The sequence below is a fragment of the Bradyrhizobium sp. LjRoot220 genome (genome assembly GCF_964252915.1).
Lineage (GTDB): Bacteria > Pseudomonadota > Alphaproteobacteria > Rhizobiales > Xanthobacteraceae > Bradyrhizobium.
On record NZ_CAXUPS020000003.1, the window covers coordinates 111,873 to 225,165 of the forward strand.

General features: G+C 63.5%; 107 protein-coding genes, 1 tRNA gene and 1 pseudogene (2 of these 109 only partly in view). 70 read left to right on the plus strand and 39 right to left on the minus strand.

Going from position 1 to position 113,293, the window contains the following annotated elements:
- The 4 genes from ACSQ84_RS14630 to ACSQ84_RS14645 all read left to right on the plus strand — a co-directional run.
- Positions 1-912, plus strand: the 3' portion of a protein-coding gene (locus ACSQ84_RS14630; protein WP_436212392.1) for an AraC family transcriptional regulator. 300 nt of this gene lie to the left of the window's left edge; 912 of the gene's 1,212 nt are visible here — the last part of the coding sequence; its start codon lies off the left edge, out of view; the stop codon is at positions 910-912.
- A gap of 942 nt (positions 913-1,854) precedes the next feature.
- Positions 1,855-3,906: an elongation factor G gene (locus ACSQ84_RS14635; RefSeq protein ID WP_436212393.1), complete on the plus strand. Its 2,052-nt coding sequence runs from the start codon at positions 1,855-1,857 to the stop codon at positions 3,904-3,906.
- A gap of 182 nt (positions 3,907-4,088) precedes the next feature.
- Positions 4,089-4,931, plus strand: a complete 843-nt coding sequence (locus ACSQ84_RS14640; RefSeq protein ID WP_436212394.1) for a shikimate dehydrogenase — start codon at positions 4,089-4,091, stop codon at positions 4,929-4,931.
- An 83-nt stretch (positions 4,932-5,014) separates the two neighbouring features.
- A complete protein-coding gene (locus ACSQ84_RS14645) occupies positions 5,015-5,632 on the plus strand; it encodes a hypothetical protein (protein WP_436212395.1) in 618 nt (205 codons plus the stop codon).
- Between the two features lie 176 nt (positions 5,633-5,808).
- Here ACSQ84_RS14645 and ACSQ84_RS14650 read toward each other — a convergent pair whose 3' ends face one another.
- Positions 5,809-6,945, minus strand: coding sequence for an alpha-hydroxy acid oxidase (locus tag ACSQ84_RS14650; protein ID WP_436212396.1), 1,137 nt, complete (start codon positions 6,943-6,945; stop codon positions 5,809-5,811).
- A 113-nt stretch (positions 6,946-7,058) separates the two neighbouring features.
- Here ACSQ84_RS14650 and ACSQ84_RS14655 point away from each other — a divergent pair, with 113 nt between their 5' ends.
- From ACSQ84_RS14655 to ACSQ84_RS14710, 12 genes and pseudogenes are all read left to right on the plus strand, one after another.
- Entirely contained in the window at positions 7,059-7,238 is a 180-nt protein-coding gene (locus tag ACSQ84_RS14655; RefSeq protein ID WP_436212397.1) for a hypothetical protein, read from the plus strand.
- Between the two features lie 202 nt (positions 7,239-7,440).
- A complete protein-coding gene (gene glmM / locus ACSQ84_RS14660) occupies positions 7,441-8,787 on the plus strand; it encodes a phosphoglucosamine mutase (protein ID WP_436212398.1) in 1,347 nt (448 codons plus the stop codon).
- Positions 8,788-9,114: 327 nt separating this feature from the next.
- Positions 9,115-10,374, plus strand: coding sequence for an MFS transporter (locus ACSQ84_RS14665; protein ID WP_436212399.1), 1,260 nt, complete (start codon positions 9,115-9,117; stop codon positions 10,372-10,374).
- Positions 10,375-10,652: 278 nt separating this feature from the next.
- On the plus strand, positions 10,653-11,498 hold the full coding sequence (locus tag ACSQ84_RS14670; protein WP_436212400.1) for an outer membrane protein: 846 nt from the start codon (positions 10,653-10,655) through the stop codon (positions 11,496-11,498).
- A gap of 211 nt (positions 11,499-11,709) precedes the next feature.
- The gene (locus ACSQ84_RS14675) at positions 11,710-12,531 is read left to right on the plus strand and encodes an outer membrane protein (RefSeq protein WP_436212401.1); all 822 of its coding nucleotides are present in this window, start codon (positions 11,710-11,712) and stop codon (positions 12,529-12,531) included.
- An 86-nt stretch (positions 12,532-12,617) separates the two neighbouring features.
- Positions 12,618-13,208 (plus strand): glutathione S-transferase family protein, encoded by a 591-nt coding sequence (locus tag ACSQ84_RS14680; RefSeq protein ID WP_436212402.1) that lies wholly within the window; start codon positions 12,618-12,620, stop codon positions 13,206-13,208.
- A gap of 9 nt (positions 13,209-13,217) precedes the next feature.
- Positions 13,218-13,689 (plus strand): annotated as a pseudogene (locus ACSQ84_RS14685) (GNAT family N-acetyltransferase).
- Between the two features lie 177 nt (positions 13,690-13,866).
- Positions 13,867-14,079: a hypothetical protein gene (locus ACSQ84_RS14690; protein WP_436212403.1), complete on the plus strand. Its 213-nt coding sequence runs from the start codon at positions 13,867-13,869 to the stop codon at positions 14,077-14,079.
- Positions 14,080-14,158: 79 nt separating this feature from the next.
- Complete coding sequence (locus tag ACSQ84_RS14695) at positions 14,159-15,331, plus strand: phosphoserine transaminase (RefSeq protein ID WP_436212404.1); 1,173 nt, start codon at positions 14,159-14,161, stop codon at positions 15,329-15,331.
- 241 nt (positions 15,332-15,572) lie between these two features.
- Positions 15,573-17,162 carry a phosphoglycerate dehydrogenase gene (gene serA, locus ACSQ84_RS14700; protein ID WP_436212405.1) on the plus strand — a complete coding sequence of 530 codons (1,590 nt, stop codon included), beginning with the start codon at positions 15,573-15,575 and terminating at the stop codon, positions 17,160-17,162.
- A gap of 259 nt (positions 17,163-17,421) precedes the next feature.
- Entirely contained in the window at positions 17,422-19,089 is a 1,668-nt protein-coding gene (locus ACSQ84_RS14705) for a mucoidy inhibitor MuiA family protein (protein ID WP_436212406.1), read from the plus strand.
- A 265-nt stretch (positions 19,090-19,354) separates the two neighbouring features.
- Positions 19,355-20,191, plus strand: a complete 837-nt coding sequence (locus ACSQ84_RS14710) for an enoyl-CoA hydratase-related protein (RefSeq protein ID WP_436212407.1) — start codon at positions 19,355-19,357, stop codon at positions 20,189-20,191.
- 180 nt (positions 20,192-20,371) lie between these two features.
- Here ACSQ84_RS14710 and ACSQ84_RS14715 read toward each other — a convergent pair whose 3' ends face one another.
- The 5 genes from ACSQ84_RS14715 to ACSQ84_RS14735 form a co-directional block, all read right to left on the minus strand.
- A complete protein-coding gene (locus ACSQ84_RS14715; protein WP_436212408.1) occupies positions 20,372-21,727 on the minus strand; it encodes an esterase-like activity of phytase family protein in 1,356 nt (451 codons plus the stop codon).
- A gap of 123 nt (positions 21,728-21,850) precedes the next feature.
- Positions 21,851-22,651: a heme ABC transporter ATP-binding protein gene (locus ACSQ84_RS14720; RefSeq protein ID WP_436212409.1), complete on the minus strand. Its 801-nt coding sequence runs from the start codon at positions 22,649-22,651 to the stop codon at positions 21,851-21,853.
- Positions 22,648-23,751, minus strand: a complete 1,104-nt coding sequence (locus tag ACSQ84_RS14725) for a FecCD family ABC transporter permease (RefSeq protein ID WP_436212410.1) — start codon at positions 23,749-23,751, stop codon at positions 22,648-22,650. Before ACSQ84_RS14725 ends, ACSQ84_RS14720 begins: the two co-directional genes overlap by 4 nt.
- Positions 23,748-24,701 (minus strand): heme/hemin ABC transporter substrate-binding protein, encoded by a 954-nt coding sequence (locus tag ACSQ84_RS14730; RefSeq protein WP_436212411.1) that lies wholly within the window; start codon positions 24,699-24,701, stop codon positions 23,748-23,750. The genes ACSQ84_RS14725 and ACSQ84_RS14730 overlap by 4 nt, the downstream gene beginning before the upstream one ends.
- Before the next feature lie 20 nt (positions 24,702-24,721).
- Positions 24,722-24,928 carry a hemin uptake protein HemP gene (locus tag ACSQ84_RS14735; RefSeq protein ID WP_436212412.1) on the minus strand — a complete coding sequence of 69 codons (207 nt, stop codon included), beginning with the start codon at positions 24,926-24,928 and terminating at the stop codon, positions 24,722-24,724.
- Between the two features lie 260 nt (positions 24,929-25,188).
- On the opposite strand from ACSQ84_RS14735, the gene ACSQ84_RS14740 reads away from it, so the two are divergent.
- The 6 genes from ACSQ84_RS14740 to ACSQ84_RS14765 all read left to right on the plus strand — a co-directional run bounded on the left by ACSQ84_RS14740 (position 25,189) and on the right by ACSQ84_RS14765 (position 30,706).
- Positions 25,189-27,582 (plus strand): TonB-dependent hemoglobin/transferrin/lactoferrin family receptor, encoded by a 2,394-nt coding sequence (locus ACSQ84_RS14740; RefSeq protein WP_436212413.1) that lies wholly within the window; start codon positions 25,189-25,191, stop codon positions 27,580-27,582.
- Between the two features lie 149 nt (positions 27,583-27,731).
- The gene (locus ACSQ84_RS14745) at positions 27,732-28,067 is read left to right on the plus strand and encodes an antibiotic biosynthesis monooxygenase family protein (RefSeq protein WP_212273902.1); all 336 of its coding nucleotides are present in this window, start codon (positions 27,732-27,734) and stop codon (positions 28,065-28,067) included.
- A 13-nt stretch (positions 28,068-28,080) separates the two neighbouring features.
- Positions 28,081-28,596 carry a heme utilization cystosolic carrier protein HutX gene (hutX, locus tag ACSQ84_RS14750; RefSeq protein WP_436212414.1) on the plus strand — a complete coding sequence of 172 codons (516 nt, stop codon included), beginning with the start codon at positions 28,081-28,083 and terminating at the stop codon, positions 28,594-28,596.
- Positions 28,597-28,628: 32 nt separating this feature from the next.
- Entirely contained in the window at positions 28,629-29,423 is a 795-nt protein-coding gene (gene exbB / locus ACSQ84_RS14755) for a tonB-system energizer ExbB (RefSeq protein WP_436212415.1), read from the plus strand.
- A 3-nt stretch (positions 29,424-29,426) separates the two neighbouring features.
- The gene (gene exbD, locus ACSQ84_RS14760; RefSeq protein WP_436212416.1) at positions 29,427-29,876 is read left to right on the plus strand and encodes a TonB system transport protein ExbD; all 450 of its coding nucleotides are present in this window, start codon (positions 29,427-29,429) and stop codon (positions 29,874-29,876) included.
- Positions 29,876-30,706, plus strand: a complete 831-nt coding sequence (locus tag ACSQ84_RS14765; RefSeq protein WP_436213079.1) for a TonB family protein — start codon at positions 29,876-29,878, stop codon at positions 30,704-30,706. The genes exbD and ACSQ84_RS14765 overlap by 1 nt, the downstream gene beginning before the upstream one ends.
- A gap of 5 nt (positions 30,707-30,711) precedes the next feature.
- On the opposite strand, the gene ACSQ84_RS14770 is transcribed toward ACSQ84_RS14765, so the two are convergent.
- The 4 genes from ACSQ84_RS14770 to ACSQ84_RS14785 all read right to left on the minus strand — a co-directional run bounded on the left by ACSQ84_RS14770 (position 30,712) and on the right by ACSQ84_RS14785 (position 35,283).
- Positions 30,712-31,614: a carbohydrate ABC transporter permease gene (locus ACSQ84_RS14770; RefSeq protein WP_436212417.1), complete on the minus strand. Its 903-nt coding sequence runs from the start codon at positions 31,612-31,614 to the stop codon at positions 30,712-30,714.
- Positions 31,607-32,566 carry a carbohydrate ABC transporter permease gene (locus tag ACSQ84_RS14775; RefSeq protein ID WP_436212418.1) on the minus strand — a complete coding sequence of 320 codons (960 nt, stop codon included), beginning with the start codon at positions 32,564-32,566 and terminating at the stop codon, positions 31,607-31,609. Before ACSQ84_RS14775 ends, ACSQ84_RS14770 begins: the two co-directional genes overlap by 8 nt.
- 158 nt (positions 32,567-32,724) lie before the next feature.
- On the minus strand, positions 32,725-34,071 hold the full coding sequence (locus tag ACSQ84_RS14780) for an ABC transporter substrate-binding protein (protein WP_436212419.1): 1,347 nt from the start codon (positions 34,069-34,071) through the stop codon (positions 32,725-32,727).
- Between the two features lie 168 nt (positions 34,072-34,239).
- Positions 34,240-35,283 carry a C-terminal binding protein gene (locus ACSQ84_RS14785; protein WP_436212420.1) on the minus strand — a complete coding sequence of 348 codons (1,044 nt, stop codon included), beginning with the start codon at positions 35,281-35,283 and terminating at the stop codon, positions 34,240-34,242.
- Positions 35,284-35,517: 234 nt separating this feature from the next.
- On the opposite strand from ACSQ84_RS14785, the gene ACSQ84_RS14790 reads away from it, so the two are divergent.
- The gene (locus ACSQ84_RS14790; protein ID WP_436212421.1) at positions 35,518-37,203 is read left to right on the plus strand and encodes a methyl-accepting chemotaxis protein; all 1,686 of its coding nucleotides are present in this window, start codon (positions 35,518-35,520) and stop codon (positions 37,201-37,203) included.
- A 240-nt stretch (positions 37,204-37,443) separates the two neighbouring features.
- On the opposite strand, the gene ACSQ84_RS14795 is transcribed toward ACSQ84_RS14790, so the two are convergent.
- Entirely contained in the window at positions 37,444-38,421 is a 978-nt protein-coding gene (locus ACSQ84_RS14795; protein WP_436212422.1) for a Bug family tripartite tricarboxylate transporter substrate binding protein, read from the minus strand.
- A gap of 102 nt (positions 38,422-38,523) precedes the next feature.
- A complete protein-coding gene (locus tag ACSQ84_RS14800; protein ID WP_436212423.1) occupies positions 38,524-39,459 on the minus strand; it encodes a DMT family transporter in 936 nt (311 codons plus the stop codon).
- Positions 39,460-39,575: 116 nt separating this feature from the next.
- On the opposite strand from ACSQ84_RS14800, the gene ACSQ84_RS14805 reads away from it, so the two are divergent.
- The gene (locus ACSQ84_RS14805) at positions 39,576-39,992 is read left to right on the plus strand and encodes a DUF1330 domain-containing protein (RefSeq protein ID WP_436213080.1); all 417 of its coding nucleotides are present in this window, start codon (positions 39,576-39,578) and stop codon (positions 39,990-39,992) included.
- 177 nt (positions 39,993-40,169) lie between these two features.
- Here ACSQ84_RS14805 and ACSQ84_RS14810 read toward each other — a convergent pair whose 3' ends face one another.
- The 10 genes from ACSQ84_RS14810 to ACSQ84_RS14855 all read right to left on the minus strand — a co-directional run bounded on the left by ACSQ84_RS14810 (position 40,170) and on the right by ACSQ84_RS14855 (position 50,850).
- A complete protein-coding gene (locus ACSQ84_RS14810; RefSeq protein WP_436213081.1) occupies positions 40,170-41,132 on the minus strand; it encodes a TRAP transporter substrate-binding protein in 963 nt (320 codons plus the stop codon).
- A 41-nt stretch (positions 41,133-41,173) separates the two neighbouring features.
- The gene (locus ACSQ84_RS14815) at positions 41,174-42,481 is read right to left on the minus strand and encodes a TRAP transporter large permease (RefSeq protein ID WP_436212424.1); all 1,308 of its coding nucleotides are present in this window, start codon (positions 42,479-42,481) and stop codon (positions 41,174-41,176) included.
- Between the two features lies 1 nt (position 42,482).
- Positions 42,483-43,028, minus strand: a complete 546-nt coding sequence (locus ACSQ84_RS14820) for a TRAP transporter small permease (RefSeq protein ID WP_436212425.1) — start codon at positions 43,026-43,028, stop codon at positions 42,483-42,485.
- A gap of 211 nt (positions 43,029-43,239) precedes the next feature.
- Complete coding sequence (locus ACSQ84_RS14825) at positions 43,240-44,451, minus strand: alpha-hydroxy acid oxidase (protein ID WP_436212426.1); 1,212 nt, start codon at positions 44,449-44,451, stop codon at positions 43,240-43,242.
- A 36-nt stretch (positions 44,452-44,487) separates the two neighbouring features.
- Positions 44,488-45,288: an MlaD family protein gene (locus ACSQ84_RS14830; protein ID WP_436212427.1), complete on the minus strand. Its 801-nt coding sequence runs from the start codon at positions 45,286-45,288 to the stop codon at positions 44,488-44,490.
- A gap of 221 nt (positions 45,289-45,509) precedes the next feature.
- On the minus strand, positions 45,510-46,370 hold the full coding sequence (locus tag ACSQ84_RS14835) for a L,D-transpeptidase (RefSeq protein ID WP_436212428.1): 861 nt from the start codon (positions 46,368-46,370) through the stop codon (positions 45,510-45,512).
- Between the two features lie 479 nt (positions 46,371-46,849).
- Complete coding sequence (locus ACSQ84_RS14840; protein ID WP_436212429.1) at positions 46,850-48,049, minus strand: serine hydrolase domain-containing protein; 1,200 nt, start codon at positions 48,047-48,049, stop codon at positions 46,850-46,852.
- A 245-nt stretch (positions 48,050-48,294) separates the two neighbouring features.
- Positions 48,295-49,224 (minus strand): DMT family transporter, encoded by a 930-nt coding sequence (locus ACSQ84_RS14845; RefSeq protein WP_436212430.1) that lies wholly within the window; start codon positions 49,222-49,224, stop codon positions 48,295-48,297.
- A gap of 169 nt (positions 49,225-49,393) precedes the next feature.
- Positions 49,394-49,792, minus strand: coding sequence for a hypothetical protein (locus tag ACSQ84_RS14850; RefSeq protein ID WP_436212431.1), 399 nt, complete (start codon positions 49,790-49,792; stop codon positions 49,394-49,396).
- Between the two features lie 8 nt (positions 49,793-49,800).
- Positions 49,801-50,850, minus strand: coding sequence for a LysR family transcriptional regulator (locus ACSQ84_RS14855; RefSeq protein WP_436212432.1), 1,050 nt, complete (start codon positions 50,848-50,850; stop codon positions 49,801-49,803).
- Between the two features lie 197 nt (positions 50,851-51,047).
- Between ACSQ84_RS14855 and ACSQ84_RS14860 the strand changes: the two genes are divergently transcribed.
- From ACSQ84_RS14860 to ACSQ84_RS14875, 4 genes are read left to right on the plus strand one after another with little or no spacing between them, the layout of a single operon-like run.
- Positions 51,048-52,181 (plus strand): GNAT family N-acetyltransferase, encoded by a 1,134-nt coding sequence (locus tag ACSQ84_RS14860; RefSeq protein WP_436212433.1) that lies wholly within the window; start codon positions 51,048-51,050, stop codon positions 52,179-52,181.
- The gene (locus ACSQ84_RS14865; protein WP_436212434.1) at positions 52,178-52,783 is read left to right on the plus strand and encodes an isochorismatase family protein; all 606 of its coding nucleotides are present in this window, start codon (positions 52,178-52,180) and stop codon (positions 52,781-52,783) included. Before ACSQ84_RS14860 ends, ACSQ84_RS14865 begins: the two co-directional genes overlap by 4 nt.
- Positions 52,776-52,991, plus strand: coding sequence for a hypothetical protein (locus tag ACSQ84_RS14870; protein ID WP_436212435.1), 216 nt, complete (start codon positions 52,776-52,778; stop codon positions 52,989-52,991). Before ACSQ84_RS14865 ends, ACSQ84_RS14870 begins: the two co-directional genes overlap by 8 nt.
- Before the next feature lie 17 nt (positions 52,992-53,008).
- Complete coding sequence (locus ACSQ84_RS14875; RefSeq protein ID WP_436212436.1) at positions 53,009-54,208, plus strand: MFS transporter; 1,200 nt, start codon at positions 53,009-53,011, stop codon at positions 54,206-54,208.
- A 133-nt stretch (positions 54,209-54,341) separates the two neighbouring features.
- Here ACSQ84_RS14875 and ybaK read toward each other — a convergent pair whose 3' ends face one another.
- Positions 54,342-54,815, minus strand: a complete 474-nt coding sequence (ybaK, locus tag ACSQ84_RS14880; protein WP_436212437.1) for a Cys-tRNA(Pro) deacylase — start codon at positions 54,813-54,815, stop codon at positions 54,342-54,344.
- A 274-nt stretch (positions 54,816-55,089) separates the two neighbouring features.
- Between ybaK and ACSQ84_RS14885 the strand changes: the two genes are divergently transcribed.
- From ACSQ84_RS14885 to ACSQ84_RS14930, 10 genes are all read left to right on the plus strand, one after another.
- Complete coding sequence (locus ACSQ84_RS14885; protein ID WP_436212438.1) at positions 55,090-56,382, plus strand: adenylosuccinate synthase; 1,293 nt, start codon at positions 55,090-55,092, stop codon at positions 56,380-56,382.
- Between the two features lie 37 nt (positions 56,383-56,419).
- Positions 56,420-58,003, plus strand: coding sequence for a hypothetical protein (locus ACSQ84_RS14890; protein WP_436212439.1), 1,584 nt, complete (start codon positions 56,420-56,422; stop codon positions 58,001-58,003).
- Positions 58,004-58,082: 79 nt separating this feature from the next.
- Complete coding sequence (locus ACSQ84_RS14895; RefSeq protein WP_436212440.1) at positions 58,083-58,283, plus strand: hypothetical protein; 201 nt, start codon at positions 58,083-58,085, stop codon at positions 58,281-58,283.
- Between the two features lie 204 nt (positions 58,284-58,487).
- Positions 58,488-58,910, plus strand: coding sequence for a DUF5413 family protein (locus ACSQ84_RS14900; RefSeq protein ID WP_436212441.1), 423 nt, complete (start codon positions 58,488-58,490; stop codon positions 58,908-58,910).
- 72 nt (positions 58,911-58,982) lie between these two features.
- A complete protein-coding gene (locus ACSQ84_RS14905; RefSeq protein ID WP_436212442.1) occupies positions 58,983-59,726 on the plus strand; it encodes a Crp/Fnr family transcriptional regulator in 744 nt (247 codons plus the stop codon).
- 231 nt (positions 59,727-59,957) lie between these two features.
- Positions 59,958-61,268 carry a M20 family metallopeptidase gene (locus ACSQ84_RS14910; RefSeq protein ID WP_436212443.1) on the plus strand — a complete coding sequence of 437 codons (1,311 nt, stop codon included), beginning with the start codon at positions 59,958-59,960 and terminating at the stop codon, positions 61,266-61,268.
- A 40-nt stretch (positions 61,269-61,308) separates the two neighbouring features.
- The gene (locus ACSQ84_RS14915) at positions 61,309-62,325 is read left to right on the plus strand and encodes a taurine ABC transporter substrate-binding protein (protein WP_436212444.1); all 1,017 of its coding nucleotides are present in this window, start codon (positions 61,309-61,311) and stop codon (positions 62,323-62,325) included.
- Positions 62,326-62,342: 17 nt separating this feature from the next.
- On the plus strand, positions 62,343-63,152 hold the full coding sequence (locus ACSQ84_RS14920; RefSeq protein WP_436212445.1) for an ABC transporter ATP-binding protein: 810 nt from the start codon (positions 62,343-62,345) through the stop codon (positions 63,150-63,152).
- Positions 63,153-63,180: 28 nt separating this feature from the next.
- Complete coding sequence (locus tag ACSQ84_RS14925) at positions 63,181-63,969, plus strand: ABC transporter permease (RefSeq protein ID WP_436212446.1); 789 nt, start codon at positions 63,181-63,183, stop codon at positions 63,967-63,969.
- Between the two features lie 165 nt (positions 63,970-64,134).
- Entirely contained in the window at positions 64,135-64,671 is a 537-nt protein-coding gene (locus tag ACSQ84_RS14930) for a DUF4112 domain-containing protein (RefSeq protein WP_436212447.1), read from the plus strand.
- A 212-nt stretch (positions 64,672-64,883) separates the two neighbouring features.
- Here the strand turns inward: ACSQ84_RS14930 and ACSQ84_RS14935 are convergent, their stop codons facing one another.
- From ACSQ84_RS14935 to msrA, 5 genes are all read right to left on the minus strand, one after another.
- Complete coding sequence (locus ACSQ84_RS14935; RefSeq protein WP_192737574.1) at positions 64,884-65,168, minus strand: hypothetical protein; 285 nt, start codon at positions 65,166-65,168, stop codon at positions 64,884-64,886.
- Positions 65,169-65,415: 247 nt separating this feature from the next.
- A complete protein-coding gene (locus ACSQ84_RS14940; RefSeq protein ID WP_436212448.1) occupies positions 65,416-65,580 on the minus strand; it encodes a DUF3309 family protein in 165 nt (54 codons plus the stop codon).
- Positions 65,581-65,772: 192 nt separating this feature from the next.
- Positions 65,773-66,147 (minus strand): hypothetical protein, encoded by a 375-nt coding sequence (locus tag ACSQ84_RS14945; RefSeq protein ID WP_436212449.1) that lies wholly within the window; start codon positions 66,145-66,147, stop codon positions 65,773-65,775.
- A 283-nt stretch (positions 66,148-66,430) separates the two neighbouring features.
- Entirely contained in the window at positions 66,431-66,835 is a 405-nt protein-coding gene (msrB, locus tag ACSQ84_RS14950; protein WP_436212450.1) for a peptide-methionine (R)-S-oxide reductase MsrB, read from the minus strand.
- Between the two features lie 141 nt (positions 66,836-66,976).
- The gene (gene msrA, locus ACSQ84_RS14955) at positions 66,977-67,693 is read right to left on the minus strand and encodes a peptide-methionine (S)-S-oxide reductase MsrA (RefSeq protein WP_436212451.1); all 717 of its coding nucleotides are present in this window, start codon (positions 67,691-67,693) and stop codon (positions 66,977-66,979) included.
- 288 nt (positions 67,694-67,981) lie between these two features.
- On the opposite strand from msrA, the gene ACSQ84_RS14960 reads away from it, so the two are divergent.
- On the plus strand, positions 67,982-69,706 hold the full coding sequence (locus tag ACSQ84_RS14960) for a caspase family protein (protein WP_436212452.1): 1,725 nt from the start codon (positions 67,982-67,984) through the stop codon (positions 69,704-69,706).
- A gap of 145 nt (positions 69,707-69,851) precedes the next feature.
- Here the strand turns inward: ACSQ84_RS14960 and ACSQ84_RS14965 are convergent, their stop codons facing one another.
- A complete protein-coding gene (locus ACSQ84_RS14965; protein ID WP_436212453.1) occupies positions 69,852-70,961 on the minus strand; it encodes an ATP-dependent DNA helicase in 1,110 nt (369 codons plus the stop codon).
- Between the two features lie 182 nt (positions 70,962-71,143).
- On the opposite strand from ACSQ84_RS14965, the gene ACSQ84_RS14970 reads away from it, so the two are divergent.
- Together ACSQ84_RS14970 and ACSQ84_RS14975 are read left to right on the plus strand one after the other, a co-directional pair.
- Entirely contained in the window at positions 71,144-72,352 is a 1,209-nt protein-coding gene (locus tag ACSQ84_RS14970) for an LLM class flavin-dependent oxidoreductase (protein ID WP_436212454.1), read from the plus strand.
- A 35-nt stretch (positions 72,353-72,387) separates the two neighbouring features.
- Positions 72,388-72,543 carry a hypothetical protein gene (locus tag ACSQ84_RS14975; protein WP_436212455.1) on the plus strand — a complete coding sequence of 52 codons (156 nt, stop codon included), beginning with the start codon at positions 72,388-72,390 and terminating at the stop codon, positions 72,541-72,543.
- 157 nt (positions 72,544-72,700) lie between these two features.
- Here ACSQ84_RS14975 and flbD read toward each other — a convergent pair whose 3' ends face one another.
- The 8 genes from flbD to ACSQ84_RS15015 form a co-directional block, all read right to left on the minus strand.
- A complete protein-coding gene (flbD, locus tag ACSQ84_RS14980) occupies positions 72,701-74,080 on the minus strand; it encodes a sigma-54-dependent transcriptional regulator FlbD (protein WP_436212456.1) in 1,380 nt (459 codons plus the stop codon).
- Positions 74,081-74,128: 48 nt separating this feature from the next.
- Entirely contained in the window at positions 74,129-74,479 is a 351-nt protein-coding gene (gene fliN / locus ACSQ84_RS14985; RefSeq protein ID WP_436212457.1) for a flagellar motor switch protein FliN, read from the minus strand.
- Positions 74,480-74,489: 10 nt separating this feature from the next.
- A complete protein-coding gene (locus ACSQ84_RS14990; protein ID WP_436212458.1) occupies positions 74,490-75,119 on the minus strand; it encodes a FliH/SctL family protein in 630 nt (209 codons plus the stop codon).
- Positions 75,119-76,201, minus strand: a complete 1,083-nt coding sequence (gene fliG / locus ACSQ84_RS14995; protein ID WP_436212459.1) for a flagellar motor switch protein FliG — start codon at positions 76,199-76,201, stop codon at positions 75,119-75,121. The genes ACSQ84_RS14990 and fliG overlap by 1 nt, the downstream gene beginning before the upstream one ends.
- A gap of 1 nt (position 76,202) precedes the next feature.
- Positions 76,203-77,822, minus strand: a complete 1,620-nt coding sequence (fliF, locus tag ACSQ84_RS15000; RefSeq protein ID WP_436212460.1) for a flagellar basal-body MS-ring/collar protein FliF — start codon at positions 77,820-77,822, stop codon at positions 76,203-76,205.
- A gap of 180 nt (positions 77,823-78,002) precedes the next feature.
- Positions 78,003-78,278 (minus strand): CtrA inhibitor SciP, encoded by a 276-nt coding sequence (gene sciP, locus ACSQ84_RS15005; protein ID WP_002714638.1) that lies wholly within the window; start codon positions 78,276-78,278, stop codon positions 78,003-78,005.
- A gap of 1,137 nt (positions 78,279-79,415) precedes the next feature.
- Positions 79,416-80,117 carry a flagellar hook assembly protein FlgD gene (locus tag ACSQ84_RS15010; RefSeq protein ID WP_436212461.1) on the minus strand — a complete coding sequence of 234 codons (702 nt, stop codon included), beginning with the start codon at positions 80,115-80,117 and terminating at the stop codon, positions 79,416-79,418.
- An 11-nt stretch (positions 80,118-80,128) separates the two neighbouring features.
- Positions 80,129-81,727: a flagellar hook-length control protein FliK gene (locus ACSQ84_RS15015; RefSeq protein ID WP_436212462.1), complete on the minus strand. Its 1,599-nt coding sequence runs from the start codon at positions 81,725-81,727 to the stop codon at positions 80,129-80,131.
- 430 nt (positions 81,728-82,157) lie between these two features.
- On the opposite strand from ACSQ84_RS15015, the gene mnmA reads away from it, so the two are divergent.
- The 11 genes from mnmA (at position 82,158) to ACSQ84_RS15070 (ending at position 92,457) form a co-directional block, all read left to right on the plus strand.
- The gene (mnmA, locus tag ACSQ84_RS15020; protein ID WP_436212463.1) at positions 82,158-83,360 is read left to right on the plus strand and encodes a tRNA 2-thiouridine(34) synthase MnmA; all 1,203 of its coding nucleotides are present in this window, start codon (positions 82,158-82,160) and stop codon (positions 83,358-83,360) included.
- A gap of 35 nt (positions 83,361-83,395) precedes the next feature.
- Positions 83,396-84,034: a class I SAM-dependent methyltransferase gene (locus ACSQ84_RS15025; RefSeq protein WP_436212464.1), complete on the plus strand. Its 639-nt coding sequence runs from the start codon at positions 83,396-83,398 to the stop codon at positions 84,032-84,034.
- Positions 84,035-84,076: 42 nt separating this feature from the next.
- Positions 84,077-84,442, plus strand: a complete 366-nt coding sequence (locus ACSQ84_RS15030) for a hypothetical protein (RefSeq protein WP_436212465.1) — start codon at positions 84,077-84,079, stop codon at positions 84,440-84,442.
- Between the two features lie 102 nt (positions 84,443-84,544).
- Positions 84,545-84,621: transfer RNA gene (locus tag ACSQ84_RS15035), tRNA-Met, on the plus strand.
- Positions 84,622-85,007: 386 nt separating this feature from the next.
- Positions 85,008-86,039 carry an alpha/beta fold hydrolase gene (locus ACSQ84_RS15040; RefSeq protein ID WP_436213082.1) on the plus strand — a complete coding sequence of 344 codons (1,032 nt, stop codon included), beginning with the start codon at positions 85,008-85,010 and terminating at the stop codon, positions 86,037-86,039.
- 327 nt (positions 86,040-86,366) lie between these two features.
- Positions 86,367-87,407 carry an alpha/beta fold hydrolase gene (locus ACSQ84_RS15045; protein WP_436212466.1) on the plus strand — a complete coding sequence of 347 codons (1,041 nt, stop codon included), beginning with the start codon at positions 86,367-86,369 and terminating at the stop codon, positions 87,405-87,407.
- Between the two features lie 27 nt (positions 87,408-87,434).
- Positions 87,435-87,944 carry a cytochrome P460 family protein gene (locus ACSQ84_RS15050; protein WP_436212467.1) on the plus strand — a complete coding sequence of 170 codons (510 nt, stop codon included), beginning with the start codon at positions 87,435-87,437 and terminating at the stop codon, positions 87,942-87,944.
- 25 nt (positions 87,945-87,969) lie between these two features.
- Entirely contained in the window at positions 87,970-88,389 is a 420-nt protein-coding gene (locus ACSQ84_RS15055; protein WP_436212468.1) for an organic hydroperoxide resistance protein, read from the plus strand.
- A gap of 154 nt (positions 88,390-88,543) precedes the next feature.
- Entirely contained in the window at positions 88,544-90,820 is a 2,277-nt protein-coding gene (locus ACSQ84_RS15060) for a PAS domain-containing protein (RefSeq protein WP_436212469.1), read from the plus strand.
- Positions 90,821-90,897: 77 nt separating this feature from the next.
- A complete protein-coding gene (locus tag ACSQ84_RS15065; RefSeq protein ID WP_436213083.1) occupies positions 90,898-91,533 on the plus strand; it encodes a response regulator transcription factor in 636 nt (211 codons plus the stop codon).
- A gap of 171 nt (positions 91,534-91,704) precedes the next feature.
- Positions 91,705-92,457: a hypothetical protein gene (locus tag ACSQ84_RS15070; protein WP_436212470.1), complete on the plus strand. Its 753-nt coding sequence runs from the start codon at positions 91,705-91,707 to the stop codon at positions 92,455-92,457.
- Between the two features lie 48 nt (positions 92,458-92,505).
- Here ACSQ84_RS15070 and ACSQ84_RS15075 read toward each other — a convergent pair whose 3' ends face one another.
- Entirely contained in the window at positions 92,506-93,405 is a 900-nt protein-coding gene (locus ACSQ84_RS15075; protein ID WP_436212471.1) for a LysR family transcriptional regulator, read from the minus strand.
- Between the two features lie 152 nt (positions 93,406-93,557).
- Here ACSQ84_RS15075 and ACSQ84_RS15080 point away from each other — a divergent pair, with 152 nt between their 5' ends.
- From ACSQ84_RS15080 to ACSQ84_RS15155, 16 genes are all read left to right on the plus strand, one after another.
- Complete coding sequence (locus ACSQ84_RS15080) at positions 93,558-94,514, plus strand: N-carbamoyl-D-amino-acid hydrolase (RefSeq protein ID WP_436212472.1); 957 nt, start codon at positions 93,558-93,560, stop codon at positions 94,512-94,514.
- Positions 94,515-94,554: 40 nt separating this feature from the next.
- On the plus strand, positions 94,555-95,379 hold the full coding sequence (locus tag ACSQ84_RS15085; protein ID WP_436212473.1) for an ABC transporter substrate-binding protein: 825 nt from the start codon (positions 94,555-94,557) through the stop codon (positions 95,377-95,379).
- Entirely contained in the window at positions 95,376-96,233 is an 858-nt protein-coding gene (locus ACSQ84_RS15090; RefSeq protein WP_436212474.1) for an amino acid ABC transporter permease, read from the plus strand. The genes ACSQ84_RS15085 and ACSQ84_RS15090 overlap by 4 nt, the downstream gene beginning before the upstream one ends.
- Positions 96,230-96,994 carry an amino acid ABC transporter ATP-binding protein gene (locus tag ACSQ84_RS15095; protein ID WP_436212475.1) on the plus strand — a complete coding sequence of 255 codons (765 nt, stop codon included), beginning with the start codon at positions 96,230-96,232 and terminating at the stop codon, positions 96,992-96,994. The genes ACSQ84_RS15090 and ACSQ84_RS15095 overlap by 4 nt, the downstream gene beginning before the upstream one ends.
- 17 nt (positions 96,995-97,011) lie before the next feature.
- Positions 97,012-97,824: an ABC transporter substrate-binding protein gene (locus ACSQ84_RS15100; RefSeq protein WP_436213084.1), complete on the plus strand. Its 813-nt coding sequence runs from the start codon at positions 97,012-97,014 to the stop codon at positions 97,822-97,824.
- Positions 97,811-98,695, plus strand: a complete 885-nt coding sequence (locus tag ACSQ84_RS15105) for a polysaccharide deacetylase family protein (RefSeq protein WP_436212476.1) — start codon at positions 97,811-97,813, stop codon at positions 98,693-98,695. Before ACSQ84_RS15100 ends, ACSQ84_RS15105 begins: the two co-directional genes overlap by 14 nt.
- A 51-nt stretch (positions 98,696-98,746) precedes the next feature.
- On the plus strand, positions 98,747-100,330 hold the full coding sequence (locus ACSQ84_RS15110) for an ABC transporter substrate-binding protein (RefSeq protein ID WP_436212477.1): 1,584 nt from the start codon (positions 98,747-98,749) through the stop codon (positions 100,328-100,330).
- Complete coding sequence (locus ACSQ84_RS15115) at positions 100,327-101,700, plus strand: amidohydrolase family protein (protein ID WP_436212478.1); 1,374 nt, start codon at positions 100,327-100,329, stop codon at positions 101,698-101,700. The genes ACSQ84_RS15110 and ACSQ84_RS15115 overlap by 4 nt, the downstream gene beginning before the upstream one ends.
- A gap of 81 nt (positions 101,701-101,781) precedes the next feature.
- Positions 101,782-102,963, plus strand: coding sequence for an amidohydrolase/deacetylase family metallohydrolase (locus ACSQ84_RS15120; protein WP_436212479.1), 1,182 nt, complete (start codon positions 101,782-101,784; stop codon positions 102,961-102,963).
- Between the two features lie 227 nt (positions 102,964-103,190).
- On the plus strand, positions 103,191-104,795 hold the full coding sequence (locus ACSQ84_RS15125) for an ABC transporter substrate-binding protein (protein ID WP_436212480.1): 1,605 nt from the start codon (positions 103,191-103,193) through the stop codon (positions 104,793-104,795).
- Positions 104,796-104,812: 17 nt separating this feature from the next.
- Positions 104,813-105,754: an ABC transporter permease gene (locus ACSQ84_RS15130; protein ID WP_436212481.1), complete on the plus strand. Its 942-nt coding sequence runs from the start codon at positions 104,813-104,815 to the stop codon at positions 105,752-105,754.
- Positions 105,751-106,674, plus strand: coding sequence for an ABC transporter permease (locus ACSQ84_RS15135; protein WP_436212482.1), 924 nt, complete (start codon positions 105,751-105,753; stop codon positions 106,672-106,674). The genes ACSQ84_RS15130 and ACSQ84_RS15135 overlap by 4 nt, the downstream gene beginning before the upstream one ends.
- Positions 106,674-107,663 carry an ABC transporter ATP-binding protein gene (locus ACSQ84_RS15140; protein WP_436212483.1) on the plus strand — a complete coding sequence of 330 codons (990 nt, stop codon included), beginning with the start codon at positions 106,674-106,676 and terminating at the stop codon, positions 107,661-107,663. The genes ACSQ84_RS15135 and ACSQ84_RS15140 overlap by 1 nt, the downstream gene beginning before the upstream one ends.
- Positions 107,660-108,691 (plus strand): ABC transporter ATP-binding protein, encoded by a 1,032-nt coding sequence (locus ACSQ84_RS15145; RefSeq protein ID WP_436212484.1) that lies wholly within the window; start codon positions 107,660-107,662, stop codon positions 108,689-108,691. The genes ACSQ84_RS15140 and ACSQ84_RS15145 overlap by 4 nt, the downstream gene beginning before the upstream one ends.
- 55 nt (positions 108,692-108,746) lie before the next feature.
- Positions 108,747-109,679, plus strand: a complete 933-nt coding sequence (locus ACSQ84_RS15150) for an N-carbamoyl-D-amino-acid hydrolase (protein WP_436212485.1) — start codon at positions 108,747-108,749, stop codon at positions 109,677-109,679.
- Positions 109,680-110,351 carry a flavin reductase family protein gene (locus ACSQ84_RS15155; RefSeq protein WP_436212486.1) on the plus strand — a complete coding sequence of 224 codons (672 nt, stop codon included), beginning with the start codon at positions 109,680-109,682 and terminating at the stop codon, positions 110,349-110,351.
- Here ACSQ84_RS15155 and ACSQ84_RS15160 read toward each other — a convergent pair.
- Positions 110,345-111,007 (minus strand): aspartate/glutamate racemase family protein, encoded by a 663-nt coding sequence (locus ACSQ84_RS15160; RefSeq protein WP_436212487.1) that lies wholly within the window; start codon positions 111,005-111,007, stop codon positions 110,345-110,347. The two genes, ACSQ84_RS15155 and ACSQ84_RS15160, sit on opposite strands and share 7 nt — an antisense overlap.
- Before the next feature lie 236 nt (positions 111,008-111,243).
- Between ACSQ84_RS15160 and hydA the strand changes: the two genes are divergently transcribed.
- Together hydA and ACSQ84_RS15170 are read left to right on the plus strand one after the other, a co-directional pair.
- A complete protein-coding gene (gene hydA, locus ACSQ84_RS15165; protein ID WP_436212488.1) occupies positions 111,244-112,713 on the plus strand; it encodes a dihydropyrimidinase in 1,470 nt (489 codons plus the stop codon).
- A 32-nt stretch (positions 112,714-112,745) separates the two neighbouring features.
- Positions 112,746-113,293, plus strand: the 5' portion of a protein-coding gene (locus tag ACSQ84_RS15170) for an NAD-dependent epimerase/dehydratase family protein (RefSeq protein ID WP_436212489.1). The gene runs 430 nt beyond the window's last position; the window shows 548 of its 978 coding nt (coding positions 1-548); the start codon lies at positions 112,746-112,748; the stop codon falls past the right edge of the window.

Consider the following 113,293-nt stretch of genomic DNA (forward strand, 5'->3'; position numbering starts at 1 on the left):
CAGTGGAATGCGCTTGACGGTTCGGTCGATCTCCACCGCGCGGATGATCGCTCCTTCATGGAGAACTTTGAATTCGTGCCGATCGGCGCGGTCGGTATCGGTCGGCTCGACGGCAGCATCGATCGGATAAAGCGCAGCCCGTGCGACGTCGCTTCCGATGGTGCGGACAATTTTTGCGTCGCGCTTCATAACGGTCGTTCCGATATAATCAGCATCCAGAACACGCAGGAGACGACGACCAGTCGCGACACAGCGGTGCTTCTGACTGCCGAACCCGGCGAGATGGTCGGAGGTCCGGAAAATGGCTGGTATGCGATCAATATTTCGCGCGCCCGGCTGCTTGCGTTGGTCCCAAACGCGGACGACCTCATCGGCAAACCGCTCGATGCGTCCTCGCCGGCGCTGCGTCATCTCGGCCGCTACGCCGAGTTTCTCATCGGCCTGAAGCAGGAAAGCGATCCGGCGCTCGACCGGCACATCGAGACCACGCTGGTCGATCTCGTCGCACTCGCGCTGGGCGCGCGCGGCGTTCCGCCGGAGATGGCGGTGACGCGCGGCCTGCGCGCGGCACGATTGCACGACATTCTTGCGGCCATCAAATCGGGCTTTCACGATCCGGAATTCTCGTCGCAAAGTGTTGCGCGGCGTCTGGGCTTGTCGCGCCGTTACGTAAACGATCTTTTGGCCGAAAGCGGATCGAGCTTCGCCGAGCGCGTGCTGGAGATGCGGCTGGACAAGGCCAGGGTGATGCTGATCGATGCAGCCCATATTCGATTGAAGATCAGCGAAATTGCATGGACCAGCGGGTTCAACGAGGTCCCTTACTTCAATCGCCGCTTTCGCCGCCGTTTCGGTATGACCCCGACCGAGCTGCGCGAAGCGGCGCGCACGATAAGGGGGCGAAGGTATTGATGAGTTTCGCTGCGCTCTACCAACGCACTGTTAGGGGAAGAATTTCGTAGCTCACACAAGCGCATGCGATATGCGGGATCAGCAAGAAAGACCCCGCATGTCGCGTTGCTCACCCGGGCTGCATACCAACTGTGCCCGACGGGCAAATCACTTCTGGTTTGCGGAATTCGTGTCAAGCCCCGAAATAAAAAATATTTCGCTTTTACGGAATCCAAATCAAGGATACATATTCTGCCATCCCGTCCTACTCAGAAGGGCGTCGGCCGTCGTCACGGACGTTGGACGGGTTGCGGTGGACGCTGATGTCGCGATGGACGATCGCGGCAGAAGCGTACGGCGAAGACGTGTGGTCCTGACGTCGCGGTGCTGGCGTCAATGCACCTGGAGGCAATAGCTTCCAGGGCGCTACGGAGGCAAAAGAGCCGTTCTCCGGGGAGAGCTCGTTATAAGCCGTAAAGCCATTGCGCAGGGAAGGCCAGGTGTTCTCCGCTGCCCTGTATGCTCGTGTGCATTTTATTTTGTGCAAACCGCACACGAGACCGCGGGTGCAGCGCGCACCCGGTCTTCCCTGCGCCCTCTATTTGGAGAGGGCGGGAAGTTTCCAGCAAGACTCGGGCGCAATGCGTCGCGGGAACGTAAACACATATTCAGTGTCATCGTCCGCGAAGGCGGACGATCCAGTATCCAGAGACGGCAATGATTGAACCAATGATAGAACCGAAAAGCCGCGGCGTACTGGATCCCCGCCTGCGCGGGGATGACAGCGTTGGGTGGGACCGCGGCGCGAGAACGTGGAACCACGTTTGCAATTCGGCCGTGCCGCTCCCCTCCCTTCACGATGCACTGCAGCGAATCTTTCCTGCTTGCCAAATCGTCGGGACCGGCAGAGCATGAGAAGTTGCCGACCCAATCATGGGCCGAGCTCCCAACAAGGAGGCGGCAATGGGACAAGACGTCAGAAGTCCCCGAGGTCCACGGTGCATTGCGCTGGTGGGCCCTTTCCAGAGCGGTAAAACCACACTTCTTGAAGCCATAATGGCGCGCACAGGCGCCATCCACCGTGCCGGCAGCGTCGATGCCGGAACTTCGGTCGGCGATTCCAGCCCCGAGGCGCGGCACCACAAGATGGGCGTCGGCCTGACGGCGGCCACCACCAGTTTCATGGGCGACAGCTACACTTTTATCGATTGTCCCGGCTCGATCGAGTTCGCGCACGACATGCGCGCAGCGCTGCCGGCGGTCGATGCCGCGATCGTGGTCTGCGAGGCGGATGAAAAGAAGCTGCCGCAGCTGCAGATCATCCTGCGCGAGCTCGAGGAAATGGGCATTCCGCGCTTTTTATTTTTGAACAAGATCGACAAGGCCAACAAGCGTATTCGTGAAACGCTGGCGACGTTGCAGCCGGCCTCGCGCGTGCCGCTGGTGTTGCGGCAGATTCCGATCTGGAACGGCGAACTGATCGAAGGTTTCGTCGATCTCGCGCTGGAGCGCGCCTTTGTCTACCGCGAACACAAGTCTTCGGAAGTGATCGCGCTGGACGGCGGCAATCTCGACCGCGAAAAGGAAGCGCGGTTCTCGATGCTGGAAAAGCTCGCCGACCACGACGACGTGCTGATGGAGCAACTACTGGAAGACATCCAGCCGCCGCGCGACGCGGTGTTCGACGATCTCGCCCGCGAATTGCGCGAAGGTCTGATCTGCCCGGTGTTGTTGGGCGCCGCGACCCGTGAAAACGGCGTGCTGCGGCTGATGAAGGCGCTGCGCCATGAAGCGCCCGGCGTGGCCGAGACCGCCAAACGCCTCGGCGCGACGTCTTCGGGCAAGGATGCGCTGGGCTATGTGTTCAAGACCCTGCATCAGCCGCACGGCGGCAAGCTGTCGCTGGTGCGGCTGCTCTCCGGACACCTCGATGACGGCGCGACGCTGCAATCCTCGTCCGGCGAAGCGGGCAGGGTCTCCGGCATCCTCGCGGTCAATGGCGGGCACGACAGCAAGCGGCCGGCGGCGGAAGCCGGCGAAACCGTAGCCCTCGGCAAGCTCGACGCCATCAAGACCGGCGATACGGTTTCCAGCGGCAAGACCGCGCCGGCCTCGCTCGCGCACGTCGAGCCGACCGCGCCGGTGCTGGCGATGTCGCTGGCGGCGAACGATCGCAAGGACGACGTCAAGCTCGGCCAGGCGCTGCTGCGGCTGAACGAGGAAGATCCGTCGCTGTCGATGATCCACAACACCCAGACCCATGACATCGTGCTGTGGGGGCAGGGCGAGATGCATTTGCGCGTCGCGCTGGAGCGCCTCAAGGATCGTTTCGGCGTCAACGTCAAATCGCAAGCCCCGGCGATCGGCTATCAGGAGACGATCCGCAAATCGATCACGCAACGTGGCCGCCACAAGAAGCAGTCCGGCGGCCATGGCCAGTTCGGCGACGTCGTGCTGGAAATCAAGCCGATGCCGCGCGGCTCCGGTTTCGAATTCCACGAAAAGGTCGTCGGCGGCGCGGTGCCGCGCAACTATATCGGAGCGGTGGAGGAGGGCGTGGTCGACGGTCTGGCGCGCGGCCCGCTCGGCTTTCCCGTGATCGACCTTCAGGTCACCCTGACCGACGGCTCCTATCACAGCGTCGACTCCTCCGATCTTGCCTTCCGCACCGCGGCGCGGATCGGCATGAGCGAGGCGCTGCCGCAGTGCCAGCCGGTGCTGCTGGAGCCGATCCACATGGTGGAGATCGTCTGCCCGACCGAGGCCACCGCGAAGATCAACGCCATCCTGTCGGCGCGGCGCGGCCAGATCCTCGGCTTCGACACCCGCGAAGGCTGGACCGGCTGGGATTGCGTTCGCGCCACCATGCCCGAGGCCGAGATCGGCGACCTGATCGTCGAATTACGCTCAGCCTCCGCCGGCGCCGGCGGCTTTACCCGGCAGTTCGACCGCATGGCCGAAGTAACCGGCCGCGCCGCCGACCAGATCATCGCCGCGCATCGGGTCGCGGCGTGATTTTGATGCCGTGCTTTATCGTCATGGCCGGGCTTGACCCGGCCATCCACGTCCTTCTCGCTTAGCACAAGCTGAGACGTGGATGCCCGGCACAAGGCCGGGCATGACGAGTTTGACTACAAGCAATCCGCCCCACCACCCCCGGCATTGACTCGGCCGCCGGCTTGGCCGAATTGACTGCCATGACCCGTGCCACCAGACCCCCTGCCGCGTGCCTGATCGGATGGCCGGCCGCGCATTCGCGCTCGCCGCTGATCCATCACTACTGGCTGCGGACGCTCGGTATCGAGGGCGGCTACGTCATCGAAGCGGTGCCGCCCGACGAGTTGCAGGATTTCGTGTTCCGTCTCTCGCTGCGCGGCTTCGTGGGCGCCAACGTCACCATTCCGCACAAGGAGCGCGCGCTGGCGCTGTCGAAGCCGGACGAGCGCGCCCGCGCGGTCGGCGCCGCCAACACGCTGTGGTACCAGGATGGCGAACTCTGCTCGACCAACACAGATGTCGAAGGCTTCATCAACAATCTCGATGCTTGCGCCCCCGGATGGGATCGCGCCGAAGATGCGCTGGTGCTGGGCGCCGGCGGTTCGGCGCGCGCGGTTCTGTTCGGGCTGATCGAACGCGGCATCAAGCGCGTGCATGTCGCCAACCGGACCGTGGCGCGTGCGCGTGCGCTGGCCGACCAATTCGGCGCAAGCGTGTTGCCGGTGGAATGGGATGCGCTGGATGAGCTGCTGCCTCGCGCCGGGCTGCTGGTGAACACGACGTCGCTCGGCATGCATGGCCAGCCGGCGCTGGAACTCGATGTCGGGCGCCTGCCGTCAAACGCCGCGGTCAGCGATCTCGTTTACGTGCCGCTGGATACGCCGTTGCTTGTCGCCGCGCGCGCGCGAGAACTGCGAACCGCCGACGGGCTCGGCATGCTGCTGCACCAGGCGGTCCGCGGGTTTGAATTGTGGTTCGGGCAGCGTCCCGAAGTGACATCAGAACTTCGTGCGATCGTCGAGGCCGATCTCAACAAAGTTTGAGCGGCACAATCATGATGGAATAGGCATTCTCTGCCGGTGTTGGCGTCGATGGGACGCTCAAAGACATTGAAAGGGATACCGCCATGCGGATGACGTCACGCCTGTTCGCTGTTTCACTGACATTTGCCACCGTGCTCGGCACATCTGCATGGGCGCAACAACAGCCGACGGCGCGCATCCGCGGCACCATCGAGGCCGTCGACGGACCGACGCTGTCGATCAAATCGCGCGAGGGCACCGACATGAAGGTCCGCATGACCGACAATGTGGCGGTGTTCGGCGTCGCCAGGACCGCATTGTCGGAGATCAAGGAAGGCTCGTATATCGGCGTCACCGGCATGCCGGAGCCCGACGGCACCCAGAAGGCGGTGGCGGTGCATATTTTCCCCGAAAACCAGCGCGGCGCGGCGGAAGGTTTCCGGCCCTGGGACGCGCGGCTGAATTCGACCATGACCAACGCGACCGTCGCCCAGACGGTCAAGGGCACCGATGGTCAGAACATCCTGGTCAAATACAAGGACGGCGAGAAGAAAGTCGTGGTGCCGCCGGACACGCCGGTCGTGACCTTCGTCGCCGGCGACAAGTCCGAACTGAAGCCGGGCGCCAAGGTCATCATCTTCGGTGCGACGAAAAAGGAAGACGGCACGCTGGAAGCGGCGCGCGTCAATGTCGGCCGCGACGGGATCACACCGCCAATGTGAGGTGGGCTTCCTTCCCCTCTCCCCTTGTGGGAGAGGATGGCTTCGCGAAGCGAAGACGGGTGAGGGGTTCTCTCCTCACGATTGGCTTGCGATGAGGATAGAGACCCCTCATCCGGCGCTTCGCGCCACCTTCTCCCACAAGGGGAGAAGGGAAGTCAGACCGCGTTTTGTATCCCCTAAATCGCCAGCACGCGATCGTCGATTTCGGCGATGGTGTTGACGCCGCACAGGCCCATCGTCACCAGCAATTCGTTGCGGATCAGGTCGAGCGCCTTGGCGACGCCGGCCTCGCCGCCGGCGCCGAGGCCGTGGACGAAGGCGCGGCCGATCATGCAGGATTTGGCGCCGAGCGCCAGCGCGCGCATCACGTCCTGGCCGGAACGGATGCCACCGTCGAACATGATCTCCATCTTGTCGCCGACCGCATCGACGATCTCCGGCAGCACCTCGATCGACGACGGCGCGCCGTCGAGCTGGCGGCCGCCATGGTTGGAGACCACCATCGCATGCGCCCCGGTCTTCACGGCCTCTTCGGCGTCCTCGACGTCGAGAATGCCCTTGAGGATCAGCTTGCCCGGCCAGATCGAGCGGATCCACTCGACATCTTTCCAGTTCAGCGAGGTGTCGAACTGCGAGTTGGTCCATTGCGAGAGCTGGCTGATATCGCCGGTGCCTTTGACGTGGCCGGCGATGTTGCCGAAGGTGCGGCGCTTGCCGCGCATCACGCCAGCGACCCAGGCCGGTTTGGAGGCGAAGTCGAGCAGCTTCGACAGCGACCACTCCGGCGGAATCGTCATGCCGTTCTTGATGTCCTGATGGCGCTGTCCCATCACCTGCAGGTCGACGGTCAGGACCAGCGCGCTGCATTTCGCCGCGATCGCGCGCTCGATCAGCGACTTGATGAAGCTGCGGTCCTTCATCACGTAAAGCTGGAACCAGAACGGCTTGTCGACATTGGCGGCGACGTCCTCGATCGAGCAGATCGACATCGTGCTCAGCGTGAACGGAATGCCGGCGGCCTGCGCGGCGCGGCAGGCGGCGATTTCGCCGTCGCCATATTGCATGCCCAATAGTCCGATCGGCGCCAGGCTCAGCGGCAGCGCGGCCGGCTCGCCGAGGATCGTGGTCGACGTATCGCGCCTGGATACGTCGACCAGAATGCGCTGGCGGAACTTGATCGCTTCGAGATCGGCACGGTTGGCGCGCAGTGTGTCTTCGGAATAGGAGCCGCGATCTGCATAGTCGAAGAACGCCTTCGGCACGCGCCGCTTGTGCAACTGGCGCAAGTCCTCAATGCAGGTAATGTGCTTCATGGACGTTCCGGCCCCTTATTGAATTTCTTGTCTCTGTGGTCATCTAGCATGGTTGATACGTCAGCCAAATCGGCTCGCGGAACCCTGCGGTGAGGACATCCCAAGGACCTCTCATGACCGGACCCGAACGTCATCCCAAGCCCGCGAAGAAGCCCCGCGACAGCGCCGAAAAGCGCCGGTTGGACGAGGCCCTGGAGGAGGGTCTGGAAGAGACCTTTCCGGCCTCGGATCCCGTCAATGTCATCCAGCCGGCGCCGTCGAAGGGTGACCTCCACATCAAGCGGCGCGATTAGGGTTCGCCCAGCGCACGGGACTTATCATAAAAATATCAGCTATTACAATGGGTTAGTTGCAGATCGCGGCGGTCGGGCCCGGTAATGATTCATCATATTTTTTGAAGCCATTTTAGCGCCTGAGGGACTATAAGGCCCGTTCACGCTATGATGGTGGGCGTTCGCTGCTTCTTTTAGAGGCGTCGGAATCGCTGGGGGTCACATGAGCCGCAAATTTTTCGGGACCGACGGAATTCGAGGCCGTGCCAATGGTCTGATCACGCCGGAGCTCGCGCTCAAGGTGGGGCAGGCGGCCGGCCTGGTGTTTCAGCGCGGCGATCACCGCCACCGCGTCGTGATCGGCAAGGACACGCGGCTGTCCGGCTACATGATCGAATACGCCATGGTGGCGGGCTTTACCTCGGTCGGCATGGACGTGCTGCTGCTCGGCCCGATGCCGACGCCGGCGGTCGCGATGCTGACCAAGTCGATGCGCGCCGATCTCGGGGTGATGATATCGGCCTCGCACAATCTGTTCGAGGACAACGGCATCAAGCTGTTCGGCCCGCAGGGCTTCAAACTGTCCGACGACGTCGAGAAGCAGATCGAGCAACTGCTCGACGAGCCGATCGACCGCAAGCTGGCGCAGAGCGCCAGCCTCGGGCGCGCCCGCCGTATCGACGGCGTCCATGACCGCTACATCGAATTCGCCAAGCGCACGCTGCCGCGCGAACTCTCGCTCGACGGGTTGCGCGTGGTGATCGATTGCGCCAATGGCGCGGCCTACAAGGTGGTGCCGGAAGCGCTGTGGGAGCTCGGCGCCGACGTGGTTGCCATGGGCGTCGAGCCTGACGGCTTCAACATCAACAAGGAATGCGGCTCGACCTCGCCGGAGGCGCTGAGCCGCAAGGTGCGCGAGATGCGCGCCGACATCGGCATCGCGCTCGACGGCGACGCCGATCGCGTCATCCTGGTCGACGAGCGCGGTCATGTCGTCGACGGCGACCAGCTGCTCGCGGTGATCGCGCAGAGCTGGAAGGAAGACGGCCGTCTGGCCAAGCCCGGCATTGTCGCCACCGTGATGTCCAATCTCGGGCTCGAGCGCTTCCTTGAAGGCCAGGGGCTGGAGATGGTGCGCACGCCGGTCGGCGACCGCTACGTGCTCGAGCAGATGCTGAAGCAGGGCTACAATCTCGGCGGCGAGCCGTCGGGCCACATTATCCTGTCCGACTATGCGACCACCGGCGACGGCTTCGTCGCGGCGCTGCAGGTGCTGGCCGTGGTGCAGAAGCTGCGCCGCCCGGTGTCGGAAGTCTGCCACAAATTCGACCCGCTGCCGCAGATCCTGAAGAACGTGCGTTATCGCAGCGGCAAGCCGCTCGACGATGCCGAGGTCAAATCCGCCATCGTCGATGGCGAAAAGCGCCTCAACGGCCACGGCCGCTTGCTGGTGCGTTCATCCGGCACCGAGCCGGTGATCCGCGTGATGGGCGAGGGCGACGATCGCATCCTGGTCGAGGAAGTGGTCGATCACATCGTCACCGCCCTCGGCCACGCCGCGGCGGCTTGATTTCTTCCTTCTCCCCTTGTGGGAAAAGGTGGCATAGGCGGCCTTGGGCCGCCGTTCTTAGAACGCCGATGCTCCGCATCGGCTATGGCGCCGGATGAGGGGTCTCTATCCGCGGAGAAAGCTGTATCCGTGGAGAGAACCGCTCACCCGTCTCGAATGAGCTTCGCTCATTCGATCCACCCTCTCCCACAAGGGGAGAGGGGAAGAATTCCCGCGTTCGAGCATCCTAACGCATCGCAGCCATTAGCTATTGATGCTGGTCGCAGCTACGCCTGCAGCGTAGGAACGAGCAATATTGCCAGCTGATATTTTTCGGGAATCGTGCCCTTGAACAAGCCTGTCACCGTCTCCGAGGAAGCGCTCACCGCGCCGGTGGTGGTGCCGGACGTAGCGCCTGCGCTCGCCGCCAAGGCGGCATCCGCAGGGCCGGCTTATGTCGTGCTTGCCGGGATCAGCTTCTCGCATTTCCTCAACGACACCATGCAGTCGCTGATTGCGTCGGTCTATCCGATCCTGAAGGACAATTACGCACTGGACTATGCGCAGATCGGGCTGATCACGCTGGCGTTCCAGTTTACCGCCTCGCTGCTGCAGCCGCTGGTCGGTCACTTCACCGACAAGAAGGCGCAGCCGTTCTCGCTCGCGATCGGCATGGGATTCACCTTCATCGGTTTGCTGCTGCTCAGCGTCGCGCATCAATACGCGATCATCCTCATGGCAGCGGCGCTGGTCGGCCTCGGATCGGCGGTGTTCCATCCGGAGTCGGCGCGGATCGCGCGCCTGGCCTCGGGCGGGCGTTATGGTTTTGCGCAATCGGTGTTTCAGCTCGGCGGCAGCTTCGGCACCTCGATGGGGCCGGTGCTGGCGGCGCTGATCGTGGTGCCGTTCGGCCAGCCCAGCATCGCCTGGTTTTCCTCGATCGCGTTTCTGGCGATCGTGATCCTGTGGCGGATCGGCGTCTGGTACCGGCCGCAGATCACGACGAAGAAGTCCACGGTGGTCGAACGCCATCCGGATGCACCGGACGCGCGACGCATCAGAATAGCGCTCGTGGTGCTGGTGGCGCTGCTGTTTTCCAAACAGCTCTACGTGTCGAGCCTGTCGAGCTATTACATCTTCTACCTGATCGACAAATTCGGTGTCTCGACCCAGGCCGCCCAGCTCTATCTTTTCATCTTCCTCGCCGCCAACGCGGCGGGTGCGTTCTTCGGCGGGCCGCTCGGCGACCGCTTTGGCCGCAAATACATCATCTGGTTCTCGATCCTCGGCGCGCTGCCGTTCACGCTGGCGTTGCCTTATGCCGGCCTTGCTGCAAGCGCCGTGCTGACCGTGTTCATCGGCTTGATCCTGTCGTCGGCGACATCTTCGATCATTGTGTTCGCGCAGGAACTGATGCCGCACCGCTTCGGAATGATTTCGGGCGTCTTCTTCGGTGTCGCCTTCGGCATCGGCGGGCTGGGGGCGGCGGTGCTCGGCAAGGTCGCCGACCACACCGGAATCGCCTTTGTGTATCACCTCTGCGCGTTCCTGCCGGCGCTCGGGTTGCTCGCGGTGTTCCTGCCGAAGATGCCGAAGCTCGCGCGCTAACGGAGCGATTGCAAACGGCGCGGGCACGGAAGCGAGTAGGTCAGCATCCGTGCCATTTCCGTCAACACCCCGTTAGGATGTATGGCGGTTTCGCCATTTTCTGTGCTGCGAAGGCATCGCCTCTGCGCTTGCGAACACGTGCCTGCAAAAATCTTCGGAGATTATCAACCTTAAAAATTAGGGTTAAGCGCCGCTTAAGCATTTGATGGCATCGTCCGCCCGTGAGTTTTTGATGTGAGGCCTCCGCAGTTGCCTCACCGGACAAAAGGACGAAGCCCATGCGTAGCGTTAAGTCTCTTCTTGCCGCCGGAGCGGCATCCCTGTTGTCGTCGGTGGCTTTCGCCGCGGACATGCCTTCGATCGCACCGCCCCCTCCGATGGCCTACGCGCCGGCTCCGGCGCAGGATTTCGGTGGCTGGTATCTGCGCGGTGACATCGGGATGACCAACACCCAGAGCAAGCTGCACGTCAACGCCTACGACACCCTGCCGGCCAATACGGTTTGGAATCAGCACGGCCATGGCTTCGACAGCGGTATGATGTACGGCGTTGGCATCGGCTACCAGTTCAACAGCTGGTTCCGTGCTGACATCACCGGCGAATATCGTTCGAAGGTCAGCTTCAAAGGCACCGACTTCTTCATGTTCAATCCCGGCGGCGGGCTCGCCGATGCCTACGACGGCGGCTACAAGAGCTGGGTCGGAATGGTCAACGGTTACGTCGATCTCGGTACCTGGTGGTGCATCACGCCGTTCATCGGCGCCGGCTTCGGCGCGGCGACCATCAAGACCACCGGCTTTAGCGATGTCGCGACGTTCCCGGCGTTCGATGGCCGCACCAGCTCGTACTTCGCCGAGGGCGCGAGCAAGACCAACTTCGCCTGGGCCGTGCATGCCGGTCTGGCCTACAAGGTCAGCAACAACTTCACGGTCGAACTGGCGTACCGCTACCTCGACATGGGCACCGGCATCCACGGCCAGGCCCGCTTCTTCGATGGCACGCCCGCAGGTACGTCGACCTTCCAGTACCGTGACATGACCTCGCATGACCTCAAGCTCGGCGTGCGCTGGAACCTGGAAAGCCCGCAGGTCTATGCGCCGCCGCCGCTGATGCGCAAAGGCTAATTGCGACTTCCATCCGTTAAGGATTGCGAACGGCGCGGGATCTTCCCGCGCCGTTTTGCTTGTGGCGTGGCGGCTCCGGTGCCTGTCGCAGGCAGGATGCGTTTGGCTTTTTCTCGGCAAGATGATGTCTCATCGCAGCCCGCGATAACGATTGGTTAGGGTTAACGAGCGATGATCGACGCAAGTTAGAGTTGTTCGATGGAGCGTTGCGATGCGTCGTTTTTGGCTGGTGGCGGTGATGTGTGGCGCGGTGACCGGTGCGCAGGCGGCCGATATGCCGGACTTGCCGTTTCTTCGCGGCAGCTTCACCGACGGGCTGAGCAGAACCACCGTCAACTGGTCGGGCGTCTATCTCGGCGGCCATGTCTCGCATGGCGCGGCGGACATGGACTTCACCAATTCCGGCCAGGATTTGCTCGCCAAACTCCTGAACAATCTCGATCTGGAATCGGAGTTCGACATCTCGCGATGGCCTCTGCTTGGTAAGTCCCATATGCAGAGTAGCGGCTACGGCGGGTTCGTCGGATATAATTTTCAGTGGACCGACGCCATCATCGGTGTCGAGCTGAACTATACCCACGGCAATTTCTTCGGTGCCAACAGCGGTTCCCAGGGCCGGTCGTTCCAATACCCCACCGATTACATATCGACGGCTAACGTGTCCTCGAGCGCCTCGATGAAGATCACCGATTACGGCTCGTTGCGGGTTCGCGGCGGATATGCCGTCGACAACTTCCTGCCCTATGGATTCGTCGGCGTTGCGATGGGGCAGGCGCACATCAACCGCAGGGCCGATGCCCGCATTGATTATCTATATGTCGGCACGGACGGCCTTCCCAATTTATCGGCGTCCGGTTTCCTGACGGACAACGCCAATTCCAAGTTCATCACCGGATTCGCCGGCGGCCTCGGCATCGACGTGATGCTGTATGCGGGTCTCTTCCTGCGCGCCGAGTGGGAATATCTTCGCTTCACCTCCAGTGTCGATACCACCGTCAACACGGTGCGCGCGGGCCTCGGCTACAAGTTCTGACCTCGCCAAAATCCGGCGTCGACCCTGATACCGTTGACAGATTCGCCAAGGACTGTTGCACTGTCGTCCTAGCGAGGCGGGCGCGCATGAAAATCTACGGCGATACCAATTCCGGCAACTGCCTGAAGGTGAAATGGGTGTGCGACAAACTCGCGCTGCCGTATCGCTGGATTCCGATCGATACGCTCAAGAACGAGACACGCACGACGGAATTCCTCAAGCTCAACTATGCCGGCCAGGTGCCGGCGATCGAGCTCGACGACGGCCGCACGCTGGCGCAGTCCAACGCCATCATCCGCTATCTCGCCCGCGGCAGCGACCTCATTCCGCAGGATCCGTTCGCGTCAGCCAAGATGGACGAATGGCTGTTCTGGGAACAATACAGCCACGAGCCCTGCATCGCGGTCTGCCGCTTCCAGATGTTCTATCTCGGCAAATCCGCCTCCGACCTTGATCCAGACAAGGTCAAGCGTGGGTACGCGGCGCTGGCGCGGATGGAGCACCAGCTCGCCATCACGTCGTTTTTGGTCGGCGACGCCGTTTCGCTCGCCGACGTCGCGCTGCTGGCTTATACGCGGTTGGCGCATGAAGGCGGCTTTCATCTCGATGGCTACGCCGCCGTGCGCCGCTGGATCGGCGACGCCGAGAAGTTCCTCGGCCTGCCGCAGGCGCGCTGAGAAAACACCATGGCTGCCAGGTCGCAAGTCACCATTCGCCGCGCGCGCCGTGACGACATCGCCGTCATCGTCGCCATGCTGGCGGACGACCCGCTCGGCGGCCCGCGGGAACGGCTCGAAGATCCGCTGCCGCAGCTTTATTTCGACGCATTCGAACGCGTCGCGCGCGATCCGAACATCCAGCTGGTTGGTCGCCGAGGACGGCGAGGGCGCCGTCGTCGGTTGCCTGCAGCTGTGCATCCTGCCGGGGTTGAGTTCGCAGGGCGCCTCGCGCGGCTTGCTCGAGGATGTCCGGGTCGCCGGCCATTGCCGCAGCCGCGGCATCGGCGAGCAGTTGGTGCAATGGGCGGTTTCAGAAGCCCGGGCGCAGGGCTGCAAGCTGGTCGAGTTGCTCACGCACCACACCCGCGTCGATGCGCAGCGGTTCTATGAGCGGCTCGGATTCGCGCGCAGCCATCTCGGCATGACCTTGAGATTCTGACGCTTTATTCTTGTGCAAAGTTGAGTCAGGGCGCAGGCAATTGCCTGGGATAGTTCTGACTCTGCAATCCCGTTAACAAGCGATAAACTACCCCAACCACCGTGATTTTACGGGGAGGAACGTCTCCGCTATGTCAACGTCTCCCATGGGCCGTGGGCAGCTTTTTGGGGATTTTCGATGAAGAATTATTCGATCGTTCGGATCGGCAACGAGTATGTCGTGCAGGCCGGCGAAAAAAGCGTTCTGAAAACCTCGAGCCGGCGGATGGCCGCCAGGCTGATCAACGATGCGGCTGAACTGCTGGAGCAGCAACCGGTCCCGTCCATCGATGCCGACGCTTCAATCACCTGTGATGTCAGCGACATATCGGACGCCCCCAAAGTTCCTTGACGATCGGCCGCGATTCCCCTAATGACCGCCGCGGGACACCTCCCCCCAACGGGAGGCTTGCTATCTGGAAGGATAGAATATGACCGTAGCGAAGCCCGCTTCGCGGCCCAATGTGCCGCATTTCTCCTCCGGCCCTTGCGCCAAGCGCCCCGGCTGGAATCCCGCAAATCTCAAGGATGCTGCCCTCGGCCGTTCGCATCGTGCGAAGGTCGGCAAGGCCAAGCTCAAGCTCGCGATCGAATTGACGCGCGAAGTGCTTGAAGTGCCGGCCGGATACAAGATCGGCATCGTGCCGGCGTCCGATACCGGCGCGGTCGAAATGGCGCTGTGGTCGCTGCTCGGCGCGCGCCCGGTCACCACCATCGCCTGGGAATCCTTTGGCGAAGGTTGGGTCAGCGACATCGTCAAGGAACTGAAGCTCACGGACGTGACCAAGCTGCATGCCGGCTACGGTGACATCCCCGATCTTTCCAAGGTCGACCCGGCATCCGACATCGTCTTCACCTGGAACGGCACCACTTCCGGCGTGCGCGTGCCCAATGCCGACTGGATCAAGGCCGACCGCCAAGGCCTCACCATCTGCGACGCAACGTCTGCCGCTTTCGCGCAGCCGCTCGATTTCGCCAAGCTCGATGTCGTGACCTTCTCCTGGCAGAAGGCGCTGGGCGGCGAGGCCGCGCATGGCATGCTGATCCTCTCGCCGCGCGCGGTGGAACGGCTGGAGACCTATAAGCCGGCGTGGCCATTGCCGAAAATCTTCCGCCTGACCAAGGGCGGCAAGCTCAATGAAGGCATCTTCGAGGGCGAGACCATCAACACGCCGTCGATGCTGTGCGTCGAGGATTATCTCGATGCGCTGCAGTGGGCGAAATCGATCGGCGGCCTCAAGGCCCTGATCGCGCGCGCCGATGCCAACACCAAGGCGCTGGCCGACTGGAAGGCCAGGACGCCGTGGATCGACTTCCTGGCCAGGGATCCGGCGATCCGCTCCAACACCTCGGTGTGCCTCAAGTTCGTCGATCCCGCGATCACCTCGCTGACCGCGGATGCGCAAGCTGACTTCTCCAAGAAGCTGGTCGCGCTGGTCGAGAAGGAAGGCGCCGGTTACGACTTCGCTTATTATCGCGACGCGCCGGCGGGTTTGCGGATCTGGTGCGGCGCCACCGTCGAAGCGTCCGACGTCACGCTGCTGACGCAGTGGATCGACTGGGCGTTCGCCGAGACCAAGGCACAGCTTCCGAAGGCGGCTTGATTCTTAACCTCACCCCGTTCTTACGGGGAGAGGTCGGATCGCCTCGGCGATGCGAAGCATCGTCCGGTGCGATCCGGGTGAGGGGCTCTCTCCGCGCGCACCTCGCCTGTGGCTGCCCCTCACCCCGACCCTCTCCCTGTAAGAACGGGGAGAGGAAGAAGAATTCGCTCCAGAGGACTTTCACCCGTTGCGGCCTTGAAAGGCCGGCCCTTCCGCTAGAGAAGGCCAAGGATCACATCCAATGTCCAAGCCCAAAGTACTCATCTCTGACGCACTCTCTCCGGCCGCCGTGCAGATCTTCAAGGACCGCGGCATCGATGTCGACTTCCAACCCAATCTCGGCAAGGACAAGGACAAGCTTGCCGAGATCATCGGCAATTATGACGGGCTTGCGATCCGCTCCGCCACCAAGGCGACCGCGAAGATCATCGAGAAGGCCAAGAAGCTGAAAGTGATCGGCCGGGCCGGCATCGGCGTCGACAATGTCGAAATTCCCGCCGCGACCGCCAAGGGCATCATCGTGATGAACACGCCGTTCGGCAATTCGATCACGACCGCCGAACACGCCATCACCCTGATGCTGGCGCTGGCGCGCGAGATTCCGCAGGCCGACGCCTCGACGCAGGCCGGCAAGTGGGAGAAGAACCGCTTCATGGGCGTCGAGATCACGGCCAAGACGCTCGGTGTGATCGGCTGCGGCAATATCGGCGCGATCGTCGCTGACCGCGCGCTCGGCCTGCGCATGAAGGTGATCGCGTTCGATCCGTTCCTGTCGCCGGAGCGCGCCAAGGACATCGGCGTCGAGAAGGTCGAGCTCGAGGATTTGCTCAAGCGCGCCGATTTTATCACGCTGCATACGCCGCTGACCGAGAAGACCCGCAACATCATCGACGCCGGCGCTATTGCCAAGATGAAGAAGGGCGTGCGTATCGTCAATTGCGCCCGCGGCGGACTGGTCGACGAGCAGGCGCTGGTCGATGCCTTGAATTCCAAGCATGTCGCGGGCGCCGCCTTCGACGTCTTCATCGAAGAGCCCGCGACCTCGAACGTGCTGTTCGGCCATCCCAACGTGATCTGCACGCCGCATCTCGGCGCCTCCACCACGGAAGCGCAGGAGAACGTCGCACTCCAGGTCGCCGAGCAGATGTCGGATTATCTCCTGACCGGCGCGATTTCGAACGCAGTCAACTTCCCCTCGATCACCGCGGAAGAAGCGCCGAAGCTGAAGCCGTTCATTGAATTGGCCGAAAAGCTCGGCTCGTTCGCGGGCCAGCTCACCGAGAGCGGCATCCTCAAGGTGCAGATCACCTATGAGGGCCATGTCGCCGAAATGAAGATCAAGGCGATCACGTCCGCCGTGTTGTCCGGCCTGCTGCGGCCGATGCTCGGCGACGTCAACGTGGTCTCGGCGCCTGTCGTCGCCAAGGAGCGCGGCATGGTGGTCGACGAGATCGTGCGCGCGGCGCAGAGCGATTACGAAAGCCTGATCACCGTCACCGTTATCACCGAGCGCCAGGAGCGCTCGGTGTCGGGCACCGTCTATCACGACGGCAAGCCGCGGCTGGTCGACATCAAGGGCATCCGGGTCGATGCCGAGTTCGGCAAGTCGATGATCTACGTCACCAATGAGGACAAGCCCGGCTTCATCGGCAGCTTTGCCGGCCTGCTCGGCGACGCCAAAATCAACATCGCGACCTTCCATCTCGGCCGCGTCAAGCAGGGCGGCGACGCCATCGCGCTGGTGGAGATCGACGGCGAAATACCGGCCGACGTGCTCGCCAAGGTACAGGCGCTGCCGCAGGTCAAGCAGGCCAAGGCGCTGGTGTTTTAAGAGGCCGGTGCTTTAACGAGACTTTCCTGACTCTCGCCCTTGCAGGGAGGGTCAGGCATTGTTCGCTGGCTCTTGTGTCCCGCCGGCGCTTGCCGCGGACCGCGGCGACAGCCCGTTACCTTCCGCCGCGGTCCCGCCGCGGCGCTGCCTCACCGAAACCCCAATCGAACCGGTTCCTCAGTCGCAACGTCTCATCACCAGGGGTGGTGGGATTTTTTGCATCGCCGTTCAGCAAACGGCCTTTTGGAGAGGGAAATCAATGCGATTTTTAGCCAATAGTCTTGTGACGACGAGTCTCGTCGTAGCTGCGGCGTTGGCCGCTGCGCCGGCGCAAGCGGCCGATGTGCCTGCCAGTTCGGCCGTCGATGCCGTCACCGTCTATCCTGACGGCGCCAGCATCACCCGCGTCATCACGCTCGATCTTCCCGCCGGCGACCACTCGGCCGTCCTGAAGGATTTTCCGCTGACGCTGGACCCGTCCTCGCTGCGGGTTGAAGGCGAGGCGGCCGCAAAACTCACTATCGGCGCCATCGACGCCAAGCCGCCGCGCGCGGCGCCGCCGGTCAATCTGCCCGAACTCGACAGGCGCATCGAGGCGCTGAAGGACCAGCGCGCCGATCTGCAAGGCGCGATCAATGCCGCCGCCGCGCGGCGAAAATTCGCCGAACGTTTTGCCGAAGCCTCGCCGGCCGGCATCGGCGACAAGGGTGAGGCGCGCCCGATCGCTGAATGGCGCACGGCGTTTGCCGCCGTCGCCGAGGAAGTAGCATTCGCCGACAGCGCGATCCGGGATGCCGAACGCAAGCAGCGCGAGCTCGACCGCGAGATTGCGCGGCTGGAAGCGGACCGGGCGCAGAAGCCGCCGAACAAGCTCGAGGTCCGGATCGAACTTGCGGCTGCGGCCGCCACCAAGGCCACGCTGCGGGTGACCTATGCGGTGCGCAACGCGCGCTGGACGCCGCTCTATGATGCGCGTCTGGACACCGGCGCCAAGGACCGCAAGCCGGCGCTCGAACTGGTGCGCCGCGCCGAAATCACCCAGAATACCGGCGAGGACTGGTCGAATGTCGCGCTCGCCGTTTCCACCGTACGCACCGCGCGCGGCGGCAAGGCGCCGGATCTGAATTCGCTGATCGTGCAGTATCCGCCGCCGCGGAATTCAGCATCCATCAGCGGTGGCCTGGATGCCGCCAAGCCGCTGGCTCGCGCGGCGCCGGCGGCACCGCCCAGGATGGCTGAGACGGCGATGCCGAGTGCCGCCTTTGAGCAGCAGGCCACGGCCGACGTCGATGGCTTCCAGGTCACCTTCAAGATTCCTGGCCGTGTCAGCCTCGGTACCAGCGAAGGCGCCAAGAGTTTGCGCGTTGCCTCTGCGACCATCGCGCCTGATCTCGCGGTCCGCGCGGTGCCGGTGCTGGACCCAACCGCGTTCCTCGAAGCCAGCTTCAAGCAGACCGAGGACGCACCATTGCTGCCCGGCCGGGTCGCGATCTACCGCGACGGCGTGTTCGTCGGCCGCGGCCAGATGACATCAGCCGGCAAGGACGAGACGGTGCGGCTCGGTTTTGGTGCCGACGACAAGATCAAGATCGAACGCACGACGATCAAACGCAACGAGGGATCGGCCGGCCTGATCGTGACCACGTCGAAGACCGACGAGCGCTCGTTCAAGACCACGATCCGCAACGGACATGATTTTCCGATCAGGATTGCGATCGAGGATCAACTGCCGGTCAGCGAGAACGAGGACATCCAGGTCGAGATGCTGTCGTCCTCGACGCCGCCGACTGCGAGCAATCTGCGCGACAGACGCGGCGTGCTGGAATGGGCGTTCGAGGCCAAGGCCGGCGAGGTCCGTGATGTCGGCTTTGCTTGGCGCGTACGCTGGCCCAAGGACAAGGGCGTGGTGATGACGCCGGCGGGGTAGGGCCAACAAGGTCGTCATGCCCGGGCTTGTCCCGGGCATCCACGTCTGGCTTGCTTTCAATAAGACGTGGATGGCCGGGCATAGGCGAGCGGAAGCGACGCCGTCCTTCAGACGGCTATGCCCGGCCATGACGGAGTGGGCAACGAGGCCGCGAGGTGCGGATCCGCAACCTGCGGCCTTGCCGCCGCGAATGACTTCCTCTCTGATATCGGCATGAGACCGCCGAGGACCGTCCAACAGGTCCGCTCACAGGGAGAAGCCACAGATGTCCTACGAACATATTCTCGTTGATGACCCGCGGCCGCGGGTCCGGCGCATCACGCTCAATCGGCCCGAGAAGCGCAACGCGCTGAACAACCGCCTGCGGGCCGAAGTATTCGAGGTGTTGGAGCAGGCCGACCGCGATCCGGATATTTCGATCTCGATCATTCGCGGCGCAGGCCCATGTTTTTCTGCTGGCTACGACCTGTCAGCAGACAACCGCGTCGACCAGCCCTATCACTCGGCCGCCGGACCGGGCCAATGGTCGCGGCACGTCGTCGAGGGCTGGTTCGGGATCTGGGACCTCGCAAAACCGGTGGTGGCGCAGGTGCACGGCTATTGCCTCGCCGGCGGCACCGAACTTGCAACCGCCTGCGATATCGTCTACGTCGCCGACGACGCGCAAATCGGCTATCCGCCGGTGCGGCTGATGAGCCCGCCCGACATGCAGTATCACCCCTGGCTGGTCGGCATGCGCCGCGCCATGGAGCTGATGCTGACTGGCGACGCGATGTCGGGCGTTGAGGCCGCCGAATGGGGGTTTGCGACGCGTTCGTTCCCGCTTGAAGAGTTAGATGCGCGCACGCTGGATTTCGCCGAACGCGCGGCGAAAGTGCCGATCGAATTGCAGCAGCTCAACAAGCGCTCGGTGCACCGCGCGATGGAGATCATGGGCGCCCGCGCCGCGATGCGCGCCGGCACCGAAATCCAGGCGCTGGCGTTCACCACGGAAGCTTCCCGCAACTACATGTCGACGTTTCGCCGCGACGGCGGAAGCGTGAAATCGCAGCTCGACCAGCGCGATACGGCGTTTGGGGATTACCGTACGCGGAAGGAGTGACTGCCGCCGCGACGCACCCTTATTGCGACCGTCACCCTGAGGTGCGCGCTCTTGCGCGCCTCGAAGGGCGACGGCCTGTCTGTGGCCGTTCATCCTTCGAGGCTCGCCCAGCGGTGCAACTGCACCGCAAGGCTCGCACCTCAGGATGACGGGGAGGGACTTTGAGTGCGTTGCCGCCCCTCACTTCGCCTTCAAGAACTCACCCACTTCCAGCAGCACGAACTCGTTGTCATCGGCCTTGTTGGGATCGCGGCTCGACGAGAACGGCAGGTTGTTGTCGTTGCCGACGATGATGTGGGTGTCGTCGACGCGGTCGACGTTCTCGATGGTGAAGAACGGGAACGTCAAGACGCCGTCGTTGAGCGGCTTCTTCGCCTTCTTGTCGGGATCGCGGATCTTCATCAGGTCGATATAGGCGATCTTGCGCACCGGCTTGCCGACATTGGCGTCGTTGAGCTCGACCTTGTAGACGCGCTTGAATTTTGCGAGGTCCGGAAAGCAGCTGTCGCCGCGGGTGCCTTGCGGGCAGGCCTTGTCCGCGGTGCCCTCGCCATTGTCGCGCTCGATGATCAGGCCGGAGGACGCGTCGATCATGTTGAAGTCGCCGATGGCGTGGCCGTTCGCCTCGAACACATAATGCCAGTAGCGCCCGGTGAATTTTTCCGCCGCGACGTCGAATTCGAGGATCCGCGCGGCTTCCTTGCCGTCGACCTTTTCGACATCCTTCTTCTCGGCATCCCACAGCGGTCCTTCCAGCAGGCCGTAGAGGAACTTGCCGTCCTTCGAGCCGGCAAAGCCTTCATAGCCCTTGGAGCGGCGCAGATTGACATTGGTGTAGCTGGCGCCGGGCGCGCCTGGCGACTGCACCGACCAGTGGTCCGGCGAGCGCACCGGCTTGCCGCCGGCGGTGGTGTCGAACACGGCGAGCACCTTGCCGGTCTTGTCGGCTTTCAGGATGTAGGGACCGAATTCATCGCCGATCCAGAAGGTGTCGCCGACGATCTGGAAACCTTCGGTGTCGAAGTCGGCGCCGGTGAGGTAGCGCTTGGCGGTGGCTTCGTGGAGGATGCGGAACGGCACCTTCTTGTCGGGATCGTGCAGGAAGACGGTTTCCTGACGATCGATCTTGCCGGTCGCCCAATCGATCTTGTGCCGGTTCAGATACAGCATCGAGTCGGCCGAATTGTAGCGCGAGCCCATGCCGTTGTCGGTGAGGACCCAGAACGAGCCGTCTGGCATCACCTTGATGCCGGAATGGCCCTGCAGCGGCTGGCCCTTGAAGGGCAGCGACACGCCGGTCGGGCGCTCATAGGATTTTCCCATCACGCTGCCGACAGCATCCACGCGGCGACCGGTGGTGTATTTGCCTGAGGTCTTGAGATCGTCCGGCGCATCAGTGGGTGCATCGACAAACGATTGTGCGGGGAGGACGGCGTGGCCCTTCAGCGTGGCCGGAAACTCACCTTCGCCTTGCGCAAACGCGGCACCCGTAACCAGAAAGACAGCGGCGACGGAACAGAGCAGTGACATGCGCATGGTAAGATCTCCTGTGAGAAGCGATGGCGTGTTCTCCGGGGTGCGTGTAACAGCCGCCTGACGGTTTTATGAAATGCCGGTGATGCTGTTGGATAATCGTGCGGCCTTACGCCGCCCCGAGTGTTACCGCGTCGCGACCGGCCGCATGGTCTGCGGCAGCAGGAACGGCACGCCATGGTCGGTATATTCGACCGTGACGTCGACCTCGAATATCCGGCGGATGGTTTCGGCCGTGATGGCATCGGTGCGGCCGCCGTCGATCGCCAGCCTGCCGCGGTGCAGCAGCACGATGCGGTCGGCGAAACGCATCGCCAGGTTGAGATCGTGCAGCACGGCGATCACGGCGGTGCCGCCCCGCGCGCGCTGCTTGGCGGTTTCCACCAGGTCGATCTGGTGGCGCATGTCGAGGCTCGAGGTCGGCTCGTCCAGGAGCAAAAGTCCCGGCCCGTGCTGCGCCTCGCCGCAGGCGAGCTGCACCAGCACGCGGGCAAAATGCGCACGCTGCTGTTCGCCGCCGGACAAGGTCGGCAATTGGCGGTGGCTGAAGCGCTCCAGCCCGACCTCATGCAGCGCCGTCTCGACCAGCCGATGGGCGGCGGCGCGGCCAGAGTCGCCGGCGCCCATCGCGACGATCTCCTCGACCGTGAACGGGAAGGTGACATTGACGTGCTGCGACAGCATGGCGCGATGCTGGGCTAATTGGCGTGGCGTGTAGGTGGCGATGTCGCGCCCTTTGAGTTCGACATGGCCGCGGGTCGGGCGAAGGTCGCCGGACAACATCCGCAGCAGCGTCGACTTGCCGGCGCCGTTGGGCCCGACGATCGCGACCATCTCGCCGGCAGCGACGCGAAAATCGATGGCGTCGACCAGCGTCGCGTCGCCGATCCGCAGCGAGACCGAGCGCGCTTCGAGGATCGGGGTCATAGCCCGACCAGCCCGCGCTGGCGCAGCAGCATGGCAAGGAAGAACGGCGCGCCGACCGCCGCGGTCAGGATGCCGATCGGCATTTCCGCGGGAGCGACGATGGTGCGGGCCAGCGTATCGGCCCCGACCAGCAGGATCGCGCCGAGCAATACGGAGGCCGGCAGCAGCAGCCGGTGCGCCGGCCCGATCACCAGCCGCAACAGATGCGGCACCACGATGCCGACAAATCCGACGACGCCGCAGATCGACACCGCGACCCCGGTCATCGCCGACACCAGCACGATCGAAATCCGCTTCAGCCGTTCGACGTCGACGCCGCTGTGAAACGCCTCGGCCTCGCCGAGCACGAGCACGTCGAGCCCGCGGCCGATCCACAGGCAGGCGATCAGAGCGCACAGCAGCACCGGCGCCAGCGTGGCAACCTTGGGCCAGGTCGCGCCGCTCAGCGATCCCAGCAGCCAAAAGGTGATATCGCGCAACTGGCGATCGTCGGCGATGAACACCAGAAGCCCGATGCCGGCATTGGCGATGGCGGCGATCGCCAATCCCGCCAGCAGGAAGATCGCAATCGAGGTCCGGCCCGAGCGGCTGGCGATGCCGTGGAGCACGATGGTGGTTGCCAGCGAGCCGAAGAACGCCGCCAGCGGCAGCAACTGGTGCTGCATGAAGCGCAGACTTTCGCCGAGATGGCTGTCGGTGAACACGATCGCGGAGGCCGCCGCGAAGGCGCCGCCGCTGGAGACGCCGACGAGGGCGGGATCGGCCAGCGGATTTCGAAACAGCCCCTGCATGATGGCGCCGGACGCGGCGAGCAGGCCGCCGACCATTGCGGCTGCCGCAATCCGCGGAATCCGGATCGACCACAGCACGAGCTGATCGCGCGCCGCCAGCGGATGCGGCGACGCGTCCGTCCACAGGCCGAGCGCGGCCGGAAGCCGCGACAGGGGAATTCCCGCAGCGCCCATGGTGAGCGCGATCAGCGCCGCACCGGCCAGCGCCAGCAGCAAGCCAACGAGTGTCAGCGTGGCGGCCGGGCGCAGCGAAGTGCCGCTGCGGCGCTGTTTCGCGCCGTCCGCTTCGGCCGGCGCCACGGCGGTCATTGCCGGCAGTTTGCGGTCAGGACGGCCGGCGTGAAGCTTGCAGCCTGCGGCGCCAGCGCCGGGTAGAGCTTGACCGACAGATCGCGCGCGGCGGCGGCGGTGCGCGGACCGAAGCCGAGCAGATAGAGGCCTTCCATCGAAATAAAAGCCTTGTTCGCCACGACAGGCGTCATCGCGAAGGCCGGATGGACGTAGACCGCTTCGGCTTCGAGCGAATCCTTGCTGCGCTGGATCGATAGCACGACGTCGGGCCTGGCCGCGACGATCGCCTCGTCGTTGATGATCTTGTAGCCGTCATAGCTGTCGATCGCATTGACGCCGCCGGCCAGCGCGATGATCTCATTCGCCGCGGTATTTTTTCCGGCCGCCATGGCGCGGCCGTTGAGCAGGGACATCACGAACATCACGCGCACCGGCTTTGTCACCTTGGCGCGCAATTCGCGCAGCTGCGCCAGATCGCCGGATACCGCCGCGGTCAGGCATTCGGCGCGCGCGTCGGCGCCCATGGCGTGGCCGACCAGCTTGATCTTGTCGAGCAGGCCCTGTTCGGAAAATGTCTCGGGCACCACCACGAGCGGCACCTTCGCCGTTTCCAGCACGTCCATGGTTTCCTTCGGCCCCGATCCCTGCACGGCCAGCACGAGCGACGGGTTGAGCCCGAGCACGCCCTCGGCCGAGAGCTGGCGCATATAGCCGACATTGGGTTTGTCGCGCAGCGCTGATGTCGGATAGAGGCTGGTGGCGTCGACGCCGGCCAGCCGGTCCTCGAAGCCCAGCGCGTAGAGGATCTCGGTGATGGCGCCGCCGATCGAAACGATCCGCGCCGGATCCGAGATCGTGACGTCGCGGTTGCGCGCGTCATGCACCGTGATGCCCGCCGCCAGCGCGGCGCCGCCAATGGCGAAGGCGCAGGTGGTAGCGAGCAAAGCGAGCGTGCGGCGAATGGTCATCCAAATTCTCATCAAGCGGATCACTTGGTCAGGATCAGTTTGTTTTGCGACGTCAGCCGCAAGCGGTAACTCTCTTCGCCGTGCGCAATGATGATCTCGCGTTCGGCCACAAACAGGTCGCGGCTATCCAGCCGGTTGCCGCTCATGACCACCGATCGGGCTACAACAGGGGCAAGCCCTGCTTTCCCGGTGGCGTCTGCGAGTTTGTCTCCGGAAGGTGCGGCCATCTAGTCTATGTGTGCCCCGAAAAAGTTCTTTTGATCCAATCTTGTATAGTTGGGCCGAAGCGCAATCCAACCGCGGCAATTTACAATAGATATAAAGTGCGCCCTGCGGTCATTGACCGCCCCGACCCCACCACGTAACCAATTGTGACAGAATGCGGGCGGGGGCTCGCATTCCAACAGTGGTAGCCAGCAAGTAGCTCGCACGTCGCGCAGCGCCCGCCAGCCAGACCCAAGAAATAAGATAACAGTTTGGGGTTGTTATGGCTGACGGGGCTAAGTATCCGCGCGCCCTTCTTTTGGGCGCGTCGGTGGTGTCATTTGCGTTTTTGATGGGCGATGCCGCGGTTGCGCAGACCGCCGATACGCAGGAGACGGCTCGGCCGTCGGAGCGGAAAAAACAGGCCAGGCGCAAACCCGCCAAACCGCAAGCCGAGCAACAAGCAGCCGCCCCGGTACTGAACGCGTATGCGCAGATCGGCCGCACGCCGGTGCAATCGCTCGACACTATCACGGTTGCGGCATCGAAGACCGAGGAGCGCGCGGTCGACGCGCTGGCGCCGGTCAGCGTCGTGACGCTCGAACAGATCCAGGGGCGTCAGGCCAGCACGGTCGGTGATCTCCTTTATAACATCCCCGGCGTCTGGGTGCAGAATCGCGGCGACGAGCCGGCGACCGCGATCAATATCCGCGGCCTGCAGGATTTCGGCCGTGTCGCCGTGGTGGTCGACGGCGCCCGGCAGAATTATCAGCGCACCGGCCATTTCGCGAACGGCTCTTTCTTCCTCAATCCCGAATTGATCGCTGGTATAGATATCGTGCGCGGCCCGACCGCGAATATCTATGGCTCCGGCGCGATCGGCGGCGTGGCCTCGTTCCGCACCAAGGACATCGAAGACGTCGTGCGCCCGGGCGAGCGTTGGGGCGTGGACGCCAAGACGATCCTTGGCACCAACTACGGGCGTGCGCTCGGCTCGGTCTTCGGTGGCGTTCACGTCAATCCGAACGTCGATGTGTTCGCCGGCGGCATCTACAGCACGCAGGAAAACTACAAGGACGGCTCCGGCTATGAAGTCGCCAATACCGGCAACCGTTTCAACAGCGGTATCGGCAAGCTGACGGTGCGGCCGGCGGACGGGCACGAAGTCAAGCTCGGGACCATTTTCCAGGAGAATATATACAGCGTGGGCCAGCCGCCGCGCCGCGCCGGTGATCCCAATTCGACCAACGCGAACGGCACCAATAACCTCAACGGAACGTCGATCTACGCAACCAATGTGAAGAATTACACCACCACGCTCGGCTGGAAATATTCGAAGCCGGAAGACAAGTGGTTCGATTGGGATGCGAAGGTATATTGGAACAGGACCGATAACGATCAGATCAAGACGGGACACACGAGCACGGTTGGATCGGCGTATTGCGGCGGCGTCCCGGGAAATACGATCTCCGGCTGCGTCGGCAGCAACCGCGGGTATCTGCTCGACACCGTCGGTGTCGACGTTTACAACACGACGCGTTTCGAGACCTACGACTGGCGTCACGCCGTCACCTACGGGCTCGACGCATTCCAGGACAAGGTGTCGACCGAGGATACCCGCGGTACGTCGGAGGTTACGACCCCGGGCGGCAGGCGCACCGTATCGGGCGGATTCGTGCAGTGGAAAGCCAACTACACCACGATGCTCGAACTGGTGGGCGCGCTGCGTTACGACAACTATAAGCTGGAGTCGGCGACGTCATCCGCCAGCGGCGATCGCTTGTCGCCGAAGATCACGATCGGCCTGATGCCGCTGGCTGTGGTGACGCCGTACGTCAGCTACGCGGAAGGCTACCGTGCGCCGACCATCACGGAGACGCTCGTCAACGGCCCGCATGCCGGCGCTACCGTCAACGACTCTTTCTTTCGCTGCCCGTCGGGCACTCCGGGTCCCGGCGCCGATTCGACATTCTGCTTCGTTCCCAATCCGAACCTGCGGCCTGAAATTGGCAAGACCAAGGAGATCGGCTTCAATCTGAAGAAGAACGACTTGTGGATTGCAGGCGACAGCCTCCGCGGCAAGTTCAACTTCTTCCGCAATGATATCACCGATTTCATCGACCAGGTTGCGTATGGACCGCCGCTCGTGGTTCCGACCGGACCGCCGCCTGCGCCGAGCATTGTCGCTCTGCCGTTCCTGCAGTACCAGAACGTTGCGTCGGCCAGGATCCATGGCTTCGAGGCCGAGACCATGTACGACGCCAACCTCTGGTTCGTCGGAGTCGCGGGGAGCTTCCAGGAAGGCAAGAACCTTCAGACCGGTTTCGGGTTGTACAGTGTACCGCCGCAGAAGGTCACGACGACGGCTGGTCTGCGATTTCTCGACAATACGCTCGTGGTCTCCGTGATGTGGACGGCGGCGAAGGCGAATACGGACATTCCCCGGACCTATACGCCGGCAACGTCGTACGATCTCGTCAACCTGTATCTTCAGTACAAGCCCACGCGCGATCTGACCCTCAATCTTTCTGCCGAGAATGTCTTGAACCAGTACTACCGGCCTTACGCCGTTCCGGTGGGAACCACCGGAGACACGCAAAACGACGTGAAATGGGCGAGTGCGGGCCCCGGAATGGTCTTCAAGGGCGGTCTCAAATATCACTTCGGAGGCACCTGATCGGAGAAAGTACAACCGGCGGTCTTGTTTGAGAGATTGCCACCATCAAGGCTCCGGGCCGTGCTGATGTCCCAGCGCGGCCTCGGGGCGTTTCTGCGTTACGATATGGTCGGGCCGAACCGGCTGCGACGACAACCAAGGAGATTTCCATGTTTATCGCGATGAACAGGTTTCAGGTGAAGTTGGGCCAGGAGCAGGCTTTCGAGACGGTGTGGGCGACGCGGGAATCCTATCTCGGCTCGATGGCCGGCTTCGTCGAATTCCATCTGCTCAAGGGCCCGGTCGCCGACGACCACACGCTGTATTCGTCGCACACGACCTGGGTCGACAAGGCGGCGTTCGAGGCCTGGACCCGTTCGGAAGAGTTCCGCCGCGCTCATGCCCGCGCCGACAACAAGACCGGCGAAAGCCTCTATCTCGGCCATCCCAAGTTCGAAGGTTTTGAGGTGATCCAGTCCGAGCGCAAAACCAGCGCCGCCGCCTGATCGGGAGGCTTGCATGTCGAGCACGGAAACCGCCGATCTCAAGACCTACATGGCGGAAAACCCCGGCGCGGTGATCGAGGACGTCGCGCGCGAGCGCAACGTCACGCCGCGCGCGGTACTTGAGGCGATGCCCGAGATGATGGTCCGCATCGGCCCCGGCAGCCATTTCGCCGCCGCGATGCAGGACATCGCGCAATGGGGCGAGGTGACGCTGATCGTCCATACCAGTGACGCGATCTTCGAATTCACCGGTGCGATCCCGGCGGGCGAGATCGGCCGCGGCTATTTCAACCTGATGCAGCCGAAGGGGTTGCACGGCCATCTCAGGCACGAACGCTGCGCCGCGATCGGCTTTGTCGAGCGTCCCTTCATGGGCAAGGCCTCTGCCTTCATCGCGTTCATCAATGTCGATGGCGGCATCATGTTCAAGGTGTTCGTCGGCCGCGACGAGACCCGCGCGTTGCGCGGCGATCAGCTGAAGCGCTTTCAGTCGCTGGCCGACAGCCTTGCTTCGGCAAAAGCGGCCTGACCAACGCTAGTGACGTCAGCCGGGAGGTGGCCATGCAGCAGAGTGTGCTCAAGCGGGGATTCAGAAAGCTGGCGGTCATAATCGCTGCTGGCGTCGCGGCGTTTCCGGGGGCGGCGCTTGCCGCCACCGATACCGCGTTGCTGCCGCGCAATCTCTCGCCGTGGAACATGTTCATCAACGCCGACATCGTGGTGCAGGTCGTGATGGTCGGGCTGGCGTTTGCCTCGCTGGTGACCTGGACAATCTGGCTCGCCAAGACCCTTGAGATCCGCCGCAAGACCATGATCGCCAAACGGCGTATCGGCCTGCTGGAGGCCGATACGGTGCTCGCCGATGTCGAAAAAAAGTGCCGCGACGGCGGCGACGCGGTGGCGCAGATCGTGCAGTCCGCGGCGCGCGAAGCCAGCCTTTCCGGCGGCATCGCCGATGACGGTTTCAAGGAGCGGATCGCGCTGCGGCTGGAGCGGGTCGAGGCCGCGATGTCGCGGCAGATCGCGCGTGGCACCGGCGTGCTGGCGACCATCGGCGCCACCGCGCCGTTCGTCGGCCTGTTCGGCACGGTGTGGGGCATCATGAATGCCTTCATCGGCATTTCCGAAGCCCATACCACCAATCTGGCCGTGGTCGCCCCCGGGATCGCGGAGGCACTGCTGGCGACCGCGCTGGGGCTGGTGGCGGCGATCCCGGCGGTCGTGATCTACAACCATCTGACGCGGACAATTTCGGCGCATCGCGCGCTGCTCGGCGACGCCTCTGTCATGGTGATGCTGTTGATCAGCCGCGAGGGCGATCGCGGCTCGTTCCGGCTGTCGCGCGCGGCGGAGTGAACCATGGGCGCTAGATTGGGCACACGCGCTTCCCTCGGCGGCCGGTCGCGCGGCGGCGACGACGATCTTGCCGAGAACCACGAGATCAACGTCACGCCGTTCATCGACGTGATGCTGGTGCTGCTGATCATCTTCATGGTTGCCGCACCGCTCGCCACCGTCAATCTCGGCGTCGATCTGCCGGCCAGCGCGGTCGAACCCGCGCCGCGCCCGGACAAGCCGGTGTTCGTCACCGTCAAACCGGATCTTTCGGTCGCGGTCGGCGAGGATGTGATCGCACGCAATACGCTGACTGCGACGCTCGATGGCGCCACCAAGGGGCGCAAGGACGAGCGGATCTATCTGCGCGCCGACAAGGCCGTCAGCTATGGCGACCTGATGGAGGTGATGAACCTGCTGCGCAACGCCGGCTATCTCAAGGTCGCACTGGTCGGCCTCGACGGGCGAAGCTGATCGCCATGAACGCGTTCGTGCTGCATGATGCCGCCGATCACGCCGGGGTCCGGCGCTGGAGTACCTCGAGCATCGCGATCGTCGCCGCGCACGCTGCGCTGATCGCGCTGTTCATGAACTGGTACACGCAGCGGCCGCCGCCGGGCGCCATCTTGCCAGCGATCATGGTGGACATGGCGCCGGTATCGGCGGCGCCGCAATCGACTGAGCTGGAGCGCGCGCCTGATCAACTGATGGAGCAGGCCGACGCCTCGCCGCCGGAGCCGGTCAAGCAGCAGGAGGTGGTCGAGGAGCAGATCGCGCCGACCCCGCCGCAGGAGAAGCCGGAGGTAGTGGCGCCGCCCGAGCAGAAGGTGGAAATGAAGCCGGCGACCGAGCCCGCCACGCCCGTCCCGGACGCCAAGCCGACACCGGTCAAGCCCAAGGTCGTCCGGCCCGACGCGAAAAAGCAGAACCAATCGCCGCCGGCGCCGCGCACGGCGGCACCGCCCCGTGTTGAACGCCAGGCCCAGGCCGCCTCGGCGGCCAGCGCCGGAGCCACGGCCTCGGCGCTCGCATCCTATAATCAGCGCGTCCGCGCGCATCTGATGCGTTTCCACCAGTATCCGTCGGCAGCGAACGGCCAGCGCGGCGTCGCGAGGCTGTCCTTCACGGTGAGCCGCAGCGGGCAGGTAAGCGGAGGCCGCCTTGGCGGATCGTCGGGCGTCGCCGCGCTGGACGTTCAGGCCGTGGCGATGATCCGCCAGGCTTCACCGTTTCCCGCGATCCCGCCCGAAATCCCCCAGGGATCGATCAGCTTTACGATCCCCGTGGCGTTTACCGTCAGGTAGAGCGTCTATTCCTTCACCGCGCCGGTCAGCGACGAGACGTAATAGTCGACGAACAGCGAGTAGAACAGGGCGACCGGCAGCGAGCCGAGCAGCGACCCCGCCATCAGCGCGCCCCACTGGTAGACGTCGCCGGTGACGAGTTCGGTCAGGATCGCGACGGGGACGGTCTTGTTGGCGCCGCTCTGGATGAAGGCGAGCGCGTAGATGAACTCGTTCCACGACAGCGTAAACGAGAAGATGCCGGCCGAGATCAGGCCGGGTACCGCCAGCGGCAGCGTGATCCGCCACAAGATCTGCAGCCGTGTCGCACCATCCACCAGCGCGCATTCTTCCAGCTCATACGGGATCGACTTGAAATAGCCGATCAAAAGCCAGGTGCAGAACGGCACCAGGAAGGTCGGGTACACCAGGATCAGCGCCAGTGGTGAGTCGAACAGTCCGAATTGCACGATCACGGTGGCCAATGGAATGAACAGGATCGAGGGCGGCACCAGATAGGCTAGATAGATGCCGAGGCCGACATAGGGGCTGCCCTTGAAGCGCAGCCGCTCGATCGCGTAAGCGGCCAGCGTCGAGGCAAACAACGACAGGAAGGTCGAGCAGACCGCCACGAACATCGTGGTCTTCAGCCAGGTCGGATACGCCGTATTGAACAGCAGGTGCTTGATGTGGGCGATGGTCGGCGAGGTGATCCAGAACGGGTTGTGCTCCTTGTAGTTCAAGAGCTCCGCGTTCGGCTTGAACGAGGTGATCGCCATCCAGTAGAACGGGAACAGCAGGATCAGCACGAAGCAGGACAGCGGCAGATAGATCATCATCACGCGCCGCGCGCGGGAATCCCACGACATGGTATCCGGCGTGGCGCTGGCGACATTGCTGTTGCCCGGTGAGGCGGCTACGTCAGTCATTGGCTTCTCCTTGCTGCCATTTGCGGCGGGCGAGGCCGAAGTAGCTAAACAGCGTCGCGAACACGAGGAACGGGATCATCGACACCGCGATCGCCGCACCCTCGCCGAGTTCGCCGCCGGCGATGCCGCGCTGGAACGCCAGCGTCGCCAGCAAATGCGTCGAGTTGACCGGCCCGCCGCGGGTGATGGCGTAGACCAGCTGAAAGTCGGTGAAGGTGAATATGATCGAGAACGTCATGACGATGGCGAGGATCGGCATCATCATCGGCAGCGTGATGAAGCGGAAGCGCTGCCAGGCGGTGGCGCCATCCAGCATCGCGGCCTCGTAAAGCGAGGGCGAGATGGTTTGCAGGCCCGCCAGGAGCGAGATCGCCACGAACGGAATGCCGCGCCAGATATTGGCGGCGATCAGCGAGAACCGCGCCGGCCACGGCGTGCCCAGGAAGTCGATGTTGGTGGTGCGGATGTGCAGCACATCGACCAGCAGATAGGAGATGATCGAGAATTGCGGATCGTAGATCCACCAGAACGCCAGCGCCGACAACACCGTCGGCACGATCCACGGCAGCAGGATGATCGCGCGCAGCATGCTCTTGAACCGAAAGTGGTTGTTGAGCAGCAGCGCCAAATAGAAGCCGAGCGCGAATTTCCCGAAGGTCGCGACCGCCGTATAGAACACGCTGTAGAACACCGCGCCCCACCACAAGGAATCCGTATAGAGATACTGGAAATTCTCCAGGCCGATAAAGATGCCGCGCTGGCCGATCGTGGTGTCGGTGAAGGCGAGCCAGACGCCGAGGCCGAGCGGATAGGTGAGGAACACCGCGAGCAGCCCGATCGCGGGCGCAAGGCACATCACGATCAGGAACGGCTTGTAGTCGAACAGGCGGACGATCCAGCCCGGCTGACGCTGCTGAATGATGCGTCGAGAAGATAGGGTCGTTACAGACATCAGATTTTCGTCCGTTGTCGTCATTGCCTGCAACAAACAAGAAGCGTTTGTGCAGGGGAGCGAAGCGACGAAGCAATCCATTCTTCCTTTGGGGAGCTATGGATTGCTTCGCTTCGCTCGCAATGACGGTTAATCCAGAGTGCGTTTCGACTTCGACGTTACCGGCCCTGGCGGCGGAAATACCGCTTCGCACGCTGCTCCGCCTCCGCGGCCGCGGCCTCCGGCGTCGAGGCGCCGGTGGCAACCGCCGCGCACATCTGCACCAGCACGTAATCGGCGCCGACGGCGCCGGTTGCGGTCGAGATCGGACCCTTGTAGCCGTCGTAATACGTGCTCTGCATGGTGTTCTTGAAGATCGCGACTTTTGGATCCTCGGTCCAGACCTTGGCGTCGGTGTAGGCGGCAAGCGGCTGCGACCAGTAGCCGGAGTTGGCGTTGAGCCACGGCTCGTACTGGTCCTTTTCCAGCATGAAGGTCAGGAATGCCTTGGCGGCGTTGGGATACTGGCTGTGCTTGAACAGCATCGCGTTCAGCGTCAGGCCCGCCATCGGTGAAATCTTGGCATTGCCCTTCGGCAGCAGCTGATGCTCGCTGTCCTCGGCGATCGGACGGGTCGCCGGATCGTTCTTCAGCGAGAAATACAGCGACACGCCGTTGGCGGTCAGCGAGATTTCGCCGGATGAGTAAGCGCGGTTGTTGCTGACGTCGTTCCAGGACGGCGTGCCGGCGATGAAGGTCGGATATAATTCCTTGACCCATTTCAGCGCGGCGATGGTCTCCTTGCTGTTGATGACGATGTTGCCTTCCTCATCGAGCAGCGAGGCGTTGTGCGACCAAAGCACCCAGTTCGCAAAACCGTTACCATCGCCCCTGGCATTGCCGAGCGCGAAGCCGGCCGGTTTGCCGGCCTTCTGCAGCTTCTGGCACAGCTCGAGAATTCCGGCGTGATCTTCCGGGACCTTGTCGTAGCCGACCGACTTCAGGATCGACTTGCGATAGATCAGCGGACCGGCGGTCGCGCCGAACGGCAATCCGATCCAGGCGTTGCTCTTGCTGCGCTTGCCGTAGGTCTGCGCCAGCGGCAGCCAGCCGCCGTAGCGCTTGCCGAGGTAATCGGCGACGTCGCTCAGTTCGACCAACTTGTCGACGTAGATATGCGGCGCGTCGGAGAAGCCGATGATGATGTCCGGGCCAGCGCCGGAGTTAGAGGTCACCGCGGTCTGCTGGTTGATGTCTTCCCAGCCGACGAAGTCGACCTTGACCTCGACCCCGGTCTCCTTGGTGAACTTGGCGGCGTTGGCGCGGAACACGTCCTCGTCGGCCTGCACGAAGCGCACCGGGCGCAACATGCGCAGGGACGCGCCTTTTTCGATCGCGTATTTTGGGGCCGGGACGTCGGCGGCCTTGATGGTGGAGGCGGTTTGCGCCGAGGCGCCGGTGACGGCCAGCGCAGCGGCGGAAGCGCCCAAAGCCAGCGCGTCGCGGCGGGTGATGTCGTACGTCATGGTCTTCTCCCTGTTTCCTGTTCCCGGCGTTGAACCGCCTGGTGAACTCACGCCCTTGGTTCCAGCCCGGAACTGACAGGCTCGCCTTTAGTCGTCTCGCCTCTAGTCGCAGCGCATCTTGCGGGCGCGGACCGTTCTCCGCTTCGCCCGAAAACGCACTTGGCCGTCCTAGCTGTTCGGACCGCGATCCATGCTGACAGGTTGCCAGCGTCGAAGCGAAGTATTTTGCAGCACTGACGGATTGACGCAGCTTACCGGCCACATTCCCGACAGCACCAGTGACAATTCGTAGCCCACGCGGCGCTTGCGCGCCTCGTCGAAACGTGCCGATGCCGAGGCGACATGGGCCGTCAGGGTGACGTTTTCCATCGATAGCATCGGGTTGTTGTGCGACGGCGGCTCCTTTTCCAGCACGTCGAGGGCGGCGTGCGCGATCCAGCCCTCCTGCAGCGCCTTGATCAGCGCTTCCTCGTCCACCGTCGCGCCGCGGCCGGTATTGATGAAAATCGCGCTCTTCTTCATCTGCTTGAAGTGCTTCTCGCCGAGCATGTGATGCACCTCGGGCCGCGCCGGGGCGTGCATCGACAGGAAATCCGACTGCGACAGCACCTCCGACAGGGTCGCCGGGACCACGCCGTGGTCGGAAATCAGGGTTTCCTGGATGAAGGGATCATAGGCGATCATCCGCAGGCCAAACGGGGCCGCGCGCTTGGCGACCGCGCGGGCGACCCGGCCGAACGAGATGAAGCCGAGCGTCTGCCCCATCAGCCGCGGAATCTTCAAAAGCTGTGGCCGGCCCTCGGACCAGCGCCCGGTGCGCACCATCTTGTCCTGCTCGACCAGGCGGCGGAAGCCCGCGAGCAGCAGCATCATGGCGTGGTCGGCGACCTCCTCGATGAAGGTGTCGGGGATGTTGGTGACGGGAATGCCTCGGGCGGTGGCGGCCTTGACGTCGACGCTGTCGACCCCGACGCTGCCGAGCGTGATGACCTTGCAGTTCTGCAGGCTATCGATGACCGCTTTGGTGATCGGCATGCCCTTGGCGTAGATCGCGTCGGCGGTGCGGGCGGCGGCGATGAATTCCGCTTCATTGGCCGGCGCCTCGATGATTTCGGCCCCGATCGGGTCCAGCGCCTCATTCTCATAGTCGTAACCGCCGCCGGCGGTGGTGAAACTCGCGCCTTTCGGCGTCAGTACCCTGAATTTCGACATTTCCTGCTCCCGATTTGACCGTTCGGTGTTGATTGTGGCCGCGGCACCTTGCCGTCGCCTCCCGAACTTACGCGTCCTGATCAGCTTCTCGCAATCCCGGAGCATGGAGACCAATGCTTTTTGCATGTCCGGGCTTCTACGGAGGGGCATCGTAACAAAGCGCTAAAGCCTCTGACTATAACGTGCGGCGAATCATTTCGCCAAGCGTGTCCCGCGCATTCCCGGAGATCTCCTGTGAAGCTGACAAATCTGAAGATCACCCCCAAGCTTGGCATCTTGGTGGGGGTGACGCTGCTCGGCCTGTGCGCCGCCGGCGTGCTCGCGGGCTACCTGATGCAGCGCGAGATGCTGAACGCGCGCATCGACCAGACCAAGGCGATCGTCGATATGGCGCTCAACATGGCCGCCGGCCTGAAGAAGCAGGTCGATGCTGGCCAGATGACCAAGGAAGCGGCCATCGCCGAGTTCGGCAAGCGCGGCAATACCCTGACCTATGACAAGGGTGCCGGTTATCTGTTCGGCACCGGGTATAACGGCATCACCATCATGGCGCCGGATCCCAAGGTGATCGGCGCCAACCGCATGGACGTGGTGACAAACGGCCGGAAGCTGTCCCAGGAACTGATGGATGGCGTCAAGGCCAATGGTTCGATCCTGCTGACCTATGAATATATGAAGCCCGGCGAGGAAAAGCCGATCCGCAAGATGGGCTACGCGGTCGCGGTCCCCGGCTTCGACATGTATGTCGGCACTGGTGCCTATCTCGACGACCTCGACGCCAAGATGAAGCCGATCGCCTGGCTGCTGGGGCTCGCCATTCTCGGCATCGCCGTGGTCGCGGGCAGCATCGCCTGGATGATCGGCCGCAGCATCGCAAAGCCGCTTGGCGAACTCGGTGCCCGCATGCAGGGGCTGGCCGACGGCAAGCTCGACGGTGACATTCCCGGTCTCGGGCGCGGCGACGAGGTCGGCGCGATGGCGGCAACCGTGCAGATCTTCAAGGACAATGCACTGCGGATTCGCGGCCTCGAACAGGCCGAAGCGGCGACGCAGGCGCGCGCCGCGGCCGAACGCCGGACCGCGATGGAGAACATCGCCAGCGATTTCGAGCGCAGCGTCAACGGCATCGTCCGCTCGGTGGCGACCGCCGCCGCTGGCATGCAGACCACGGCGCAATCGATGACGGCGACCGCCAGCGACGCCAGTTCGCGCGCTGCAACGGTTGGCGCCGCGTCGGAAAGTTCGTCCAACAATGTCGGCACGGTCGCAGCGGCAGCCGAAGAACTGTCGAGTTCGGTGGCCGAGATCTCCCGCCAGGTGGCCCGTTCCAGCGAAATCGCCAGCAAGGCGGTCGGCGATGCCGAGCGCACGAACTCCACCGTCCAGGCGCTCTCCACCGGCGCCGAGAAGATCGGCGAGGTTGTAAAACTGATCCACTCGATCGCCGCGCAGACCAATCTCCTGGCGCTGAATGCGACGATCGAAGCGGCGCGTGCCGGTGAATCCGGCCGCGGCTTTGCGGTCGTCGCCTCGGAAGTGAAGGCCCTGGCCAACCAGACCGCGAAGGCGACCGAGGAAATCTCGGCCCAGGTCGCGGCGATGCAGGCCTCCACCAGCGAGGCGGTCAACTCGATCGGCGGCATCACCGAAACCATCGCGCAGATGAGCGAGATCACGGTGAGCATCTCGACGTCGATCGACCAGCAGGGCGATGCGACCCGCGAGATCGCGCGCAACATCCAGTCGGTGGCGGCCGGATCGAGCGAGATCAGCGCCCACATCGGCGGCGTCACCACGGCGGCGGCAGCCACCGGCAAGGCGGCGTCCGACGTGCTCTCGAACGCCCGCGAACTCGATAATCAGTCCGGCATGCTGCGCAACGCGGTCGACGAATTCCTCGTCAAGGTTCGGGCGGCGTAAGCTTTATCCTCGTCATGCCCCGCGAAGGCGGGGCATCCAGTACGCCGCGGCGTTAGTGATAGATCGTGGACGGTACGGCATACTGGATCGTCCGCCTTCGCGGACGATGACGCATTGTATGTGACGGTTTGTAGGGTGGGCGCAAGCGTGCCCACCATTCCAGATGACCGTCCGTCGATAGATGGTGGGCACGGCGCGATGCGCCTTTGCCCACCCTACGCCACTACGCTCCAGCCATGCCTACTGCTTCTCGATCCCGGCGTCGGCGATCAGCTTTTCCCACAGCACCAGCTGCTCCTTCAGGAACGCGTCGAACTCTTCCGGCGTGCTCGAAAACGCTTCCATGCCACGCTCGGCGAGCTGGCTCTTGACGTCCGGCCGCTCGACCACCTTGCGGATTTCCGTATTCAGCTTCGTGACCAGGTCCTTCGGCATATTGGCCGGGCCGAAATAGCCCTGCCATGAGGTGATGTCGAAGCCCTTCACCGTGGCGTCCATGGTGGGCAGATGCGGCAAGAGGGCGGAGGGCTTCTTGGTGGTGACGGCGAGCGCCTTGAGCGCCTTGCCATTGACGTGGGGCAGGCCGGTCAGAACGTCGATGAACATCATCGAGACGCGGCCGGCGATCAAGTCGGTCAGCGCCGGCGGCGAACTCTTGTAGGGAACGTGCAGCAGGTCGATGCCGGCGAGGCGGGCGAAGGTGGCGCCGGAGACGATCGCCGCCGAACTGCCGCTGGCGTAGGAGTATTTGCCCGGGTCCTTCTTCGCCAGCGCAATCAGCTCGGCGACCGAATTGGCGGGGATGTCGGGATGGATCACCAGCATGAACGGCAGGTCGCCGGTCCGCGCGATCGGCGTGAAATCCTTGATCGGATCGTAGCTCATGTTCTTGAGCAGGTACGGATTGGCCGAATGCGTGGTGTTGGTCGTCACGAACAGCGTGTAGCCGTCCGGCGCCGTCCGCGCGACATAGCTCGCCGCGATCGAGCCGTTGGCGCCCGCCTTGTTTTCGATCACCATGCCGACGCCGAGCGCCGTGCCGAGTTCTTTGGAGATGATCCGCGTCGTGGTGTCGGTGCCGCTGCCGGCGGCGAACGGCAGCACCAGCGTGATGTTGCGGTTCGGATAAGGGGCCTGCGCGGAAGCCGTTGATGCCAGCGCGAACAGCAGAGATGTGGCCGCCGCCAAGCGCCGGTATCGTTTCAAAGACGCGATCATAGGTTCGTTTCTCCCGGTTGGTTTTTTAGGGGTTGGCGGGCAAGCTAGCCTGCCCGGAATGAAAGCGGAAGCCCGTGCAGCACGGCGTCTAGGACACGGAATTCACGCCCTCGCCGAAGCCCGCCGCGACGCGATCACGACGCCGGCCAGCACCAGCGCATAGCCGACCAGGTGAAACAGCCGCAACTGCTCGCCGAGTAGCAGGATGGCCATCGCCGAGCCGAACACCGGCACCAGGTGGAAGAACGGTGCGGCGCGGTTCGGGCCGATCAGCGCCAGGCCGCGGTTGAAGAACGTATAGGCCAGCGTCGAGGGAAAGATCAGGACATAGGCCAGCGTCGCCAGCGTCAGGAAATCGAATTTCAGCCTGGCACCACTCGAAAACTCCCAGACCGAGAACGGTACCAGCATCAGCGCGCCGCAGCAGGTGGTGAAGGAAATCAGCGACAATTGATGCGTCACCGGGCGGCGCGGCATCAGCGCCGAGTAAAGCCCGAACGACACCAGCGACGAGGCAAACATCACGTCGCCCTTGTTGAAGGAGATGCTGGCGAGCGCTGCGAAATCGCCGCGCAGGATGATGGTCAGGACCCCGATCAGCGAAATCGCGATGCCGGCGAGCTGCGCGCCGGTCAGCCGCACCCCGAACAGCACCAGCGACCACATCGCCACGAACAGCGGGCCGGACGACTGGATCAGCAGCGCGTTCAGCGCCTGGGTATATTGCATCGCCCAGTAGGAAATCGCGTTGTTGTAGGCAAAGCCGATTGCCGACAACAACAGCATCATCGGCAGATGGGCGCGCAAGACCTTCCAGTCGCGCTTGAGGTGCGGCCAGGCGAACGGCAACAGGATCAGGAAGACGCCGAACCAGCGGATCGTGGTCAGCGTGATCGGCGGCACGTGGTCGCCGACATGGCGTGCCAGCACGATGTTACCGGCCCAGAACAGCGAGGTCAGGGTCAGCAGGATATAAGGCTGGTTGTTGAGCCACCCGATGGGATCGCGGGCAGGCGGCACAGGTGCGGGGCTGGTCATGGTGTTACACGAGTTGTGCCGGATTTACGTCGCGCGACAAGTCCCGAGTCTGCAATGCTACCATGGCTGCAACGCTGCAATGTTTCGAATTCGTCGTATCCGGTCAGGAGCACATCATGGGCGTGGATCTGTTGAATGTCAGGGGTCTGAAGGAGCTGGAGCACCAGGGGCCGGTCGTGATGGTCAATCTGATGCGGTTCCGCGAGCGCTCGCTCGACGGCGACGGATCGGGCTGGGATGCTTACCTGCGCTACAGCGCGCTCACGGTGCCGATGATCAAGGCGCGCGGCGGCACGCTGCTATGGACCGGCGACGCCAAGGCGGTCGCGCTTGGCGTCGAGGAGGGCAATCAGTGGGATTATCTGGCGCTGGTGTATTACCCCGACGCCGCCGCCTTCATCGACATGATGACCTCGGCGGATTACGAAACCCGCTGCGATCCGCACCGCACCAATGGCTGCGCCGAGCATGTGATCATTTGTACCAGCGAGGCGTACAGCAAGTTCGGGGTGGGGCCATTGCCGAGAGCCTGACCGGGAAAGCGGCCGTTTTCAGGTCTTGCCCAACACTTGAAAGCTATTCGCTTTTTTCGTCGTGCTCGGCCTTGTGCCGAGCATCCACGTCTTACTCACTTCAGCAAGAAAGACGTGGATGGCCGGGACAAGCCCGGCCATGACGATTTTTGCTAGCAGAGCACGATATCGATCGGCCTACTTCTTGTAGGCGGCGATCACGGCTTCACCATCGGCGCCGGCCTTTTTCGACCAATCGGCCGTCAGCTGCTCGCCGATTTTCTCGAGGCCGGACTTCAGCGCCGGGGGTGGCGGCAGCACCTTCATCTTGTTGGCCTGAAGCTGGTCGAGATACCACTTGGCTTTTTCCTCGGCGAGCTTCCAGCCGCGTTCTTCGGCGACCGCGGCGGCCTTGAGGATCGCGTCCTGCGTCGGCTTGTCGAGGCCGTCAAAAGCCGCCTTGTTCACGAAGGTGACGTTCTTTGGAATCCAGGCCTGCGTATCATAGAAGTGCGTCATGGTTTCCCAGGCCTTGCTGTCGTAGCCGGTCGAGCCCGAGGTCATGAAGGCGTTGACGACGCCGGTCGCCAGCGCCTGCGGCAATTCCGCCGCCTGGATGGTGATCGGCTGCGCGCCGACCAGTTCGGCGATACGCGATGTCCCGACATTGTAGGCCCGCCACTTCAGGCCCTTCATGTCCTCCAGGGTGTTGAGGTCCTTTTTGGCATAAATGCCCTGCGGACCCCACGGCACCGCGAACAGCAGCATCAGGCCTTGCGATGCGAGCTTCTTTTCGATGGCGGGTTTTGATGCGGTCCACAGTTTCTTGGCCGCCGGATAGCTCGTTGCCAGGAACGGGATAACATCGACGCCGAACAGCGGGTCCTCGTTCTCGTGCAGCGAGATCAGAACCTCGCCCGCCTGCGCCTGACCGGTGGTGACGGCGCGCTTGATCTCCGGTGCCTTGAACAGGGATGCGGCGGGATGCACGGCGATTTGCAGCTTGCCGCCGGTGGCGTCGCCAACGTCCTTGGCAAACGCGATCAGGTTGACCGAATGCGGATTGTCCGCCGGATAGGCTGCCGGAAGATTCCATTTGGTCTGCGCTGTTGCGGGAACGACAGTTGCGGGAACGGCAAGCGCCGCGACGCAGGCAGCCATTGCGCCCGCTTTAACAAATCTGAACATGACAATACCTCTCTCTAGCCAGGGAACGCTATCCGCGGCAGCAGCATCACGATATCAGGAAAGACCGTGATGATGGCAACCGCGAGAACGAGCAAAAAGAAAAACGGCAGGGCCGCCTTGGCGACGGTGTTGGAATCCTTGCCGCTCATGGTCTGCAAGACGAACAGATTGAAGCCGACGGGCGGTGACACTTCAGCCATTTCCACCACCAGCACCAGGAAGATACCGAACCAGATCAGATCGAAGCCCGCCTGCTTCACCATCGGAATGACGATGGCCGTGGTTAGCACGATCATGGAAATGCCGTCGAGGGCGGTGCCGAGCACGATGTACATGACGGTGAGCGCGGCGATCAGCGAATAGGGGCTGAGTTGCAGGCCGTTGACCCAGTTCGCCAGCGCGAGCGGGATGCCGGTGTAGGCCATCGACGTGCCCATGTAGGAAGCGCCCGCCAGGATCAGCAGGATCATGCAATTGACCCGCGTTGCGCCCATGACGCTGGCCCAGAAGGCCGGCCAGGTCAGCGCGCCCTGCCACCAGGCGATTGCGAGCGATCCCAGTACGCCCCAGGCGGCACATTCGGTCGCCGTCGCCCAGCCCATCAGCAACGACAGAAAGACGAAAGCGATCAGCAGCAGGCACGGGAACAGATTGAGCGATTCTGCGATTCGCTTGCGAAAACTCATGGGCGGGTCGGCCGGCGGCGTGCGCTTCGGATTGGCAAGCGACCAGATCGCGATGTAGCCGGAGTAAAGCGCCATCACCAGCAGGCCCGGCAGAAAGCCGGCGAGGAAAACCTGAATGATGGAGACGTTGGCCTGGACGGCGTAGACCACCATGGTGATCGACGGCGGGATCAGAATGCCGAGCGTGCCGGCACCGGCCAGCGAGCCGAGGCTCAGGCCTTCGTCATAGCCGCGCTTCTTCAGTTCGGGCAGGGCGATCTTGGCCACCGTGGCGCAGGTGGCGGCCGACGATCCCGACACCGAGCCGAACACGCCGCAGGCCAGCACGTTGACGTGCATGAGCCGGCCGGGCAGCCAGTTCAGCCACGGCGCAAATCCGCGGAACATTTCCTCCGACAGCTTCGTGCGGAACAGAATTTCGCCCATCCAGATGAAGAGCGGCAAGGCGGCGAGCGACCACGACGCGCTGTTGCCCCACACCGTTGTCGCCAGCACGCTGCCGGCGGGAATGGCGCCGCCGGCGAATTGCATGCCGGCCCATCCTGTCGCCATCAGGGCGACGCCGATCCAGACGCCGGCGCCGAGCAGCAGCGCGAGAAATCCCAGCAGGATGGCGGCGATCGAGAGAAGCTCCATGTCAGACCCCGCTCTGCATGGCGCGCTCGACGATTTCCTCGGCGCTGGTCGGTTTCGGCAATTCGTAGCGCGGCGGGAAGCCGCGCAGCACATGGATCAGCTCGTCCACGAAGGCGATGCAAAGAATCACGAGGCCGCCGCTGTAGCCGAGCTGCGGAATCCACAGCGGCACCGCGATGACGCCTTGCGAAATGTCGGAAAATTTCCACGACTGCCAGGTCATGATCACGGCATGCCAGGCGAAAAAGCCGATGAAGCCGGTGCCGACGAGGAGGGCCGCGATCTCCACATAATGGCGCACACTGTCGCTGAGGCGGTCGATCAGCAGACCGACGCGGATCATCTCGCCGTGCTTGAACGTATGGGCGAGCCCGAGGAAGGCGGTTGCCGCCATGCACCAGGAGATGAAATCGTCGCCCGCCGGAATGTTGATGCCGAGCGGCCGGCCGGCCGAAAGCAGCATCATCAGCACGAAAATCGCGATCAGGAAAACGCCGGCGAGGTAGCCGGAGAAAAGGTAGAGCCGATCGAGAAACAGGCGGATCATCGTGTGTTCTTCCCCTCACGCGCATACTGACCGGAAGCAATAGACGTACCACTTCTGGCAACGGTCGCCCTGTCCGAAAAGGCCTGTCGATTCTGGCCGTGGCTGATCTGGCCGTGCTGAAAATCGGCTGCTGAAATCAGTCCCCTGGGGACAGGTTTTCCGAGTTACGGGGGATCGTCAAGGCGAGGGCGTCAAATCCTGCTATCCCGCGTCAAAACTTTCGCACTAGATCCGGCGTGATCTCGGCGATATTGCGAATGCCGAGCAGCGCGAGGTCGCGGTCGATCTCGGCATGGAGCAGGCTGATGGCGCGCTGCACGCCGGCCTCGCCGCCGGCGATGGCCGCGTAGAGGAAGGGACGGCCGACCCAGACGAAATGGGCGCCGAGCGCAAGTGCCTTGATCACGTCGGTGCCGCGGCGGATGCCGCCGTCGACCATGATGGTCATGCCTTTCGCCTCGGCCGCGATCTCCGGCAGCGTGCGCAGGGCGGACATCGTGTAGTCGAGCTGGCGGCCGCCATGGTTGGAGAGCATCACGCCATCGACGCCGCTCTCGCGCGCGATGCGGGCGTCGGCGGGCGAAACCAGCCCCTTGACGACGAGCTTGCCCTTCCAGCGCTTGCGGATCAGTTCGACATGCTTCCAGGCCAACTGGTCGCGGGCGCCGATGTTGCGCATCAAATTTTTCGCCAGCACCGGCGGGCCGCGCTGCGCGTCCATGTTCTCGAAATGCGGCATGCCGTGGTTCTTCACGGTGCGCAGCCACGTGCCGAACAGCCAGTGCGGATGCGTCACCGTGTCCCAGAAGACCTGCGGCGTGATCGCCAGCGGCACCTGAAAGCCGTTGCGGATGTTGTTCTCGCGGTTGGGCGGCACCGGCACGTCGGCGGTGACGACGAAGGTGTCGTAGCCGGCCGCGGCCACCCGGTCGACCAGCGGCTCGATGCGCGCGGGCAGGCCGGCCAGATAGGCCTGGTACCAGGCGGCCGGATTCGCGCGGCGCACGTCCTCCAGCGTGATTAGCGAGGAAGCGCTCAGGATCATCGGCACGTTTTCGGCCGCAGCAGCTTGCGCCAGCACAATATCGCCGCGATAGGCGCACAGCGCGGAAGAACCCATCGGCGGAATGCCGAACGGCGAGGCGTAGGTCTTGCCGAACAGCGTCGTGGTCTGGTCGCGGCCGGAGACGTCGTTGAGCACCCGCGGCACGAAACCATATTCGTCGAAGGCCTTGCGGTTGTCGCGCACCGCGGCATCGGTCTCGGCGCCGCCCGAAATATAGCCGTAGAGAAATTTCGGAATCCGCCGCCGCGCCGTCGCTTCGAAATCATCGAGCGTGAGATAGCGTTTCAGGTGGCGCGGAACCGCACTCTCGGCGCGGGTCACCGTTGCGGGCGGGGCGGTCACGGTCTTGTCGAGCACGGCATTCCCTGTTCTTGGTTATTATCGGGCAATACCCTATCGTCTGGCGGGGGGCGCGGCAAACTTGCTGGTGTTGATGGACTGGCTGAGATCGATCAGCATTTTCCGGGCTTCTTTCAGCGCCGTGTCGGACTTCTTGTCGAAACTCACGATCAGTTCGCGCATCGAGATCACGGTCGGCAGCAATTCACCGCCATATTTGTCGCTGCCGAGGCCGCCGAGGAAATCCGTGGTCTTGTCCAGCGCGCTGTCGACGGAACTGATGCCTGCATCGGCGGTGCTGATGATGCTGGCGATCCGCTCGCCGTTGCCGGTCAGCGAGGCCGTGAACGTTTCGAAGTTGCGCAGCGTATCCTTTACCGCGACCTCATTGTCGGCGATGATCTTGTCGACGTTGCGCAGCGTCACGCGGATCCGTTCCTGCATGTCGAGCGTGCCTTCCAGATCCGCCGTGAGTTCGGGAATCCCGTCGGGCCCGAGAGGCGGCGGATCGACCGTGCCGCCGACAAAGGAGACGGCCGCGATGCCGGTGAGGCCCTGGAATTCAAGGCCGACCTGGGTATCCCTGCGCACCGGGGTGTTGCCGTCGATCATGGTCATCACGACGACGCGGCGCGGATTGTCCAGTTTCATCGACACCACTTCGCCGACCCGGACCCCGGCGAAATTCACGCTGCCGCCGTTGCGCAGGCCGGAGGCGGGGCCCTCGAAAATCACCCGGAACGGCGTCTTCTGCTTATTGCCGGCGAATTTCTGGTAGCCAAGGAACGAGCCGAGCGACCCGGCGATCAACGCCAGGGTCAAGGTCCCGATCATCAGATTGCTGGCGCGCGCCATCAGCGAAATCCTGCGAAGCAGGTCAACAGATAGCGGATTTGCCGCTGCAAGTCACCGAGGCGATCCCGGGGCGTGCCCTCGAAAATGCGGTCAACCTACGAAGGCATGCCATGTCCGCTTTACCCTCGGAGCGGACATGGTCAGCTCGTCAAAGCGCGTCGGCTAAGTCACTGCTGACCTTAAAGCGGCGACCGAAGGTTGCAGACCGAGCACGCTCTGAGTTACTGGACCTCGGCGATCTTCGGTCCAGATGCCTGCGCGTTAGTTGCCGAAGGCCGGTTCGACGGCAATGCCGGGTTCGGCGATCGGAAAGCGGCGTCGGGTGGCGCTCCCTGGGATGGGCGACGGGCAGCGGCTGCCGGAAGCACGATCACTTTCGCTCCGACTTTCACCCGCTCATAAAGGTCCACGACGTCCTCATTGGTCAGCCGGATACAGCCGGATGAAACCCGCTTCCCGATCGTATCGGGCTTGTTGGTGCCGTGAATTCTATATTCGGTCTCGCCGAGATACATCGCCCGAGCGCCGAGCGGGTTGCCGGGACCGCCTGCCATAAACCGCGGCAGGTAAGGCTGACGCTCAAGCATATCTGCAGGCGGACGCCAATCCGGCCATTCCGTCTTGCGGGCCACCGTCTGTTCGCCGGACCATGTGAAACCTTCGCGGCCAACGCCGATGCCGTAGCGTATTGCTTGCGTGTCGTTCAGAACGAAATAAAGGAACGTGTTTTTGGCATCGATGATCACGGTGCCCGGCATCTGGTGGCTGGCGTAGTCAACCACCTGCCGAACAAATGCTCCGGGACCGTCAGCGGCTTTTGGCGGTTCGACCAGAGGCGGCGGAGCCGGGGCCGGGGCCGGGGCCGGAGCCGGCGCTGATGCATGAACTGGCGTTGCCACGTAAACCGGAGTTGACGACGCCAAGGCCTGGTGCGCGGACGGCTTTCGTATCGGCTGCACGCTCGTCGGGCGAGACAGCAAACTGTACCCCAATGCGGCGACCGCCACGGCGCCAATGGCAACTCTCCCGACCATTGGTAGTGCGAGCGTCTCTGCCTTGCCTCGTTTGGCCCGCTTACTCATAGCTTTCCCCAGGTCACCATGCCCGGAAGAAGTACCCAGCAAAATTTAAGAAACTTCGAAGCGATTTCGCTCAGACTGGAACCGTTAGCTGTGGTTAACGCCGAGCTCTTATCGCCAACATAAAAAATGGGCAGAGCGGACACGCTCCGCTCTTTCGTTAACGGCGGCCTGGGTCATTTTCGAACATCTGGATCCCTGCTGCGGGATGCGTTTGCGGCCCTTACGGATATTTGAGCGTCCGCTTGTCTGCGCAGCTACGTCATCTCGATCATGATGACTTGGGTGGGCGTTTCTCCGCCGCGCATCCGACCACATCACGTCGCCAGCCTTGAACTCGCGTAGCAACTCTTTGCCATCGGGCAGCACCAGTTTCCGCTTGAGTGGAACCACTGCATACGCGCCAGCTGACGATGCTGGTGCGTGCGATCATGACCGGACCGACCCGGCAGGTCCGTTTTGGCGGCTCACCGCTCCGGGGCCTACGACGCCGGCTCCGTTCGCAGCGCGCTCACCGCGGCTCTGATCATCGCGATGTTTTCGACCGCGGCGTCGCTGTCGTAAGGCTGACGCCACGCGCTCTGAAGTGCAATGACCACCTGCTCGGTCGGATCGACGAAGATGAACTGGCCATAGGCGCCATTCGCCGCAAAGGCACCGTTGTTGACGCTGCCCGGCAAGGGCGGCACCGCCCACCAGTGATAGCCGTATCCCGCCGGTGAACCGGGCATGAGCCGACCGAAGGCGGTGGGCGCGCTGTCGGGCTGTCCGGCGAGATCGCGCCAGCCGGGCGGCAGCACCCGTCGGCCACTGAACGCTTCGCCGTCCTCCAGCACCAGCTGGCCGAAGCGGCCGAAGTCGCGCAGGCGCGCACTGACGCCAAGCCCGCCCAGCTCCAGGCCGTCCTCGGATTCGAGTTGCCAATACCCGTCGGCCTCCATGCCGGCAGGTCGCCAGATCTTCTCAGCGCAGTAGTCGGCCAGGGGCCGGCCCGTAGCGGCCACGACCAGCGCGCCGATCAGGCAGCTCTCGCCGGTCGAATAGTTGAAGACGGCGCCCTGCGGATGAGCACGCGGCAGTTCGTGCAGCAGGTCGAGGACGGAGCCTGGCCGCCGGCCCTCCATGACCTTGCCGAGGCGATAGTCCTCTGAGCGTCCGTCTGCATCGTCTTCCTCGCGCCAGGCCACGCCGGAGCACATCCGCAGGAGATTGCGAATCGTGACGCCCTCGTAAGCCGAGCCGCGCAGCCGCGGCAGGTATTGCTCGCAAGCGTCGTCAAGGCCGCCGATCGCGCCCTCGTGGAGCGCAGCCCCGACCAGCGTCGCGGTGATCGACTTCGCGGTCGACATGCTGGCCCACCGGCTCTCCGGGCCGTTGCCCATGCCGTAGCGCTCCAGCGCAATCTCGCCGTGCTTCAGGATCAAGAGCCCGGCCGTGCGGCGGCGGGCCATGTAGTCGCTGAGGCCGACACGCACCCCGCCCACCTCAAAGGTCAGGCCTGCGAGCGAACGGGCGTGCGATGGGAGCGGCCGCACCGCGTCGCCGCGCCGGATCACGCGCACCGGCCAGACCTGGTTCTGATTGCGGAAGGTCGGCGCCTGGTTTTCGGGTGTCGTGTCCCAGTGGTTCGGAGCCACCTGCTCCGGATCGGCCGCCGCATTCGTCGGTGTAGGATTGGCCATGAATACCCCCTCGTTGGTTGAGAGGACGCCAAATCGCCCGGGAACGGCGTGTTTGCAAAGCAAATCAAGTTGGTTTGACGTGGTCTGGACCCGCTGGCATGCTGACGGCCGACTGTAGCGGAGACATAGCCCGTCAGCGGGTACGCGAATGTCCGCTCAGGGGTCATTCGGCGGCATGTCGGAATTGCCTGCGTAAGTCTGTTTGACCCCGAAAACCGGACATCCCGTATGTGTGAGTACACGCGCTAGCTCGTTGCCGGCTTTCGCGACGCCACAAATACCCCGGTCAGGACCAGCGCGAATCCCAGGAAGTGGAACAGCTGCGGATGTTCGCCGAGGAACACGATCGACATCACGGTTCCGAACACCGGCACCACATGAAAGAACGGGGCGGCGCGGTTGGCGCCGATCAGCTGCACGCCGCGATTGAAGCAGAGATAGGCCAGCGTCGAGGGAAACAGCGCCACATAAAACAGCGTCAGCAGATTGGCGGTGTCGATCCGCATCAGCGGTTGCGTCGACAGCTCCCAGATGAACAGCGGAATCAGGCAGGCCGCGCCGGCGCCGAAGGTGAAGGCGACGAACGACAGGCCGTGGATGGCGGGGCGCTTTAGCGACAGCACCGAATAGAGCCCGAAGATCGCCAGCGCTACGGTGAAGATGAGGTCGCCTTTGTTGAACTCGATATTCCTGAGTGTGGTGAGGTCGCCGTGCAGCAGGATGACCAGCACGCCGGCCAGCGACACCGCGATTCCGCCGGCTTGCGCCCACGTCAAGCGCACGCCGAGCAGGATCAGCGACCAGCTGGCGACGAACAGCGGCCCCGCCGACTGCAGCAGCAGCGTGTTCAGCGCCTGGGTGTGTTCGAGCGCCCAATATTGCAGGGTGTTGAAGGCGCCGATGCCGGTGATCGACAGAAAGATCATGATGCCGAGACGACCGCGGATCGCGGGCCAGTCGTGCACCAGATGTTTCCAGGCAAACGGAAGAATAACGAGGAACGCGAGCGACCAGCGCAGGAACGACAGCGTCACCGGCGCGATGTGGCCGGCGGCGAGGCGGCCGACGATGGCGTTGCCGGCCCAGCACAGCGCGGTGATGCTGAGCAAGAGATAGGGCTGGTTGGCGATCCAGTTTGCTGGCCGCGCCGGCGCGTCGGGTTCGGTGGCAGGCATTCGCAAAGACAAGGCCCGGTTCATGACGCCGCGGCCCGCCCGGCGATTAAGCCGGGCCGGAGAGATCGCCCGGCCCGCGTCACAGACACCGATTTCAGATGTTCATCAATGGGGCAGATGCATCGCGACCATGCACGGAGGGCGTTAGCGCGCGGCGGTTCCGGGAGTGCTAGCCGGCTTCGTCGGGACCCGCGGCCTGCCGCTTGACGATCTGCTCGGCCAGCTGGATCAGCATTCGCTTGGTATTGTTGTCCTGCAGTTCGCGGAACACGCGGAGCAAACGCAGTTCGAGCAGCGCCTGCATCGTATCGGAATCGGCGTTGCCGGATTCCGGCTTTTGCGGCCTGGTCGCCGGCGACAGGCCCCGGAACAGATCGTGGGAAACGCCGAGTGCGTCCGCCACCAGCATCAGTCGGCCGACATCGACGCGACCCGATCCATTGCCGGTTTTCGGCGCCGGCTGGCCAGAAGCCCCGAGCACTTCCGCAAGATCGTCCTGCGAGAGCCCGAGCGCCAGCCATCGCGCCTTCACCAGTTGATCGATTTGCCCGTCGGTCGATTTGCTCATTGCCTCGCTCAGCCAGTCTTTGACCGTGATTCTTTCATGAAGCCAGCGAACAGATTCACCAGCGGCTCACCTTTGTAGGTTTTCTGCAAATCGTTGGGATGGACGAACTCATCGCGAAACCACGGATATTTGCGGCCGTCGAACGCGTGGATGGTCCAGTCGATCAATTGCTTGACGCGCGGAATCCGCTTCGCATCGGGATGATAGGTGAGCCAGATATCGAGCGGAAACTTGACGCCGAGGTCGAGCGGAATCAGGGGCCCGGCGATCGCCGCTATGTAGGTCGGCAACCAGCCGATGCCGGCGCCTTTGGAAACCGCCCAGACATGCGCGCTCGAGACGTTGTTGCGCATCGCGACAAAACCGAGCTGTTCGCGCACGGCATGTCGCTCGTACATCTCCTTGCCCTTGGTCTGTTCTGCGTCCTGAATCACCATGCGATGATTCTGCTGGAGGTCGTTCAGGTCTGTCGGCATGCCATAGATTTCGACATAAGACGGGCTGACGAATGGCATGATGTGAAGCCGGCCGATCTTCACCCGCTTCAGGTTGGGATTGCCGGGCTCCTCGAGTTGCACGGCGACATCGGCTTCGAGCCGCAGCACGTCCGCCGATCGCATCTCGCATTTCAGATCGACCAGCAGGCCGGAATAGACCCGCTGGAATTCGACCAGCCGGGGCGCCAGCCAGAAGGTGCCGAGCCCCTCGGTCACCGCAAGCCGGACCTCACCGGTGAGCGCCGGCGTCCCCCGGTTTAGCGCGCGGTCGAGCCCGAATGAGGCCTCTTCCATCCGCTTGGCGGCGTCCAGAACCGCCTCGCCTTCCGGCGTCAGCCTGATCCCGTCGACGTGGCGGGTCATCAGAGGCGTCTTGTAGGTATTCTCCAGGACTGAAATTCGTTTGCTGAGGAAATTGGCGGACATTTTCAGCTGCGCAGCCGCCGCCCGGAAACTCCCGGTTCGGGCGACCGCCAGGAAGATCCGGACCAGATCCCAGTTCGCCATTCGTCCCGGCACATGCGCGCCATTGTGCGCGCCCCTGCGCTCACCTGAGTGCATACAAATCGCCTCGTTTGTCGCCTTCTAATTTAAGGGAACAATATTTCTATTGTTGGCAGAAATCCAAGGTTTGCACAATCAAGAGATGATCAATGAACGCGCTCGACATCGATCTGATCAGAAAGTCCGCCCGGGAACACGCTCGCGCAGGCCGGGCCGCTGCCGCCAGCCGGTCCAACGCCCATTCTCTTGAGAGAATGACCAATCTTCAAGTGGCCAGACGCACGGTGATTTTCACCGTCGGCGCCGCCGGCATCGGCGCGCTGGTTGACCGGGCTCGCGCCGACATACCGGGATTAACCACGAATGAAATCCTCTGCGCTGCGGCGCGTCACAACCCCGATATTTTCTGGGCGATCGCGCGAAGCGATCGCTTCGACATCACCAATCCCGAGGGCGAGGGCTTTCTTGCGGTGCTGCCGTTGACCCATGAGGGCATGCGCCGGCTGCTCGATGGGCGGCTCAACACCAGGGATCCCGAGCTGTGCTACGTCGCGCGGCAATCGGAGCGTCCGGCCGGCATCTATGTCTGGGCGATCCATGCCAAGGGCACGCTGGCGGCGGCGATCCCGCTGGTGCTGCAGAAAATCTCCTCGCCGCTCTATCAGGGCGTCAACCTCTATTCGCGTCCCATCACCAAGGGCGGCCTGCGGGTGCTGGAGCCGCTCGGCTTCCAGCCGGGCGCTCGCTACCAGGAACTGTTCACGCCGCATCTGCAGATGTTCGACCGCTCGAGGGACCTGCCGCCGGTCAAGGCCGTGCCGCCCGAGCCGGTCACCGTCGAGGTCGTCCGCTCGATGGACGAGATGGCGCGCGTCATTGCGATCCGCGGCGCGGTCTACATGGGCGAACAGCGCTGCCCGTTCGAAGAGGAATTCGACGGCAACGATTTCTCCGCCACCCATCTGATCTGCCATAAGGATGGCGAGCCGGTCGGCTGCATGCGGATCCGCTATTTTGCGGAGTTCGCCAAGTTCGAACGACTGGCCGTCCGCAACGAAAGTCGCAACGCCGGACTGGCCGGCCAGATCGTGGACACCGCCATCGAGCTGTGCCGCAAGAAAGGCTACCGCGTGTTGTACGCGCACGCCCAGACCCGGCTGCTCGCTTTCTGGGAGCAACGTGGGTTCAAGCGCGCGCCGGGCCGCAAGTTCGTGTTTTCCGACTTTGACTATGTCGAGGTCAAACTCGAGACCGAGAAGCATCCGCAAAGTATCAGCCTCGACGACGATCCGTTCGTGCTCATTCGTCCCGAGGGCCGCTGGGACAGGCCGGGCATCCTCGAAAAATCCACGAGCCGGGGAACTTGCGAAGCGGCGGGCGTCCAATGAGTTCGGTCATCGATCTGCGAACCTATGTCGGCGCATCGCGCGGCCGCCTGCTGATCATGGTCGACCTGCAGGAGAAAAACTACGCCGCACTGGCCGGGGACGACGCGCCCGGCATCCAGCGGTCGCTGAACAACTGCATGGCCGCGATCCGGCATGCGCGCGAGTCCGCCATACCGATCGCGTTTACGCGGCAGGCCGAGGGTCGGGGCGATGGCCCGGGCCTGCTCGAATGCTCGAGCCAGTCGGCCTGGATTTCCGGTCTCGAGCCGCGGCGGTCGGATATGGTGTTCGAGCGCCAGCAGCCGTCCTGCTACAGCAATCAGCTGTTCGAGAGCGTGGTCGCGCAGGCCGGAAGTTTCGCCATTGCCGGTCTCGTCGCCGAGGAAACCTGCCTTGCGACGGCGATGGATGCCGCGCGCAGGGAGCATCGCGTCACCTTCCTGAGCGATGCATCGGTGAGCCGGTCGCGGCCCAATACCGACGCCGCTGCCGTCCACGTGCTCGCCACAAGGGCGATCGAACTTTTTGCCGACGTCGCCACCACCGGCCAATGGCTGGTCGCGACGTCGCAGCGACCTCTCAAAGGGCATCGCTATGGATGAGTTGAGTGCGCGTCGTTTGCGTAATGTGCTTCCGGTGCTGGTCGAACAACGCAACCTGCTGGTGGCCGGCGGCGTCTCCTTTGCCGGCCATCTGGTCGATCTCGCGATCATGCAATTACGCTTGACACTGCATGAGATTTCCGAGGACGAATTGTCCGAATTCTCCAACGTGCTCAGCGTTGGCGTGAACCGCAAATCGACGGATTGATCCCCAGGAGCAGCAGTATGACGGGACGCAGGTGGATCATCCTTGCGGCGTTGTTCGTGACGCGCGCGGCCATCGGATTCCAGTTTCAATCGATCGGATCGGCGGCCAATCTCCTGATGGCCGATCTTGGCATCGGCTACGTCGAAATCGGCATGCTGCTCGGCGCCTATTTGCTGCCCGGCGCCTTTGTCGCGTTTCCGACCGGATTGCTTGGTCGGCGCTTCAACGAAAAGATCCTCGGACTGGCCGGTCTGGTGCTGATGGCGGTTTCCGGCCTGGCGCTGAGCTATTCCGGCGATCTCGCCTTTGCGCTGGTGGCGCGCACGATCGGCGGGATCGGCGGGACGGTCGTGGGTCTGGTTGCGACCAAAATGGTGGCGGACTGGTTCGATGCCCGCGAGATCGTGCTGGCGATGTCGGTCTTGCAGATGAGCTGGCCGTTCGGCGCGATGATTGCGCTGCCGATCCAGGCCCTGATCGCGCAATCGTTCGGCTGGCACGGGGTGATGGTATCGGGCGCGGTCTGTTCGGCGGCGGCGTTCTGCGCTTTCGCGATGATTCCGCACGCCGCGCAGCCGGTCCAGGCGGAGGCCGCGGGCCGCGGCAGCCTGCCGGGCGCAGCGCTGCTGCCCGTCATGATCGCCGGCACGATCTGGGGCGCGATGAATCTCGCCGGCGTCCTGTTCTTCAGCTATGGGCCGCCGTTGATGGTGGCGCAGGGCTCCTCGCCGACGGTTGCGGCGTCACTCACCAGCCTCTCGATCTGGCTGACGATTGTTGCCATCCCAACCGGCGGTTATCTGGTTCACCGCGCTAACCGGCCGATCACCGCGATCATTGTCTGTGGCCTGATTGGCGCCGCGGCGCTGATGCTCTTTGTGCTGGATTTCCACCCAACGATCTCCTGCATGGTCTTCGGCATCTCCATCGGTCCGATGTCGGGCGCGATCATGTCGCTGCCGGCCAGGGTGCTCGAGCCGGCCGATCGCTCGGTGGGCTTCGGCCTGTTCTATACCTGCTTCTACGTCCTGATGGCGGCCGGGCCGACCGCCGCCGGAAGCCTGCAGGACGCCTGGGGAACGCCGTCGGCGGCGCTGGTCGCCAGCGCTGTGCTGCTGGCATCGATGGTGCCGCTGGTCCTGCTGTTCCTGATCGTGGCGAAGCGCTGCGATTTCGCGCAGCCGGACCCCGAAGCAAAACTGCGCGCCGCGTCGTAGAGCAAAATCAATCTCAGTCATGGCCGGGCTTGTCCCGGCCATCCACGTCTTCTTGCAAGCTCCGGCAAGGACGTCTAGCGCGAAGACGCGCTTCGCGCTCTTGCCTTGCATGACGAACGAGTGGATCAAATCCTCACAGCACCAGCACCGGCGCGATCGCGCCCAGCGCCTGCATCGCCTCGCCCGGATCGAGTTCGACCTGCAACCCGCGCTGGCCGCCATTGAGGAAGACGGTCGCGTGGCCGAGCGCCGCGGCTTCGATCGCGACCGGCACCCGCTTCTTCTGCCCGAACGGCGAGATGCCGCCGACATGATAGCCGGTGAGGCGTTCGGCCTCGGCCGGCCGCATCATCTTGGCGGCCTTGCCGCCGAACGCGATCGCGAGCTTCTTCATGCTGACTTCGGCATCCGAGGGCACCACGACGCAAACCGGCTTGCCGTCGACCTCGGCCATCAGCGTCTTCAACATCCGGTAGGGCTCGACGCCGAGCGCTTCGGCGGCCTGCAGGCCGATGCTTTCCGCGCCCGAATCATAGGCGTAGCTGTGCAGCGTGAATTTCACGCCGAGCTTTTCCAGCGCCTTGGTCGCCTGGGTGGTTTTAGACATTTGCCAGATTACTCCGTGTTCATCTCGCCGCCTTCGCGTCGCCACAAATTTTTGGGGGATATCAATGGGTTGTCCTCCTTTTTGACGACCCCCACAGCTGCCTTCTTGCTTGCCTAGACGGGCTGCTTCCTTTATCCGGTTGGGCTGCCTTGCATGCGAACGGCCGCCGGCCGTGATTTTGGCTGGGCACGCTAAAGCATGATCCGGAAAGTCGGGCAGTAATTTCCGGGGAGGTCATGCTGAAACCACTTGAGCCGCAGGGAAACCCTTAGAAATGGCCAATGTTGTCGTCGTCGGCGCCCAATGGGGCGACGAGGGGAAGGGCAAGATCGTCGACTGGTTGTCGGAGCAGGCCGATATCGTCGTGCGCTTCCAGGGCGGCCACAATGCCGGCCACACGCTGGTCATCAATGGCGAGACCTACAAGCTGGCGCTGCTGCCGTCGGGCGTGCTGCGGCCCTCGAAGCTCGCCGTGATCGGCAACGGCGTGGTGTTCGATCCCCAGGCCTTCCTCGACGAGGTCGGCCGGCTGAAGGGCCAGGGCGTCGCCATCAGCCCGGAGAATTTGCGGATTGCCGAAAACGTCACGCTGATTCTGCCCTTGCACCGCGAACTCGACGCGCTCCGGGAATCCACTAATGCGGGCACCGCGATCGGCACGACGCGCCGCGGCATCGGCCCGGCCTATGAAGACAAGGTCGGCCGCCGCGCCATCCGCCTGATGGATCTGGCCGATCTCGACACGCTGCCGCACAAGATCGACCGCCTGCTGGCGCACCACAACGCGCTGCGCCGCGGCCTCGGCCTGGAAGAGTTCGACGGCGGCGCCATCCTGAAGGAACTCAGCGCGGTCGCGCCGCAATTGTTGCCTTATGCCGAGACGGTGTGGCGGCTGCTCGATATCAAGCGCCGCGAAGGCAAGCGCATCCTGTTCGAGGGCGCGCAGGGCGCGCTGCTCGACGTCGACCACGGCACCTACCCCTACGTCACCTCGTCCAACACGGTGGCGGCGCAGGCGGCGACCGGCACCGGCCTTGGCCCGAGCGCGGTCGGCTACGTGCTCGGCATCTGCAAGGCCTATACGACCCGGGTCGGGCAGGGCCCGTTCCCGACCGAACAGGACAACGAGATCGGCCGCAAGATCGGCGAGCGCGGCCGTGAGTTCGGCACCAACACCGGCCGCCCGCGCCGCTGCGGCTGGTTCGACGCCGTGCTGGTGCGACAGACTGTCCGCACCTGCGGCATCACCGGGCTGGCGCTGACCAAGCTCGACATCCTCGACGGCTTCGATTCGATCGAGGTCTGTACCGGCTACATGCTGGACGGCAAGGAAATCGACCATCTGCCGGCCGGCGAGGGCGCCCAGGCCCGGGTGGTGCCGGTCTACGAGACGATCGAAGGCTGGAAGGAGCCGACCGCCAATGCCCGTTCCTGGGCAGATTTGCCGGCCCAGGCCATCAAATATGTCCGCCGGGTCGAGGAATTGGTGGGCTGTCCGATCGCCCTGCTTTCCACCAGCCCCGAACGCGAAGATACTATTCTCGTTCAAAACCCCTTTGAGGCTTAACGAGTTGTTACCCATAAGTCCGCATTGTTGAGTCGTTATGGCTGACTACTACCCGCTGATCGCCCGCGCCATTGCCGGACTGGACCCCAGTGCTCCCGGCGAGAGCCGTCGTGCGCTCTATGAGCGGGCCCGCTCGGCGCTGATCGCGCAGTTGCGCAGCGTTCAGCCGCCGCTCAGCGAGTCCGAAATCACCCGCGAGCGGCTGTCGCTGGAAGAGGCCGTCCGCAAGGTCGAGTCCGAGGCCGCCCAGCGCGCCCGCGACGCCTCGCGGCCCGGCGGGGCCGGGGCTGCGCGTGGCGGCGACGCCTTCCGCCGCGCCAATGCCCGCCCGCCGGAATCCGGCGCGGCAACAGCGCCAGCTCCCCGTCCACGTCCGGCCTCGCCGTCGCCCCCGCGCGACGGCGACCAGCAGCAGCGCCCGCCGCGCAATCTGCGGCCCGATGCGCCGCCCCCGCCACCACGGCCGCCGCAGCTGCCGATGCCGGAACCGGCGCTGCCGCCGACCCGTGAACGATCAGGCGCGGCGCGCCGCGGTCCCGATAATTCGGCGCCGCAGATGCCGCAGCCGCCGGGCATGCGCGGCTTCCGCGACATCGCCGCCGACGCCGACGATCTTGGCCGCGCCGCGGCGCAGGCCAGCCGCTCGGCGCGAAAGACCTATGCCAACGTGCCGTCGCCGACGCCGGAGTTCGACCGGCTCGAGCCGAGCATGGAGAACCGCGGCGCCGATCCGGAAGCGCCGTACTCCTATGACGAGTCGGTCGAGGAGGCCGACCGCTATTCGCAGGCCCCGCCGATGCAGCCGCCGCCGCGTTCGCGGCTGTCGCAGGATCGCGACCGCGAGCCGAAGAAGCCGCGCAGGGTCGGCGCGGCGTTTCCGTTCAAAAGCGCGATCGCGATCGGCGTCGTGCTGATTTTGGTCGGCGCCGGCATTCTGTGGGGCAAGCCGGCGGTGACCATCGTCTCCGGCTTGTTCAAGTCCTCGCCGGCCGTCGACGCGCCGAAGGATCCGTCCGCGCCGCAGTCCAAGCCGAAGATCCCCGATCGCGTCGGCCAGCCGTCGTCGGAGCAACTGGCGCCGGTGGCGCAGCGCGTCGTGCTGTATGACGAGGACCCGTCCGATCCCAAGGGCAAGCAATATGTCGGCTCGGTGATCTGGCGTATCGAACCGATCAAGGCGACCGGCAACCAGAAGCCGGACATCACCGTGCGCGCCGACATCGAGATTCCCGACCGCAAGTTCAAGATGACGATGTCGTTCCGCCGCAACACCGACACATCGCTGCCGGCCAGCCACACCGCGGAGCTCACCTTCATCCTGCCGCAGGATTTCTCCGGCGGCGGCGTCAGCAACGTGCCGGGCATCCTGATGAAATCCAACGAGCAGGCGCGCGGCACCCCGCTGGCGGGGCTCGCGGTGAAGGTCACCGACGGCTTCTTCCTGGTCGGCCTCTCCAACGTCGACGCCGACCGCGCCCGCAACCTGCAGCTCCTGAAGGAGCGTTCCTGGTTCGACGTGCCGCTGGTCTACGTCAACCAGCGCCGCGCCATCATCGCGATCGAAAAGGGCGCGCCGGGCGAGCGCGCGTTCAACGAGGCGTTCGCCGCCTGGGGCGAGTAGCGGGCGGCGGAGCGTGCTGGAAGCCGTCGCGCTGCGCGCGCATCAGGGAACTTTCAACGTCATCCAACGTTGATTGGTCATGGATTACGAAACCCAAGAGAACGTACAAAAGAAGCTGCCGCCCACGAAGGAAGAACGTGAGGCCAAGAAGGCGCGGGCGCGCGAGGATGCCGAAAAGGCGCTCGTTGCGCGCAAGCAGGCGGATGACGCTTTCCGCGCAAATTTCGAGCGGCTCAAGGCAGAACGGCTGGCCCGCGAAACTGCCGGGACGAATTCATAGCGCACTTGCTGCGCTTCGGTGGTGTCGTCACCAAGGGCGGATGTACCCCTCGTGACAGCGAAGGCCTCCAGCTTCGGCTCGGAGGCCTTTTGCGTTTGGGGCGGAATAATCGTGCCTGTTCGTCTGCAAGAAGATGGCATCATCCGCGCGTAATTTGCTTGCAACAACGGCCGCCTCGTCGAATAAATAGGGTGGAGGGCCTGCATGAAACGCTATCTGATCTTCGGAGCTATCGGCCCGTTCGTCGGCGGCCTGCTGATGCTGTTCGCGGTCACGGTGGCCTCTGGCTACTGGACCCAGACCGATTGGAGAGAGGTCGGGAAATTCTTCGGCACCTTCGCCAAGACGCTGCAATACAGCTATCTGTTCGGCGTCGTGCCGGCGCTGATGATCGGTGCCATCGATGACATCCTGTATCACGTGCGGCGCGTCCCGCCGTGGCTTCGGATGTGCATCGTTGGCGCGATCGGCTTCACGGTCACCGAACTGCTCTATGGCTCGCGCGGTCCGGACTCCGGTGTGATGCAGTTCATTCTCTACGGGCTGGTCGGTGGCGTGCCTGCGGTGTTGTCGTCGTGGCTGGCGCACAGATATGCCGACGAGCAGGCGCCGGTGCCATCGACGTAATCTGCCGGGGCGCGTGGATACCGATCAAAGCACGTTGCTGGGGCGAACGAATGCCTTGGTCCAGGGGATGCAATGTCAGATATCGGAGATAAGACCGCCGGTATTCTGCTGACCGAGGCTGACGGCGCGGTCACCCGCCAACAGAGTCTGATCGGCCGCCTGCCGTCGGCGGCGCGCGAGCGGGTCGAGCGCCATGGCAGGAAGCAATCCTACCTGCGCGGCGAGATATTGTTCCTTCAGGGCGATGTGCACGACGGAATCGTGATCATCGAGAGCGGCCTTGTCCGCAGCTACTACACCGCGCCTTCTGGGAAGGAGATCACGCTGGCCTACTGGTTGCCGGGCAACTTCGTCGGCGGGCCGGAAATCTTTGACGGCGGCGTTCACGTCTGGTCCGCCGTCGCGGCGAAGAACAGTACCGTCACGCATCTTCCGGGCGCGGGCCTGCGCGATCTGGCCCGCGACGTGCCGGATCTGGCGATCGAAATCATCGAGGCGCTCAGCTTCAAGGCGCGCTGCTATTCCTCGCTGGCGCAGATGCTAGGCACGCGCTCGCTGTCGCAACGTCTGGCGCAGGTTCTGCTTCATCTCGCCAATACCTATGGCTTTGACGAAGAGGCCGGCGACGGCGGCATCGTGATCGCAGCCGCCTTCACCCATGCCGAGATCGCAAACCTGATCGGTGCGACGCGGCAATGGGTCACCATTAGCCTCAACCGAATGCAGAAAGAGGGCGTGCTTCGGCAGAAGCGGGGCATGCTCGTGATCCAGCGTCTCGATCTGCTTTCCGCGGCGGCGTCCGCCGACGAAGACTAGATCGCTTTTCCGCGACGGCGCGTCCCACGTCAGCCGCAAGTGTCCGCTGCCCAGCGACCCCGCATCGGAACGCCGTAGGAAATTTTCTGACAGAGCGACGCGGTGGTGCCCCGGAGGCATTTTATGCTGGAATCAGAGGGGGCTACCGTCCGCCCAGCGCCTCGCATGTTGCATCGGCGCTGCTGGCACATGCCTTGCTCTTAGATCTGGTGAAGCAGCCAGGGGAGAGCCATGCAGACGACGGCAGATGTGATGGAGCAGGACGGCCTTTCCGAAATCGAGCGGCGGGTGCTCGATCGCATCACCGAAAAAGCCTGGCTCGATCTGACCTGCGAACTGGTTCCGGCCGGCCAACCGGAAGCCGAGAACCCGCTCGATCCGGACGAGGCCCCCGCGCGGGAAGAGGGCGCGGCAATCTTCATCGGGGGCAAGCTGCAGGAGATGGGGTTTGTGGTCACGTTCCCGACCAAGCGCGAGGGCCGGCCGAACGTCGTTGGAATCCTCGAAGGCGCTGGCGGCGGTCCGTCCCTGATCCTCAACGATCATCTCGACACCTACCCGGCAGGCGACTGGAACGCCTGGACGATGACCGGCGGCCATCCGTTCCGGCCGACCCGCCATGGTGACAGGCTTTACGCGCGAGGCACATCCGACACGCGGGGCAATCTTGCGTGCACGCTGCTGGCGGCGCGCGCCATCCGCGAAGCCGGCGTGAAGCTCCGCGGTACGCTCAAATGCGTCTACACCGCCGATGAAGAGAAGAACGGGCCCGACGGTTCGATCTTCCTGCTGGACGAATGTGGGCTCGATGCCGACTACACCATTGTCTGCGAGCCGACCGGCTGGACCAAACCGGATGGTCGATCGGGCATGGGCATTGCGGTCGCCAACGGCGGAAACTTCCTCGTCGAGATCGAAACAAGCGGCGTCAAAACCCACATTTGGCGCCCTGACACCGGGGTCAACGCCGTCGCCAAGATGGCGCGGCTGCTCACCGCGCTGGAGACCATGACGTTCAGCCATACGCCCGCGAGAATTGCGGGTGGTACGCGGCCGATGACGGCGCTGGTCCGGGTGCAGGGCGGCGTCAAACGGGAGATGCAGTTCACGCCCGACGTGGCCCGTGCGGTGATCGCAATCGTCGGCATCCTGCCCGGCATGACGCCTGACAGCGTGATGGCTGATGTGCAGGCCCAGATCGATGCAGAGACGGCCAGAGATCCGGAGCTCAAGGCGACAGCGCGGCCTTATCCCGGCGCGCTGTTCGTCGACGGCACACTGGAGCAGGACGAGAACATGAATCCCACCGCCTCGCTCGGGCGCGCCTACAAGCGGATTTACGGCGAAGCGCCGGCGATCTACCGCAAGAACGCCTTCAACGACACCATCCGGTTCGCGGAGCGGGGGCGTGCCGCCATCACCTTCGGTCCCGGCGAGGACGGTTGGCCGCCCGTCAACGAATACATTCACATCGGCAAGTCGGTCGCGGCGACGAAAATTCTCGCCCTCACGGTTCTCGACCTCATCGGTCCAGTCGCATGACGGACCACACCCATTCCCCTCTTTGTTCAGGAGACGGCCAATGATCCGCTTCGCTCGATCGCTGTTGTTTGTTGCCAGCCTTGCCCTTGCGCCGCTTCACGCCGTATCGGCCCAGGATTTGAAGCCGATCAAGATCGGCTTCCAGACCGGGGAGATCAACGTCATTCTTTCCTATGCGTTGGGCTCCGGGCTGTTCAAGGCAAATGGCCTCGATGTGAAGACCGCCCAGTTTCCGGCCGGCCCGGCCATGCTTCCGGCAATAGCTGCAGGCGAGGTTGATCTTGCCTGGATGGGTGAATTTCCGGCGGTCACCGGCTATTCCAACGGTCTTCCGATCCAGATCCTGTTCATGGAGCGGATCGACGCAACCAACGTGCGGCTTGCGGCGAACCCCGCAGCGGGCATCAAGGAGTTGAGCGACCTCAAGGGCAAACGCATCGGCGTGGCCACAGGATCGACGAGCCATTACCACCTGCTGCGGGCGCTCGAGAAGGCCGGCCTCAAAGCAACCGACGTCACCCTCATCAACCTCACGCCGGCGAACATGCCGCCGGCCTATGTGGCCGGGCAGATCGATGCCGCCTTTGTATGGGAGCCGAACGTCGGCGCCATCGAGCGCGCCGGGGCAAAGCCGATCGCGACGACGAAGAGTCTCGGCATGATCACCGGTGGCGTATGGGCCGCGCGGAAGGCGTTCACGGACGGCAGCCCTGCGACGTTGCAGCTTTTCCTTAAGATCTGGGACCAGGCTCAAAAGGACTACAAGGCCAAGCCCGCCGAGGTGCGCCAGTATGAAGCCAAGCGGATCGACATGGCCTCGGAGCAGTTCGACAAACTCATCGAGGGGCAGGGTGCAGCCCATCCAACCTTCGAGCAGATATTGACCGCCGATTTCATCGGACCTGCCGGCCAGGAGACGAATTCGCGGCTCGGCAAGCATCTGCAGGGCATTGCGGCCTTCCTTGTCGAGGAGAAGCGTATCCAGGCCGCTCCCGCCGACTGGTCGGGACTGCTTTATACCAGGCCGGTTCAGGCCTACGTTGCGGGCCTCAAATGAATCCGGGCGCCCGCGTCTTGAGCATCGTACCTGACAAGTCCGTGGAATTGACTGTGGACGAAGCCGGCGCGCTCGCCTCGGCCAGGCCGATGCTCAAGTTCGAGCGGGTCGGCTTCGAGTATGACGGCCGCTCGATCATGCGCGACGTCTCCTTCGCCGTTCGCCCCGGTGAACTTGTCGCACTGCTGGGACCATCGGGGTGCGGCAAGACCACGATACTCAATTTGGTAGCGGGATTTATCCAGCCAACCGAGGGCGTCGCGTTCATCGACAACCGCGACATCGCCGGCCCGGGTCCGGATCGCGGCGTCGTATTTCAGGCTGCCGCGCTGTTCAACTGGATGACCGTCGCGGACAACATTTCGTTCAGCCTGCGCTGCGCAGGTCGCCCGAAGGCGGAGCGCCAGCAGGTTGCGGAGGAGATGGCGGCGCTGGTCGGGCTCTCAGGCTTCGAGAACGCCTATCCCTACCAGCTGTCAGGCGGCATGCGGCAGCGAGTCGGCCTTGCGCGCGTGCTCGCCGCGAAACCCAAAGTCATGCTGATGGATGAACCGTTCTCCGCCCTCGACGTGCAGACGCGGGAGGTACTGCAAGAGGAGGTGCTGCGGATTCGCGAGCGCACCGGCTGCACCATCCTGTTCGTCACCCACAGCATCGACGAGGCGGTATTCCTCGGCGACCGGATTTTTCTGCTCACCGATCTGAAGGACGGTGCATTCGACGAGTTGGCGGTCGACTTGCCGTCTCCGCGCGACAGCGGCGAAAACCGCTTGCATCCGGCGTTCATTCGTCTGCGCGAGATGATCTATCGGAAGATGCGCCATTGACCATTTTCATTTGCCGTGAGGGCTTCGCATGAACTCCACCGCGATCAAGGCAAGGCGGCAGTATGTGGCGCTGGCAATCCTCTCGCCGCTCACGATCTTTCTGCTCTGGACTTTCGTTACGCTGCAAGGTGCCGTACCGCCGACCATCCTGCCGTCGCCGGGAGCGGTCGCAACCAGCTTCCTCGACATGATTCAGCGCGGTTATTCCGGTGTGGGAATCTGGACGCATATCGGTGCCAGCCTTTGGCGGGTCGGTATTGCGTTCGTGGCGGGCTCCGTGCTCGGTATTGCGTTGGGACTTCTGCGCGGCCGCGTTCCGGCGATCGACGCGCTTTTCATCGTGCCGTCCGAGTTGGTGCGGCCGATCCCGCCACTCGGCCTCATTCCGCTTTTCATTCTGTGGTTCGGCATCGGCGAACTGTCGAAGATCTTGCTGATCTTCCTTTCGGTGTTCCTGATCATGATGGTCAATTCGCAGGCCGGCTCACGCTCCTGCGCGCTCGACGCGCTCAGGGCGGCGCAATCGATGGGCGCCAGCCGCTGGCAGACGTTCCGCTTTGTCGTGCTGCCGTCCGCCTTTCCGCAAATCATGACCGGCCTTCGCATCTCCATGGGCACGGCGCTGACGATCCTCGTGGCCTCCGAACTTCTCGGTGGCGATCGCGGGCTTGGATTTGTGATTCTCGATGCGAGCAGTTTCTTCCGCACCACCTATGTTTTTGCCGGCATCATTCTGATCGGCCTCATCGGTCTGATCAGCGACCGGGGCATTGCCTATCTCGCGCGGCGCATCGTGCATTGGGAAGGGAAGAGCTGATCGTGTCGCTCTCCAGGATCTAGGCTTTCGCGAGGCCCGCCGAGCTGATGCGCGCGCAGGAATGGCGAAGCGTCGTGCGACGACCTGTCCGGCCGAAGCTCAACGAGCGAAGGCGGAAAGCGATAATTTGACGCAACTTGCGGGCTCGGTTCGCGTTACCATCTGATGACCATGTCAAACGACGATATCTATACGCCCCAGCGGCAGCGCACCGGGCGGCCTTCGTCAGGCCGCGCGAAGGCCCAGGGGCCGGTCATCGACCAGGAGGGGCGGGAAATCCCCGACGAGGGCCTGCGTGGGCAGTTCGAAGGTTTTCGGATCGACTTCGGACATTCCAGCGCCAACCCGTTCGGCAATCTAACGCGGGAGCAGCGGTTGGCGCGGCTGGAAGCGCTGTCGAAATTGCTCGACGTCGCCTTCATCGTGCCGGGCACCAACATCCGCTACGGCATCGACGGCCTGATCGGGTTGATCCCCGTGGTCGGCGACATCATCACGACCGCGATCTCGCTGTGGCTGGTGCGCGAGGCGCGCGCGCTCGGCGCGCCCTGGCACATCACGACGCGGATGCTGGCAAATGTCGCGCTCGATGGCGTGGTCGGCCTGGTGCCGGTCGCGGGCGATGCCTTCGACGTCATGTTCCGTGCCAACGTCCGCAACGTGCGGATGCTCAAGCGCTGGCTCGACAAGCAGCCGCGCTAATGCGTGACTTCGTCTTTTCGTCATGGCCGGGGCATAGCCGTCCAAAGGACGGCGTCGCTTCCGCTCGCCTATGTCCCGGCCATCCACGTCTTTCTTGCTGAAGTGAAGCAAAGACGTGGATGCCCGGCACAAGGCCGGGCATGACGGAGTCTACACGCGAAAAAATATGCCCCCGGACAATGTCCGAGGGCATTTCCCAGATAAGCGAATGTTTACGCGGCGTCGGCGTTGGTTTCGGTCGCGGCCGGCGCACGGGGGCGGCGCGTCAGCGGGAAGGCTTCGCTCTCATAGAGCGTGCGGATGCCGCTCTGATCGAAGCGTGCTTCCTCGACCTGCAGATACGCGCCGTTCAGCGAGTCCGCCGGCAATTCCTCGATCGCGAAGCGAACCGCTTCGGCCGCGGTGCCAAAACGCCGATATGCAAAGCCCGCCCGCTTCTTCTTGCGGATCGCGGCAGGAAACAGTTCGGCGGCGGTATCGTAGCTGAATGGACGCATGGTTTGTGACCTCAATCTTTTTGGCTCGTTCGTCGAGCGAGTGTGGATTGGATGACGGTGGGCCGCTATCCCGGGCGGCGCGCCGTGCACGTCATTTCGACCCCCAATATAAGCTTCTTTGACAGAAATGCGACTCCTGATGGTGCAGATCGGGGGTGATGATGAATCCGCGCATGGCTCGCGGCACCGGCTATTTGGGGCCGTTTCGGCCAGAAATAAGTCCTGTTATTTCAATGGCCTACGGGGCCTAAAGTTTGCGCAGCAGCACCAGGATGAGCAGCACGATCAGGATCACCCCGACCAGCCCCATGCCGGAATGGCCATAGCCATAGCCATAGCCGCCAAAACGGCCGGAGAAGCCGCCGAGCAGGAAAATAATCAGGATGATGATGAGTATCGTGCCAAGCGACATGGCGGCCTCCCCCGAAACGCGGCCGGCGCCCGGCAAAGCGCCCCGCGGCCCGGAATGAAAGCACATTCCAGGCCGCGAGTCCTCGCTCCGCCGAAAGGGGTGTTGTCATTCCGGGATGGTCCGAAGGACCAGACCCGGAATCTCGAGATCCCGGGTTCGCTTCGCGCCCCGGGATGACGCGCTAAGCGCGCGTCACTTCTTGCTCTCGTCGATCGGCAGCACCTTCAGCGGCGTCGCATAGGGCTCGACGCGCAGCGAGTCCGACGCGAGCAGGCCGATCCTGTGCAGCGGCGCCTGTTCGAGATCGCCCGAAGCGGATTTGTGCACGGCGTAACGCCACACGCTCATCGAGCCCTTGGCGACCAGCATCTTGGCGATGCCGCCGGCGTTCCTGCCGTCGATCTGCGCCAGGTCGTCCTCGGCGAGGCCGATGACGATTTCATCCTTGGCGGTAATGACCTTGAACAGGGAGACCTTGTCGGCGGCAAAAGCAGGCTGGATCACAACGCTCTCCATGATGAGGGTGGCAAGCCCAAGACCGGCCAGCAGACGTTTGGATAGTGGCATCTGAACTTCCTTGTTTGCGCGCCGGGCAAACCGGGAGAAGCACCGTTGAAAAATGAAAAACCCCGCGCGACCAGCTCTTGGTCGCACGGGGTCGGAGATGAGTTCGAATGAAAAGAGAAATATGCCGGTGAGCTGCCCAGCCTCGTCCGCCGTCATGGCCGGGCATAGCCGTCCCAAAGGACGGCGTCGCTTCCGCTCGCCTATGTCCCGGCCATCCACGTCTTTCTTGCTCGCGGCACTATAGACCTGGATGCCCGGGAGCCCGGGCATGACGAGAAGCAAATTACTTCGGCTGCAGCTTCAGTGCGGCCGAGTTGATGCAGTAGCGCAGGCCGGTGGGCCCGGGGCCGTCCTCGAAGACGTGGCCGAGATGGCCGTTGCATTTCGAGCACAGAACTTCAGTCCGGATCATGCCGTGGCTGATGTCGCGTTCCTCGTCGACATGGCTTTCTACCGCGGGCGCAGTAAAACTCGGCCAGCCGCAGCCGGAATCGAACTTGGCGTCGGACTCGAACAGCGTCTGCCCGCAGCCGGCGCAGATGTAGGTGCCCTTGCGGTGCTCATGCTCGTATTCGCCGGAGAACGGCCGCTCGGTCGCCTTTTCGCGCAGCACCGCATACTGCATCGGCGTCAGCTCGCGGCGCCACTCGGCTTCGCTCTTCTCTACCTTGGTCTTGGTGTCGGACATGGAGTCTCCTTCATATTTGATCGTCATTGCGAGCGAAGCGACTTGTCCGCCGTAGCTCAACGAGCGAAGGCGGAAGCAATCCATGCCGCAACACGAGGAGAGATGGATTGCTTCGTCGCTTTGCTCCTCGCAATGACGAATTTAGTTGGTGGCCTTGGCACTGCTCACCAGCGTCGGCTTATCGAGGTAGTCGCTCGCAAAGACCTTCTTGAGGTTATGGACCTTCGGGATGTCGTTGAAGGCTATATAGGGCTGGTTGGGGTGCAGCGTCATGTAATCCTGGTGATAGGCCTCCGCCGGATAGAACGCCTCCAGCGGGCCGACCTTGGTCACGATCGGTTTCTTGTAGACCTTGGCGGCATTGAGCTGGGCGATATAGGCCTCCGCCACCTTCTTCTGCTCGTCGCTGGTGGTGAAGATCGCCGAGCGATATTGCGCGCCGGTGTCCGGGCCCTGGCGGTTCAGCTGGGTCGGGTCGTGCACGACCGAGAAGAAGATCTGCAAAATCTTGCCGTAGCTGATTTTCTTCGGGTCGTATTTGACCTCGACCACTTCGGCATGATTTGTGGTTCCCATCGAGACCAGGTTGTAGTTGGCGGTGGCCTTGGTGCCGCCGGCATAACCGGACACGGCATTGACCACGCCCGCGGTGTGCTGGAACACGCCCTGGACGCCCCAGAAGCAGCCGCCGGCAAGGACGGCGGTTTGCATGCCGCTGGCGGGCGCGACGTCGGCGGCAGGCGGGGGGATAATCACGGCTTCTTCCGCGGCGTGCGAAGGGCTGACCGTAAACGCGGCAATGGCGAGCGCGCCGATCGCGGCGGCGCACAGCGAAAGGCGGTAGTGGCGAGGGGACATGGGTTCCTCTTTGAGCTGTTGGAAGGGAGTTTAGGCCAGGAGCCGCGTTTCGCAATCGGCGCAGTCTCCTCCGATACGCCGAGATACGGGGCCGGGCTCATTTTGTTACGGCTCGGCCCACACGGTTTCGTGAATAAACCCGCGCTGGCGCAACGATTTAGAGGAGGATTCAGGGGACACGTAAAGCGTGATGTTTGGCCGCCCTTGACCGGGCCTCGCGTCCCTTCCCACAATGAACCGCCAGTCGCCTGCGGCGACCAAGAAACAATGCGCCGGAGCGTTCTGCCAATGTTGCGCGCCATTCTCCTGGCCGTCGTCACCCTCGCCGCCGCGGTAAGTGCGCGGGCGGCGGGCGATATCGATACCTGCCGAAACCAGCAGGCGGAACCTGCAGCTAGGCTGGCAGCCTGCGAGACCGTCATTGCCGACGACAAGATCACCGGCAAACCCAGGGCCGGCGCCTTCTGGGTTCGCGGCGATTCCCTGATGAAGAAGCGCGACTATGACGGTGCGATCGCGGCTTTCAGCGCGGCGCTCGATGTCGAATCCGACAACGCCGCCTATTTGAATGCACGCGGCCTCGCCTATGGCTACAAGGGCGACGACGAGCGTGCACTGGCTGACTACGAACGGAGCCTGAAGCTGCGGCCGAATTATGCGAGCCCCTATAACAATCGGGGCCTGATCTTCATGCGAAAGGGCGACCTCGATCGCGCCTTCGCGGAATTCGATGCTTCGGTCAAGCTGCCGGCCAACAATACCGGCCGCTATATCCATCTCTTCAACCGCGCCCGGGTGCAGACCTATCGACAACAGTACGAAGCGGCGCTGGCCGATTTCGCCGAGGCACAAAAGCTTGACCCGGAAGCTCCGCAGGTCGCGATCTACCGCTGCATCACCTATACCGCGATGGGAAAATTCGATCAGGCGCTGGCGGATTGCAATGCGACGCTGGCAAAGACGCCGACGTCGATCTACACACTGACCAACCGCGGCAATATCTACCGGGCCAAGGGCGACCTCGACGCCGCGCTGAAGGATTACGACGCGGCGCTCAAGATCAACCCGAACTACATCCGTGCGCACGCCTATCGCGGCCAGCTGTTCGAAAAACGCCGCGACGAGGCTGCGGCGCGTGCCGACTACCGCGCCGCCAGCGCGGCGCTGACCAAGTTCGACGAGATCGATACCGCGATTGCGCGCCGTCTCGCCAGGGAACGCCTCGCCGTGCTGATGGGAACGGCGCCGCCACCATCCGCCGCGGCCAAACCGGCTCCGGGAAAGACCGCAGCGCCCGTGCCGTCAGGCCCGCGCAAGGTCGCCCTGATCGTCGGCAACAGCGCCTACAGGAATGTGCAGCCGCTCGCCAATCCGGCGCGCGACGCCAAACTGATCGCGTCGACGCTTCGCGAGCTCGGCTTTGCGACCGTCACGCTGGCGCCCGACCTGACCCGCGACAAGTTTTTCGCGGCCCTGCACGAGTTCGGCACCCAGGCCGAAAAGGCCGATTGGGCGGTGGTCTATTATGCCGGCCACGGCATGGAGATCGGCGGCGTCAACTATCTGATCCCGACCGACGCCAAACTCGCCGCCGACCGCGATGCGGAGACGCAGGCCGTGGCGCTCGAGCAATTGATCGCTGCGGTTTCCGGCGCGCGCAAGCTTCGTCTGGTGATCCTCGATGCCTGCCGCGACAATCCGTTCCAGAAGACCATGCAGCGGACCATTGCGCTAAAACTGGTCAACAAGGGTTTTTCCAATATCGAGCCGGAGGCCGGCTTCATGGTGGTCTATGCCGCCAAGCACGGCGAGACCGCGCTCGACGGCGATTCCGTCAACAGCCCGTTCGCGACCGTGCTGGCGCGTGAACTCAGGACGCCGAAAGTCGAGGTGCGAAAACTGTTCGATATCGTCCGCGACGACGTCTGGACGATGACCAAGCGTGCGCAGCAACCCTTCACCTACGGCTCGCCGCCGGGAAGGGAAGATTTTTACTTCGTGGTGGAAAAATAAGTCGCTCCTCATGGTGAGGAGGTGCGCTTGCGCCGTCTCGAACCACGAGGCCGTACTGTGGCCATCCTTCGAGACGCGTGCAAGATGCGCGCTCCCTCGGTGAGCGCAAAGCGCTCATCCGGGGATGAGGTCTGAATATGCGGGTCTAAACCACCACGCTCAGCCGCTTCGCGGCGCGCGTGATGCCGGTGTAGAGCCAGCGGGCGCGGCTATCCTGGAAGGCAAAGCTTTCGTCGAACAGCACCACGTCGTCCCATTGCGAGCCCTGCGACTTGTGCACGGTCAGCACGTAGCCATAGTCGAACTCGTCATAGGGCTTGCGCTGTTCCCACGGGATGGTCTCGATGGCGCCGCCAAAACATTCGCCGCGCACCGAAACCTTGGTCACCTTGTGGCCGAAATCCTCATCGGGCGACAGCCGCATCGTGATGATCTTCGATTTCGACTGCGCGCGCGATTTCACCCGCCACAGCCCGCCGTTGAACAGGCCTTTCTTGCGGTTGTTGCGCAGGCAGACCAGCTTGTCGCCGGCCACCGGCAACGGGTCTTCGATGTTCTGCTTCTGCCGCACCCGCATGTTGTAGGCGCGGCGGGTGTTGTTGCGTCCGACCAGCACCTGGTCGGCGCTCATCACGCGCTCCGGGTCGAGCTCGTTGCGCGACACCACTTCGCTCTCGCCATGGCGGCCGATTTCGAGTTCGCGGCCCTCGCGGATATCCATCGACATCCGCACGATCGGATCGTCCTGCGCCTGGCGATGCACCTCGGTCAGCATCGCATCGGGCTCGCAATCGGTGAAGAATCCGCCGCCCTGGATCGGCGGCAATTGCGCGGGATCGCCGAGCACCAGCAGCGGACAGTCGAACGACATCAGATCGCGGCCGAGCTCGGCATCGACCATCGAACATTCGTCGATCACGATCAGTTTCGCCTTCGAGGCCGGCGCGTCGTCCCACAGTTCAAAACTCGGCTGTTCGACGCCGGATTCGCGGGCGCGGTAGATCAGCGAATGGATGGTAGAAGCGTTGTCGCAACCCTTGTTGCGCATCACCAGCGCGGCCTTGCCGGTGAAGGCCGCGAATTTCACCTCGCCGTCGACGCCGTCAGCGATGTGCCGCGCCAACGTGGTCTTGCCGGTTCCGGCATAGCCGAACAGGCGGAATACCGGCGGCGTGCCGTTCTTGCCGGGCTTTGCCTTCATCCAGTCGGCAACGGCCTTCAGCGCGGAATCCTGATGCGGCGTAAACGTGGTCATGGGGTCTCGGAAGGGGCGAGCGGGCCAGCTATTGGCCGCGACTCAACGGACACTCAAACTAATCATTCGCGCGTTCCATGCAAGCCGGCTTCCGCGGCGCGGAATTGGAGTTTCACGGCCGAGGCTAGACTCGGGCCTGGTGGCGAATACACTGCAACAAAACAACAATCGGGAGCGACGTCATGAAGTTCGGCATCTTTTACGAGCTGCAACTGCCGCGCCCATGGCAAGAGGGCGATGAGCTGCGGCTCTATCAGAACGCCCTGACGCAGCTCGAGACCGCCGACCGCCTCGGCTATGACCATGCCTGGGTGGTGGAACATCATTTCCTGGAAGAATATTCGCATTCGCCGTCGCCGGAATCGTTCTTGGCCGCCGCCTCCCAGCGCACCAAAAAGATTCGGCTCGGCCACGGCATTTTCCAGCTCACCACCAACCATCCCGCCCGCGTCGCCGAGCGCGTCGCGGTGCTCGATCTGCTCAGCAACGGACGCTGCGAGTTCGGCATGGGCGAGAGCGCCTCGATCACCGAACTGACGCCGTTCGGCCGCGACATGGAAACCAAGCGCGAGGTGTTTGAGGAGGCCGTCGCCGCGATCTTTCCGATGTTCACCAAAGTGGGCACCGAGCATCACGGCAAATATTTCGACATTCCGTTGCGCAACGTGGTGCCGAAGCCGGTCCAGAAGCCTCATCCGCCGCTGTGGATGGCGTGCTCGCAATTGCCGACCATCGAACGCGCCGGCGAGAACGGCTTTGGCGCACTGGGCTTTCAGTTCGTCAGCGCGGAGGCGGCGCATGCCTGGGTGCACGCCTATTACAACGCGATCACCAAACGGCTGAAGAAACTCGCCGACTACGAGATCAACCCGAACATGGCGCTGGTGTCGTTCTTCATGTGCGCCAGAACCGACGAGGAGGCGCGCGCCCGCGCCGACGGCGCCACTTTCTTCCAGTTCGCGCTGCGCTATTATGGCGCGTCGCAGAACCGGCAGCGCCCCGACCCCGGCACCGTCAACATGTGGGACGAGTACAACAAATGGAAACGCGACAATCCGGAGGCGCAGGAGGCAGCCTTGCGCGGCGGCCTAATCGGCTCACCGGAAACCATCCGCAAGAAACTGCGGCGGTTTCGGTCGTCGCACATCGATCAGGTGATCCTGCTCAACCAGGCCGGCAAGAACAGCCACGAGCACATCTGCGACTCGCTCGAATTGTTCGCCAGGGAAGTGATGCCGGAATTCCAGAATGATCCCGAGCATGAGGCCTGGAAGGCCGGCGTCATGAGCGGCGCGATCCAGCTGGAGGAAATCGACACCGAGGCCTTCAGGGATCGCTATGGCAAACTGGCGGTGAGCGTCGCGCCAGCGAAGGTTGCGGCGGCGGGATAGTTTCGCAATTGTTATCAACGTGATACATTAGTGCGATGAAGCGGATCGCCACTTGGGCATTTTACGGCGTCGGCGCGATCGCGATCGCGTACCTCGCACTGTACGCCTACGCTGTCTTCACCGGGCGCGACCTGCAGCCCGGCGATCCCATTCACATTTTCCGTAAGCCGGACGCGCCGAGTTATTCGTGATGTTTCGTGTCCCGGACGCGGTGCAGCGTCCTCCTGGCGATGCGAAGCATCGTCCAGTACGCTGCTCCGCAGAGCCGGGACCCACGCAGGACCCCGGATCAGAAGCGCTCCACGCCGCTAACGCGGCGCGCTGCGCAGCATCCGGGGAACGCAGCCGCTAGCCCGCCGTCGCAAAGCGCTGATAATCCCCGGAGCCTGCCGGCGTGACCGGTATTCCGCCGTCGGCATATTCGTTCAGCTTGTTGCGCAGCGTGCGGATCGAAATGCCGAGGATGTTGGCCGCGTGGGTGCGGTTACCGAGGCAGTGCTTGAGAGTTTCGAGGATCAGATCGCGCTCGACGTCGGCAACCGTGCGCCCGACCAGCGCACGCGTGACCTGTTCGGCGGCGAAGGTGGCGTGCGCCACGGCCGGCGCGGTCTTGGCCAGGTCGAGACGGTCGCCATCCGGGGTCAGGATGGCATCGGCGCCGATCTCGTCGCCCTGCGCCATCAGCACCGAGCGGTGCATGGTATTTTCCAGCTCACGGACGTTGCCCTGCCAGCGGTTGGAGGTCAGCACCTGCCGCGCCTCGGCGGAGATCGGGCGCAGCGGTACGCCATTGGCATCGGAATATTTCTTGGCGAAGTGATGCGCCAGTTCGATGATATCCGCCGGCCGGTCGCGCAGCGCCGGGATCTTCAGATTGACGACGTTGAGCCGGAACAGCAGATCCTCGCGGAAGGTGCCTTCGCGCACCGCATCGGCCAGATTGCGGTTCGAGGTCGCGATGATGCGGATATCGACCGGGACCGGCCTGGTGCCACCGACGCGGTCGATGACGCGCTCCTGGATCGCGCGCAGCAGTTTCGATTGCAGCCGCACGTCCATCTCGGAAATTTCGTCGAGCAGCAGCGTGCCGCCGGTGGCTTCCTCGAATTTGCCGATGCGCCGCGCCACGGCCCCGGTGAAGGCGCCCTTCTCGTGGCCGAACAGTTCGGATTCCAGGAGGTGCTCGGGGATCGCCGCGCAGTTGATCGAGATGAACGGCCGCTTGGCGCGCTGCGAGCGGGTGTGAACGTAGCGCGCCAGCACTTCCTTGCCGGTACCGGATTCGCCGGTGATCATGACAGAGGCGTCGGAGCCGGCGATCTGCTGCGCCAGCTTGACCACCTTGCCCATCGCTTCGTCGCGATAGATCAGGTCGCGGGAATCGTTGGCGACGGCGGCGAGCACGGCGGCGATCAGTTCCGGATCGGGCGGCAGCGGGATGTATTCCTTGGCGCCGGCGTGGATCGCGGCGACCGCGGCGCGGGCGTCATTGGAGATGCCGCAGGCCACGATCGGCACATGGATGTGCTCGGCTTCGAGCCGCATCACCAGGTCGCGGATATCGAGCGCGACGTCGACCAGCATCAGGTCGGCGCCCTTGCCGCCGCGCAGCACCGCCATCGCCTGTTCGATCGTCTCGGCGTGGGTCACCGAAGCGCCGTTGTCCATCGCGATCTTGGTGGCCGTCGTGAGCTGGCCCTTCAATGTGCCAACGATGAGAAGCCGCATCATAGTCTCCTGTTCGTCTGTTCGCGCCGCTTATGCGCGTGCCGTTGTTTAGTTGCGTTCCGCCTTGATGATTTCCGTCATGGTGACGCCGAGCTTGTCTTCCACCAGCACGACTTCGCCGCGCGCCACCAGCCGGTTGTTGACGTAGATATCGATCGCTTCGCCGACCCGGCGGTCGAGTTCGAGCACGGTGCCGGGGCCGAGCTTCAACAGTTCGCCGACGTCCATCTTGGAGCGGCCGAGCACCGCCGAGACCTGCACCGGCACGTCGAACACGGCCTCCAGATCGGCCGCGATGCGCGAGGCCTGTTCGTCGTCATTGTAGGCCAGGTCGTCGGCCGGCGTCGGGTCGGCGGCGTTGAGGTCTTGCAGCGGGACCTGGGTATCGGTGTCGCTCATGGTTCAGTCCTCATGGCCTTCCGGCCTGATCGCGGGACGCCATGTAGCGCCCGACAAGTTCGTTGATCTTGGCTTCGATGGCCGCGCGCTCCAGCACCACGCCGCCGTCGGCCCATTCGATCCGGCAGTCGCCGGTTGCGATGCCAGGCTCGGCCAGGATCACCAGCCGGCCTTCGAAGCCGCTCTGCGTGGCCTGCCGCTCGATCTTTTCGCGCGCGACTTCGTACAGCGCGTCGTTGATGCGGACCACGAGGTGCGGCGTCGAAACCAGGTGCGAGAAGCAATCGCCGACCAGTGCCATGATCTCGCCGAGTGGCTCGGCGGCAATCAATTCGCTGCACAGCTTGCGGGCCACCGCGACCGCGACATCGACCGCTTCGGTCTCCATCCGCGCCTCGATGCCGCTATAGCGCGAGGCGATGCCCTTGATCGAAATGCCGATCTCCTCCAGCGCCAGCGCGGCGCGGCGGTCGCTTTCGGCCTTGGCCTCGCGCTGCGCGGCCTCGTAGCCGTCGCGATAGGCGCGGGCCTCGGCCGAGGCGATCTGCTGCGCGATCTCGGCTGGCGTGGCGGGACGCTCGCGCGTCTTGTCCGGCGCTCCGAAGTCCATGTCGAACAGGAATTTTGCGGGTGCGGCCATCAGTACACCAGCTCGTCGTCGGCGCGGTTCTTGGTCAAGGTGATTTCGCCCTTCGCGGCCATGTCCTTGGCGAGGTTGACGAGCAGCGCCTGCGCCTCGTCGACGTCGCGCAGCCGCACCGGTCCCATCGCGGCCATGTCGTCCAGCAGCATCTTGCCGGCGCGGGACGACATGTTGCCGAGGAAGAAGCTGCGGACCTCCTCATTGGCGCTCTTCAGCGCAATGCCGAGCTTGTCCTTGTCGATGTTGCGCATCAGCGTCTGCGCCGAGGCGGTATCGAGCTTGATCAGGTCGTCGAAGGTGAACATCAGCGCCTTGATGCGCTCGGCGGATTCGCGGTTTTCCTCTTCCAGCGAGGTGATGAAGCGGGTTTCGGTCTGCCGGTCGAAATTGTTGAAGATTTCGGCCATCACCTCGTGGGCGTCGCGGCGGCGGGTCTGCGACAAATTGGACATGAATTCGGTCCGCAGCGTCTGTTCGACGCGCTCGATGACTTCCTTCTGCACCGCTTCCATCTTCAGCATGCGGCCGATCACGTCGAGCGCGAGATCCTCGGGCAGGATCGCCAGCACGCGGGCGGCGTGTTCCGGCTTCAGTTTCGACAGCACCACGGCGATGGTCTGCGGGTATTCGTTCTTGAGGTAGTTGGCGAGCACCTCTTCCTGCACGTTGGAGAGCTTCTCCCACATGTTGCGGCCGGCGGGGCCGCGGATTTCGTCCATGATGCCGGTGACGCGCTCGCTCGGCAGGTATTGTTGCAGCAGCCGTTCGGTGGCGTCGAAGGTGCCCATCAGGGCGCCGGAGGCCGACATCCTCGAGACGAATTCGAGCAGCAGGTCTTCGACCACGTCGGCCTCGACGGTGCCGAGCGTCGACATGTGGATCGACAATTCGCGCACCTCGTCGTCGTCGAGCAGCGCCCAGACCTTGCCGCCGTATTGTTCGCCGAGCGCCAGCATCAGGATCGCGGCGCGTTTCGGCCCGCTCAACTTCTGGCCCTTCGGCCGCGCGGCCTGACGGCTCGCCAGCGCCGAGATGACGGTGGTGATGTCGTTGGCGTTTGTGGTTTGAGGTACGGCCATGTCAGCTCGCTTCCGCGCCTTCGCTGAGCCATTGACGAACAATGGACGCGGTCTCGTTCGGATTTCGTTCGGCGAGTTCGCCGACCCGGTGCACGGCCTGGGCGTGGACCTGGCCCTGAACCTGGGCGACGTCGATCAATGCGGCGGCGCCGCCGGCCGGAATCAGGGCCTGGCCGGGCGCGCCTTCGCTGCCGTCGGTCAGCGCCGGCACCGCGGCAGCGCCGGTCAGCGCGGGAATGACTTCGGCGGCCAGGATGCGCTTGACCAGCGGGCGGATCACCATGAACAGCACGACGAGGCCGAGCAGCATCATGACGCCGAGCTCGATGACGTACATGACGTCATCCTTGGTGAACTGGAACATGCCGAGCAGGCCGGTCGGCTCGGCGACCGGGGGCACCGACGGGGCTTCGGCAAAGCGGAGGTTCACGACCTCGACCTGGTCGCCGCGCTTCTGGTCGAAGCCGATCGCCGAGCGAACCAGCGTGGCGATGCGGTCGAGCTGTTCCTTGCTGCGGTCCTGATAGACCATCTCGCCTTTTTCGTTCTTGGCGTAGGCGCCGTCGACCAGCACCGCGACCGAGATCCGGTTGACCCGGCCGGCCTCGGTGACTTCGGTCTTGGTGACGCGGGAAATCTCGTAATTGTTGGTTTCTTCGCTCTTCTTGCTCTGGTCGCGCGCCGGCACGCCGGCGTTGGCCTGGTTGCCGGGCAGTTCGTTGTTGACCGTGACCTGGCCGGTGTCGCCGGCGGTCGCCGAGGATTCCTCGCGGGACTGGCTGGAGCGCAGCACGCGCCCTTCCGGATCGAACTTGTCCGAGGTCTGGGTGACCTTGTTGTAGTCGAAATCGGCGGTGAGCTGGACGCGGGCGCGGCCCTGGCCGACCACCGAGGAGACGATCGCCTCGACCTCGTTGCGCATCCGTTTCTCGAAGGCGGTGCGGCGTTCGTCGCCGCTGGCGCCCTCGGCGTTGCCGCTGGCGCCGTCGGCCAAGAGCCGGCCGCCCTCGTCGACGATCGACACCCGCTGCGGCTTCAGCCCGTTGACGGCGGAAGCGACCACGTGGCGGATGGCGCGGATCTGCTGCGGTTCGAGGCTGCCGCGCACCCGGACCACGATGGAAGCCGACGGCTCCGGGATTTCGCGCGAGAACAGCGGCCGTTCCGGCAGCACCAGGTGGACCCGGGCGGCCTGGATGCGGTCGATGGCGCGGATGGTGCGGGAGAGTTCGCCCTCCAGCGCGCGCAGATGATTGATGTTCTGGACGAAGCTCGTGGTGCCGAGCGCGTCGGATTTGTCGAAAATCTCGTAGCCGACGCCGCCGCCCTTGGGCAGGCCGCCCTCGGCCAGCTTCATCCGCAGCCGCGTCACCTTGTCCTTCGGCACCATGATCACGGCGCCTTCGTTGCGCATTTCGAACGGGATCGCCTGGCGCTCCAGGTCCTTGATGATGCTGGAGGAGTCTTCGGCCGTAAGATCGGTGAAGAGGGTGGTCATCTGCGGCGTCGTGACGCGCATGATGACGAACGCGAAGAAGCCGATCAGGGCTGCGGTCACCGCGACCATCGCCATCAGCCGCGACGCGCCGAGGCCTCTCAGGAAAGCAACGAGACTTTGCACCAACCGCCCCCAGGGATTCGGCCAGGATTCGTACCCTGGGACCGACTGGGCAATTATTGCCTAGGGGATGGTTTCCATATGGTTAACGATCGTTAAAGACGGCGAAGATATGTTCGGCATGAAAAAAACCAGCTTCGCAAAACGAAGCCGGTTTTCATCAAGTCTTCCGGTTTGGCGGGTTTATTGCCGGTATTGCTGGATGCGGGTGGTCCGCAAGCCGGCCAGGCCGTGCTGATCGATGGAGAACTGCCAGGACAGGAACTCGTCCACCGTCAGCGTGTAGCGGCTGCAAGCCTCCTCGAGGGAGAGCAGGCCGCCGCGAACCGCGGCAACGACTTCGGCCTTGCGGCGGATCACCCACCGCTTGGTGCCGGGCGCGGGCAGGTCCGCAATAGTTAATGGACTACCGTCAGGCCCGATGACGTATTTTACCCTCGGGCGATGGGGTTCTGTCATGGCGTACTCACAAACTCTCAACCACTGAACTCACGGTAACAACCTACGCCTGCCGACTTAAAATTTGCCTAAGCCCAAGGGTTCAATACGAATCTCGTTGAAACTGACGGGAACTGGGGGGCGGGGCGGGGCGTCTGGGGGAGGCGGGGCGGGGAGAGCTGGGTAGGGCGGATTGGAGCCGACGACATCGGCGGTAGCTCCACAAGCGAAAGTGGAAGGCGTAATCCGCCATTCAGGCAAATCACCCTCGGGTCATCGCTGTTCGCTGAACGTCTCCGCTCGCCAAGTGCGCAAGCGCGACCATCATTCGATATGGAGCGTAGGGTAGCACTGACCGTTGGCGTTATAATCGGTGCGGCGGATTACGCCTTCGGCTCAATCCGCCTTATAGGCTACGGGCTTACGGGGTGCAGTCTATTTCCTTCGTTAGCGTTCCCCCTACTACAGATGCACGACCAACCTGCCGACTACTGCGGCTCGCATCGACTCCTGTTTAGAATCTTCAGCACGACGATTTCCGCACCTTGCGAAGTGTTCGCCTGCGGGTAGAAGATTCCACGCACCAAACAATCGTTTGGCGCGATAGCCACCTCGTAACCGAGGTCCAAACGGGGTGGTATCGTGTAGGGGAGAATTTTGCCGTCGAAGATAAAGGCGTATCGAGTCTCCTCGGTGTCCCCCCTCATTGTGGCCTTCGATATCGCGCATATGTAGTCAGCGCCGGATATTTTCGCCGATGCAAGGGTGCCCTTGGCTGAGCCAACGACAGCGTGCGTTGCGACGTCGAATACAGCTCGTAGGGCGGATTGGAGCCGAAGGCGTAATCCGCCATGTCGGCTACAGCACGACTCTAACATGCGCTATTGCGGATCTCATGCCGAATTATCCTCGCGCCTTCAGAGACGGCGGATTACGCCTTCGGCTCCAATCCGCCCTACTGACGTTGCTGCGCCGCCTCCCACGCAAGCGTAATTTCGCAACCGGGTTGCGAAATGTGAATTCGAAGTCTTGCCTCCGTCATTGCGAGCGCAGCGAAGCAATCCATGCCTCAGCAAGCGGATAGATGGATTGCTTCGCTGCGCTCGCAATGACGCGGAGAGAGAATGCGCTGCGTCATCGCCGGTTCGCTAGGCCGCGCTAGGTCGAACTCGTCGTTGGCCGCACCACGCGCTTGATCTTGTCGGTCGTGTAGTTTTGCCCGCCGATCGAAAGCAGCGGCGGGGAGGCGCTGAGATCGACCGAATCCACGATGCCCTGGACTTCGGTTGATATCGCCACGTTGTTGCCCGAACTGTCCTTGCCGGTGGCGGACAGGGTGTAGGCGCCGGCCGGCCATTGCACGCCGTCATTGCCTCTGCCGTCCCAGACGAAACTGGCATTGCCCTGTTTCAGCGTGTAGTTGCCGGTGTAGGCCGTCTGTCCCGCCGAGTTGGTGATCGTGATCACCGCGGAGGTGTCCTTGTCGGTCTTGAAATTCCAGGTCGCGGATTTGTCGAACTGCGCCTTGCTGCCGTCGACCGCCACCGTGTTGCCGACATAGACCAGCGCCTGAGTCGCCTGGGCGCTCTTTTCGATTTCGAGCAGCGCCTTCAGCTGCTCGTTGGATTTGAGCTGCTGCTCGACGCCGGCGAACTGCACCAGCTGCTGGGTGAACTGGTTGGTGTCGAGCGGATCGAGCGGGCTCTGGTTCTGCAGCTGCGTCGTCAGCAGGGTCAGAAAGGTCTGGAAATTATCGGCGAGTCCCGCCGACGTGGTCGAACTCGTCGAACTGCTGGAACTCGACTTTCCGGTTCCGGGCGCCGAGACGATTGTCGTCGGCATCGTTGCATCGACTGCCATGGCACTCTCCTTTAGATCCTGATGTCGACGCCGCCGCTCGCTCCGAGCATGCGGCCGTAGTTGCGGCCGGCAACCGCCGGCGGAACGCTGTCTTCTTCGCTGACGACCAGGCGATGGGCGTTGGGATTGGACTGGTTGCCGTCGTTCTGGCCTTGCGAGGATTGATCGCGCAGGCTGAACTGCAGCCCGCTGTTGCCGGTCGAAAGTCCGGCATTGTCGAGCGCGCGCTGGAGCTGGTTGGCGTCCTGACGCAGCATCGACAATGTTTCGGGGCGTTCCACCGTCAGATGCGACGTCACCTGGCCGTTGCGATCGACATCGATGCGGACGTCGATGCGGCCAAGCTCGGCCGGATCGAGTCGGATTTCAAAGCGGCTCTTGCCGCTCCTGGCCGATGCGGCGATTTCCATCGCAAGCCCGCTGAGCGGCACCGCCGCGCTCGTCGCCACGGCGACGTTGAGCTGAGGAGCCGGAGCCGATGCGGTGGAAGCCGCCGGCTGCTGCGTCTGAATCGCGCTTGTCGCCTGCAAGCCGTTGTTGGGTGCGCTGGCCAGCGTCTGGCCGGCGTCGGCTGTCACCGAATGCGCGTGTGCGGCCGCATTGGCCGATGGTGCCGGGGCGCCGTTGCCTGCGACTTCCGGCTTGGCGGCGTCGATGACGCCGTTCTCGGCTTTCGGCTGGCCTGCGACCTCCGCCGCGGGCGCGGCGGCGGGAACGATGCTGCCGGGTGCTGCCGCGGCAGCGGCCGTAGTGCCGGCAGCCTTGTCGGGCTCGCCTGATGTCGCAGTGGCTTCCTTCGCAACGACCGGCGTTTTGGCTTGCGTTGCGGTTTTCGTCATGCCGGCAGTCGTGGCAACTGCAGAAGCGGCCAATGCAATGGCTGATGTGACCGTGGTGTCGGCAGACGTGGCTTGCGTGGTGACGGCGACGCTGGCTGCGGTGTGGGCATCGAGCTTTGTGCCCTCCGCCTTGGCGGCGGTAGCGGTCGCGACCGGATTTGCGCTGGCATGGGTTGCCGGAGCGGTTGCCCCGGTGAGCGAGGCGGCGGCGGCAATGGCGGCCGCGGCGATGGCCAGCGGCGCCGTCGCGGTGTCGGCTGCGGGCTTTGCACTTGAGGCTTCCGCAGTCGCGGCAGCGACGGGAATCACCGTGGCAACGGCGTTGGCCGTTACGATGGCTGCCGTATCCTGGTTCGCTTCGGTCTGATCGCTGGCCGCAGCGCTTTCGCCGGAAGCGGGTTTTGCTTCGGCCTTGGTCTCATCCGGTTTCGAAATGTCGGAATTGGAAGTGTCAGATTTGAAAGTGTCGGATTTGGCGGAATCCGATTTCGCCCTGGAGCGGCGGCTTGCGTCCGTCTGGGCGCCAGTCTTGGCGTCCGCCTCGGCCTTGTCGCGGGCATCGCGGTTGCTGGACTCCTGGCGCGCGTCGCTGCGCGCGGCCTTGTCGGAAGCGGCTTTGTCCGATGCGGCGGCGCTATCGCGCGCCCGGTTGTCCGCCAGGCTGTGCGAATCGTCGGCGCGTCGCGGCGCGGTGTCCTGGGAGCGGTTGTCGCTATTGCCCGCGGCCTTATTGCTGTCGACCAGCGCGGCAAAGCTGTCGTTTCCGGCCATCTGGTCGGACTCCGGCCGCCCCGACCTCGCCGGCGGGCCTTGAAAAGACACGTTTGCCAATACGTCTGACGTGACACTAACCACGGGTGACCCTCGCGCTGAAACCTTGGCTATCCCTTCAGCAAGGACCGGGCCACGCCAGATTTACAAAAAATATCATTTAGTTTCAAATACTTAAATAAATGTTGGGTTGGCCGCAGCGGCCTCGGGCCAACCCCCTTTTCTGCCCGGCGGCAAGATTTGCCGTCTCAATACCGGCCCAGGGCCTGCCCGGCTGATTGCCTCCCGGGAATACGGCCTATATTAAAGAGCGGCTTCCGGTCCGGCGCGATCCGGCCGGGCGCGCTATAAGGCCTTATATATAAAAGGCTTTTTTGAACTCTGGCCGCGCGGCGCTGCTGCCCTCGCGATTGAAGACGATTGACCTGCCATGCCCAACAGTCTGGACCTCGAAGGCCGCCCCCAGGACACCCGGATTGTGGTCGCCATGTCCGGCGGCGTCGACTCGTCGGTGACGGCTGCCTTGCTGAAGTCCGAGGGCTACGACGTGGTCGGCATCACGCTGCAGCTCTACGACCACGGCGCGGCCACCCATCGCAAGGGCGCCTGCTGCGCCGGCCGTGACATCCACGACGCCCGCAATGTCGCCGAGCGGATCGGCATTCCGCATTACGTGCTGGATTACGAAAGCCGTTTTCGCGAGTCGGTGATCGACAATTTCGCCGACAGCTATGCGCTCGGCGAAACCCCGGTGCCGTGCATCGAGTGCAACCGCTCGGTCAAGTTTCGCGACCTGCTGGCGACCGCGCGCGAGCTTGGCGCCAGCGCGCTCGCGACCGGGCACTATGTCGCCTCGCGCCGCCTCGCCGGCGGATCGCGGGCGCTGGTGTGTGCGGCCGATGCCGATCGCGACCAGAGCTATTTCCTGTTCGCGACCACGCGCGAGCAGCTCGACTATCTGCGCTTTCCGCTCGGCGACATGACCAAACCGGAAACGCGCGAACTGGCGCGGCGCTTTGGCCTCGAAGTTGCCGACAAGCAGGACAGCCAGGACATCTGCTTCGTGCCGACCGGACGCTACACCGACATCATCGGCCGCCTCAAGCCGGGCGCGATCGAGCCCGGCGACATCGTCGATCTCGACGGCCACGTCATCGGCCAGCATCAGGGCATCGTTCATTTCACCGTTGGCCAGCGCAAGGGACTGGGCATCGCCGCAGCCGCGCCGCTCTATGTCGTCAAGCTCGATGCCGCCAGCCGCCGCGTCGTGGTGGGACCGCGCGAGGCGCTGCGGATGGATCGCATTCGGCTGCGCGACGTCAACTGGATCGGCGATGGTCCGCTCGAACAGGTGATCGGCGCAGGCATCGAGATGTTCGTGCGCGTGCGCTCGACGCGGCCGCCGCAGCCGGCGTGGCTGCGCGCGGTCGATGGTGGCTATGAAGTCGAGCTTGTCGCCGGCGAAGAGGGCGTTTCGCCGGGCCAGGCTTGCGTGTTTTACGATGCGCCCGCGGGGCAGGCGCGCGTGCTCGGCGGCGGATTTATCAGGAGTGCCACCGCGCGGAACGCCGCGGCGAGGGCAGGGACACCGGCGGCAACTTCACCGCCGCTCGCCGAGGTGATGCGCGGCTAGTAAGAATTGGGGCTTGAGGGCGGGGGCTTGAGGCAATGACTGCGGACATCGACCGCGATGGGGTCGAAAAGGCTTATGGGCGCTGGGCGCCGGTCTACGATCTCGTGTTCGGCAAGGTGTTCGAGCACGGCCGTCAATCGACGATCGCGGAAGCCGACAAGATCGGCGGCCGCATTCTCGACGTCGGCGTCGGCACCGGACTGTCATTGTCGGATTATTCGCGCAGCACCAAATTATGCGGCGTCGATATTTCAGAGCCGATGCTGCGCCGGGCGCAGCAGCGGGTTCGCGCGCTCGGCCTTTCCAATGTCGAAACGCTCGCGGTGATGGACGCCAAGAATTTGGCGTTCAAGGATTCCTTCTTCGATGCCGTGGTGGCGCAGTATGTCATCACCGCGGTGCCGGATCCGGAAGCGACGCTGGATGATTTCATCCGCGTGCTGAAACCCGGCGGCGAACTCATCCTGGTCAACCACATCGGCGCCGAAAGCGGGCCGCGCCGCATCTTTGAACTCGCCTTCGCACCGCTGGCGCGGCGGCTCGGCTGGCGGCCGGAATTCCCGTGGGAACGCCTGACCAATTGGGCGGCCAAACATGGCGGCGTCAGCCTGACGGAGCGGCGGCCGATGCCGCCGATGGGGCATTTTTCACTGATCCGCTTCCGCAAGTCGTGAAATCACCCGGGAACCTCCGCGGCCGCGGACCGTTTTCCCTGCATGGCAATAAAACGCTCGCTCTTTTTGTCGTGTGTTCTGATGGCGGCCTCCGGCATGGCGGTGGCGCAGGCCCCGCCGGGTCCGACCACGCCCCCGGCACCGACCGCACCGCCATCGACCGCGCGGTCCGCCAATTGTGCGCCGATGCTGCCCGCGCCACAATCCGGCCAATCGGCGCCGGAAGGCACCACCACCGGTCAGCGGGCCGAGTCGCTTGGCGAGCGGCTGGCGCGCTCCGATGGCGTGCTGTGCCCGCCCGCCGGCATTGATCCCGAAATGCACGCGCCGGCCCCGAATGGCAGCAAAACCCCGGTGATTCCGCCGCCCGGCAGCCCCGGCGGCGATCCCTCGATCCGGCCCAAATAGCGCCGTTTCGAGCGGATCGGGTTTGCTTGACAGGTCCCCGACCGGCTCCTTATATGCCGCGCGTTCGCGACTGCGGTATATAAAGCCGTGACGGTGAACCGTGGCGAGGTAGCTCAGCTGGTTAGAGCACGGGAATCATAATCCTGGGGTCGGGGGTTCGAGTCCCTCTCTCGCTACCAAATTTTCCCGGTAAGTCCCTGTCGTCTTTCGCCCAGACTGATCGCTGTTGAGCTTGAGGGAGCGCCGTCTCCACGTCAGGCGGTGGTGCGGCCCGAATTGCGCCCCTTGAGCCGGTCGACTTCAATAGCAATAGCAAAACAGCCCGGCGCGTTGCTCCCGTGGCCTGATGGATCGCCGGCTAACACCTTGGTCGTAGGTCGCCGCCTTTGAAGACGATAGGCCCTCGCGATCATTCCCAAGATCATCTCGCGGATACGTCGTGGAAAACGCGCGCTTATGCCGGTCAGGCGGGTTCGCTCGAACCGCCGCGCTGGGAAAGCATCCGAGAGCGAACGGAGGCGGATTCCACAGCAATTGTTCAACGGAAGCATGTGGAGAGGTTCTGATGGCTAACGATTTCAATGAGGAACGGCGGCACCTGCTCGGCGCAGCGGCCGCCACCTTCGCGTTTGCTCAGCTTGGCTTGGGTGCGGCACAGGCCAAACCGGCCAATGCATCGAGGAGCAATGGGCCAGCGGCGCAATTTGGTCCGCTCAGGCAGATCGATGCAGGTGTGCTCAATGTCGGTTATGTCGACGCGGGGCCGCCAGACGGTCCGGTGGTCATTCTGTTGCATGGCTGGCCCTATGACATCCACGCATTCGTCGAGATTGCGCCAATCCTGACCGCAAAGGGATTTCGGGTTATCGTTCCGCATCTGCGCGGCTATGGCACAACACGATTTCTTTCCAGCGACGCACTTCGCAATGGCCAGCAGGCTGCCCTCGGTGTCGACGTCATTGCCCTTATGGACGCTCTCAAGATCGAGAAGGCGCATCTGGCCGGATTCGACTGGGGGGCGCGGACCGCGAACGTCGTCGCCGCGCTATGGCCGGGCCGCTGCAAGTCGATGGTATCGGTGAGCGGCTATCTCATCGGCAGTCAGCAGGCAAACACGATGCCGCTGCCGCCGAAAGCGGAATTGCAATGGTGGTACCAATATTACTTTGCGACCGAGCGAGGCAGGGCTGGATACGACAAATTTCGCCACGACTTTGCCAGGCTGATCTGGCAGATCGCCTCACCGAAATGGCAGTTCGATGATGCGACCTTCGATCGAAGCGCTGCGTCGCTCGACAGCCCGGATCATGTCAGCATCTCGATCCATAATTATCGATGGCGCCTCGGGCTGGCCGAAGGCGAGGCGAAGTATGACGATTTGGAAAAGAAGCTGGCTATAGCGCCGGTCATTTCCGTTCCGACGATCACCCTTGAAGGGGATGCCAACGGTGCGCCCCATCCCGACAGCACCGCCTATGCCAGGAAATTCTCAGGCAAGTATCAGCATCGTTTGATCAAAGGCGGGATCGGCCACAATCTTCCGCAGGAAGCGCCGCAGGCATTTGCCTCCGCGGTCATCGATGTCAGCAAATACTAGGTTCGGCGAGCGCAGTCGCGCGTACCCCGGTCTGGATGCCGATTGCGGCGGGGCATGGCAGCATGCCCGCCGCCGATGTGCGTGGATAAGGGCGCGGAAGTAGATTGTCCCGTACTGCTCCAGTGATTGAGAGCGCGGACTAACACCAAGGTGTTAGTCCAAGGTCCAACAGCACGATTTGATGCCGACGCGGTTTGCGGCACCTGTCATCTCCAGCGCGAACTCCCTGCAGGTCCGTTTGGTCCGGAGCCAATGGACGCCTTCCCGAGTTCGCTTCGTGTCAGTCCCGTATGCATGGCGCGGCGGGATCAATTTGGAGAAAATCGCATGTTTGATCAAATCGACGGGCGCCGTCGCCGGCTGTTGGGAGGCGCAGCAACGACGCTTGTCGTGGCCTCCTTCGGCCTTCCGGGATCCGCAACTGCCAAAGCTTCGGGGAATGCACGGCGTGGAAAAGAAGCAACCGGTGCCACATTCGGGCCCCTAAGGCAGGTCGATGCCGGCGTGTTGAATGTCGCCTATGTCGATGTGGGCCCTGCCAACGGTCCGGTGGTCATTCTCCTCCACGGCTGGCCGTACGACATCCACGCGTTTGCGGATGTTGCGCCTATCCTGGCCGCGAAGGGCTTTCGCGTCATCGTGCCGTATCTGCGCGGATATGGTGCGACCCGGTTTCTCGCCAGCGATACGATGAGGAATGGCCAGCAGGCCGCTTTCGCGGTCGACGTCATTGCTCTGATGGATGCCCTCAAGATCGAGAAAGCGGTATTCGGCGGTTTCGATTGGGGCGCGCGCGCGGCGAATATCGTTGCCGCCTTGTGGCCCGAGCGCTGCAAGGCGCTGGTCTCGGTCAGTGGCTACGATGTCGAGGACCGCGAGGCCGACAAGGCGCCGTTGCCGCCTGCGGATGAAAAGCGATGGTGGTACGAGTTCTATTTCACGACCGAACGCGGCCGGGCCGGCTACGACAAATACCGTCGCGAGTTTGCGAAATTGATCTGGCAGCTGGCGTCGCCAAACTGGCAATTCGACGACGCGACATTCGCGCGCAGCGCCGCGGCGCTCGACAATCCCGACCAGGTCAGCATCTGCATTCATAACTATCGCTGGCGTCTTGGACTGGCAGAGGGCGAGGCAAAATATGATGCGCTTGAGAGCAAGCTCGCAGCGGCGCCGGTGATCGCCGTCCCGACCATTACGCTTGAAGGCGATGCCAACGGCGCTCCTCATCTGGAGCCCAGCGCCTATGCCAGGAAATTCTCCGGCAAGTATTTCCATCGGCAGCTCAAGGGTGGCATTGGACACAACCTGCCGCAGGAAGCTCCGCAGGCATTTGCGTCCGCGATCGTCGACGTCAGCCATTTGTAATGCATCGAAACACCAGGAAAGTTCGATATGAAATTAATCGCCGCAACTGTTCTCGCAGCGGCAGCTGCTGCGTCGGTTTTGATCACGAGCTCGCCTGATTCGGGGAGGGCGGAGGTTGGTGATGCATCCCCGATCTTCGGGGTGCACATCCCGACCGGCTATCGCCAGTGGGAGCTGATCGCGCCGGCCCAGGAAGCTGAGCCGCTGAACGAACTGCGTGCCGTCCTCGGAAATGCTGTCGCGATCAAGGCCTACAGGGATCAGATCTTGCCATTTCCCGACGGTACCATACTGGCGAAGCTCGCCTGGAAACATATCCAGTCACCGGACTTCGAGCCCGCCTCGATTCCAGGAGCGGCTACGACGGTCCAGATTATGGTCAAGGATTCGAAGAAATACCCGGCAACCGGAGGCTGGGGATTTGGCCGCTTCATCGACGGCAAGCCGGCGGATGAGGCACAGCACAAGACGTGCTTTGCCTGTCACGAGGCGCGCTTGAAAGCCCGCGATTACGTGTTCACCCGCTACGCCAGGTAATTCCAACAGCAGACAGGAGATCTTCATGGGTTCCATCAACAACGTGATCTACACCGCAAAGACCCATACGTCGGGCGGCCGGCTAAACGGTACCGCACGCAGTTCGGATGGGCGCCTTGACATTCGATTTGCCGCGCCAGGCAGTACCGATGTCGGCACCAACCCGGAGCAACTGTTCGCAGCCGGCTGGTCGGCCTGCTTTCAGGGCGCCATCGGGCTGGCGGCGAAGCGGCAGAAGGTAACGATCCCGTCGGACACGACCATCGATGCGGAGGTCGATCTCTGCCTGGCCGATGGCGCGTACTTCCTGCGGGCCCGGTTAAATGTCGGCCTGCCCGGACTGGCGCGCGATGTGGCACAGAAGCTCGTCGATGCCGCTCACGAGACCTGTCCGTATTCCAAAGCAATCCGCGGCAATGTCGATGTTGTCGTCAGCGTCATCTAGGGAGAATTGAAGAGAGGGCGATTCGATGCCCCGTGTCGGCGTCGCCGTTCTATCTTGCCGTGTGCTTCCAGCAGGCTAATACAGTCGGCGACGTCAAACGATCACTCTGAACCGCGACAGCTCAGTCGCGGACGGAGTGAAGCGGAGCCCCTCTATGTCGTTGGTTCGTTCACGGAAGCCCTTCGGGATTCATGCCGTCGATTGCGCGATTGCCTTGCTGGCGGTCGCGGCTACGTTGGCCGGCGGACTGGGACTTCATCGCTTGTCCGGTTTTACGCCATCGACGTCCTTGTTCTTGTGCGCCATCATACTGGTGGCATGGAGCCGAGGCATCGCGCCGGCCATTCTCGCCACGGCGCTGACCGTGCTCGTGTTCGACTACTTCATTCTCGAGCCGATCCATTCGCTGTCCGTGCGGTCGAGCGATATTCCACAACTCGTGTTCTTCGCCGTCGCCGCGCTACTCGTGTCCTACATTTGCGATTCGGAACGACGCGCGAAGCGTGCGCTGGAGGAGGCCAAGGCGAAGTCCGGTGCAAACGAGGCGAGATTGGCCGAGATCCAGCGTGAACTTCAGCTTACCATCGACTCGATACCCGCGATGATTTCTACCTATCGGCCCGACGGCGTTCATAGTTACGTCAACGACGTGTGGACCGACTATACGGGCATGACGCTCGAGGATGCCGTGGCGGCCAAAGGCGCGGACCTGTTTCATCCGGACGATCCGGAGCGGGCCGCCTGGCGGGCTTCGTTGGCCAGCGGTGAGCCGCTCATCGCCGAAGCGCCGATCCGTCGCGCGGACGGTGTCTACCAATGGTTCAGCATCCGGCGCACCCCGCTGCGGGACGACAATGGTCGTATCATCAGATGGTACTCCATCGGCTTCAATATCGAGGACCGGAAGAATGCAGAGAATGCCCTGCGCGATAGTGAAGCGCGCCTCGCCGTCGCTGAACGGCAACTGCGGCTGACGCTCGATTACATTCCGATCCTGGCCTGGCGTACGAAGCCGGATGGCTATGCCGAGTATCTGAACAAGCGGTGGCTGGATTATGCCGGCTTCACGCTGGAGAGTGCGCTTGGCTGGCGATGGATGTCCGTGATCCATCCCGACGACCTTCCTGGATTGCAGGCGACGTGGACCAGCATGCTTGAATCGAAAGTACCGGGCGAGCGTGAGGCCCGCATGCGGCGTGCGGACGGTGCCTATCGCTGGTTTCTGTTTCGCGCGGAGCCGCTGCGGGATGAGGCCGGTGAGGTGGCGGGATGGTACGGCACCAACACGGACATCGAGGATAGAAAGCAGGCCGAGAATGCCTTGCAACGCAGCCAGGCCTATCTCGCCGAAGCCCAGAAGCTCAGCAAGACGGGCAGCTTCGCATCGAACACCGAGATGGACGCGCACTTCTGGTCTGACGAGACCTATCACATCATGCAGCAGCCTCTTGGAACCAAGGTGACATCCGACCTGATCCTTCGGCGTGTCCATCCGGACGACCGTTTGAAGATGGTGGGCGAGCTCAACCGCGTGCTGGAAGGCGGGGAGGAGTGGGACTACGACATTCGGCTGCTGATGCCAGACCATAGTCTGAAGTATCTGCACATCGTGGCCCGCCGGGTTACCTATGAAGCCGGCCGTGGCGAGGTGATTGGTGCGCTGATGGACGTAACGGAGGTCAGAAAGTCTCAGGAGGCACTCTACGCGGCGCAATCGGCTCTGGCTCATGCGACCCGTGTTGCAACCCTTGGCGAAATCAGCGCGACGATTGCGCATGAGGTGAATCAACCACTGGCAGCGATTGTCGCAAATGGTCAGGCATGTCTGCGTTTCCTGGATCGCGATGTGCCCGACCTGAAAAGCGTTCGAGGCGCCGTGGAGTGGGTCGTCAAGGACGGCAACCGTGCTGCGGACGTCATCCGGCGGGTTCGCGGATTGATGACCAAGGCGGATTCCGAGAAGAGCGTTGTGTCGGTCAATCAGGTCATCGAGGAAGTCGCGTCCTTGCTCGGACGCCAGCTGGATGCGAAGAACATTTTTCTGCGCTTCGATCTTCAGGATATTCCTCCTGTCGTCGTCGACCGGACACAATTGCAGCAAGTCATCATCAATCTGGTGATCAATGCCATTGAGGCGATGCAGGACGTCACGGATCGCGCGCGGATATTGGTGATCCGGTCCTTCCGCCAAGATACCGGAAGCGCCGCGGTTGCTTTCGAAGACACTGGCCCGGGCGTTCCGAACGATCCGGAGCCATTATTCAATGCGTTCTTCAGCACGAAAGCCAGCGGACTGGGAATGGGACTGTCCATCTGCCGTTCGATCGTGGAGGCCCATGGCGGCCGTTTGTGGGCAATGCCAAATCCGGCTAGGCTGGGCGCCGTGTTTCAATTCGAACTGCCACCGCAAGGAGCAGGCGATCGGAGCTGAGCCCGATGTACAGCAACGAAAAAACTGCGAAGTCAGGGAGTGGGGCGCATGGCCATTCCAGCCGCGATGAACGAACCATGACCAGAGAAGTGTCCAGGCCCCAACAGGTTGTCATTGTTGTCGATGACGACGAGTCGATGCGCGTTGCGATGACCTACTTGTTTCGCTCGATGGATATCGCGGTGAAAGTCTTCCGCTCCGCTGCTGAGTTGCTCGAGGGCGAGCTGCCCGATATGCCGCGTTGCCTCGTTCTCGACATCAGGCTACCCGGCGTCAGCGGCCTCGATTTTCAGGACGCGCTGATCAAGCAGGGAGTGCGCATACCGATCGTCTTTATGACCGGACACGGCGATATTCCCATGTCGGTGCGGGCCATGAAAGCGGGCGCCGTCGACTTCCTGCCCAAGCCGTTTCGCGATCAGGACATGCTCGATGCCGTCATGCGCGCGCTTGAGGAGGATCGCCGTCAGCGCGAAAGCGAACGCGCGTTGGCCGAGTTGCGCGGACGCTTCGAGACGCTGACTCCCCGGCAAAGTGAGATGTTCTCGCTCGTGACATCCGGGCTGCTCAACAAGCAAATCGCCGGGATCCTGGATGTGAGCGAGGTGACCGTCAAGATTCATCGCGGAATCATGATGAGGAAGATGGGCGCACGCTCGGTCGCCGATCTCGTGAGAATGGCGGAGGCGCTCGGGGTCAGGACAACGACATAATTTCAGAATTTTGACTAGGGTTCGGCGCGGGAGCGGGTGGCGTCCGATCGCATCGGCGCACTATAATCTCACGTCGAGCAACCGGTACTCCGGCTCGGAGTTTCGCGGATAACAGTCTTGAACCAATATTTGTGCTAGGTCTGTGAATTCATCAGCGAACGTCTTGGTAGCATGCCTTCAGAATTAGCGGTCGCCATCGAGGAAGCCTACCGGGTCTTCGGCGCCTATCGATTGGGCCATGACCTCATCGCATGCCATTGCCGTTGTTGCATGACCGAGGAGGAAGAACGACAGCTGGTCAAGACGCCCTTGCGGTCGATCCCGGCCGATCTGCTGGCCGAGTACACCAACTCCGCGCATGACTATGACGATGATCGGGTCGCCCGGGAGCTGCGCTACTTCCTGCCGCGTTATTTCGAGCTGATCGCCGCTCATGACTACCCTGACCATATCGGACTGGATATTTGCCTGCGCCGGCTTGGCCAGGCCGATTACCGGAACAAGTGGCCGCGAGCGGAGGTCGAGAGCATCGACCGCTTCTTCGATGCATTCCTCAACGACGGCCTGACCCGCCTCGACCTGGCGCCCGTTGGATATCGCCCAGCCTTCAATATCAAGAACATCGTAACGCTGGTCGTGACTGCAGGCGGCGATATCGACCGGCTCTTGCACAGTTGGGCAGCTGCTGAGGACCCGGCCGCGGCCATCCATATCGCCGCGTTGCGCGAGGACGTGCTCGAGGAGCGGCATAAGACTTATCTGTACTCTGCCTACCTGGAGAGCCACGAGGATGCCGCCAAAACAGTTGGTGCATGGCTATTGCAGCCGGACTTGACGGCACGAATAGAAGCCGCGTTCTTCGCAGTGAGCGATCCCAGGCTGCAGATGATCTTGTCCAACGGAATGAGAACGGCTCAGGGATAAGCTGCCAGACGCACTGTGATACGCCACATCTGCAACACAGGCGCCGGTTCACGAAGCATCTCCGTTCAGCGAGCGGCTCGCCTGCCGGACTTCATTCAGGAACGCCTTGGCCAGGCGCGATAGTGGCTCCGCCTCGGACCACAGCATATAGGCCACGGCCAACGTCCTCGGCGTGAACGGCCGGACGATAAGGCCCTGGCCGCCGCTCTGGCGCGGCGAAAACGGGTCGACGACCGCGGCGCCTACGCCGGCGGCCGCCAGCACGCAGGCCGTATTGCAGTATCGCACCTCGACGGTCGGCTGGAACGGCGCGCCGGCTTGCGCAAAACTCTCGCGCACGGCTTCGCCCAGTCGCGTGCCGCGCTCCAGCCCGATGAAGGGCAAGCCGACGAGGTCCGCGGCGGAGATGACCGGCCGTTCGGCCAGCGCATGGTTCGGCGGCAGGACGCAGACCATTTCGCCGGTGTGAACCACCTCATGCGCGATGCCGGGGTGATGTGACAGCCCGAGCGCGAAGCCGAGTTCTGCGACCCGGCTCGTGACGCCGTCGATGATTCCTTCGTAGCGCCGCACGTCGAAGAAGACACGGGTCTGCTGACGGCGGCGCAGGAAGTCCGACAGCGCATGCGGAATGATGCTGTAGGCCAGCGGCGGCGTCGCCACGATCGATAGCAGTCCGGTGCGACACTCCCGCAGATCGCGCACGCGATTTTCGAGCTTGGCGTGGAGCGCGAAGATCGCTTCGCTTTCCTTGTAGAGCGCCATCGCTTCCGACGTCGGGAACAGTCGGTTGTTGACGCGCTCGAACAGGGCGAAACCCGCCTGCGCCTCCATCGCCTTCAGCGCGTTGCTGATCGCCGGCTGCGACAACGCCAGTTCGCCGGCCGCCGCGACCGTGGTGCGATGGCGGATGACCGCCCGCAGGATCTCCAATTGGCGCAGGTTCATATAATCACCGGTTATTGTCTGCCTCAAAATATCATAGCACGAGTGATTGCGTTTAGCCCTGCGCTTGCGCGTAATCACCTCTGCAACGGTGCGCTGAGGGAGCGGTTTTGTCCGCCTCTTGTGTAAGCAATCCGCTCACATTGGAGGCAATATTGGTTCGCGTTCTCCGTGCCGCCGCCGCTCAGATGGGACCGACGCAGAAAGCGGACTCGCGGCGGCATACGCTTGGCCGGATGCTGGAATTGCTGGAGGCCGCGGCAGCGCATGGCGCAACGCTGGTGGTTTTTCCCGAACTGGCGTTTACGACCTTCTTCCCGCGATGGCTGATCGAGGGCGACGCGCTCGAGCATTTTTTCGAGCGCGGCATGCCGAATCCGGCCGTGCAGCCGCTGTTCGATCGCGCCCGGGCGCTGCGCATCGGCTTCTATGTCGGTTACGCCGAACTGACGCCGAACGGTCAGCGCTTCAATTGCTCTGTCCTGGTCGATCGCGACGGCGAAATTCTCGGCCGTTACCGCAAGGTGCACTTGCCAGGATCGGTGGAGCCGCGGGCCGGCGCGCGCTACCAGCAGCTCGAAAAGCGCTATTTCGAATATGGAGATCTCGGGTTTCCCGCCTTTCGGGCCGGCTCCGACTGGCGCCACGCCATCATGGGCATGATGATCTGCAACGACCGCCGCTGGCCGGAGGCCTGGCGCGTGCTGGGCCTGCAGGGCGTCGAGCTGGTGTGTATCGGCTACAACTCCGCGGCCTACGATCCCAACGGCGGTGGCTCCGAAGATGCGGCGCTGCGCACCTTCCATTCAAAGTTGGTGACGCAGGCCAACGCTTACATGAATGCGACCTGGGCGATCGCGGTCGCCAAGGCGGGCAACGAGGACGGCTCCGGCCTGATCGGCGGCTCCTGCATCGTCGATCCGAATGGCCGGATTGTTGCAGAGGCGCAGACACTCGCGGACGAGATCATCGTTGCCGACCTCGATCTCGACCTCTGCCGCCAGGGCAAGGACAAGATGTTCAATTTCGCCGCGCACCGGCGGCCGGAGCAATACCTGGTCATTACGGAGCGCGCGGGCGTCGTCGAGCCGGCCACGCTCGATGCGGTTTAATTTGATGCGTCCAGTCGCGGCGCGAGCCGAAGGAGCTGATATGACACGCCTCTGGTTCTCCGTGGGTTTCGCCACTCTCCTTGCTATTACGACGGCGCAGGCCGCCGAATTGCCCGACGCTATCAAGCAGGCGGGCACCTTGCGGCTGACGGTCAATTCGACCTACGCGCCGATGGAATATCGCGATCCGGCGACGAACCAGCTGGTCGGGCTCGATATCGATCTGGCGAACGAGCTTGCGAAACGGCTCGGCGTCAAGATCGCCTGGAGCGAAACGCCGTTCGCCGAGCTCATTCCCTCCTTGCAGACCAAGCGCGCCGATTTCATCATCAGCGGTATTTCCGATCGCGCCTCGCGGCGCGAGACCGCCGATTTCATCGACTATCTGGCAACCGGTCCGCAGTTCTTCGTGCTGGCTGACAATGCGGCGAAGACCGCCATTGACCTCTGCGGCAAGAAGGTCGGGACGACGCGCAGCACCAGCTTCCCGATCGAGATCGAGAAATGGAGCAAGCAGAACTGCGAAGCCACCGGCAAGCCCGCCGTGCAATATGTCCCGGGCGAGAACAGCATCGATGTCCGCAACCAGCTCAAGCAGGGCCGCATCGACGCCGCCGTGCAAGGCAGCGAGACCTTGCCCTACGCGCAAGCACAGGAGGCCGGGAAATACCGCATCATCGGTGAACCGTTCTCCACCGGCTATCAGGGCATCATGTTCCGGAAGGACGATGTGGCGCTGCGCGAGGTGGTGACGGAGCACCTCGCCGCGATGATGAAGGATGGTTCGTACAAGGCCGTGCTCGACAAATGGGGATTGGGGGCGAATGCGGTTGCCCAGCCGATGATGAATGCGGCGACGCAATGAGAACGGCGCCCGCGCTGGCCGGAGGCTTCCCCGACATCTCCGAGATGACGGTCGCGCGCCGGGCGCATTGGCAGCGCTGGCTCGCCGCGGCGGCTATCCTCGTCGTGCTGGCCGCGATCGGCCGCGCCTTCGTCAACGGCCAGATCGAATGGAGCTATGTCAGCCGTTTCCTGACCGCCAAGGCGATCCTCGAGGGCATCGTCAACACCATGGCGATGGCGGTGCTCGCGATGGCGCTTGGCATCGTGCTGGGCGTCGTCGCCGCGATCATGCGGCTGTCGCCCAATCCGGTGCTCAAATCGGTCGCGGCCGGCTATACGTGGCTGTTCCGCGGCACGCCGCTGATCCTGCAACTGCTGCTCTGGTTCAACATCGCGCTGGTGTTTCCCACCATCGGTATTCCCGGACTGTGGGAGGCCCGGGCGGTCGATGTCATGACGCCGTTTCTGTCAGCGCTGCTCGGCCTCGGCATCAATCAGGGCGCCTATACGTCCGAGGTGATGCGGGCGGGCATGCTGTCGGTCGATGTCGGACAATATGAGGCCGCGCAGGCGATCGGCATGGGACGGCTGCGCGCGCTGCGCCGGATCGTTCTGCCGCAGGCGATGCGGGTGGTGATCCCGCCGCTCGGCAACGAGTTCATCGGCATGGTGAAGGCGACGTCGCTGGCCAGCGTCATTCAGTATCCCGAGGTGCTGCACGCCGCCGAAAACATCTATTACGCGAATTCGCGGGTGATCGAACTCCTGATCGTCGCCGGCTCATGGTATCTGCTCGTCGTATCGGTTCTGACGCCGCTGCAGATGCTGCTCGAGCGCCGCTTCGCGCGTGGAAGCTTGCAGATCAGCCGATGACCCAGCCCCTCGTCGCCATCCGTTCCGTCAGCAAGAATTTCGGGGAGTTTCAGGCCCTGAACAAGGTCTCGCTGGACGTCCGGGCGGGCGAGGTGCTGTGCCTGATCGGCGCGTCGGGATCGGGCAAGACGACGCTGCTGCGCTGTATCAACCAGCTGACGCCGGTCGACAGCGGCGGCATCTGGCTCGACGGTGAGTTGCTGGGCGTGCGGCAAGCGGCCGGGCGACTGCACCGCCTCACCGAGCGGCAGGTTGCGCGCCAGCGCCTGAAGACCGGCATGGTGTTTCAGCGCTTCAACCTGTTTCCGCACAAGACCGCGATCGAAAATATCACCGAAGGCCCGGTGCAGGTGCAGGGCCGCAGCCGCGAGGACGTGCAGGCGGAGGCGATGGAGCTGCTGCGGCGCGTCGGGCTCGTGGCGAAGGCCGATGCCTATCCCTCACAGCTTTCCGGCGGGCAGCAGCAGCGGGTGGCGATCGCCCGCGCGCTTGCCATGAAGCCGATGCTGATGCTGTTCGACGAGCCGACCAGCGCGCTCGATCCCGAACTGGTCGGCGAAGTGCTCGCCGTCATGAAGGAGCTTGCCCGCAGCGGCATGACGATGATGGTGGTGACGCACGAACTCGGCTTTGCGCGCGAGGTTGCCGATACCGTCATCTATATGGACCATGGCGCGATCGTGGAATCCGGGCCCGCCGCCGACGTGCTCGGCGCGCCCCGTGAGCTGCGCACAAAATCGTTTCTTTCCGCGGTGATCTGATGGGGGACATTTTGATGATCAAACGTTTTCTTGCAGCTGCGTTGCTCTGTGCCGCCGGTAGCTCGGCCATGGCGGTCGAACTGCCTCCGGAAATCGCAAAGCAGGGCAGCATCAGGGTCGCCATCGTACCGAACTATCCGCCGCTGGAATTCAAGGATCCCGCGACCAACACGCTGACCGGGTTCGATGTCGAGCTTGGCGAGGCGCTGGGCCGCAAGCTCGGGCTCAAGATCGTCTGGCAGGAAACCAGCTTCGACCAGATGATGCCCGCGATTGCGACGGGGAGGGTCGATGCGATCCTGTCCGGGATGACCGACATGGCGAGCCGGCAGGATACTGCGACCTTTGTCGACTACCTTCGCAACGGGCCCAGATTCTTCGTGCAGCAATCGCGCGCCGCCGAATTCAAGGACACCAAGGCGTTCTGCGGAAAAAAGGTCGGCGCCAGCCGGCGCACGTCGTTCCCGAAAATCATCGCCGCCTGGAGCGATGCGAATTGCGGCAGCGATCCCGTCAAGTTCGTCGGCACGGAAGGCTCGGCCGATGCCCGGACCCAGCTCAGGCAGGGGCGGCTCGACGCGGCCGTGCAGGGCGGCGAGACGCTTCCCTACATCATGGACCTCGAGCCCGGGACTTATGTTCCGGTCGGTGACGTCTTCGCGGTCCAGTTCACCGGACTTGCCTTGGGCGTGAAGGAGACGGTGCTGCAGCAGGCGTTTGTCGAGGCGCTCGACGGCTTGATCGCCGACGGCTCCTACCGCGCATTGCTGACGAAATGGAAATTGACCGATTACGGCGTGGAAAAGGCGACGATCAATGCAGGACAGTAAAGCACTCGCGAGCATTCCGCTGGTTCCGGCGAACACCGCGCCGCCGGCGCCGGAGTATCCCTGGCCCAAACCCTATAGCTCGGCGATGTTCCTCTCCTTCGACGTGGATGCGGAGAGCGCCTGGACCAGCAAGGATGCAGCTCACGCCCAGCGCCTGATCACGATGAGCTATGGCGGCTACGAGGCGCGTGTCGGCACGCCGAAGCTGCTGGAACTGCTCGATCAGCTCGATGTGAAGGCGACGTTCTTCATCACCGGCTGGTCGGTGGATGCGCATCCTGCGATGGCCGAGGCGATTCTCAAGGCCGGCCACGAGATCGGCCATCACGGCTATCACCATCTGCTGCCGGATCCGGGCGATCCCTGGATCGAGGAGGAACTGGAGCGGGGCTTTGAGGCGCTGAAGCGCCGGCTTGGCGTCAAGCCGACCGGCTATCGGGCGCCATACGGCGAATTTACCGAAGAATTACGCGTGGCGCTGGTGCGCCACGGCATCGTCTATACCTCTTCGTTTCGCGACGATGTGCGGCCCTACCGCCATCGCCTTGGCGATGGCACGCCGGGCACGATCGAGTTGCCGGTGACCGCGAGCTACGACGACTGGATGCACGGGCTGTCCGCCCGGTTCAGCCCGCGGCCGATCTTTCCCAAGGAGCATGTGCTTTCGATCTGGAAGGATGAGCTGGACGAGGTCAGGGATTGGGGCGCGATGGTGACGACCGTGCTGCACCCGCAATGCAGCGGCCGCCCGATGCGGCTTCGCCTGCTGCGTGAGTTTCTCACCTACGCCAAATCATGCCCCGATCTGTGGATCACCACCGGCGAGGCGATCGCGGCGAATTTCAGCACGCACGAAGTCGCCAGCCGCTGAGACCCGCGCCCGGTTGAATATCCGCTAATTGGAATATCCCTGGAGTCCTCGATGCTCGTTTCCCGTCGTTCCCTGCTAAAGGCCGCCGCCGCGGCGCCGGCGTTGTCGCTGCCGGGAATCCTGCGGGCGCAGTCGCAGACCACGCTGCGTTTCATCCCCGTGATCGATCTGACCTTCATCGATCCGATCTACTCGACGGCGCAGGTCTCGCGAAACCATGGATTCATGGTCTACGACACCCTCTACGGCATGAATTCGGCGCTCGAGGTTTCGCCGCAGATGCTGTCCGGGCATGTCGTGTCCAATGACGATAGACAGTGGGACCTCACGTTGCGCGACGGCCTGCTGTGGCATGACGGCGAGCGCGTGCTGGCGCGGGATTGCGTCGCCAGCATTCGCCGCTGGGCGGCCCGCGACGGATTCGGCGCCGAACTGATGGCGGCGACGGATGAACTGTCGGCGCCGGACGACCGCACCATCCGCTTTCGGCTGAGCCGGCCTTTCCCCCTTTTGCCCGCAGCGCTCGGCAAGGCCGCGATCCAGGCGCCGTTCATGATGCCCGAGCGGCTGGCGAGCCAGGATCCGTTCAAACCGCTGACCGAGGTGGTCGGCAGCGGTCCGTTCCGTTTCGTGGCCGACGAGCGCGTGCAGGGCGCGCGCAACGTCTATGCCCGTTTCGATCGCTATCAGCCGCGCCAGGACGGCAAGCCGGATTGGACCGCCGGTCCCAAGATCGTTCACTACGACCGCGTGGTCTGGACCACGATGCCGGATGCGGCGACGGGGGTCGCGGCGCTGCAGACGCGCGAGCAGGATTGGCAGGAAACAACGCCGCACGATCTGCTGCCGGTGCTGAAGCGTACCGCCAACGTCACCACGCGGATCCTCGACCCGCGAGGCTACACCTGCATGATGCGGGTCAACCATCTGCAGCCGCCATTCGACAATCCCGCGATCCGCCGGGCGCTGCTCGGCGCGATCGACCAGTCGGCCTTCATGACGGCGGTTGCGGGTGACGATCCCGCCTATCAATCCGCGCCGATCGGCTTCTTTGCGCCGGGTACGCCGATGGCAAACGATGTCGGCCTCAACGCGTTCCGCGGCCCGCGCGACATGGCGAAGGTCAAGGCCGATCTGAAAGCCGCCGGCTACAATGGCGAGAAGGTGGTGCTGCTCGTCCCCACCAACTCGCTGGCACAGAAGCCACTCGGCGACGTTGCCGCTGACATGCTGCAGCAGGCCGGCATGAACGTCGAATATGCCGGGCTGGATTTCGGCCTGGTGCTGCAGCGGCAGTTGAAAAAGGATCCCGTCGCCCAGGGCGGCTGGAGCGCGGGCGTCGGCAACTGGCAAGGCATCGATTGGCTGAACCCGGCCGGCAATTCGAACCTGCGCGGCGACAGTAAAGTCGCCGGCTGGTACAAGAGCGAGAAGATGGGGGCGCTGCGAAGCCAGTGGCTCGCAGCCGCCAGCCTTGCCGAGCAACAGCGGATCTGCCGCGATATCCAGGCCTTGTCGTTCGAGGAAATTCCCTATTTCCCGATCGGCCAGTATAAACAACCGACCGCCTACCGTTCCGGTATCACCGGGATACTCGACGGCACGGCCGTGTTCTGGAATGTGAAACCCGCATGAGCACGATCGCGATCTTCGGCAGCTATGTGTTGTCACGCAAGGACGGCGCGCAGGAGGTGCTGCGCGATCGTTGGGTGTTGCTGGAGGGCAAGCGGATCGCCGCCGTCACGCGCGGCCGCCCGTCCGCCACCCAGGTGTTCGACAAACCGGGCCGCTTCGTGCTGCCTGGCCTTCTGAATTTGCATAACCATTGCTTCAGCGAAGCCGTCGCCCGGACTCACACGGAGGACGGCAATGGCCGCAAGAACAACCAGAGCATCGTCTATACCGTGCTGCTGCCGCTGACCAAGCGCGGCGCCGACCTGCTGTCGCCGTCAGAGCGGCTCGCCATCGCGCGGCTCGGCATTCTGCAATTGCTGAAGGGCGGCGCCACCACGGTGATGGAGCCGTTCCGCAACACCATTCCTGAAATGTTCGACGCCGCCGAGGAGATGGGCATCCGCTTCTATGGCGCGCCGTATTTGTTCTCCACGTCGGATGCCAAGGCGGGGCCGGATGGCGTGGTGCGCTATGCCGGCGACGATGGCCAGGCCGATATGGACACCTGGAACGCGTTGTACCAGCGCTGGAACGGGCGCGGCGATGGGCGGATCGGCCTGGCGATGAGCCCGCACGCGACCGACACCTGTGGTCCGGATCTGCTGCGGGCGTGCGCGGTTCGCGCGCGCGAACTCGATGTGCCGATCACGACCCATCTCGCGCAAAGCCAGGCCGAAGTCGCGACGATCGGCAGCCGCCACGGCGGCCGCACGCCGGCCGAATATCTCGACTGGCTCGGCCTGCTCGCGCCGGACCTTCTGGCCGCGCATTGCATCGCGAGCACCGATAGTGATTTGAAGCTGATGGCGGCGAGGGGTGCCACGGTGCTGAACTGCCCGCGCGTGTTTGCGCGCGCAGGCGTAACCGCGGCGTTCGGCAGGTTTGCTGGGCACGGCGTCCGGACAGTGGTCGGAACCGACGGCTACAACATGGATCTGCTCGGCGAACTCAACGCCGCCTCGATGATCTCGAAGATCACGTCCGCTCGCGCTGATGTCGCCAACGCTCCCGAACTGATCGAATCGGTCACCGCAACCGCGGCCACGGTCATCAAGCGTCCGGATCTCGGGATCATCACGCCGGGCGCCACCGCCGACCTTACCGTCGTCGATTTGACTCATCCCCATCTGCAGCCGCTGTTCGATCCGCGGCGCGGGTTGGTGGCGCTTGGCAATCGGGCCAATATCGACCAGGTCATTGTTGATGGGCGTATGCTCATCGATGGCGGCCAGTACATCCACGGCGACGAGGCCGCGATGATCTCGGCGGGAACCGCGGCGATTGGCAAGATCTGGGATTTGCCGGAAGCCCAGGCGGCCTTTAATGGCTGACGTCCCGTCGACACACGCTTGGTATTGGAAGAGCGAGACGCGCTCCCGCCGCTTCCTGCACTGCAATATCCGGAGATCACGATGGCTTTCGATTTGATCCTGCGCGGCGGACGGGTGATTGACCCTTCCCAAAAACTCGATGCCGTGACGGATGTGGCCTTCGCCGGCGGCAAGGTGGCGATGGTCGGAAGCGAGCTCAAGGCCGACCGCGGCACCGACGTACGCGACGTGTCGGGCTACATCGTCACGCCGGGCCTGATCGATCTGCATACCCATGTCTATTGGGGCGGCACCTCGCTCGGCATCGACGCCGAGGAATTCTGCCGCACCTCGGGGGTCACCACGGCGGTCGATACCGGCAGCGCCGGGCCGGGAAATTTCGCCGGCTTTCGCAAGCACGTCATCGAGCCGAGCCAGGTCCGCATTCTCGCTTATCTGCACGTCTCGCATGCCGGCATCTTCGGCTTCTCGCATCGGGTCATGGTCGGCGAGAGCGAGGAGCTCCGGCTGATGAATCCGATCGACGCCGCAAAGGTCGCGGATCAAAACCGTGATCTCATCGTCGGCATCAAGGTGCGGGTAGGTCTCCACGCCTCCGGCACATCGGGGATCGTGCCGCTCGATATCGCGCTCGAGGTCGCCGAACAGGTCGGCATGCCCTTGATGGCGCATATCGACCATCCGCCGCCGAGTTACGAAGAGGTGCTGGCCCGCCTTCGTCCGGGCGACGTTCTCACCCACGCATTCCGGCCGTTCCCCAATACACCGGCCACCGCCCAGGGCACGGTCAAACGGGCGGTGCTGGAAGCGCGCGAACGCGGCGTGTTGTTCGACATCGGCCACGGCAAGGGCTCGTTCGCCTTCAAGACCGCGCGGGCGATGCTCGCCAACGGTTTCTATCCCGACACCATCTCGTCGGATGTCCATCTGCTGTGCATCGACGGCCCAGCGTTCGATCAGGTGACGACGATGTCCAAGTTCCTGTGCATGGGCATGCCGCTCTCCGATGTGGTCGCGGCTTCGACCGTCAATGCGGCGATGGCGCTGCGGCGTCCCGAACTCGGCAGTCTCAAGCCGGGAAGCGCCGGTGACGCCACGCTGATCTCGATCGCGCAAGGCCAGTTCGATTACGTCGATGTCGTCGGCGAGCACTTGATCGGCGATCGCAAGATCGTGTCCGAAGGCGTCGTCATTGGCGGCCGCTGGTGGCATGCGAGAGAGACGTCGAAATTCAAGCAGCTCGCAGGCCAGGCTGGGACGTAAAATAGATGTGACCGATCGATCATGTGGTCGCTCGACAATTCTTTCTGTTTCGTGTCCGATTGGATTTTGCAGCGGAGCAAGGAGGCTGCACTGGCATACCACTTGCAAGCAAAAGGGGACTGATCGCCATCATCGTGACTGACCCGTTTCACCTCATCTCGCGCCGAACCGTCGGCCGATGAAACGGGCGGAACCCCCACACCAACCCAAAAGACTGGGAGAGCTTCATGGATCGCAGGACTGTGTTGAAAGGATTGGCCGGGGTCGGCGGCCTGGCGGCGACGGGCGGGCTTTCGATGCCGGCGCTATCCCAAGGCGCCGCGGCGCGCACCCTGCGCTTTGTGCCGCAGGCCAACCTTGCGAATTTCGATCCCATCTGGGGCACCCAATATGTCGTGCGCAACGCCGCTGCGATGGTCTGGGACACGCTCTACGGCGTCGATGCCACGCTGCAGCCGCAGCGCCAGATGGTCGAGTCCGAGACGACCTCGGATGACGGCCTGGTCTGGACCTTCAAACTTCGGCCGGGGTTGAAATTCCACGATGGCGAGCCGGTGCTGAGCAAGGACGTGGTGGCGAGCCTGACACGTTGGTCGGCGCGCGATCCGATGGGGCTGATGCTCAAGGCGCTCCAGAACGAGCTGGTCGCTGTCGACGACAGGACCTTCAAATGGTCGCTGAAGGCGCCTTATCCGAAAATGCTGCTGGCGTTGGGCAAGAACAGCACGCCTATCGCCTTCATCATGCCGGAGCGGATCGCCCAGACTGACCCGTTCAAGCAGATCCCGGAGTATATCGGCTCGGGTCCGATGAAGTTCGCGAAGAGCGAGTGGGTGCCCGGCGCCAAGGCGGTGTTCGAAAAGTTTGCCGATTACACGCCGCGGCAGGAGAAGGCGTCCTGGCTCGCCGGTGGCAAGCAGATGCTGATCGACCGCATCGAATGGGTGGTGATCCCGGATCCTGCCACGGCGGCGGCGGCGCTTCAGAACGGTGAAGTCGATTGGTGGGAAAGCCCGATCACTGATCTCGTGCCGTCGCTGAAGAAGAACCGCAACATCAACGTCGATATCGCCGATCCGCTCGGCAACATCGGTTCGTTCCGGATGAACCATCTGCATCCGCCGTTCAACAATGTGAAGGTACGGCGCGCCGTGCTCATGGCGCTAAGCCAGGAAGATTATATGCGGGCGCTGGTTGGCGACGATAATGCGCTGTGGAAGCCGCTGCCGGGTTACTTCACCCCGGACACGCCGCTTTACACAGAAGAGGGCGGCGAGATCCTGAAAGGCAAGCGCGATCTGGCGGCGGCGAAGAAGCTGCTGGCCGAGAGCGGCTATTCAGGTCAGCCGGTCACCTGCGTTGTGGCGCAGGACCAACCGATCACCAAGGCGCAGGGCGACGTCACGGCCGATCTGTTGAAGCAGTTGGGGATGAATGTTGACTTCGTCGCGACCGATTGGGGCACGGTGGGTTCGCGCCGCGCCCAGAAGACACCGCCGGGTCAGGGCGGCTGGGGCATGTTCCACACCTGGCACGCCGGCGCGGATTGCGTCAATCCGGCCGTCTACAATGCTGTTCGTGGTACGGGCGACAAAGCGTGGTTTGGCTGGCCGACGAGCGACGCCGTTGAAAAGGAAGTCACGGCTTGGTTCGCCGCCAAGAATCTCGAAGAGGAAAAGAGCGCGGTCAAACGCCTCAACAAGGCGGCGCTCGAGGACGTCGTCTATGCGCCGACCGGCTTCTTCCTGAGCTACACGGCGTGGCGGAAGAACGTCTCCGGCATCGCGAAAGGACCGTTGCCGTTCTTCTGGGGCGTGTCGAAGAGCGCATGACGGGGCGGTGATCCGACATGCTCTCGTATATCCTGCGGCGCATTCTCTCGACCTTGCCGGTGATGGCGATCGTCGCGCTGTTCGTCTTCAGCCTGCTCTACATCGCGCCGGGCGATCCGGCCGCGGTGATCGCGGGCGACCAGGCGAGCCCGGCCGACGTTGAGCGGATTCGTCAGACCCTCGGCCTCGACCGGCCGTTTTTGGTCCAGTTCGGTTCGTGGGTCTGGCACATCCTGCACGGCGATCTCGGCACGTCGATCTTCACCAATCTGCCGGTCGCCGCGATGATCGTTCAGCGCATCGAGCCGACGCTCTCGCTGATGGCGATTACGCTGGTCCTGACCATTCTGATCGCTGTGCCGCTCGGGGTGCTGGCGGCGTGGAAAGCGGGGAGCTGGATCGACCGCACCATCATGGCGTTCGCGGTGTTCGCCTTCTCGCTTCCCGTCTTTGTCGTCGGATACGTCCTTGCTTACGTGTTCGCGCTGCAGTTCGAATGGCTTCCCGTGCAAGGCTACACGCCGTTGTCCAATGGCGTCTGGCCCTGGTTCCAGAACCTGATCCTGCCGTCGCTTGCCCTCGGCAGCGTCTACATCGCGCTGATCGCGCGCATAACGCGAGCTTCGATGCTTGAAGTGCTGCAGCAGGATTATGTCCGCACCGCCCGCGCCAAGGGCCTCGGGCAACGCAATATCCTGTTCGTTCACGCGCTGAAAAACGCGGCCGTTCCGATCGTGACGGTGATCGGTATCGGCATCGCGCTGTTGATCGGCGGCGCAGTGGTGACCGAAAGCGTGTTCGCTATTCCCGGCCTTGGCCGGCTGACGATCGACGCCATCCTGCGCCGCGACTATCCGGTGATCCAGGGCATCGTGCTGCTGTTCAGCTTCCTCTATGTGCTGGTCAACCTGATGGTCGACGTCACCTACACACTTGTCGATCCGAGGATCCGCTATTGACTGTCCTGGACACCCACACGGTGCGGATACCGCCCGGCCTCGTCGTCGCGCCGCAACTGCCGGATCTGTTGGCGCCGGTCAAGATCCGGCGCGGTGCGCTCGGCTTCCTGCGCAACCATCCGACGGTGGCGATCGGCAGTGCCTTGTTGATTTGTCTCGTGCTGGTCGGGGTTTTTGCGCCCTGGCTCGGGACTGTCGATCCGACGGCGATCGCGCCTGCCAAACGTACGCGGCTGCCTTCGGCGGATTACTGGTTCGGGACCGATCTCTTGGGCCGCGACATCTATTCACGCGTGATCTACGGGGCGCGAGTCTCGCTCATGGTCGGTCTTTCGGTCGCTGTACTGGCTTCGCTCGCCGGTCTGGCGATCGGCCTTGTCTCGGGTTTCGTGCGGTGGGCCGACGGCATTATCATGCGGTTCATGGACGGGCTGATGTCGATCCCGCCGATCCTGCTTGCAGTTGCGCTGATGGCGCTGACGCGCGCCAGCGTCGGCAATGTGATCCTGGCGATCACGGTGGCCGAAATCCCGCGCGTTTCGCGCCTGGTGCGCAGCGTCGTGCTGTCACTGCGCGAACAGCCCTATGTCGACGCTGCCACAGCCTCCGGCACGCGAACGCCGATGATCATCCTGCGCCACATCCTGCCCAACACGCTGGCGCCGATGCTGGTTCAGGCGACCTATATCTGCGCCAGCGCCATGATCGTGGAATCCATCCTCTCCTTCATCGGCGCCGGCACGCCGCCCACGATTCCGTCCTGGGGCAACATCATGGCCGAGGGCAGGGCGTTGTGGCAGGTCAAACCCTACATCGTGTTCTTTCCCGCCGCGTTCCTGTCCGTCACCGTGCTTGCCGTCAACCTGCTCGGCGACGGGCTTCGTGACGCGCTCGATCCGCGAATGGCGAAGAGTTTGTAATGGCATTGCTCGAAGTCGAAAATCTGCAAACCCATTTCCGTACCCCCGAGGGCATTAACCGTGCCGTCGACGGCGTCTCCTTCCATGTCAACGAAGGCGAGACGCTGGCGATCGTCGGCGAATCCGGCTGCGGCAAGTCGGTCACGTCGATGTCGCTGATGCGGCTGATTGCCGAGCCGCCGGGCAAGATCGCGGGTTCGATCCGCTTTCGGGGAACGGATCTGCTGCAACTTCCCGAGCGCGACATGCGCGCCATCCGCGGCAACGACATTTCGATGATCTTCCAGGAACCGATGACGAGCCTCAACCCGGTGCTCACCGTCGGCCGGCAGATCGGAGAGACGCTGCGCATGCACCAGGGCCTCGACAAGCAGGCCGCGGAGGCCCGCGCCGTCGAGATGCTGAATCTGGTTGGTATCCCCGAGGCCGTCCGGCGCGTGCGCGAATTTCCGCATCAGCTCTCCGGCGGCATGCGCCAGCGCGTGATGATCGCGATGGCGCTGGCCTGCAATCCAAAGCTCCTGATCGCCGATGAGCCGACCACGGCGCTCGATGTCACGATCCAGGCGCAGATCCTGCAACTGATGCTGGACCTCAAGCGCCGGGTCGGTGCGGCGATCATATTGGTTACCCATGATCTCGGCGTGGTCGCGGAAATCGCCGAGCGCGTCATGGTGATGTATGCCGGCCGCAAGGTTGAGGAGGCGCCGGTGGCCGAGTTGTTCCGCTCGCCGCGTCATCCCTATACCCAGGGCCTGCTCGGCGCGGTGCCGAAGCTGGGGTCCTCGCTGACCGGCGCGGCACGGCGCCTCGCCGAGATTCCCGGACAGGTGCCGAGCCTCAAAGGACGGATCGAGGGCTGCGTCTTTGCCGGGCGCTGTTCGCTCGCGACCGATCTCTGTCGTCAGGTCGCGCCGGGTCTCGAAGAAAAGGGGCCCCGCCACATCGCCGCCTGCCATTACGCGCCCAAGGAGGCGGCTGCGGCATGAGTGCCCCGCTGCTCCAGGTCAACGACCTCAAGAAGCATTTTCCGGTCCGCGGCGGCCTGTTCCGCCGCAAGGCATGGGTCTATGCCGTGGACGGCGTCTCCTTTGAGGTCGAGCGCGGCGAGACGCTGTCGCTCGTCGGCGAATCCGGCTGCGGCAAGTCGACGGTCGGCCGGGCCATCCTGCGATTGTTCGACATCACCGCCGGCCAGGTCGTGCTGGATGGCCAGCGTATCGACGGCCTTTCCGCCGCAGGGCTGCGCAGCATGCGCCGCCGCGTGCAGGTGGTATTCCAGGATCCATTCTCCAGCCTCAATCCGCGGATGCGCGTGCGCGACATTCTGGCCGAGCCGATCCGCAATTTCGGGCTTGCCAAGTCGTCCGCCGAACTCGAGGCGAAGATTACGGCGCTGATGGACATCGTGCGGCTGCCGCGCGATGCGCTGAACCGCCGGCCGCATGAATTCTCGGGCGGTCAGCGCCAGCGCATCGGCATCGCCCGCGCCCTGGCAGCGGAACCCGAGCTGATCGTCTGCGATGAAGCGGTCTCGGCGCTCGACGTCTCGGTCAAGGCGCAGATCGTCAACCTGCTGCAGGATTTGCAGCGCGAGTTCGGCCTCGCGCTGCTCTTCATCAGCCACGACCTGGCGATCGTCGAGCACATGACGCACCGTGTCGCCGTGATGTATCTCGGCAAGATTGTCGAGATGGCGCCGCGGCAGCAAATCTTCACCGCGCCCAGGCATCCCTACACCCAGGCCTTGCTCTCGGCGGTGCCGGTGCCGGAGCCAGGGGCTATTCGCAACCCGATCATCCTGAAGGGCGACGTGCCGAGCCCGATCAGTCCGCCGAGCGGTTGCCGCTTTCACACCAGGTGCCCATACGTGTTCGATCGCTGCCGCACCGAAGAGCCGGAACTCAGGTCGAGCGAAGCCGGTCAGTGGGTCGCGTGTCATCTCGAGGCGCTGCCGAAACGGCCGGGACTCGCGCGCCAATCGACGCCGGCCGCGGCCGACATCGGCAGCGCTTGAAGCGGGAATTCGTGAATACAATGCAGTACCAGGCCAGGCACCAAGGAAGCTGTTCATGCGCGTCGTCAATGTAGCCGCCGCCCAGTTGGGCCCGATCCAGAAAGCCGAAAGCCGCGAGGCCGTGGTCAAGCGCATGATCGCGCTGATGGATGAAGCCAAGGCCAAAAACGCCGATCTGATCGTCTATCCGGAGCTCGCGCTGACGACCTTCTTTCCGCGCTGGTACATGACCGACCAGGCCGAGGTCGATACCTGGTTCGAACGCGAGATGCCGAATGCCGCGACCAGGCCACTGTTCGAGCACGCCGCCCGGCACCAGATCGCGATGAGCTTTGGCTACGCCGAACTGACCGCGGACGGACACCATTTCAACACCTGCATCCTCACCGACAAGTCCGCGAAAATCGTCGGCAGCTACCGCAAGATTCACCTGCCGGGGCATTCGGAGTTCGATACCGAGCGCGCCTTCCAGCACCTGGAGAAGCGCTACTTCGAGCCGGGTGATCTCGGTTTCAAGGTCTGGCGTACCCTCGGCGGCATCTTTGGCATGGCGGTTTGCAACGACCGGCGCTGGCCGGAGACCTATCGCGTGATGGGTCTGCAGGGCGTCGAGATGGTGCTGATCGGCTACAACACGCCCTCGATCAATGCCGAAAAACCCGAGGAGGGGCCGGAGAAGCGGCTGTTCCACAATCGGCTCTCGGCGCAGGCCGGCGCCTACCAGAACTCGACCTGGGTCGTGTGTGTCGCCAAGGCCGGCGTCGAGGATGGCCACCCCTTGATCGGCGGCAGCCTGATCGTCAATCCGGACGGCGAGATCGTCGTCGAGGCGACCACCGAAGAAGACGAACTGCTGGTCTATCCCTGCGATCTCGACGCCACGGATTTCGGCAAGAAAACCATCTTCAACTTCGCCAACCACCGTCGCACCGAGCATTACGGCCTGATCACCAGCCGCACCGGCGCGGTGCCGCCTCCGGAAATCTAGATGTCCGGCATCTCGTTCCCTGAACTAGATCCGCGCGACCGCTACAAGTTGCTGTGCGGGGTCGTGGTGCCGCGGCCGATCGCGCTGGTCACGACGCTGGGCGAGAACGGCGCCGTCAATGCAGCGCCTTTCAGCTTCTTCAACGTGTTCTCGGAAGACCCTCCGCTCGTGGTGCTCGGCCTGCAGCACAAGGCCGATCTCAGTCCCAAGGACACCACGCGCAATATCCACCGCAGCGGGCAGTTCGTCGTGCATATGGTGGACGAGGCGCTGGCAGCCATCATGAACGACTGCGCGGTCGACTTTCCCTCCGGCAGCAGCGAAGTGGAGGCGACCGGCCTGGCGACGTTGCCGTCGATCGACATCGCCGTGCCGCGATTGGCGGCCGCGCCCTTTGCGCTGGAGTGCAGGCAGCATGTCGCGCTCGCGTTCGGGCCTGGCCGCGAACTGCTGGTCGGGGAGGTGCTGCGCCTGCACGCGCGCGAGGGCCTGGTTGACCAGGAGAGGATGTACGTCGATTTCGATGCCTACCGGCCGATCGGACGCCTGTTCGGCAATCTCTATTCCACCCAGCGCGATACTTTCGCACTGACACGCGAGAGCCACGCGCAGTGGCTGGCGCGCGTCAATGGCGGCGATGCCGCGCGCGAACCATCCGGCGAAACTCAGTGATGGGCGAACTGCACCGTACCCAGCGCCATGGTCACGGCCGCCTGCGTCGGGTCGATCACGGGAATCCCGAGCGCCTGTTCGAGCGGCCGGCGGTGACGCGCCATGCCGGCACACCCCATCACGATGGCGCCAGATCCGTCCTCGTCCTTGAGCGCGCGGCCGACCTCGATCATTTTCGCGAGCGTGCCTTCGCCCGACGCCGTCTCCGCCACGCTCATGTTGAGCGGCCGCTCCCGGGTCAGGCGATCCATCAGCCCCATTTGCCGGAGATAACGCACATGGCGGCGTATCGAGCGCTGCGCGATCGCAATGACGCCGAAGGTTTCGGCGCGCGCCAGCGCCGTCAGCACGCCGCACTCGGCGATGCCGAACACCGGCCGGTCGGTTGCCTCGCGGCAGACATGCAGGCCGGGATCGCTATAGCAGGCAATGACGAAGGCGGCGGCGCTGTTGTCGCCTTCCACCAGGCGGCGCAGCGGCATCGCCACGCTATCGACGTCGGCCTGACTCTCGATTCCATAAGGACCCTCGGCCAGGGTCTCGCAGACGATCTCCGGTCCGCCGTCGAAGCCGAGCGGCTTGAGGGCATCCTCCAGCCCTTGCGTCACGAGGCGATTTGAATTGGGATTGATGACGAGAATGCGGGGCCGGGACATGGTGTTTTCCTATGGCGCATCGGCGGACACGTGGTCTGACGCAACGAGACGAAAGCAACGACCATGCCATCGAGCGATGCATCGTCCACTGTCTGCTCCCAAAGCGCAAGGCAGTGTAACGGCACGATCTGTGCTTTTATGCGGCGAGCGCCAGACGTAGAGACTCAAGACTTGAAAACGCGAAACTTGTAAATTCAAGACTCGGGATTCTGGACTCAATATTTGGAGTGTTTGCCATGACTGAACCCGCTTACGACGTTCTCATTCGCGGCGGACGCGTCGCGACCGTCAGCGATGTGTTCGAGGCCGATGTCGGCATTTCCGGGGAGACGATCGTCGCCATCGGCCGCGGGCTCGGGGCAGGGCGGCGCGAGATCGACGCGCGCGGCAAGCTGGTGCTGCCCGGCGGCGTCGACAGCCACGCCCATATCGAGCAGCTTTCGGCCGCGGGCATCATGAACGCCGATACGTTCGAGAGCGCGACGGTTTCGGCGGCGTTCGGCGGCACCACCAGCGTGATCTCGTTCGCGGCCCAGCACGTCGGCATGAAACTGCCGCAGGTGCTGGAGGATTATCATGCGCTCGCACAGAAGGGCGCCGTGATCGACTACGCCTTCCACATGATCATCGCCGATCCGACCAAAGAAACGTTGGAGGTGGATCTACCTGCGCTGATCAAGCAGGGCCATGGCTCGATCAAGATCTTCATGACCTATGACCGATTGAAAATCGATGACGAGCCGCTGCTCGACATTCTGCTGGCGGCGCGTGACGGCGGCGCGATGCTGTGCGCCCACGCCGAGAACCACGGGATCATCTCCTGGATGGTGAAACGGCTGCTGGCGCGCGGCTATACGCATCCGAAATATCACGCCATCAGCCATGCCCGGGTTTCGGAAGCCGAGGCATTTACCCGGCTGATCGGCATGGCCGCGCTGATCGATCAGCCGATCATGATCTTCCACGTCTCGACCGCCGAAGGCGCCAGGGTGATCCGCGACGCGCGCGGGCAGGGCCTGAAGGTGTTTGCGGAAACCTGTCCGCAATATCTGTTTCTCACCGCCGCCGACCTCGACAAGCCGGGCGCGGAAGGCGCCAAATGGATGTGCAGCCCGCCGCCGCGCCGCGCCGCCGACCAGGAGGCGCTGTGGCAGGCGCTGGCGCTCGGCGATCTCCAGACCATTTCGTCCGACCACGCGCCGTATCGGTTCGATGAAACCGGCAAACTGCGCGCCGGCCCCAACCCCAATTTCAAGCAAGTGGCGAACGGCCTGCCCGGCCTCGAGGTCCGGCTGCCGCTGCTGTTCGACGCCATGGTTTCCAGGGGGCGTTTGGGACTCGAAAAATTCGTCGAGTTGACGGCGACCGCGCCGGCAAAGATCTACAATCTGCATCCGCGCAAGGGCTCGATCGCGGTCGGCGCCGATGCGGATATCGCGATCTGGGACCCGGTGCGGGAAGTCACGCTGAGCGACGACATGATGCACGACCTCACCGGCTACACGCCGTTTGCCGGCCGCAAGTTGCGCGGCTGGCCGGTTACCGTGCTGTCGCGCGGGCGCGTCATCGTCAGTGAGGGCAAGCGTTCGGTCGAAGCCGGCTCCGGCCGTTTCCTTGCGCGCAGCGGAGGCGAAGCGGCAAAGCCGACCGGCCGGCTGGTCGCGGATATGGACCCGGAACAGAATTTCGGCGCGCGGCTCTTGTGATCTGTCCGCCCGCGATGAGTTCGGATTGAGAAATGAGAATCCTGGTTTTCGGCGGCACCGGCTTTGTTGGGCTCAAAATCGCCGCGACATTGCTGGCGCGCGGCCATGCGGTGACGTTGTTCGACCGCGCGGGCCTGCCGCCTGACGCAGCCAGGGATTTTGCCTCTCACGCGGATCGGCTGACGGCCATCCAGGGCGATATCACCGATCAGAATGCGGTCGAGCAGGCGATCGCAGCGGGCTATGAGGCGATCATTCTCGGAGCCGCAATCACGGCCGGTCCGGAGCGCGAGGCGCGCGATCCCGAGACCATTCTGCGCGTCAATCTGCTGGCTCAAACGCCGGTCCTGACCGCGGCGCGGCGCGCTGACGTCAAACGCATCATCAATTTGTCTTCAGCGGCAGCTTACGGCGCCAACGCCTTCCGGTACGCGTTGCTGGATGAAGAAACGCCGTGCGATCCGGCTTCGCTCTACGCCATTACCAAGTTCGCGTCGGAGAAGGTGGCTGCGCGCCTCGCTACCCTGTGGCAATCCGAAATCATCAGCGTGCGGCTGAGCGCCGTGTTCGGACCCTGGGA

Bases quoted from the DNA above. Each gene is read 5' to 3' on its own strand.
- ACSQ84_RS14635 (WP_436212393.1), top strand. From the start codon at position 1,855: ATGGGACAAGACGTCAGAAGTCCCCGAGGTCCACGGTGCATTGCGCTG.
- ACSQ84_RS14640 (WP_436212394.1), top strand. From the start codon at position 4,089: ATGACCCGTGCCACCAGACCCCCTGCCGCGTGCCTGATCGGATGGCCG.
- ACSQ84_RS14645 (WP_436212395.1), top strand. From the start codon at position 5,015: ATGCGGATGACGTCACGCCTGTTCGCTGTTTCACTGACATTTGCCACC.
- ACSQ84_RS14650 (WP_436212396.1), bottom strand. From the start codon at position 6,945: ATGAAGCACATTACCTGCATTGAGGACTTGCGCCAGTTGCACAAGCGG.
- ACSQ84_RS14655 (WP_436212397.1), top strand. From the start codon at position 7,059: ATGACCGGACCCGAACGTCATCCCAAGCCCGCGAAGAAGCCCCGCGAC.
- glmM (WP_436212398.1), top strand. From the start codon at position 7,441: ATGAGCCGCAAATTTTTCGGGACCGACGGAATTCGAGGCCGTGCCAAT.
- ACSQ84_RS14670 (WP_436212400.1), top strand. From the start codon at position 10,653: ATGCGTAGCGTTAAGTCTCTTCTTGCCGCCGGAGCGGCATCCCTGTTG.
- ACSQ84_RS14675 (WP_436212401.1), top strand. From the start codon at position 11,710: ATGCGTCGTTTTTGGCTGGTGGCGGTGATGTGTGGCGCGGTGACCGGT.
- ACSQ84_RS14680 (WP_436212402.1), top strand. From the start codon at position 12,618: ATGAAAATCTACGGCGATACCAATTCCGGCAACTGCCTGAAGGTGAAA.
- ACSQ84_RS14690 (WP_436212403.1), top strand. From the start codon at position 13,867: ATGAAGAATTATTCGATCGTTCGGATCGGCAACGAGTATGTCGTGCAG.
- ACSQ84_RS14695 (WP_436212404.1), top strand. From the start codon at position 14,159: ATGACCGTAGCGAAGCCCGCTTCGCGGCCCAATGTGCCGCATTTCTCC.
- serA (WP_436212405.1), top strand. From the start codon at position 15,573: ATGTCCAAGCCCAAAGTACTCATCTCTGACGCACTCTCTCCGGCCGCC.
- ACSQ84_RS14705 (WP_436212406.1), top strand. From the start codon at position 17,422: ATGCGATTTTTAGCCAATAGTCTTGTGACGACGAGTCTCGTCGTAGCT.
- ACSQ84_RS14710 (WP_436212407.1), top strand. From the start codon at position 19,355: ATGTCCTACGAACATATTCTCGTTGATGACCCGCGGCCGCGGGTCCGG.
- ACSQ84_RS14715 (WP_436212408.1), bottom strand. From the start codon at position 21,727: ATGCGCATGTCACTGCTCTGTTCCGTCGCCGCTGTCTTTCTGGTTACG.
- ACSQ84_RS14720 (WP_436212409.1), bottom strand. From the start codon at position 22,651: ATGACCCCGATCCTCGAAGCGCGCTCGGTCTCGCTGCGGATCGGCGAC.
- ACSQ84_RS14725 (WP_436212410.1), bottom strand. From the start codon at position 23,751: ATGACCGCCGTGGCGCCGGCCGAAGCGGACGGCGCGAAACAGCGCCGC.
- ACSQ84_RS14730 (WP_436212411.1), bottom strand. From the start codon at position 24,701: ATGACCATTCGCCGCACGCTCGCTTTGCTCGCTACCACCTGCGCCTTC.
- ACSQ84_RS14735 (WP_436212412.1), bottom strand. From the start codon at position 24,928: ATGGCCGCACCTTCCGGAGACAAACTCGCAGACGCCACCGGGAAAGCA.
- ACSQ84_RS14740 (WP_436212413.1), top strand. From the start codon at position 25,189: ATGGCTGACGGGGCTAAGTATCCGCGCGCCCTTCTTTTGGGCGCGTCG.
- ACSQ84_RS14745 (WP_212273902.1), top strand. From the start codon at position 27,732: ATGTTTATCGCGATGAACAGGTTTCAGGTGAAGTTGGGCCAGGAGCAG.
- hutX (WP_436212414.1), top strand. From the start codon at position 28,081: ATGTCGAGCACGGAAACCGCCGATCTCAAGACCTACATGGCGGAAAAC.
- exbB (WP_436212415.1), top strand. From the start codon at position 28,629: ATGCAGCAGAGTGTGCTCAAGCGGGGATTCAGAAAGCTGGCGGTCATA.
- exbD (WP_436212416.1), top strand. From the start codon at position 29,427: ATGGGCGCTAGATTGGGCACACGCGCTTCCCTCGGCGGCCGGTCGCGC.
- ACSQ84_RS14770 (WP_436212417.1), bottom strand. From the start codon at position 31,614: ATGACTGACGTAGCCGCCTCACCGGGCAACAGCAATGTCGCCAGCGCC.
- ACSQ84_RS14775 (WP_436212418.1), bottom strand. From the start codon at position 32,566: ATGTCTGTAACGACCCTATCTTCTCGACGCATCATTCAGCAGCGTCAG.
- ACSQ84_RS14780 (WP_436212419.1), bottom strand. From the start codon at position 34,071: ATGACGTACGACATCACCCGCCGCGACGCGCTGGCTTTGGGCGCTTCC.
- ACSQ84_RS14785 (WP_436212420.1), bottom strand. From the start codon at position 35,283: ATGTCGAAATTCAGGGTACTGACGCCGAAAGGCGCGAGTTTCACCACC.
- ACSQ84_RS14795 (WP_436212422.1), bottom strand. From the start codon at position 38,421: ATGATCGCGTCTTTGAAACGATACCGGCGCTTGGCGGCGGCCACATCT.
- ACSQ84_RS14800 (WP_436212423.1), bottom strand. From the start codon at position 39,459: ATGACCAGCCCCGCACCTGTGCCGCCTGCCCGCGATCCCATCGGGTGG.
- ACSQ84_RS14805 (WP_436213080.1), top strand. From the start codon at position 39,576: ATGGGCGTGGATCTGTTGAATGTCAGGGGTCTGAAGGAGCTGGAGCAC.
- ACSQ84_RS14810 (WP_436213081.1), bottom strand. From the start codon at position 41,132: ATGGCTGCCTGCGTCGCGGCGCTTGCCGTTCCCGCAACTGTCGTTCCC.
- ACSQ84_RS14815 (WP_436212424.1), bottom strand. From the start codon at position 42,481: ATGGAGCTTCTCTCGATCGCCGCCATCCTGCTGGGATTTCTCGCGCTG.
- ACSQ84_RS14820 (WP_436212425.1), bottom strand. From the start codon at position 43,028: ATGATCCGCCTGTTTCTCGATCGGCTCTACCTTTTCTCCGGCTACCTC.
- ACSQ84_RS14830 (WP_436212427.1), bottom strand. From the start codon at position 45,288: ATGGCGCGCGCCAGCAATCTGATGATCGGGACCTTGACCCTGGCGTTG.
- ACSQ84_RS14835 (WP_436212428.1), bottom strand. From the start codon at position 46,370: ATGAGTAAGCGGGCCAAACGAGGCAAGGCAGAGACGCTCGCACTACCA.
- ACSQ84_RS14840 (WP_436212429.1), bottom strand. From the start codon at position 48,049: ATGGCCAATCCTACACCGACGAATGCGGCGGCCGATCCGGAGCAGGTG.
- ACSQ84_RS14845 (WP_436212430.1), bottom strand. From the start codon at position 49,224: ATGCCTGCCACCGAACCCGACGCGCCGGCGCGGCCAGCAAACTGGATC.
- ACSQ84_RS14850 (WP_436212431.1), bottom strand. From the start codon at position 49,792: ATGAGCAAATCGACCGACGGGCAAATCGATCAACTGGTGAAGGCGCGA.
- ACSQ84_RS14855 (WP_436212432.1), bottom strand. From the start codon at position 50,850: ATGCACTCAGGTGAGCGCAGGGGCGCGCACAATGGCGCGCATGTGCCG.
- ACSQ84_RS14860 (WP_436212433.1), top strand. From the start codon at position 51,048: ATGACCAATCTTCAAGTGGCCAGACGCACGGTGATTTTCACCGTCGGC.
- ACSQ84_RS14865 (WP_436212434.1), top strand. From the start codon at position 52,178: ATGAGTTCGGTCATCGATCTGCGAACCTATGTCGGCGCATCGCGCGGC.
- ACSQ84_RS14870 (WP_436212435.1), top strand. From the start codon at position 52,776: ATGGATGAGTTGAGTGCGCGTCGTTTGCGTAATGTGCTTCCGGTGCTG.
- ACSQ84_RS14875 (WP_436212436.1), top strand. From the start codon at position 53,009: ATGACGGGACGCAGGTGGATCATCCTTGCGGCGTTGTTCGTGACGCGC.
- ybaK (WP_436212437.1), bottom strand. From the start codon at position 54,815: ATGTCTAAAACCACCCAGGCGACCAAGGCGCTGGAAAAGCTCGGCGTG.
- ACSQ84_RS14885 (WP_436212438.1), top strand. From the start codon at position 55,090: ATGGCCAATGTTGTCGTCGTCGGCGCCCAATGGGGCGACGAGGGGAAG.
- ACSQ84_RS14890 (WP_436212439.1), top strand. From the start codon at position 56,420: ATGGCTGACTACTACCCGCTGATCGCCCGCGCCATTGCCGGACTGGAC.
- ACSQ84_RS14895 (WP_436212440.1), top strand. From the start codon at position 58,083: ATGGATTACGAAACCCAAGAGAACGTACAAAAGAAGCTGCCGCCCACG.
- ACSQ84_RS14900 (WP_436212441.1), top strand. From the start codon at position 58,488: ATGAAACGCTATCTGATCTTCGGAGCTATCGGCCCGTTCGTCGGCGGC.
- ACSQ84_RS14905 (WP_436212442.1), top strand. From the start codon at position 58,983: ATGTCAGATATCGGAGATAAGACCGCCGGTATTCTGCTGACCGAGGCT.
- ACSQ84_RS14910 (WP_436212443.1), top strand. From the start codon at position 59,958: ATGCAGACGACGGCAGATGTGATGGAGCAGGACGGCCTTTCCGAAATC.
- ACSQ84_RS14915 (WP_436212444.1), top strand. From the start codon at position 61,309: ATGATCCGCTTCGCTCGATCGCTGTTGTTTGTTGCCAGCCTTGCCCTT.
- ACSQ84_RS14925 (WP_436212446.1), top strand. From the start codon at position 63,181: ATGAACTCCACCGCGATCAAGGCAAGGCGGCAGTATGTGGCGCTGGCA.
- ACSQ84_RS14930 (WP_436212447.1), top strand. From the start codon at position 64,135: ATGACCATGTCAAACGACGATATCTATACGCCCCAGCGGCAGCGCACC.
- ACSQ84_RS14935 (WP_192737574.1), bottom strand. From the start codon at position 65,168: ATGCGTCCATTCAGCTACGATACCGCCGCCGAACTGTTTCCTGCCGCG.
- ACSQ84_RS14940 (WP_436212448.1), bottom strand. From the start codon at position 65,580: ATGTCGCTTGGCACGATACTCATCATCATCCTGATTATTTTCCTGCTC.
- ACSQ84_RS14945 (WP_436212449.1), bottom strand. From the start codon at position 66,147: ATGCCACTATCCAAACGTCTGCTGGCCGGTCTTGGGCTTGCCACCCTC.
- msrB (WP_436212450.1), bottom strand. From the start codon at position 66,835: ATGTCCGACACCAAGACCAAGGTAGAGAAGAGCGAAGCCGAGTGGCGC.
- msrA (WP_436212451.1), bottom strand. From the start codon at position 67,693: ATGTCCCCTCGCCACTACCGCCTTTCGCTGTGCGCCGCCGCGATCGGC.
- ACSQ84_RS14960 (WP_436212452.1), top strand. From the start codon at position 67,982: ATGTTGCGCGCCATTCTCCTGGCCGTCGTCACCCTCGCCGCCGCGGTA.
- ACSQ84_RS14965 (WP_436212453.1), bottom strand. From the start codon at position 70,961: ATGACCACGTTTACGCCGCATCAGGATTCCGCGCTGAAGGCCGTTGCC.
- ACSQ84_RS14970 (WP_436212454.1), top strand. From the start codon at position 71,144: ATGAAGTTCGGCATCTTTTACGAGCTGCAACTGCCGCGCCCATGGCAA.
- ACSQ84_RS14975 (WP_436212455.1), top strand. From the start codon at position 72,388: ATGAAGCGGATCGCCACTTGGGCATTTTACGGCGTCGGCGCGATCGCG.
- flbD (WP_436212456.1), bottom strand. From the start codon at position 74,080: ATGCGGCTTCTCATCGTTGGCACATTGAAGGGCCAGCTCACGACGGCC.
- fliN (WP_436212457.1), bottom strand. From the start codon at position 74,479: ATGAGCGACACCGATACCCAGGTCCCGCTGCAAGACCTCAACGCCGCC.
- ACSQ84_RS14990 (WP_436212458.1), bottom strand. From the start codon at position 75,119: ATGGCCGCACCCGCAAAATTCCTGTTCGACATGGACTTCGGAGCGCCG.
- fliG (WP_436212459.1), bottom strand. From the start codon at position 76,201: ATGGCCGTACCTCAAACCACAAACGCCAACGACATCACCACCGTCATC.
- sciP (WP_002714638.1), bottom strand. From the start codon at position 78,278: ATGACAGAACCCCATCGCCCGAGGGTAAAATACGTCATCGGGCCTGAC.
- ACSQ84_RS15010 (WP_436212461.1), bottom strand. From the start codon at position 80,117: ATGGCAGTCGATGCAACGATGCCGACGACAATCGTCTCGGCGCCCGGA.
- ACSQ84_RS15015 (WP_436212462.1), bottom strand. From the start codon at position 81,727: ATGGCCGGAAACGACAGCTTTGCCGCGCTGGTCGACAGCAATAAGGCC.
- mnmA (WP_436212463.1), top strand. From the start codon at position 82,158: ATGCCCAACAGTCTGGACCTCGAAGGCCGCCCCCAGGACACCCGGATT.
- ACSQ84_RS15025 (WP_436212464.1), top strand. From the start codon at position 83,396: ATGACTGCGGACATCGACCGCGATGGGGTCGAAAAGGCTTATGGGCGC.
- ACSQ84_RS15030 (WP_436212465.1), top strand. From the start codon at position 84,077: ATGGCAATAAAACGCTCGCTCTTTTTGTCGTGTGTTCTGATGGCGGCC.
- ACSQ84_RS15040 (WP_436213082.1), top strand. From the start codon at position 85,008: ATGGCTAACGATTTCAATGAGGAACGGCGGCACCTGCTCGGCGCAGCG.
- ACSQ84_RS15045 (WP_436212466.1), top strand. From the start codon at position 86,367: ATGTTTGATCAAATCGACGGGCGCCGTCGCCGGCTGTTGGGAGGCGCA.
- ACSQ84_RS15050 (WP_436212467.1), top strand. From the start codon at position 87,435: ATGAAATTAATCGCCGCAACTGTTCTCGCAGCGGCAGCTGCTGCGTCG.
- ACSQ84_RS15055 (WP_436212468.1), top strand. From the start codon at position 87,970: ATGGGTTCCATCAACAACGTGATCTACACCGCAAAGACCCATACGTCG.
- ACSQ84_RS15060 (WP_436212469.1), top strand. From the start codon at position 88,544: ATGTCGTTGGTTCGTTCACGGAAGCCCTTCGGGATTCATGCCGTCGAT.
- ACSQ84_RS15065 (WP_436213083.1), top strand. From the start codon at position 90,898: ATGACCAGAGAAGTGTCCAGGCCCCAACAGGTTGTCATTGTTGTCGAT.
- ACSQ84_RS15070 (WP_436212470.1), top strand. From the start codon at position 91,705: ATGCCTTCAGAATTAGCGGTCGCCATCGAGGAAGCCTACCGGGTCTTC.
- ACSQ84_RS15075 (WP_436212471.1), bottom strand. From the start codon at position 93,405: ATGAACCTGCGCCAATTGGAGATCCTGCGGGCGGTCATCCGCCATCGC.
- ACSQ84_RS15085 (WP_436212473.1), top strand. From the start codon at position 94,555: ATGACACGCCTCTGGTTCTCCGTGGGTTTCGCCACTCTCCTTGCTATT.
- ACSQ84_RS15090 (WP_436212474.1), top strand. From the start codon at position 95,376: ATGAGAACGGCGCCCGCGCTGGCCGGAGGCTTCCCCGACATCTCCGAG.
- ACSQ84_RS15095 (WP_436212475.1), top strand. From the start codon at position 96,230: ATGACCCAGCCCCTCGTCGCCATCCGTTCCGTCAGCAAGAATTTCGGG.
- ACSQ84_RS15105 (WP_436212476.1), top strand. From the start codon at position 97,811: ATGCAGGACAGTAAAGCACTCGCGAGCATTCCGCTGGTTCCGGCGAAC.
- ACSQ84_RS15110 (WP_436212477.1), top strand. From the start codon at position 98,747: ATGCTCGTTTCCCGTCGTTCCCTGCTAAAGGCCGCCGCCGCGGCGCCG.
- ACSQ84_RS15115 (WP_436212478.1), top strand. From the start codon at position 100,327: ATGAGCACGATCGCGATCTTCGGCAGCTATGTGTTGTCACGCAAGGAC.
- ACSQ84_RS15120 (WP_436212479.1), top strand. From the start codon at position 101,782: ATGGCTTTCGATTTGATCCTGCGCGGCGGACGGGTGATTGACCCTTCC.
- ACSQ84_RS15125 (WP_436212480.1), top strand. From the start codon at position 103,191: ATGGATCGCAGGACTGTGTTGAAAGGATTGGCCGGGGTCGGCGGCCTG.
- ACSQ84_RS15130 (WP_436212481.1), top strand. From the start codon at position 104,813: ATGCTCTCGTATATCCTGCGGCGCATTCTCTCGACCTTGCCGGTGATG.
- ACSQ84_RS15140 (WP_436212483.1), top strand. From the start codon at position 106,674: ATGGCATTGCTCGAAGTCGAAAATCTGCAAACCCATTTCCGTACCCCC.
- ACSQ84_RS15145 (WP_436212484.1), top strand. From the start codon at position 107,660: ATGAGTGCCCCGCTGCTCCAGGTCAACGACCTCAAGAAGCATTTTCCG.
- ACSQ84_RS15150 (WP_436212485.1), top strand. From the start codon at position 108,747: ATGCGCGTCGTCAATGTAGCCGCCGCCCAGTTGGGCCCGATCCAGAAA.
- ACSQ84_RS15155 (WP_436212486.1), top strand. From the start codon at position 109,680: ATGTCCGGCATCTCGTTCCCTGAACTAGATCCGCGCGACCGCTACAAG.
- ACSQ84_RS15160 (WP_436212487.1), bottom strand. From the start codon at position 111,007: ATGTCCCGGCCCCGCATTCTCGTCATCAATCCCAATTCAAATCGCCTC.
- hydA (WP_436212488.1), top strand. From the start codon at position 111,244: ATGACTGAACCCGCTTACGACGTTCTCATTCGCGGCGGACGCGTCGCG.